Annotated in this window: 114 protein-coding genes and 2 tRNA genes (2 of these 116 only partly in view); 69 read left to right on the top strand and 47 right to left on the bottom strand. The window is 64.8% G+C overall.

All coding sequences use genetic code 11. From position 1 onward, the window contains the following. The 4 genes from modB to CXR43_RS11050 form a co-directional block, all read left to right on the top strand. A protein-coding gene (gene modB / locus CXR43_RS11065; RefSeq protein ID WP_103333967.1) for a molybdate ABC transporter permease subunit crosses the window boundary here: on the top strand, nt 1-466 show its 3' portion. The gene continues 233 nt to the left of window position 1, outside the view; 466 of the gene's 699 nt are visible here — the last part of the coding sequence; its start codon lies beyond the left edge, outside the window; the stop codon is at nt 464-466. Continuing rightward, entirely contained in the window at nt 466-1,563 is a 1,098-nt protein-coding gene (modC, locus tag CXR43_RS11060) for a molybdenum ABC transporter ATP-binding protein (RefSeq protein ID WP_103333966.1), read from the top strand. Before modB ends, modC begins: the two co-directional genes overlap by 1 nt. Before the next feature lie 171 nt (nt 1,564-1,734). Continuing rightward, nucleotides 1,735-2,286 (top strand): putative pterin-binding protein, encoded by a 552-nt coding sequence (locus tag CXR43_RS11055; protein WP_246831350.1) that lies wholly within the window; start codon nt 1,735-1,737, stop codon nt 2,284-2,286. A 78-nt stretch (nt 2,287-2,364) separates the two neighbouring features. Beyond that, nucleotides 2,365-3,837 (top strand): protein adenylyltransferase SelO, encoded by a 1,473-nt coding sequence (locus tag CXR43_RS11050; protein ID WP_103334215.1) that lies wholly within the window; start codon nt 2,365-2,367, stop codon nt 3,835-3,837. Between the two features lie 2 nt (nt 3,838-3,839). Here CXR43_RS11050 and CXR43_RS11045 read toward each other — a convergent pair whose 3' ends face one another. Then, nucleotides 3,840-4,256, bottom strand: a complete 417-nt coding sequence (locus CXR43_RS11045; RefSeq protein ID WP_103333965.1) for a hypothetical protein — start codon at nt 4,254-4,256, stop codon at nt 3,840-3,842. Nucleotides 4,257-4,265: 9 nt separating this feature from the next. Further along, entirely contained in the window at nt 4,266-5,468 is a 1,203-nt protein-coding gene (locus tag CXR43_RS11040) for a pyridoxal phosphate-dependent aminotransferase (protein WP_103333964.1), read from the bottom strand. A gap of 89 nt (nt 5,469-5,557) precedes the next feature. Here CXR43_RS11040 and CXR43_RS11035 point away from each other — a divergent pair, with 89 nt between their 5' ends. From CXR43_RS11035 to CXR43_RS11025, 3 genes are all read left to right on the top strand, one after another. After that, nucleotides 5,558-5,971 (top strand): helix-turn-helix domain-containing protein, encoded by a 414-nt coding sequence (locus tag CXR43_RS11035; protein WP_103333963.1) that lies wholly within the window; start codon nt 5,558-5,560, stop codon nt 5,969-5,971. Nucleotides 5,972-5,973: 2 nt separating this feature from the next. Continuing rightward, nucleotides 5,974-6,246 (top strand): FAD assembly factor SdhE, encoded by a 273-nt coding sequence (locus tag CXR43_RS11030; protein ID WP_103334214.1) that lies wholly within the window; start codon nt 5,974-5,976, stop codon nt 6,244-6,246. Nucleotides 6,247-6,326: 80 nt separating this feature from the next. Then, complete coding sequence (locus tag CXR43_RS11025; protein ID WP_103334213.1) at nt 6,327-6,824, top strand: MarR family winged helix-turn-helix transcriptional regulator; 498 nt, start codon at nt 6,327-6,329, stop codon at nt 6,822-6,824. Between the two features lie 72 nt (nt 6,825-6,896). Here CXR43_RS11025 and CXR43_RS11020 read toward each other — a convergent pair whose 3' ends face one another. The 3 genes from CXR43_RS11020 to CXR43_RS11010 form a co-directional block, all read right to left on the bottom strand. Then, a complete protein-coding gene (locus tag CXR43_RS11020) occupies nt 6,897-8,951 on the bottom strand; it encodes a capsule polysaccharide biogenesis protein (RefSeq protein WP_103333962.1) in 2,055 nt (684 codons plus the stop codon). 7 nt (nt 8,952-8,958) lie between these two features. After that, nucleotides 8,959-10,098 carry a polysaccharide biosynthesis/export family protein gene (locus CXR43_RS11015; protein WP_246831349.1) on the bottom strand — a complete coding sequence of 380 codons (1,140 nt, stop codon included), beginning with the start codon at nt 10,096-10,098 and terminating at the stop codon, nt 8,959-8,961. Between the two features lie 89 nt (nt 10,099-10,187). Beyond that, complete coding sequence (locus CXR43_RS11010; RefSeq protein WP_103333961.1) at nt 10,188-11,468, bottom strand: capsule polysaccharide biogenesis protein; 1,281 nt, start codon at nt 11,466-11,468, stop codon at nt 10,188-10,190. Between the two features lie 161 nt (nt 11,469-11,629). On the opposite strand from CXR43_RS11010, the gene CXR43_RS11005 reads away from it, so the two are divergent. The 8 genes from CXR43_RS11005 to CXR43_RS10970 all read left to right on the top strand — a co-directional run bounded on the left by CXR43_RS11005 (nt 11,630) and on the right by CXR43_RS10970 (nt 17,294). Beyond that, a complete protein-coding gene (locus CXR43_RS11005) occupies nt 11,630-12,226 on the top strand; it encodes a riboflavin synthase (protein WP_103333960.1) in 597 nt (198 codons plus the stop codon). Nucleotides 12,227-12,258: 32 nt separating this feature from the next. After that, entirely contained in the window at nt 12,259-12,777 is a 519-nt protein-coding gene (locus tag CXR43_RS11000; protein ID WP_246831348.1) for a hypothetical protein, read from the top strand. Between the two features lie 99 nt (nt 12,778-12,876). Next, complete coding sequence (gene ribB, locus CXR43_RS10995; RefSeq protein WP_103333958.1) at nt 12,877-13,968, top strand: 3,4-dihydroxy-2-butanone-4-phosphate synthase; 1,092 nt, start codon at nt 12,877-12,879, stop codon at nt 13,966-13,968. Nucleotides 13,969-13,971: 3 nt separating this feature from the next. After that, nucleotides 13,972-14,472, top strand: a complete 501-nt coding sequence (locus CXR43_RS10990) for a 6,7-dimethyl-8-ribityllumazine synthase (protein WP_103333957.1) — start codon at nt 13,972-13,974, stop codon at nt 14,470-14,472. After that, the gene (gene nusB, locus CXR43_RS10985; protein ID WP_103333956.1) at nt 14,469-14,966 is read left to right on the top strand and encodes a transcription antitermination factor NusB; all 498 of its coding nucleotides are present in this window, start codon (nt 14,469-14,471) and stop codon (nt 14,964-14,966) included. Before CXR43_RS10990 ends, nusB begins: the two co-directional genes overlap by 4 nt. Before the next feature lie 174 nt (nt 14,967-15,140). After that, complete coding sequence (locus tag CXR43_RS10980) at nt 15,141-15,470, top strand: hypothetical protein (RefSeq protein ID WP_103333955.1); 330 nt, start codon at nt 15,141-15,143, stop codon at nt 15,468-15,470. A gap of 181 nt (nt 15,471-15,651) precedes the next feature. Continuing rightward, nucleotides 15,652-16,524, top strand: coding sequence for a DUF481 domain-containing protein (locus CXR43_RS10975; protein WP_103333954.1), 873 nt, complete (start codon nt 15,652-15,654; stop codon nt 16,522-16,524). A 308-nt stretch (nt 16,525-16,832) separates the two neighbouring features. After that, nucleotides 16,833-17,294 (top strand): MmcB family DNA repair protein, encoded by a 462-nt coding sequence (locus CXR43_RS10970; RefSeq protein WP_103333953.1) that lies wholly within the window; start codon nt 16,833-16,835, stop codon nt 17,292-17,294. On the opposite strand, the gene CXR43_RS10965 is transcribed toward CXR43_RS10970, so the two are convergent. Continuing rightward, on the bottom strand, nt 17,275-17,502 hold the full coding sequence (locus tag CXR43_RS10965; RefSeq protein ID WP_103333952.1) for a DUF6324 family protein: 228 nt from the start codon (nt 17,500-17,502) through the stop codon (nt 17,275-17,277). The two genes, CXR43_RS10970 and CXR43_RS10965, sit on opposite strands and share 20 nt — an antisense overlap. Nucleotides 17,503-17,658: 156 nt before the next feature. Here CXR43_RS10965 and CXR43_RS10960 point away from each other — a divergent pair. Further along, nucleotides 17,659-17,735, top strand: a tRNA-His gene (locus CXR43_RS10960). 136 nt (nt 17,736-17,871) lie between these two features. Then, nucleotides 17,872-20,205, top strand: a complete 2,334-nt coding sequence (locus CXR43_RS10955; RefSeq protein ID WP_103333951.1) for a Tex family protein — start codon at nt 17,872-17,874, stop codon at nt 20,203-20,205. 103 nt (nt 20,206-20,308) lie between these two features. Here CXR43_RS10955 and CXR43_RS10950 read toward each other — a convergent pair whose 3' ends face one another. Next, nucleotides 20,309-20,749, bottom strand: a complete 441-nt coding sequence (locus tag CXR43_RS10950) for a DUF1178 family protein (protein ID WP_103333950.1) — start codon at nt 20,747-20,749, stop codon at nt 20,309-20,311. 60 nt (nt 20,750-20,809) lie between these two features. Continuing rightward, nucleotides 20,810-21,307 carry an NUDIX hydrolase gene (locus CXR43_RS10945; protein ID WP_103334211.1) on the bottom strand — a complete coding sequence of 166 codons (498 nt, stop codon included), beginning with the start codon at nt 21,305-21,307 and terminating at the stop codon, nt 20,810-20,812. Between the two features lie 264 nt (nt 21,308-21,571). On the opposite strand from CXR43_RS10945, the gene CXR43_RS10940 reads away from it, so the two are divergent. From CXR43_RS10940 to CXR43_RS10925, 4 genes are read left to right on the top strand one after another with little or no spacing between them, the layout of a single operon-like run. Continuing rightward, nucleotides 21,572-22,123 (top strand): glutathione peroxidase, encoded by a 552-nt coding sequence (locus CXR43_RS10940; RefSeq protein ID WP_103333949.1) that lies wholly within the window; start codon nt 21,572-21,574, stop codon nt 22,121-22,123. Next, nucleotides 22,120-23,235 carry an acetoin utilization protein AcuC gene (locus tag CXR43_RS10935; protein ID WP_103333948.1) on the top strand — a complete coding sequence of 372 codons (1,116 nt, stop codon included), beginning with the start codon at nt 22,120-22,122 and terminating at the stop codon, nt 23,233-23,235. The genes CXR43_RS10940 and CXR43_RS10935 overlap by 4 nt, the downstream gene beginning before the upstream one ends. A 60-nt stretch (nt 23,236-23,295) precedes the next feature. Further along, nucleotides 23,296-24,324 (top strand): N-acetylneuraminate synthase family protein, encoded by a 1,029-nt coding sequence (locus CXR43_RS10930; protein WP_103333947.1) that lies wholly within the window; start codon nt 23,296-23,298, stop codon nt 24,322-24,324. Next, a complete protein-coding gene (locus tag CXR43_RS10925; protein WP_246831347.1) occupies nt 24,321-25,085 on the top strand; it encodes a glycosyltransferase family 25 protein in 765 nt (254 codons plus the stop codon). The genes CXR43_RS10930 and CXR43_RS10925 overlap by 4 nt, the downstream gene beginning before the upstream one ends. Here CXR43_RS10925 and CXR43_RS10920 read toward each other — a convergent pair. The 3 genes from CXR43_RS10920 to CXR43_RS10910 are packed head-to-tail and all read right to left on the bottom strand — an operon-like array spanning nt 25,082 to nt 27,447. Further along, nucleotides 25,082-25,834 (bottom strand): glycosyltransferase family 25 protein, encoded by a 753-nt coding sequence (locus tag CXR43_RS10920; RefSeq protein ID WP_103333946.1) that lies wholly within the window; start codon nt 25,832-25,834, stop codon nt 25,082-25,084. The genes CXR43_RS10925 and CXR43_RS10920 overlap by 4 nt on opposite strands. 40 nt (nt 25,835-25,874) lie before the next feature. Continuing rightward, a complete protein-coding gene (locus CXR43_RS10915; RefSeq protein WP_146036506.1) occupies nt 25,875-26,684 on the bottom strand; it encodes a glycosyltransferase family 2 protein in 810 nt (269 codons plus the stop codon). 4 nt (nt 26,685-26,688) lie between these two features. Next, nucleotides 26,689-27,447 carry a glycosyltransferase gene (locus CXR43_RS10910; protein ID WP_103333944.1) on the bottom strand — a complete coding sequence of 253 codons (759 nt, stop codon included), beginning with the start codon at nt 27,445-27,447 and terminating at the stop codon, nt 26,689-26,691. A gap of 151 nt (nt 27,448-27,598) precedes the next feature. Here CXR43_RS10910 and neuC point away from each other — a divergent pair, with 151 nt between their 5' ends. From neuC to CXR43_RS10895, 3 genes are read left to right on the top strand one after another with little or no spacing between them, the layout of a single operon-like run. Further along, nucleotides 27,599-28,726: a UDP-N-acetylglucosamine 2-epimerase gene (gene neuC / locus CXR43_RS10905; RefSeq protein ID WP_103333943.1), complete on the top strand. Its 1,128-nt coding sequence runs from the start codon at nt 27,599-27,601 to the stop codon at nt 28,724-28,726. Then, nucleotides 28,707-29,987, top strand: coding sequence for a 3-deoxy-D-manno-octulosonic acid transferase (locus CXR43_RS10900; protein WP_168219802.1), 1,281 nt, complete (start codon nt 28,707-28,709; stop codon nt 29,985-29,987). The genes neuC and CXR43_RS10900 overlap by 20 nt, the downstream gene beginning before the upstream one ends. Next, the gene (locus CXR43_RS10895) at nt 29,984-31,300 is read left to right on the top strand and encodes a 3-deoxy-D-manno-octulosonic acid transferase (RefSeq protein WP_246831346.1); all 1,317 of its coding nucleotides are present in this window, start codon (nt 29,984-29,986) and stop codon (nt 31,298-31,300) included. Before CXR43_RS10900 ends, CXR43_RS10895 begins: the two co-directional genes overlap by 4 nt. On the opposite strand, the gene CXR43_RS10890 is transcribed toward CXR43_RS10895, so the two are convergent. From CXR43_RS10890 to CXR43_RS10875, 4 genes are all read right to left on the bottom strand, one after another. Next, nucleotides 31,287-31,997 (bottom strand): acylneuraminate cytidylyltransferase family protein, encoded by a 711-nt coding sequence (locus CXR43_RS10890; RefSeq protein ID WP_103333941.1) that lies wholly within the window; start codon nt 31,995-31,997, stop codon nt 31,287-31,289. The genes CXR43_RS10895 and CXR43_RS10890 overlap by 14 nt on opposite strands. After that, nucleotides 31,994-32,887: a hypothetical protein gene (locus tag CXR43_RS10885; RefSeq protein WP_103333940.1), complete on the bottom strand. Its 894-nt coding sequence runs from the start codon at nt 32,885-32,887 to the stop codon at nt 31,994-31,996. The genes CXR43_RS10890 and CXR43_RS10885 overlap by 4 nt, the downstream gene beginning before the upstream one ends. Beyond that, nucleotides 32,884-34,602 carry a methionine--tRNA ligase gene (gene metG / locus CXR43_RS10880; protein ID WP_103333939.1) on the bottom strand — a complete coding sequence of 573 codons (1,719 nt, stop codon included), beginning with the start codon at nt 34,600-34,602 and terminating at the stop codon, nt 32,884-32,886. Before metG ends, CXR43_RS10885 begins: the two co-directional genes overlap by 4 nt. A 131-nt stretch (nt 34,603-34,733) precedes the next feature. After that, nucleotides 34,734-35,954, bottom strand: coding sequence for an MFS transporter (locus tag CXR43_RS10875; RefSeq protein ID WP_103333938.1), 1,221 nt, complete (start codon nt 35,952-35,954; stop codon nt 34,734-34,736). Between the two features lie 164 nt (nt 35,955-36,118). Here CXR43_RS10875 and CXR43_RS10870 point away from each other — a divergent pair, with 164 nt between their 5' ends. From CXR43_RS10870 to CXR43_RS10860, 3 genes are read left to right on the top strand one after another with little or no spacing between them, the layout of a single operon-like run. Then, complete coding sequence (locus CXR43_RS10870) at nt 36,119-37,162, top strand: aldo/keto reductase (protein ID WP_103333937.1); 1,044 nt, start codon at nt 36,119-36,121, stop codon at nt 37,160-37,162. Next, entirely contained in the window at nt 37,159-37,803 is a 645-nt protein-coding gene (locus tag CXR43_RS10865) for a hypothetical protein (RefSeq protein WP_103333936.1), read from the top strand. The genes CXR43_RS10870 and CXR43_RS10865 overlap by 4 nt, the downstream gene beginning before the upstream one ends. Next, nucleotides 37,791-38,321 (top strand): lipocalin family protein, encoded by a 531-nt coding sequence (locus CXR43_RS10860; protein WP_246831345.1) that lies wholly within the window; start codon nt 37,791-37,793, stop codon nt 38,319-38,321. The genes CXR43_RS10865 and CXR43_RS10860 overlap by 13 nt, the downstream gene beginning before the upstream one ends. Here the strand turns inward: CXR43_RS10860 and CXR43_RS10855 are convergent. After that, nucleotides 38,318-39,166, bottom strand: a complete 849-nt coding sequence (locus CXR43_RS10855) for a helix-turn-helix domain-containing protein (RefSeq protein ID WP_103333935.1) — start codon at nt 39,164-39,166, stop codon at nt 38,318-38,320. The two genes, CXR43_RS10860 and CXR43_RS10855, sit on opposite strands and share 4 nt — an antisense overlap. Nucleotides 39,167-39,283: 117 nt before the next feature. Here CXR43_RS10855 and CXR43_RS10850 point away from each other — a divergent pair, with 117 nt between their 5' ends. Next, on the top strand, nt 39,284-40,264 hold the full coding sequence (locus tag CXR43_RS10850; RefSeq protein WP_246831344.1) for a fatty acid desaturase: 981 nt from the start codon (nt 39,284-39,286) through the stop codon (nt 40,262-40,264). Here the strand turns inward: CXR43_RS10850 and CXR43_RS10845 are convergent. Further along, nucleotides 40,204-40,824: an NUDIX hydrolase gene (locus CXR43_RS10845; protein WP_103333934.1), complete on the bottom strand. Its 621-nt coding sequence runs from the start codon at nt 40,822-40,824 to the stop codon at nt 40,204-40,206. The two genes, CXR43_RS10850 and CXR43_RS10845, sit on opposite strands and share 61 nt — an antisense overlap. Beyond that, nucleotides 40,814-41,239, bottom strand: a complete 426-nt coding sequence (locus tag CXR43_RS10840; RefSeq protein WP_246831343.1) for a DUF983 domain-containing protein — start codon at nt 41,237-41,239, stop codon at nt 40,814-40,816. Before CXR43_RS10840 ends, CXR43_RS10845 begins: the two co-directional genes overlap by 11 nt. Before the next feature lie 226 nt (nt 41,240-41,465). Here CXR43_RS10840 and CXR43_RS10835 point away from each other — a divergent pair, with 226 nt between their 5' ends. From CXR43_RS10835 to CXR43_RS10820, 4 genes are all read left to right on the top strand, one after another. Further along, nucleotides 41,466-42,005 carry an EF-hand domain-containing protein gene (locus tag CXR43_RS10835; protein ID WP_103333932.1) on the top strand — a complete coding sequence of 180 codons (540 nt, stop codon included), beginning with the start codon at nt 41,466-41,468 and terminating at the stop codon, nt 42,003-42,005. 77 nt (nt 42,006-42,082) lie between these two features. After that, complete coding sequence (locus CXR43_RS10830; protein WP_103333931.1) at nt 42,083-42,682, top strand: RNA polymerase sigma factor; 600 nt, start codon at nt 42,083-42,085, stop codon at nt 42,680-42,682. Further along, nucleotides 42,666-43,046, top strand: coding sequence for a dihydroorotate dehydrogenase (locus CXR43_RS10825; RefSeq protein ID WP_103333930.1), 381 nt, complete (start codon nt 42,666-42,668; stop codon nt 43,044-43,046). The genes CXR43_RS10830 and CXR43_RS10825 overlap by 17 nt, the downstream gene beginning before the upstream one ends. Continuing rightward, nucleotides 43,043-43,576, top strand: coding sequence for a periplasmic heavy metal sensor (locus CXR43_RS10820; protein WP_103333929.1), 534 nt, complete (start codon nt 43,043-43,045; stop codon nt 43,574-43,576). Before CXR43_RS10825 ends, CXR43_RS10820 begins: the two co-directional genes overlap by 4 nt. Nucleotides 43,577-43,595: 19 nt before the next feature. Here CXR43_RS10820 and CXR43_RS10815 read toward each other — a convergent pair whose 3' ends face one another. Beyond that, entirely contained in the window at nt 43,596-44,993 is a 1,398-nt protein-coding gene (locus CXR43_RS10815) for a diguanylate cyclase (RefSeq protein ID WP_103333928.1), read from the bottom strand. A gap of 139 nt (nt 44,994-45,132) precedes the next feature. Here CXR43_RS10815 and CXR43_RS10810 point away from each other — a divergent pair, with 139 nt between their 5' ends. The 11 genes from CXR43_RS10810 to CXR43_RS10760 all read left to right on the top strand — a co-directional run bounded on the left by CXR43_RS10810 (nt 45,133) and on the right by CXR43_RS10760 (nt 56,002). Next, nucleotides 45,133-45,414, top strand: coding sequence for a DUF3572 domain-containing protein (locus CXR43_RS10810; RefSeq protein ID WP_246831371.1), 282 nt, complete (start codon nt 45,133-45,135; stop codon nt 45,412-45,414). A 23-nt stretch (nt 45,415-45,437) separates the two neighbouring features. Then, entirely contained in the window at nt 45,438-46,130 is a 693-nt protein-coding gene (locus CXR43_RS10805) for an HAD family hydrolase (RefSeq protein ID WP_103333926.1), read from the top strand. Between the two features lie 94 nt (nt 46,131-46,224). Next, the gene (locus tag CXR43_RS10800; RefSeq protein WP_103333925.1) at nt 46,225-47,781 is read left to right on the top strand and encodes a trimethylamine methyltransferase family protein; all 1,557 of its coding nucleotides are present in this window, start codon (nt 46,225-46,227) and stop codon (nt 47,779-47,781) included. 138 nt (nt 47,782-47,919) lie between these two features. Further along, a complete protein-coding gene (locus CXR43_RS10795) occupies nt 47,920-48,642 on the top strand; it encodes a MotA/TolQ/ExbB proton channel family protein (RefSeq protein ID WP_103333924.1) in 723 nt (240 codons plus the stop codon). Further along, a complete protein-coding gene (locus CXR43_RS10790) occupies nt 48,642-49,016 on the top strand; it encodes an ExbD/TolR family protein (protein WP_103334206.1) in 375 nt (124 codons plus the stop codon). The genes CXR43_RS10795 and CXR43_RS10790 overlap by 1 nt, the downstream gene beginning before the upstream one ends. A 4-nt stretch (nt 49,017-49,020) precedes the next feature. Then, nucleotides 49,021-49,443: an ExbD/TolR family protein gene (locus CXR43_RS10785; protein ID WP_103333923.1), complete on the top strand. Its 423-nt coding sequence runs from the start codon at nt 49,021-49,023 to the stop codon at nt 49,441-49,443. Beyond that, complete coding sequence (locus CXR43_RS10780) at nt 49,440-50,339, top strand: TonB family protein (protein WP_103333922.1); 900 nt, start codon at nt 49,440-49,442, stop codon at nt 50,337-50,339. Before CXR43_RS10785 ends, CXR43_RS10780 begins: the two co-directional genes overlap by 4 nt. A gap of 57 nt (nt 50,340-50,396) precedes the next feature. Continuing rightward, nucleotides 50,397-51,518, top strand: a complete 1,122-nt coding sequence (locus tag CXR43_RS10775; RefSeq protein ID WP_103333921.1) for an ATP-binding protein — start codon at nt 50,397-50,399, stop codon at nt 51,516-51,518. Beyond that, nucleotides 51,515-52,807 (top strand): vWA domain-containing protein, encoded by a 1,293-nt coding sequence (locus CXR43_RS10770; RefSeq protein ID WP_168219801.1) that lies wholly within the window; start codon nt 51,515-51,517, stop codon nt 52,805-52,807. Before CXR43_RS10775 ends, CXR43_RS10770 begins: the two co-directional genes overlap by 4 nt. An 80-nt stretch (nt 52,808-52,887) precedes the next feature. Then, entirely contained in the window at nt 52,888-53,919 is a 1,032-nt protein-coding gene (locus CXR43_RS10765; protein ID WP_103333919.1) for a hydroxyacid dehydrogenase, read from the top strand. A 109-nt stretch (nt 53,920-54,028) separates the two neighbouring features. Then, entirely contained in the window at nt 54,029-56,002 is a 1,974-nt protein-coding gene (locus CXR43_RS10760; RefSeq protein WP_103333918.1) for an AsmA family protein, read from the top strand. Between the two features lie 55 nt (nt 56,003-56,057). Here the strand turns inward: CXR43_RS10760 and CXR43_RS10755 are convergent, their stop codons facing one another. Then, a complete protein-coding gene (locus tag CXR43_RS10755; protein WP_103333917.1) occupies nt 56,058-56,663 on the bottom strand; it encodes a GcrA family cell cycle regulator in 606 nt (201 codons plus the stop codon). A gap of 347 nt (nt 56,664-57,010) precedes the next feature. On the opposite strand from CXR43_RS10755, the gene CXR43_RS10750 reads away from it, so the two are divergent. Together CXR43_RS10750 and argF are read left to right on the top strand one after the other, a co-directional pair. Beyond that, nucleotides 57,011-58,189 (top strand): aspartate aminotransferase family protein, encoded by a 1,179-nt coding sequence (locus tag CXR43_RS10750; RefSeq protein WP_103333916.1) that lies wholly within the window; start codon nt 57,011-57,013, stop codon nt 58,187-58,189. 79 nt (nt 58,190-58,268) lie between these two features. Further along, nucleotides 58,269-59,195, top strand: coding sequence for an ornithine carbamoyltransferase (gene argF / locus CXR43_RS10745; RefSeq protein WP_103333915.1), 927 nt, complete (start codon nt 58,269-58,271; stop codon nt 59,193-59,195). Nucleotides 59,196-59,213: 18 nt separating this feature from the next. Here argF and CXR43_RS10740 read toward each other — a convergent pair whose 3' ends face one another. The 4 genes from CXR43_RS10740 to meaB all read right to left on the bottom strand — a co-directional run bounded on the left by CXR43_RS10740 (nt 59,214) and on the right by meaB (nt 62,656). After that, entirely contained in the window at nt 59,214-59,759 is a 546-nt protein-coding gene (locus CXR43_RS10740; RefSeq protein ID WP_103333914.1) for a hemerythrin domain-containing protein, read from the bottom strand. 58 nt (nt 59,760-59,817) lie between these two features. Beyond that, nucleotides 59,818-61,014, bottom strand: coding sequence for an MFS transporter (locus tag CXR43_RS10735; RefSeq protein ID WP_210402079.1), 1,197 nt, complete (start codon nt 61,012-61,014; stop codon nt 59,818-59,820). Between the two features lie 232 nt (nt 61,015-61,246). Then, a complete protein-coding gene (locus CXR43_RS10730) occupies nt 61,247-61,462 on the bottom strand; it encodes a DUF1127 domain-containing protein (RefSeq protein ID WP_103334204.1) in 216 nt (71 codons plus the stop codon). A gap of 216 nt (nt 61,463-61,678) precedes the next feature. Further along, entirely contained in the window at nt 61,679-62,656 is a 978-nt protein-coding gene (meaB, locus tag CXR43_RS10725) for a methylmalonyl Co-A mutase-associated GTPase MeaB (RefSeq protein WP_103334203.1), read from the bottom strand. Nucleotides 62,657-62,852: 196 nt separating this feature from the next. Here meaB and hrpB point away from each other — a divergent pair, with 196 nt between their 5' ends. Next, nucleotides 62,853-65,264, top strand: coding sequence for an ATP-dependent helicase HrpB (gene hrpB, locus CXR43_RS10720; protein WP_103333913.1), 2,412 nt, complete (start codon nt 62,853-62,855; stop codon nt 65,262-65,264). A gap of 313 nt (nt 65,265-65,577) precedes the next feature. Further along, a complete protein-coding gene (gene rpmB, locus CXR43_RS10715) occupies nt 65,578-65,865 on the top strand; it encodes a 50S ribosomal protein L28 (RefSeq protein WP_103333912.1) in 288 nt (95 codons plus the stop codon). Nucleotides 65,866-66,041: 176 nt separating this feature from the next. Here rpmB and CXR43_RS10710 read toward each other — a convergent pair whose 3' ends face one another. After that, the gene (locus CXR43_RS10710; protein ID WP_435530793.1) at nt 66,042-66,359 is read right to left on the bottom strand and encodes a hypothetical protein; all 318 of its coding nucleotides are present in this window, start codon (nt 66,357-66,359) and stop codon (nt 66,042-66,044) included. 352 nt (nt 66,360-66,711) lie between these two features. On the opposite strand from CXR43_RS10710, the gene lepA reads away from it, so the two are divergent. Both lepA and CXR43_RS17745 read left to right on the top strand, forming a co-directional pair. Then, nucleotides 66,712-68,511: a translation elongation factor 4 gene (lepA, locus tag CXR43_RS10705; protein ID WP_210402078.1), complete on the top strand. Its 1,800-nt coding sequence runs from the start codon at nt 66,712-66,714 to the stop codon at nt 68,509-68,511. A gap of 2 nt (nt 68,512-68,513) precedes the next feature. Next, nucleotides 68,514-69,221, top strand: coding sequence for a phospholipase D-like domain-containing protein (locus CXR43_RS17745; protein WP_146036505.1), 708 nt, complete (start codon nt 68,514-68,516; stop codon nt 69,219-69,221). Between the two features lie 36 nt (nt 69,222-69,257). Here the strand turns inward: CXR43_RS17745 and CXR43_RS10700 are convergent, their stop codons facing one another. The 3 genes from CXR43_RS10700 to CXR43_RS10690 form a co-directional block, all read right to left on the bottom strand. Further along, on the bottom strand, nt 69,258-69,521 hold the full coding sequence (locus CXR43_RS10700) for a type II toxin-antitoxin system RelE family toxin (protein WP_103333910.1): 264 nt from the start codon (nt 69,519-69,521) through the stop codon (nt 69,258-69,260). Beyond that, a complete protein-coding gene (locus CXR43_RS10695) occupies nt 69,518-69,796 on the bottom strand; it encodes a type II toxin-antitoxin system Phd/YefM family antitoxin (protein ID WP_103333909.1) in 279 nt (92 codons plus the stop codon). Before CXR43_RS10695 ends, CXR43_RS10700 begins: the two co-directional genes overlap by 4 nt. A 154-nt stretch (nt 69,797-69,950) precedes the next feature. After that, nucleotides 69,951-70,088 carry an entericidin A/B family lipoprotein gene (locus CXR43_RS10690; RefSeq protein WP_103333908.1) on the bottom strand — a complete coding sequence of 46 codons (138 nt, stop codon included), beginning with the start codon at nt 70,086-70,088 and terminating at the stop codon, nt 69,951-69,953. Between the two features lie 143 nt (nt 70,089-70,231). Between CXR43_RS10690 and CXR43_RS10685 the strand changes: the two genes are divergently transcribed. The 12 genes from CXR43_RS10685 (at nt 70,232) to CXR43_RS10630 (ending at nt 81,124) form a co-directional block, all read left to right on the top strand. After that, a complete protein-coding gene (locus CXR43_RS10685; RefSeq protein ID WP_146036504.1) occupies nt 70,232-70,519 on the top strand; it encodes a hypothetical protein in 288 nt (95 codons plus the stop codon). A gap of 79 nt (nt 70,520-70,598) precedes the next feature. Further along, nucleotides 70,599-71,858: a glycerate kinase type-2 family protein gene (locus CXR43_RS10680; RefSeq protein WP_103333906.1), complete on the top strand. Its 1,260-nt coding sequence runs from the start codon at nt 70,599-70,601 to the stop codon at nt 71,856-71,858. A gap of 65 nt (nt 71,859-71,923) precedes the next feature. Continuing rightward, nucleotides 71,924-72,961 (top strand): LacI family DNA-binding transcriptional regulator, encoded by a 1,038-nt coding sequence (locus CXR43_RS10675; protein WP_103333905.1) that lies wholly within the window; start codon nt 71,924-71,926, stop codon nt 72,959-72,961. Between the two features lie 166 nt (nt 72,962-73,127). Further along, entirely contained in the window at nt 73,128-74,459 is a 1,332-nt protein-coding gene (locus tag CXR43_RS10670) for an ABC transporter substrate-binding protein (protein WP_103333904.1), read from the top strand. Between the two features lie 80 nt (nt 74,460-74,539). After that, the gene (locus CXR43_RS10665) at nt 74,540-75,487 is read left to right on the top strand and encodes a carbohydrate ABC transporter permease (RefSeq protein ID WP_103333903.1); all 948 of its coding nucleotides are present in this window, start codon (nt 74,540-74,542) and stop codon (nt 75,485-75,487) included. Beyond that, nucleotides 75,484-76,425 carry a carbohydrate ABC transporter permease gene (locus CXR43_RS10660; RefSeq protein WP_103333902.1) on the top strand — a complete coding sequence of 314 codons (942 nt, stop codon included), beginning with the start codon at nt 75,484-75,486 and terminating at the stop codon, nt 76,423-76,425. The genes CXR43_RS10665 and CXR43_RS10660 overlap by 4 nt, the downstream gene beginning before the upstream one ends. Before the next feature lie 106 nt (nt 76,426-76,531). Continuing rightward, a complete protein-coding gene (locus CXR43_RS10655; protein WP_103333901.1) occupies nt 76,532-76,720 on the top strand; it encodes a hypothetical protein in 189 nt (62 codons plus the stop codon). A gap of 5 nt (nt 76,721-76,725) precedes the next feature. Beyond that, nucleotides 76,726-77,823 carry an ABC transporter ATP-binding protein gene (locus CXR43_RS10650; RefSeq protein ID WP_103333900.1) on the top strand — a complete coding sequence of 366 codons (1,098 nt, stop codon included), beginning with the start codon at nt 76,726-76,728 and terminating at the stop codon, nt 77,821-77,823. Beyond that, nucleotides 77,816-78,826: an ABC transporter ATP-binding protein gene (locus tag CXR43_RS10645; protein WP_103333899.1), complete on the top strand. Its 1,011-nt coding sequence runs from the start codon at nt 77,816-77,818 to the stop codon at nt 78,824-78,826. The genes CXR43_RS10650 and CXR43_RS10645 overlap by 8 nt, the downstream gene beginning before the upstream one ends. Next, nucleotides 78,823-80,448, top strand: coding sequence for a dihydroxyacetone kinase subunit DhaK (locus CXR43_RS10640; protein ID WP_103333898.1), 1,626 nt, complete (start codon nt 78,823-78,825; stop codon nt 80,446-80,448). Before CXR43_RS10645 ends, CXR43_RS10640 begins: the two co-directional genes overlap by 4 nt. Nucleotides 80,449-80,552: 104 nt before the next feature. Next, entirely contained in the window at nt 80,553-81,017 is a 465-nt protein-coding gene (locus tag CXR43_RS10635; protein WP_103333897.1) for a GNAT family N-acetyltransferase, read from the top strand. 30 nt (nt 81,018-81,047) lie between these two features. Continuing rightward, a tRNA-Arg gene (locus CXR43_RS10630) sits at nt 81,048-81,124 on the top strand. A 127-nt stretch (nt 81,125-81,251) separates the two neighbouring features. Here CXR43_RS10630 and CXR43_RS10625 read toward each other — a convergent pair. The 12 genes from CXR43_RS10625 to CXR43_RS10570 form a co-directional block, all read right to left on the bottom strand. Beyond that, complete coding sequence (locus CXR43_RS10625; protein WP_103333896.1) at nt 81,252-82,442, bottom strand: DegT/DnrJ/EryC1/StrS family aminotransferase; 1,191 nt, start codon at nt 82,440-82,442, stop codon at nt 81,252-81,254. 89 nt (nt 82,443-82,531) lie between these two features. Continuing rightward, entirely contained in the window at nt 82,532-83,833 is a 1,302-nt protein-coding gene (locus CXR43_RS10620; protein ID WP_103333895.1) for an NAD(P)/FAD-dependent oxidoreductase, read from the bottom strand. Then, nucleotides 83,830-85,185, bottom strand: a complete 1,356-nt coding sequence (locus tag CXR43_RS10615) for a glutamine synthetase family protein (protein ID WP_103333894.1) — start codon at nt 85,183-85,185, stop codon at nt 83,830-83,832. The genes CXR43_RS10620 and CXR43_RS10615 overlap by 4 nt, the downstream gene beginning before the upstream one ends. Nucleotides 85,186-85,214: 29 nt before the next feature. Then, on the bottom strand, nt 85,215-85,895 hold the full coding sequence (locus tag CXR43_RS10610; protein ID WP_103334201.1) for a type 1 glutamine amidotransferase: 681 nt from the start codon (nt 85,893-85,895) through the stop codon (nt 85,215-85,217). A 78-nt stretch (nt 85,896-85,973) separates the two neighbouring features. Continuing rightward, complete coding sequence (locus tag CXR43_RS10605; RefSeq protein WP_103334200.1) at nt 85,974-87,308, bottom strand: glutamine synthetase family protein; 1,335 nt, start codon at nt 87,306-87,308, stop codon at nt 85,974-85,976. A 125-nt stretch (nt 87,309-87,433) separates the two neighbouring features. Further along, nucleotides 87,434-88,261, bottom strand: a complete 828-nt coding sequence (locus CXR43_RS10600) for an ABC transporter permease (RefSeq protein WP_103333893.1) — start codon at nt 88,259-88,261, stop codon at nt 87,434-87,436. Beyond that, nucleotides 88,258-89,139, bottom strand: coding sequence for an ABC transporter permease (locus CXR43_RS10595; RefSeq protein ID WP_103333892.1), 882 nt, complete (start codon nt 89,137-89,139; stop codon nt 88,258-88,260). The genes CXR43_RS10600 and CXR43_RS10595 overlap by 4 nt, the downstream gene beginning before the upstream one ends. 59 nt (nt 89,140-89,198) lie before the next feature. Then, a complete protein-coding gene (locus tag CXR43_RS10590; protein ID WP_103333891.1) occupies nt 89,199-89,924 on the bottom strand; it encodes a transporter substrate-binding domain-containing protein in 726 nt (241 codons plus the stop codon). A gap of 46 nt (nt 89,925-89,970) precedes the next feature. Beyond that, nucleotides 89,971-90,762 carry an ABC transporter ATP-binding protein gene (locus tag CXR43_RS10585; RefSeq protein ID WP_103333890.1) on the bottom strand — a complete coding sequence of 264 codons (792 nt, stop codon included), beginning with the start codon at nt 90,760-90,762 and terminating at the stop codon, nt 89,971-89,973. Nucleotides 90,763-90,863: 101 nt separating this feature from the next. Further along, the gene (locus CXR43_RS10580; protein ID WP_103333889.1) at nt 90,864-91,634 is read right to left on the bottom strand and encodes a phosphate/phosphite/phosphonate ABC transporter substrate-binding protein; all 771 of its coding nucleotides are present in this window, start codon (nt 91,632-91,634) and stop codon (nt 90,864-90,866) included. Next, nucleotides 91,631-92,068, bottom strand: a complete 438-nt coding sequence (locus CXR43_RS10575) for a tellurite resistance TerB family protein (protein ID WP_103333888.1) — start codon at nt 92,066-92,068, stop codon at nt 91,631-91,633. The genes CXR43_RS10580 and CXR43_RS10575 overlap by 4 nt, the downstream gene beginning before the upstream one ends. Nucleotides 92,069-92,108: 40 nt before the next feature. Further along, on the bottom strand, nt 92,109-92,696 hold the full coding sequence (locus tag CXR43_RS10570; protein ID WP_103333887.1) for a transglycosylase SLT domain-containing protein: 588 nt from the start codon (nt 92,694-92,696) through the stop codon (nt 92,109-92,111). A 184-nt stretch (nt 92,697-92,880) separates the two neighbouring features. Here CXR43_RS10570 and gatB point away from each other — a divergent pair, with 184 nt between their 5' ends. The 3 genes from gatB to CXR43_RS10555 all read left to right on the top strand — a co-directional run bounded on the left by gatB (nt 92,881) and on the right by CXR43_RS10555 (nt 95,565). Beyond that, nucleotides 92,881-94,392, top strand: a complete 1,512-nt coding sequence (gene gatB, locus CXR43_RS10565; protein WP_103334199.1) for an Asp-tRNA(Asn)/Glu-tRNA(Gln) amidotransferase subunit GatB — start codon at nt 92,881-92,883, stop codon at nt 94,390-94,392. 2 nt (nt 94,393-94,394) lie between these two features. Further along, nucleotides 94,395-95,036 (top strand): hypothetical protein, encoded by a 642-nt coding sequence (locus tag CXR43_RS10560; RefSeq protein ID WP_146036503.1) that lies wholly within the window; start codon nt 94,395-94,397, stop codon nt 95,034-95,036. Between the two features lie 142 nt (nt 95,037-95,178). After that, complete coding sequence (locus CXR43_RS10555; RefSeq protein ID WP_103333885.1) at nt 95,179-95,565, top strand: DUF4177 domain-containing protein; 387 nt, start codon at nt 95,179-95,181, stop codon at nt 95,563-95,565. On the opposite strand, the gene CXR43_RS10550 is transcribed toward CXR43_RS10555, so the two are convergent. The 4 genes from CXR43_RS10550 to CXR43_RS10535 form a co-directional block, all read right to left on the bottom strand. Then, on the bottom strand, nt 95,566-96,666 hold the full coding sequence (locus tag CXR43_RS10550) for a pyridoxal phosphate-dependent aminotransferase (protein ID WP_103334198.1): 1,101 nt from the start codon (nt 96,664-96,666) through the stop codon (nt 95,566-95,568). It lies immediately after the preceding gene. A gap of 300 nt (nt 96,667-96,966) precedes the next feature. Beyond that, on the bottom strand, nt 96,967-100,074 hold the full coding sequence (locus CXR43_RS10545; protein WP_103334197.1) for a valine--tRNA ligase: 3,108 nt from the start codon (nt 100,072-100,074) through the stop codon (nt 96,967-96,969). A gap of 78 nt (nt 100,075-100,152) precedes the next feature. Further along, nucleotides 100,153-100,908: a VOC family protein gene (locus tag CXR43_RS10540; protein WP_103333884.1), complete on the bottom strand. Its 756-nt coding sequence runs from the start codon at nt 100,906-100,908 to the stop codon at nt 100,153-100,155. Beyond that, complete coding sequence (locus CXR43_RS10535) at nt 100,905-101,267, bottom strand: DUF1428 domain-containing protein (RefSeq protein ID WP_103333883.1); 363 nt, start codon at nt 101,265-101,267, stop codon at nt 100,905-100,907. The genes CXR43_RS10540 and CXR43_RS10535 overlap by 4 nt, the downstream gene beginning before the upstream one ends. Before the next feature lie 73 nt (nt 101,268-101,340). Here CXR43_RS10535 and CXR43_RS10530 point away from each other — a divergent pair, with 73 nt between their 5' ends. Then, nucleotides 101,341-101,988 carry a winged helix-turn-helix transcriptional regulator gene (locus CXR43_RS10530; RefSeq protein WP_246831341.1) on the top strand — a complete coding sequence of 216 codons (648 nt, stop codon included), beginning with the start codon at nt 101,341-101,343 and terminating at the stop codon, nt 101,986-101,988. Here CXR43_RS10530 and CXR43_RS10525 read toward each other — a convergent pair. After that, nucleotides 101,985-102,416, bottom strand: a complete 432-nt coding sequence (locus CXR43_RS10525; RefSeq protein ID WP_103333882.1) for an Lrp/AsnC family transcriptional regulator — start codon at nt 102,414-102,416, stop codon at nt 101,985-101,987. The genes CXR43_RS10530 and CXR43_RS10525 overlap by 4 nt on opposite strands. 217 nt (nt 102,417-102,633) lie before the next feature. On the opposite strand from CXR43_RS10525, the gene CXR43_RS10520 reads away from it, so the two are divergent. The 3 genes from CXR43_RS10520 to CXR43_RS10510 all read left to right on the top strand — a co-directional run bounded on the left by CXR43_RS10520 (nt 102,634) and on the right by CXR43_RS10510 (nt 107,230). Continuing rightward, nucleotides 102,634-103,779, top strand: a complete 1,146-nt coding sequence (locus tag CXR43_RS10520) for a type III PLP-dependent enzyme (RefSeq protein ID WP_103333881.1) — start codon at nt 102,634-102,636, stop codon at nt 103,777-103,779. Nucleotides 103,780-103,869: 90 nt separating this feature from the next. Continuing rightward, a complete protein-coding gene (locus CXR43_RS10515) occupies nt 103,870-106,155 on the top strand; it encodes a xanthine dehydrogenase family protein molybdopterin-binding subunit (protein ID WP_103333880.1) in 2,286 nt (761 codons plus the stop codon). Between the two features lie 31 nt (nt 106,156-106,186). Continuing rightward, nucleotides 106,187-107,230: a T6SS phospholipase effector Tle1-like catalytic domain-containing protein gene (locus tag CXR43_RS10510; protein WP_246831340.1), complete on the top strand. Its 1,044-nt coding sequence runs from the start codon at nt 106,187-106,189 to the stop codon at nt 107,228-107,230. Nucleotides 107,231-107,294: 64 nt separating this feature from the next. Here the strand turns inward: CXR43_RS10510 and CXR43_RS10505 are convergent, their stop codons facing one another. Next, nucleotides 107,295-108,590: a citrate synthase gene (locus CXR43_RS10505; RefSeq protein WP_103333879.1), complete on the bottom strand. Its 1,296-nt coding sequence runs from the start codon at nt 108,588-108,590 to the stop codon at nt 107,295-107,297. An 81-nt stretch (nt 108,591-108,671) separates the two neighbouring features. Then, complete coding sequence (gene gltX / locus CXR43_RS10500; RefSeq protein ID WP_103333878.1) at nt 108,672-110,075, bottom strand: glutamate--tRNA ligase; 1,404 nt, start codon at nt 110,073-110,075, stop codon at nt 108,672-108,674. Between the two features lie 77 nt (nt 110,076-110,152). Here gltX and CXR43_RS10495 point away from each other — a divergent pair, with 77 nt between their 5' ends. Further along, nucleotides 110,153-110,162, top strand: the 5' portion of a protein-coding gene (locus tag CXR43_RS10495; protein WP_246831339.1) for a ComEC/Rec2 family competence protein. It continues 2,108 nt past the right edge of the window; the window shows 10 of its 2,118 coding nt (coding positions 1-10); its start codon is at nt 110,153-110,155; the stop codon falls past the right edge of the window.

Raw genomic sequence — 110,162 nt, 5'->3', positions numbered from 1 at the left:
GGGGCAGTTTCTGGAGGAGTGGTTCGGCATCATCTTTGCCTTCCGCTGGACCGGGGCGGCGCTGGCGGCGGCGGTGATGGCCTTTCCGCTGATGGTGCGCGCCATCAGGCTGGCGATCGAGGCGGTGGACCCCAGGCTGGAACAGGCGGCGGCCACGCTGGGGGCGTCGCGCCCATGGGTGTTCCTGACCGTCACGCTGCCCTTGATCCTGCCCGGCATCATCGCAGGGGTGATCCTGGCCTTTGCCAAGGCGATCGGGGAATTCGGCGCGACGATCACCTTTGTCTCGAACATCCCCGGCCAGACCCAGACGCTGCCCACGGCGATCTACACGGCCTTGCAGGTGCCCGGCGGCGATGCACAGGCGGCGCGGCTGGTTTGGGTGGCCATTGGCATCGCGATGGTGGCGCTGCTGGTGTCGGAATGGGTCAGCCGTGCGGTGGCCCGCCGGATTGCGGGGGGATGATGCTGCGGCTGGCGTTGACCCATCGGATCGGGGCGTTCACGCTCGATGTGGCGTTCGACGCCCCCCCCGGCGTGACCGTGCTGTTTGGCCGGTCGGGCTCCGGCAAGACCACGATTGTCAATGCAGTGGCAGGTCTGGTGCGGCCTGAGCAGGGCCTTGTGTCGGTGGATGGCTGGCGCTTGCTGGACACGGCGGCGGCGGTGGACCTGCCGCCGCATCGCCGGCGTCTGGGCTATATCTTTCAGGAAGGGCGGCTGTTCCCGCATCTGACAGTGCGGCAGAACCTGTCCTATGGCGCGTGGTTCGCGCCCAAGGGGGCTGCGCGCGAGGACATGGGCCGCGTAGTCGAAATGCTTGGCATCGGCCCTTTGCTGCACCGGCGGCCGGCCGGCCTTTCGGGGGGCGAGCGGCAGCGGGTTGCGATTGGCCGCGCCCTGCTGGCCGCGCCAAAGCTGATCCTTGCGGACGAGCCGCTGTCGGCACTGGATGAAGCGCGCAAGGCCGAAATCCTGCCGTATTTCGAGCGGTTGCGCGACGAAGTTCAAGTGCCGATCCTCTATGTCAGCCATTCCCCCGCCGAAGTGGCACGGGTGGCCACAACAGTGGTTGCGCTTGATGCGGGGCGGGTGACCGGCATTGGCCCGGCCTTCGACGTGCTGGGGAACCCGGCGCTTTGGCCCGTCGGTGTGCGCGGGGCTGGTGCGGTGATCGCGGCGCGGCTGGTCTGTCAGCACCCGGACGGGTTGAGCGAGTTGGAGGCAGGGGGCATCCCGCTGTTCCTGCCGCGCATCCGTGCCGAACCGGGCCATCTGGTGCGGTTGCGGATCGCGGCGCATGACGTGATCTTGTCCTGTGCCCGCCCCGTCGGGCTGTCGGCGCTGAACATCCTGCCCGGCACCATCGAGGCGATGCATCAGGGCGATGGCCCGGGCGTCATGGTCCGGCTGGTCACACCCGCCGGCGCTGTACTGGCCCGGATCACCCGTCGCTCGGCGCAGGTGATGGGGCTTGCGCCGGGCAAGACCGCCTATGCCATCCTCAAATCCGTGGCCCCGGCACCGGAAGATGTGATGCCCGGAACGGAGACCACCGGCTAGCCCGCATCCTTTTCCCAAGCCTGTCGGCGCGGCCTTTCCTGCGGGCCGGGCGGTGCCAAGCCGCTTGACCTTGCCCTTTTTCGTGCAAATCCGGTACTTTCCTATGCGTTTGGATAGGAGAACAGCGGCACATGATCCGGTATCCCGGTTCTGTGCAAGGGGAGACGCGCGATGAAGGTTCTGACGCTGGTCAGCGGGATGGGATGGGTCCGGGCAAGTGTTCTGTCATGTGCAATAGGCGCTGCGGCATCGCTTGGGGCCATGGCGCAGACCCCGCCCCAAGCCTTGCCACCACCAAGCGGCGATATCATCCTGACAGTGCGCGGCGATATTGCGGCGACCAATGGCAATGCCGAAGCCGCGCTCGACCGGGCGATGATCGAGGCAATGGGCGTGGTGACGGTCCACACCGGCACGATCTGGACCGATGGCACCAGCGAGTTTCAGGGCGTGGAACTGTTCCGCCTTCTGTCGCAGCTTGGCGCGGATGGCAGCACCTTGCGTCTGGTCGCGCTGAACGATTATGCCGTCGACATCCCGGCAACCGAGGCTGTCGAAGGCGGGCCGGTGCTGGCCTTTCGCATGGATGGCAAAGACCTGTCGCCCCGCGACAAGGGGCCATTGTGGATGATCTATCCCTATGATGTGAACACGGCCTACAAGAACGAGGTCAGCTATTCCCGCTCGGTCTGGCAACTGAGCAGCATCGAGGTTCTGGACTGACGGGTTGCGTTTGTCGGCCCGTTCCCCATATCGACAGGGATTGCAGCGATGCTGCGCGCGATGGGGATGACAGGACAGATGACCGACCAGACGCCACACTCTGCCCTGCACAGCGGCTTCCGCTTTGACAATTCCTGGACCCGCGATCTGCCCGGCACCTTTGTGGCGCAAGACCCGGACGCCGCGCTTGCGCCGCAGATCCTTGTGCTGAACAGGGGACTTGCGGCGGATCTGGGCTTGGTGGCGGAGGTGTTGGTGCAAAACCCCGGCTGGTTTGCCGGGGGCAGCCTGCCGGCTGGGGCAGAGCCAGTGGCGCTGGCCTATGCCGGCCACCAGTTCGGCGGATTTTCTCCGCAACTGGGCGATGGCCGGGCGCATCTGCTGGGGGAACATATCGGGGCTGACGGGCGGCGCTGGGATATCCAGCTGAAAGGCTCTGGCCGCACCCCGTTTTCGCGCGGCGGCGATGGCAAGGCGGCATTGGGTCCGATGTTGCGCGAATATGTGATCTCTGAGGCGATGGCGGCGCTGGGCGTTCCCACCACGCGCAGCCTTGCCGTGGCGCTGACGGGCGAGGATGTGCGGCGCGAGGCGGGCCGCCTGCCAGGGGCTGTGGTCACCCGCGTGGCCGCCAGCCATCTGCGTGTGGGCACTTTGCAGTTCTGGGCGGCGCGCGGCGATCATGACACGCTGGCCCGGGTGGTCGATTACGCCATTGCCCGCCATGATCCTGATCTTGTGGGGCAGGAGGGGCGGATATTGGCCTTCTTTGACCGCATCATTGCGCGTCAGGCCCGGCTGGTGGCGGCGTGGATGGGGCTTGGCTTTGTGCATGGCGTGCTCAACACCGACAATGTGGCGCTGTCGGGGGAAACCATAGACTACGGCCCCTGCGCCTTTATGGAGGCCTATGCGCCGGGCACGGTGTTTTCCTCGATCGATCATCAGGGGCGCTATGCTTACGCCAATCAGCCGCATATTCTGGCCTGGAATATGGCCAAGCTGGCCGAAAGCCTGCTGCCGCTGATGGGCGGGACAGAGGCGGTGGTGCAGGTGCTGAACGACCGGTTGTCTGGCATCGCCGCGATTTATCAGGCGGAATGGCTGGCGGTGATGCGCAGCAAGCTGGCGCTGGACGGCGCGCAGGACGGCGACCATGATCTTGCCACCGGATTTCTGGCCGCGATGGAGGGGCAGGGGGCAGACTGGACGCTTGCCTTTCGCCGTCTGGCCGATGCGGCGACGGGGGATGTGACCCCGCTGCGCGCGCTGTTCGCCGATCCGGCAAAGCTGGATCTGTGGCTGCCGTTGTGGCGCGCGCGCCTGCGCGCCGATGCGGCAGGTCACCTGCGCGCCTGCAACCCACTGGTCATCCCGCGCAATCACCGCGTGGAAGAGGCGTTGCAGGCTGCTGAAGCAGGCGACCTTGCCCCGTTCACCGCCTTGCTGGCAGAGGTGACAGACCCCTACACCGACCGTCCGGGGCGGGAGGGTTATACTCTGCCAGCCCCCAGCGGGTTTGGCGATTACGTGACCTTCTGCGGCACCTGAGGCTATTCCGCCTCTGGCGCGGCCTTCATCAGCCGTTCGGCCTTTTTGCGCACCAGAACCGTGCGCAGGTCGTGCATGGCCAGCAGCAGCGTGTCGGTGACCTCTTCCAACTGGGCGTCATCCGCCTTTGACTGCGCCCAGCCTGTCACCAGATTGAGGTGATCCACGGCGCGGTGAATGTCATCGACATCGCGTGCGGCCAGAACCGCGGTGCGCTGCGCCATCCAGGTGGTGATGACGGCGGTTTCCTCGGCCGTCAGCTTGCGGTCGCCATGCGGCTTGATATTGCCATTGCGCACATTGGCGATGGCGATTTCTTCCATCTCGATCCGGCGCTGGCGGTTTTCGGTATCCACCTTGAACACAGCGGCACCGTTTTCACGGATGCGGAAGTAATACTCCGGCAAATCGCCCGCCATGACCCCCCCTCAGGCCAGCGTGGCGCAGAACGCCTGAATGCGGCTGCAGGCTTCACGCAAAACCTCGTCTGCCGTAGCATAGCTGACGCGGAAGTTGGGCGACAGGCCGAATGCCGCGCCGAACACCACCGCCACCCCGGTTTCCTCCAGCAGGGCGGTGGCGAACACCTCGTCATTGGTGATGAGCGTGCCGCCTGCGGTGACCTTGCCGATACAGGCCGAGATGTCGGGATAGACATAGAACGCGCCTTCGGGCTTCGGGCAGGTGATCCCCTTGGCGGCGTTCAGCATCGACACCACCAGATCGCGGCGGCGTTCAAACACCTTGCGGTTTTCGGCCAGAAACTCCTGCGGCCCGGTCAGCGCCTCGAGCGCGGCATATTGCGACACCGAACAGGGGTTCGAGGTGGATTGCGACTGGATCGTCCCCATCGCCTTGATCAGCGCCACCGGCCCCGCCGCATAGCCGATGCGCCAGCCGGTCATGGCATAAGATTTCGACACCCCGTTGCAGGTCAACGTGCGGTCATAAAGCGCAGGTTCAATCTCAGCCGGGGTGCAGAATTCGAAATCGTCAAACACCAGATGCTCATACATGTCATCCGACAGGATCCAGACATGCGGATGGCGCAGCAGCACATCGCAAAGCCCGCGCAATTCATCGCGGGTATAGCCCGCACCCGTGGGGTTCGACGGGCTGTTGAAGATGAACCACTTGGTTTTCGGCGTGATCGCCGCCTCCAACTGGGCGGGCGTGATCTTGAACGCGGTCTCGATCCCGGCGACTACTGGCACCGGGGTGCCGCCCGCCAGCAGCACCATATCGGGATAGCTGACCCAATAGGGGGCCGGAATGATCACCTCATCGCCCGGATTGCAGGTTGCCATCAGCGCGTTGTACAGCGTCTGCTTGCCGCCGGCGCCCACGGTCACTTGCGCGGGCGTATAGGTCAGCCCGTTTTCGCGCAGGAACTTGGCGCAGATCGCGGCCTTCAGCTCGGGAATGCCATCCACAGCCGTATATTTGGTCCGCCCGGCATCAATCGCGCGTTTGGCGGCGTCCTTGATGTTCTGCGGCGTATCGAAATCCGGCTCGCCCGCGCCAAGGCCGATCACATCCTGGCCCGCCGCCTTCAACGCTTGCGCCTTGGTGGTGACAGCGATGGTGGGCGAGGGTTTCACGCGCGCCAGCGTGTCGGACAAGAACGGCATTATGGGCTCCTGATTTGTCATTTCCGGTCTTTGGTCTTATGGATGGGTCCTGACCCGATCAAGCGATATCGACGTAGAGGAGAGGCAAGATGGCGGAAAGTGACACAGGGGCTGCGTGGTTTTCGGCAGAGGTCGCCACCTTTGGCGACCGGCTGGCCGGCGCACGCGAGGCAGCAGGGCTGTCGCAGCCCGATCTGGCCAAACGGCTTGGCGTGCGCCTGACCACGGTGCAGGGCTGGGAGGATGACGCGTCAGAGCCGCGATCAAACCGGCTGCAGATGCTGGCGGGCATGCTGAACGTGTCGATCCGCTGGCTCTTGACCGGGGAAGGCGATGGGCTTGACGCGCCCTCGGCTCCGGGCACCCATGATGCGGCAACACTTGAGGCGCTGGCCGATCTGTCGCGGATGCGCGCGCAGATGCTGGCGCTGGCGCAGGATATGGGGCAGATGGAAACCCGGCTGCATCATCTGTTGCGGCGCGAAGAGGTGGATGCCGAATGACCCTGACAGAAACCCCCGAGGCACGGATCAAGCGCATGAAGATGCGGTCCTGGCGGCGCGGCACCAAGGAAATGGATCTGGTGCTTGGTCCCTGGGCCGATGCGCATCTGGATGCGCTGTCGCCCGCGCAGCTCGACGAATACGAGGTGTTGCTGGCCGAAAACGATCAGGATCTGATGGCGTTCATTTTCGGGCAGGCCCGGCCCGCGCCCGCCATTGCGCCGCTGCTGGACCAGATCACCCTGTTTGCCCGCGACCGGCTGCGGAAGGTTTGAGCAAAATCTGAATTCGGTTTACCGAATGTTTTCTGTTTGTGACGATTCTGCCAGTCGATTGATGGATGGCGGAGATCAGCATGACGCATCAGGCCCCGGTTCTGGATGGTTCGCACAAGGTTCTTACACTGGGCTATCTGGATAGTCTTGCTTTGGTTGAACGCCTGCACCGCCTGCTTCTTGATGTCATAAAGGATGAGTTCGAGCGACTTTCCATTCTGGAGATCAACTCGGTTCAGGCGCTGCTCTTGTTCAACATCGGCGAGAATGAGGTGACGGCGGGAGAGCTGAAAAGCCGCGGCTATTATCAGGGCAGCAATGTCAGCTATAACCTGAAAAAGCTGGTGGAACTCGGTTATATGCATCATCAGCGCTCCGAACTCGACCGCCGGTCGGTGCGGGTCCGGCTGACGGAAAAGGGTCGGCGGGTGCGCATTGTGCTCAATGATCTGTTCGCCCGCCATACTGAGGTGCTGCTGAAAAAGGCAGTGATTGACGCCGCCGGCATGGAAGAGGTGAACCATTCGCTCAAACGGCTTGAGCGGTTCTGGACAGATCAGATCCGCTACATCTACTGAGGTCTTGAGCGTGTTCCAAGGCGACGGCCTACCATCGCACCGCATTGTGCCGGCGCGTGTCTTCCCCGGGCCCTAACGCCGCCACAGCCGCGAAAATGTGGCAAACCGTCCTTGCAGCTTGGCAAAAACCCGGTTGCCGAACCCCGGATGTGGCACAGGTCCAGACGCCAGGCGCGCCACTGCCACCTCGGGGGGGCAGGCGCGGCAGCTGACCGGATCGTAATAGCGTGGATAGGCGATCAGCGCCGCATGCACCAGATGATCCAGCACTGGCCGTGGCAACCACGCGCCATCAGCGCCCCGCGACCGGCGCAAGGGCACCGGGCATAGGTCGCGCGTCAGCCCCCAGCCTGCATAGAATGGCACGCCCAGGCAGGTGACAGGCTTGCCGCGCAACAGGGCCTCGAAGCCCAGCAGGCTGGTCATCGTCCAGACCTCGTCACACGCAACGATCAGCGCCACCGGGTCGGCGTGACTGGCCACCACATCGGCCAGACCGATCAGATCGCCGGCCGCAACCGTGCCGCGCCGCAACCCGGCCTCGACATCCGGATGCGGTTTGTAGACCAGCACCGCGTCCGGATGCGCCGCCCGCGCCGCCTGCAGCAGCGCCAGATTGGTCCGCACCGGGCCGCCGCCTGTCAGGATCGAGGCATCATCCTCGACCTGCCCGGGCACCAGAATGCGGTGGCCGGGGGGCAGGTCGGGCAGGGTTCCGGGCAGGTTGTATTTGCTGACCCCCAGCGCCACCAACCGTTCGCGCAGCCGGGCGGCGCGGGCAAGGCCGCCCGGCGGCAGGGGGGAAAGGATCAGCCGCTCCAGCCGGCTTTCGCGGCTGGGGTCGTAATAAATGCCCAGATCATCGGTGACCAGGGACAACGGCGGCACCAGTTCGGCCCCGAGCCCGCGCGAACGCAGAAAGCCATCCTCCACGCGGCGCAGCGGCACGTCGGCCTGCGCCAGTTCCGGCGTCTCCTTCCCGGCCCAGACCAGAATGCCGCGCCCCCGGGTGTCGCCCGGCGCATCCCGGAACACCAGAGGCGTTTCGCGCCCGAACACCGCTTGCAACCACCCGCGTTTCCACAACCGCATGCCGACCGCCACATGACCGCGGCGATCTTCGCGAAAGGCGCGCACCTCTGCTTCCAGCTGATCGAGCGCCTCTTCAAAGCTGCACAAGCGGTCACGGCAGGGGTCATACCAGACCGGGGCAAGGATCATCGCGGCGGCAAACAACTGCACCTTGGTCAGGACGCGGCCGCGCCGGGGCAGGGGGTGGGCGTCATGGGTCAGGCCCCAGCCCGCATAAAACGGCTGGCCATAGACATGCGGGCGATGCCCGGCAAGGATCGCCTCGAACCCGAGTTGCGACGAGACGGTATAGACCGCAATCGCCCCGTCCAGCAGCGCGTGGGGCGACACCGGGTCTGCCAGAAGCGTGACGCGATCAGAGATGTCCACCCCGGTGTAATGTCCGGCGCGCAGGCCAATTGCGGTTTCGGGATGCAGCTTGATGACGATCCGGGCCCGTGGATGCGCCTCCATCGCCTCGCCCAGCATCTGCGCGAAACTTTGTGCCGAGGCCCCGCCATGCCGGATCGAGGCATCGCCGCGGGCCTGGTCAACCACCAGAACATAGCCGGGTGCCGGGATGGGCAGTGCTGGATCGTGCATGTTGTATTTTGACAAGTCGGCCGCCCGAAGGCGGGCAATGCCCTCGCGTGCGCGCGACAGAGTGTTGGAATTGTCCAAGGGATCGGTGGCCAGAATTTGCTCCAGCCGTGAGGGTCCGCTGCTGTCGAAATGCACGCCCACCGGGTCGATCAGCAGCCCCAGCGGCCCGCCACCCAGGCGGCCCGGACGCAGCCCGCGCAAAAATGCATCCTCCACCCGGATCAGTGGCACCCCACGCCGCGCCGCCACGGCCTCGCCCCTATGGGCATAGGGGCTGCGGCCCCAGACCAGCACGCCATCTTCGGGGCCGGGCAGGCCCAACTTCAGCTGATGGCCGGAGAGCGCCAAAATGCGGCGCAACGTCCGGTCGCGCAGAAAGCCCGCGGTGTAATGATAAAGCCGCCGGGGGATCTGCCCGGCGGCCTCTGGTCTGTCATCGGGGCGCGGTGCCACCCCGGCCTCAGCCGCCGGTGCTGACGTCAGACAGCGAGCTGGCCGCCCCGGCGGTGCCGGTGATCGCCGACAAGGTTTTTTGCCACTGTACGAAAGGTGCTTCGGTCACATAGACCGTGTCGCCATCGCGCACCACGAAATCGCGGGCCTCGAACATGCCGGTGGGTTGGGTCAGATCCAGCACATAGACCATCCGCTGCGCGCCGCGCAGATCCTTGCGGCCCAGCACGGCATTGGCAATCTCTTCAGGTTCGTTGCGGAACACGAAGACGCCGGTCGGGTCGGCCAGGTTGGTATTGAGACCGCCGACAATCGCAATCGCCTCGATTGCCGACAGGGTCTGGGTTTCAAACGGCACGCGGTTCTGTGCGCCGGTCGCGCCAAGCGCCACAAAGGCCCGCGTGTCGCGTTCGACCACGATCTTGTCGCCGGGGCGCAGGGCGATATCCAGCGCCGGATTGGCATAGAGGTCTTGCAGCCAGACGCGTCCGGTATGCGCCCCGCGCGTGACGCGGATGACGGCCACATCGGGCTCGATGGCCACGCCACCAGCGCGCGCGATCATGGCCGACAGCTTGCGGGTCGGGCGTTCGATGGGAAACACCCCGGTGGTCCCGACAGAGCCCTGCACCGACACGCTTGATCCGTCGCCGGCAAGCCGGGTGACGGTGACCTGTGGGTCTGGGGTCTGGGTGTCGAGCTTGCGGGTGATCGCCTGGCGCAGGCCTTCGGGGGTCTGTCCGGCGGCCCTGATCCGGCCCGCATAGGGGACAAAGATGTAACCCTGACCATCGACCTGCACTTCGTCCAGCGCGCTGACGCGCTGGCCAGTGTTGCCCAGAAGCGGATCGTCGCGCACATTTTCGAAAATGGTCAGGCCCAGCGTATCGCCAGAGTTGATCGTATCCGACCCGACGACACCCGCGTTCAGGAAAGCCGCAGAGAACCCGAAGGCGGGGATGACGGCTGTGGCCCGAGTCACACGCGGATTGACCGAGACAATAAAGGCATCACCCTCTTTCAGCACCGACCCTTTGAAAATCTCGGCTTTGGTCGGGCCGGACCGAGGCAGGCCGCAGGCTGCGGTGGAGGCCACCAACGCAACAAGGCAAAGGGCTTTTGCCCCTTTGGAAATAAGCACGTTCACTGCTCGGGCTCCTTTGACTGGATTTGCCTCAAGTTTTGCCTGCAAGGCTACAGAACGATGTGAGAAAACGCCAGCACCGGCTTTTGCGGTCAGTTCACCAGCCGCAACTGTTGCCGTGGTGCCGCGCTTCCCGAGACCAGTGCCTCATAGGGATCTTCGGCGCAGAGCATCATGTCCACCACCTGCCGCAGCACCTCTTGCCGGCCGCGCGCAGAGTAAAAGCCGCCGCTGATCTGGCTGGTTTCCAGCAGATAATGCCGGAAGGTACGATAAGCCCGGCCATCGGGGCGGCTGGGCTTGGCAAAAAAGGCGGCGAGCGGCTGGTCAGACACGAATTCCGGCTTGGCATAAACCGCCGCGCCAAAGGTCTTCAGCGGCATCCCGCGCCACAGCACCTGCTGACCGGCCGTTGAATTCACCGTCACGGCGCTGCGCGCGTGGTTCAGAAGCTGCGCCAGCTTGCCACCGCGCACGAAATGCACCCGGTCCGCCACCCCGTGCAGCTGTGCCAGACGGCGAATTTCTGCCTTCAGCGGCGCGCGGCCGTCTTCCAGCGGATGGGCCTTGAACACAAGATGATGGTGCGGCGGCGCGCCTTTGGCAAAGCCATCAACCACCACGGCCAGAAATTCGGCCATGGTGCGGAAGGGCGAATGCATCTGAAAGCTGGCGTCATGTTCCAGCTGCAACAGCACAAGATGATAGGGAAAGCCACCGTTGCGAATGCGGGCCTGCGCGATCATCCGTTCCCAGCGGTGCAAGGGCAACAGCACAAGGCGTTTGCAATACAGCAGAAACTCCTGCCCTACCGTGTGTTTGCGATGGGGGCGGAACTGCGGGAAGGCACGAGAGCCGGTCATGACGAACCAGTGATACAGCGCGCCCCAGAAGATGTGCTGGCGCATGTCGCCCCAACTGGCCGGGGCCTCGGGCTGGTCAATCTCGGCCTGTGCCAGCGCGGCCTGCATGTCGGCCACCGACATCTGCATCAGCCGGGAATGCCCGTTCGCGCCACCGCGTTCATAAGTGACCCAATGCGGGCGCAGATAGCCTTCCTCGAAGACATGCACCGTCACCCCGGCGGCGCGGGCGGCGCGGATCGCCTGCGCATGCACCGGGCGGGTGTCGCCATAGAGCACCAGATCGGTGATGGCCTGATCACGCAGCAATGCGGCAATCCGGCCGGGCCACAGATCTGCCGTATCACGAAAGGGAATGAAGCTGTCCGCAGGCCAGAACACCTGGTCGCCGCGGTTGAAGCCCACACGCCAGACCTGCGCCCCCGCCGCCTGCAGCATCTTGCCCAGACGGCGGAAAAAGGGCCCATGTGGCCCTTGCAGAAACAGAAAGCGGCGTGTGTCACCTGTCATGCGGGTGGTGTCCGTCAGTGCCTGTCGGCGGCAAGATGCCGCGCAGTCCTGAACCTTTACCCATTTGGCTTGGTCAAAGCACGGCGAAATTTTGGCAAATGGTGCGCAACCTTGCGTCGTCCCCAACCGCAGGCTACGCATTGCAGCAAAGGAGACCCAGCATGTTCACAGGGATCGTCAGCGATATTGGGGAAGTTCTGCAGACCGAGCAGCAGGGCGATTTGCGCGCCCGCATCGGGACGCGCTACGATGTGGGTGGCATCGACATCGGGGCTTCGATTGCATCAGACGGCGTGTGCCTGACCGTGATCGCCACCGGCACCACACCGCGCAACTGGTATGATGTGCAGATCTCGGCGGAAACCGTGCGCAAGACCAACCTGTCGCGCTGGGCTCCCGGCGCGCGGGTCAATCTGGAACGCGCGCTCAAGGTGGGCGATGAATTGGGCGGGCATATCGTCTCGGGCCATGTCGATGGCGTGGCCGAAGTGGTGGATGTGGTGCCCGAGGGCGACAGCCTGCGCGTGACCTTTCGCGCGCCGCGTGACCTGGCGCGCTTCATCGCGCCCAAGGGGTCGGTGGCGCTGAACGGCACCTCGCTGACGGTGAACGAGGTTGAGGGCACTGATTTCGGCATCAACTTCATCCCGCATACCCAGAAGGCCACCACATGGGGCGATGTGGCGGTGGGCGATCTGGTCAATCTGGAGGTGGATACGATGGCGCGCTATGTGGCGCGGCTGCGCGAATGGGACTGAGCGCTGGCATCGGCCATAACCGGGGTCCGGACATGACCGGCCTGTCCTGGCGCACCCAATGCTGGCGCGCCGCCCGCGCCCGCCTGCTGCCGACCCTGCCGATAGAGGTGGTGCGCCTGCGGGTGCGCCGGGCTGCGGAACTGGGGCTGGATTACAAGACCTATGCCGGGGTGCGCGCCAGCACCGGGCATGATCTGGTGGCGTTTCTGTTTTCGTCCAACGCCTTGCGGGTGCTGCGCGCGGGGCAGGTGCTTTCCGCTGACCGGATGGTCAGGCTGGGCGCGGTGCAGGCGGCGGGGCTGATCGGCCTTGCCGTGCCGCCGTTGCAGGCGGCGGATCTGGCGCAGGCCGCTCCGGTGCTGCGTGCAAGCCACGCCGCCCCGCACCATCTTGCCAGTTTTGCCGAGGCGCGCATACGGCTGCGCGCGGCGCTTGGCAGCCTCCCGCCCGACACGGTGTTGCTGATCGGTGATCACGGGCTGGAGGCGGAATGGGCCGCTGCGGGCCGGCTGGCGGGCTATCTTCCGGCCGAACGGTATTTTGGCAGCTGAGGGACGTGGTGTGGCGCACAGTCGCTCTGCGCCGCCCGCCTCTGGCTTTTGTGGCCCTGTCGCGGTAAAGCCGGGCAAACCCGATCAGGAATCCGCAGCATGACCGATTATTCCGACGCCATTTCCTCTGTCGAAGACATCATCGACGATGCGCGCAACGGGCGCATGTTCATTCTGGTCGATCATGAGGACCGCGAGAACGAAGGTGATCTGGTGATCCCGGCGCAAATGTGCACGCCGCAGGCGGTGAACTTCATGGCCACCTATGGCCGGGGCCTGATCTGCCTTGCGCTCACCGCCGACCGGGTGGATCAGCTGGGTCTGCAACCGATGAGCCCGAAGAATTCCTCGCGCCTTGCCAGTGCCTTCACCCTGTCGATCGAGGCCCGTGAGGGCATCTCCACCGGGATTTCGGCGGCTGACCGGGCGCGCACTGTCTCGGTCGCCATCGACCAGACCAAGGGGCCGCAGGACATTGCCACACCGGGCCACGTCTTTCCGCTGCGCGCACGCGACGGCGGCGTGCTGGTGCGCGCCGGCCATACCGAGGCGGCGGTGGATGTGGCGCGGCTGGCGGGCCTGAACCCGTCGGGTGTGATCTGCGAGGTGATGAATGACGATGGCTCGATGGCGCGGCTGCCCGATCTGATCGTTTTCGCGCAAAAGCACGGGCTGAAAATCGGCACGATTTCCGACCTGATCGCCTATCGCCGCCGCAACGACAACCTGGTGAAGCTGACCGAAGAACGTGCCGTCACCTCGGAATTCGGCGGTGACTGGACGATGCGGATCTATACCGATGTGACCGAAGGCGCGGAACATGTGGTGCTGATCAAGGGAGACATCACCACCCCCGGGCCGGTGCTGACGCGGATGCACACGCTGGACCCGCTGCTCGACGTGGTCGGCCTTGGCGGGGCAGGGCGCACGGCGGAATTTGCTGAGGCGATGAAGCTGATCGCCGCCGAGGGGCGCGGTGTGCTGGTATTGCTGCGTGAGCTGGACCGGCGGCTGATTTCCGATACCGAAGCCTCGCCGCAGACCCTCAAGCAATACGGCATCGGCGCGCAGATCCTTGTGTCGCTGGGGGTCAATGACCTGACCCTGCTGACCAATTCGCCGCAGCCCAAGATTGTCGGGCTTGACGCCTATGGGTTGTCGATCACCGGCACCCGCAAGATTACGGAGTAAGCCATGGCCAGTGCGGAAACCCATTACACCCTGCCGCTGCCCACGTTTGACCAGCCGGTGAAACTGCTGATCGTGGTGGCCCCCTATTACAAGGATATCACCGACAATATGGTGGCCGGTGCCCGCGCCATCGCCGCCAGTTGCGGGGCCGATGTCGATCTGATCGAGGTGCCCGGCGCGCTGGAAGTGCCGACCGCGATTGCCATGGCCGAGCGTCAGGCGAAATATGATGGCTATGTGGCGCTTGGCTGCGTCATGCGGGGCGAGACCACGCATTACGATACCGTGTGCAATGACAGCAGCCGCGCCATCAGCCTGCTGGGCCTGCAAGGGGCCTGCATCGGCAACGGCATTCTGACCGTGGAAAACCGTGCCCAGGCCGAGGTACGGGCCGATCCGGCGGGACAGAATAAAGGGGGCGGGGCAGCAGCGGCGGCCTTGCACCTGATCGCGATCTCGCGCAAATGGGCGGGCCAGACGACAGGGATCGGGTTCCGCGCATGACTGACGACACACCGGCGGCCAAAGGCCTCAAGCCAAGCAATGCCGAGAAGAAGCAGATGCGCTCTGCCGCGCGGCTCTATGCGGTGCAGGCGCTGTTCCAGATGGAAGTCTCGGGCCAGACGATCAAGGCGATCTGCCGCGAATTCGAGGTGCACCGCTTTGGCGCCACCTATGAAGAAGGCGAATTTGCCGAAGGCGATGTCACGCATTTCCGCAACCTTGTGGATCATGCAGTGAACTTTCAGGCGCTGATCGACCAGATGACCGACCGGGCGCTGGTGGCCAAATGGCCGATTGACCGGATCGACCCGGTGCTGCGTGCGCTGTTCCGCGCGGCCGGTGCCGAGTTGACGCAGATGCCGACGCCGCCTCGGGTTGCCATCACCGAATATGTCGATGTCGCTAAAGCCTTTTTCCCCGATGGCAAGGAATCGCGCTTCGTCAACGCCGTGCTGGATCACATGGCGCATGAGGCCAAGCCCGAAGGCTTCTGAACTGCCCTGAGTTTAGGCCCGAGGGGACTATCCCTTTCGGGCCAGGACGGGCTGATCGTTCCAATTCCTAACCTCAAAGTAACCAACCTGGCACATTTGGCCCGCCTGCGGCAAAATGGGCCTTTCGCTTTTGCAGCGCTGCGCTAGGCTTGACCTGTTGTCAGGAGCGCAAATATGCCCAAACTCATCCGGCTTTATATCGTGAATGTTGCCATCGGCTTTGGCATTGCTGTCGCTTTCGTGGCAGGGCTGCTCTGGCTGGATGTGGCGGGCTTGCGCCATCTTGTCTTGCAGTCGCCGATGGGATGGGTGGCGGCGATCATGATGGTGATGGTCAATGGGGTGGTGTTCGGTGGGGTTCAGTTCGCCATCGCGGTGATGCGAATGGCCGAATCGACGCAGCAGCCACCGGGGGGCACAGGTGCGCGACTGGTCCCGGTACCGGTGCTGGCCAAAGCAAGTGCCCGACCGGCTTTGCCCGGCCGCCCAAGGTCTTCGCGCTGATCCGTTAAGGCAACCCGCCGCAGTGTCACGCGACATAGAGTTTTTTGAATCAATGGCTTGGTTGCCCTAAGGTCAGTTCACACCGCGTCACAGAACGGTGATGCGCAGGAACTATGCCCGCTTCCTGACGTTTCATACGCGACCGGCACGAGAGAGGCCGGTGAGTGTGAAAGGATAGTATATGACAGTCAAACTCCGCACCTTTGGTGCTGGCGTGCTGGCTATTGCCGTCGCTCAAGTTGCTTTTGCACCTTCGGCGATTGCTCAGGTTGCCATCACGGGCGTCGAAGCACTTGATGACCGCATCGATGATATCGATGACGATGTCAGAGACGATATGGAGCGCGCCGAAGATGCTGCGCGCTTTGGCAATCCGGAGTTTCGTCCTGGTCTGAGCGGCAGTGCGTCGCTCGGATACGCGGGCAACACAGGCAACAACGAGTCGCAGGATCTTGTTGGCGGCGTCCGGCTTCGCTACGCGCAAGGCCAGTTCGTACAGACTTTGGGAGCCGCGCTTGAGTTTTCCGAGGACAATAACGTGTCCACGACGGAAGATGTATTTGTCGTCTATGACGCCAACTACTATCTGAGCGACCGGTTCTACGCCTTTGCGTTGGGCCGCTTGGCGACCGATGGGCTGGCCACGGAAATCAGCGCCGATGGCGTTGATCGTCGTGACGAAAACACGCGCCGCGATGGGTTCATTGGCTTTGGTCCAGGCTACCGTGTCGTGAACACACCGGACATGACCTGGCGTGTGCAGGCAGGTATCGGCGTCAGCTACCTCGAAGACGGTCTGGGCAATTCAGAGACCGAAACCGGCTATCTGGCCGCGTCGCGGTTCTTCTACCGGATCAACGACAACTTCTTCGTGACGAATGACACCGATGTTCTGAAATCGGATTCGGCACTTCGGGCCAACAACGACCTTGGCCTGAACGTCAAGATGACCGAGGCCTTCTCGACTCGTGTCAGCTATCTGACCGAGTATGACGAAAGCCGCGCGATCCGGACCGACAACAAGCTGGGCGTTTCGCTGGTGTTCGGCTTCTGAGCCGGAAAACCCCACACAGCAGGAAAGGGGCGGAGAGATCCGCCCCTTTTTCGTGTCTGCCGATGTCAGAAGGTGGCGGGCCCGCAGCAGCCGTGGGTGGCATGGTTTCCCGAGAGCCAGAGGTCTCAGGTGGGCACCAGGTAGCAAGACCAGGATCTTGCCAGAGCCAGCATCCATTCGTTTGCTTATCGGCCACTGGAAAAAAGCCCCAGCACGCGAAGAGCAGCACCCGCCACCTCACAAGATAGGCGCGCAGCAGCCCCTCTGCAAGGCTTGTCAGGTGTTCATCTTTCGTTCATATTTCGGGGATGGATTGCACCGACTCCCTGCCGCCATTGCCCGGACAGCGCCTTGCGCGGGGGGTGGCACGTGCTTTGCGTGACCTTGGGTTCGCGACGGTGGAAGAATTGGTGCCCGCGCCCGGGCTGCGGGTAGATCTGATGGCGCTTGGCCCCAAGGGGCAGATCTGGGTTGTGGAATGCAAATCCTGCCGCGCCGACTATCAGGCTGATCGCAAGTGGCACAATTACCTGCCGTGGTGCGACCGGTTTTTCTGGGCGGTGGATGCCGATTTCCCGGCAAGCCTGTTGCCCGAAGATTCAGGCCTGATCCGAGCGGATTCCTATGGGGCTGAAATCATGCGGATGGGTCCGGAAACCCTGCTCGCGCCCGCGCGCCGCAAGGCGGTGGTTCAGGGCTTTGCCCGCCATGCCGCGCTGCGCCTGCAGGCCCTGCGTGATCCGGCTGGGGTTATTTCCGCCTGGGCTTAGGCTTGCCGCCGCCCTTGCCATTGCCCAGGGCGCGCACCGCTTCGGCAGCCGCGCGCAGCTCTTCGGCGATTTCTTCGGCCTCTTCCGGCTCAAAATCCAGCGGCAATTCGATGCCGCCATCGGCTTCGATGTAGATGCGAACCATTCCGGCCGAGGTCGGCCCGATCTGAAGGTTTGCGGCGATTTCGCTTTCCTTGTCGATGCCCATTTTGGCCCCCTTGCTGTGCTGGCTTCCGCCTAGCGTTCTTTGCAGGCTTTCGCAAGCACACCGGCCAAAGCACCGCCATGATCGGGTCAGCCTCCACATTTTTGCGCCAAAGCCTGCTTGCAATCCAAAGCAAGGGGCGTTAAATCGCCCCCAAGTGCCGGCTTAGCTCAGTTGGTTAGAGCACTAGATTGTGGATCTAGGGGTCCCCCGTTCGAGCCGGGGAGCTGGTACCATCTCCTTCAGTCCAGACTGCCAAAAGTCCCTTGCGGGGCTTTTGGCGTCGGCTGTGTGGCAGGCGGCGCGTCGCTGCCCTTTCCCTCTTCACAGCGCTTGGGTATGGTCGCCCTCCGACCATACGGGAATGCCATCATGACGCCAGACACCACCCGCCGCATCGCGCAAACCATCGCGACCGAAATCAACGCGCAAACCCCGCAGGTCACCGCCGCCGTGGCCCTGCTGGATGAAGGCGCGACCGTGCCCTTCATTGCGCGCTACCGCAAAGAGGTGACAGGGGGATTGGACGATTCGCAGCTGCGCCTGCTGGCTGAACGGCTGGTCTATCTGCGGGAGATGGAAGCGCGTCGCGCGGCGATCTTTGGGTCGATCACCGAACAGGGCAAGATGACCGATCCGCTGGCCCTGTCGATCGGCAAGGCCACCACCAAGGCCGAGCTGGAAGACATCTATCTGCCCTTCAAACCCAAGCGCCGGACCAAGGCGATGATCGCGCGTGAAAACGGGCTGCAACCGCTGGTCGATGCGATTCTGGCAGACCGCGCCGCCGATCCGGCAACGCTGGCGACGGGCTTTGTCACCCAAGCCGTGCCGGATACGAAAGCAGCACTGGAGGGCGCGCGCGACATCATCGCCGAAGGTCTTTCAGAAAACGCCACGCTTCTGGGCCGGTTGCGTGAGCATATGAAGAAGGTTGCCCGCCTGTCGGCGAAGGCGGTTGCGGGCAAAGAGGCCGAGGGCGCGAAATTCTCGGATTATTTCGCGCATGAAGAACCCTGGGCCACCGCCCCCAGCCACCGGGTGCTGGCCATGCTGCGGGGCCGGAACGAAGGGTTTCTGACCATAGATCTGGAGATCGACCCAGACGCCCCCCGTGGCCAAAGCCCGGCGGAACAGGCCTGCGGTGCGGCGCTTTCGGCAGGCTCCAAAGGCCCGGGCGATGCCTGGCTGCGTGAAGCGGCCAGCTGGGCCTGGCGGATCAAGCTGAAAACCTCGCTCACGCTGGACCTGATGGGAGAGTTGCGTGACCGGGCCGAGGCCGAGGCGATCAATGTTTTTGCCCGCAATCTGAAAGATCTGCTGCTGGCAGCCCCGGCGGGCGGCAAGGCCACCCTTGGGCTGGACCCTGGCATCCGGACCGGGGTCAAGGTGGCGGTGGTCGATGCCACCGGCAAGGTGCTGGCGACAGATACGGTCTATCCGTTTCAGCCGAAAAATGACTTGCGTGGCGCGCAGGTGGCGATTGCCCAGCTGATCGGCAAGCACAAGGTGCAGCTGATCGCCATCGGCAACGGCACCGCCAGCCGCGAGACGGAAAAGATGGTGGCGGACCTGCTGGCCGTGCTGCCCGGCACGGAAAAGCCGGTCAAGGTGATCGTGTCCGAGGCCGGGGCTTCAGTCTATTCCGCATCAGAACTGGCGTCGAAAGAGTTTCCCGATCTGGACGTGTCCTTGCGCGGTGCCGTCAGCATCGCACGACGCCTGCAAGACCCGTTGGCGGAACTGGTCAAGATCGAGCCCAAATCGATCGGCGTCGGTCAGTACCAACATGATGTCGACCAGCACCGGCTGGGCCGCAGTCTGGAGGCGGTGGTGGAAGATGCGGTGAACGCGGTCGGCGTTGACCTCAACACCGCCTCTGCGCCGCTCTTGGCCCGGGTGTCGGGTGTGGGGGCCGGGCTGGCCGAGGCGATTGTGGCGCACCGCGATGCCAACGGCCCGTTCAGCACCCGGCGAGACCTGCTGAAGGTCGCGCGTCTTGGCCCCAAGGCGTTTGAACAGGCCGCAGGCTTCCTGCGCATCGCGGGCGGCAAGGAGCCGCTGGATGCCTCCTCCGTGCACCCGGAAGCCTATGACGTCGCCCGCCGCATCACTGCCGCCTGTGGCCGCGATATCCGCAGCCTGATGGGCGATACGGCAGCCCTGCAAAAGCTTGACCCGCGCCAGTTCATCGACGACCGCTTTGGCTTGCCGACGGTCAAGGACATTCTGGCCGAGCTGGAAAAGCCCGGCCGCGACCCGCGCCCCAGTTTCCGCACCGCCACCTTTACCGAAGGCGTCAACGAAATCCGCGACCTGAAACCCGGCATGATGCTGGAAGGCACCGTGACCAACGTCGCCGCCTTCGGTGCCTTTGTCGATGTCGGCGTGCATCAGGACGGGCTGGTGCATGTCAGCCAGCTGGCAGACCGATTCATCAAAGACCCGCATGAGGTGGTGAAGGCGGGCGATGTGGTGCAGGTCCGCGTGGTCGAGGTGGATGCAGCGCGCAAACGCATTGCCCTGACCATGCGCAAGGACAGTGCCGACGCGCGGGAGAGCGCCCGCGAACGCGCTGCGGACCGGGCAGAGAAGCCCGGCCAGCGGGGCAGGTCACAGCCCATGCAGGCCACCCCACAAGGTGCAGCATCCGGCCCCGGCACCAACCCCTTTGCCGATGCGCTGCGCGGCAAGTTCGGGAAATAGGATGCGTATTTGGACAAGGTGCAATCTCTAAGCACAGGCTTTGATTGCACCTGTTTGTCAGACGCCCGTGGCAGGCGTCTGACAGCCGGGCAGGGCGCGCCGGTCAGTTGGCCTTGCGTCGGGGCAGGAACGGCAGTGGCGTCACCGGTACGCCGTCTTCGATCAGCTTTTTCGCCTCTTCGGGCTTTGCCTCGCCATAGATGGCGCGTTCGGGGCTCAGCCCGTCGTGCATCTTGCGGGCTTCAGCGGCGAAGTTCAGGCCAACATACTCGGAATTGGCCTCGACCTGCGCCCGCAGGGCGGCAATCGCCTGTTCAACCTCGGTCTTTGGCGGGGCCAGAGATGTGGCGGGTTGAGCGGCGGCAGCGGCCGCGCTGCGCGCAGGGCGCACGGCGGGAGCCATCAACAGCTTTTCCACATCCGCCGCACCGCAGATGGCACAGGTCACATGTCCGGCACCCTGCAAGGACTCGTAAGCCGCGGCTGACTGGAACCAGCTGTCAAACTCATGGGAATTGATACATTTCAGGCTGTAACGGATCATAACCGGACCAGAGCAAGGGTTGCATATCCCGCGCCACAGCTAACAATCCGCTGCGCGAATTCAAGCGTGCTTTTTGGTGCCGGTTGCACAAACCAGTTTTTGCCCCTTGCTGGACAGCCGCGCCAGCAGCCCGCGCAGATCAGGTTCGGCCACCTTGCGCGCGGCTTTCTGGGCATCGAACCATTTGCGCCGCCGCTGTTTGCGTTCAGGGAATTTGTCGGCAAGCTTTGCCACACGCAGGGCAAAGACGCTGACCACGCAGGGAATCGCCACGTCCGGCAGGCGCAGCTTGTCATAGCGATAGACCCCAAGCGGCGCCGCGGCATCAACCTCACCCTGCACTCCCGCTTCCTCCCAAGCCTCGGTAACAGCGGTTTCAGCATCGGTCTTGCCCGCCATCGGCCAGCCCTTGGGCATGATCCAGCGCCCGGTGTCGCGGCTGGTGATCAGCAACACCTGCACCCGGCCCCGATGCATCCGCCAGCACAGGGCAGCGTTTTGCGTCGCGTCGCTGTCAGACAGAGCTGTGGTGAATTGAGCCGAAGTGGATTGTTTCATATCGTCTTTTTCTTTGTTCTGCTCGACGGATGGCTGCGGTCGCCTGACATCGCCCAAACTGGCCGGTGCGGGCACAAGCCTTTGCTCTTCATGACCATCTGATGGTCGAAAGGTGCCATGTGAATGTCATATATGGGACCTTTGTCAGAAATTTGTCACCCCTGTGATTGAAAAAAGTACGTGCTGCACCGCAAATTCGACACCCGCGCTTTGATCTTCTCTCAGTCGGGCCTACCATCAGGTTAAGATAATCGGGGGAATGGCATGCGGCGGCGGGTGTTTCTGGGCCAGGTCTTGGCTGCCACGGGGCTTGGCTTCTGGCCCCTGCGATCGTTGGCGGCAGCGGATGCCACCGCGCAGGGATTTTCTTTTGACTCGATTGACGGCGGTCGGATCGAGTTGGATGCCTGGCGCGGAGGTCCGGTGCTGGTGGTGAACACGGCCTCGCTTTGCGGGTTCGCCGGGCAATTCGATGATCTGCAAGCGCTGCACGACCGCTACAACGCGCGGGGCCTGCGGGTGCTGGCGGTGCCTTCTGATGATTTCAATCAGGAACTTGCCGATGCGCAGGCGGTCAAGGACTTTTGTGCGCTGCGCTTTGATCTGACCTTGCCGATGACCGATATCACCCCTGTCCGGGGGGCAAAGGCACATGCCTTCTACCGTTGGCTGGCGGCTGAACACGGGTTCACCCCGCGCTGGAATTTCAACAAGGTGCTGATCGGCCCGGGCGGAGAGGTTCTGGGCACCTGGGGGGCTTCGGTCAAGCCAACTTCGACGGCCATCCTCGGGCGGATCGAGCCCCTGTTGCGGTGAGCGTGCCGCTGTTCATCGGATCAGAGGTCTATCGTGGGTCGTCCTATGGGCCGTCCCATCCGTTGCGCGTGCCGCGCGTGTCTACGGTGATGGATCTGTGCCGCGCCATGGGCTGGCTGCCAGCGTCCCTCTATCGCACCAGCCCGCGCGCCAAGCCGGCAGCGCTGACCCGCTGGCACAGCCCCGGCTATGTAGAGGCGTTGCAGAGGGCCGAGACGGAGGGCAGGGTGACCGATGCCATACGGTCGCAGTATCATCTGGGCACCCTGTCGAACCCGGTGTTTGGCCAGATGTATTCCCGCCCCGCCACCGGGGCAGGCGGGGTTATGCTGGCGGCAGAGTTGCTGGCCACCGGCACAAGGGCTGTGCATGTACCCGGGGGCGGCACCCATCACGGCCTGCCCGACCGTGCCAACGGCTTTTGTTATCTGAACGATCCGGTGCTGGCGATACTGGTCCTGCGCGGCGCGGGCATGTCGCGCGTGGCTTATATCGACATTGACGCCCATCATTGTGACGGGGTGCAACACGGCTTTGCGGGTGATCCTGAAACCCTGCTGATCTCTACCCATGAAGAGGGGCGCTGGCCCTTTACCGGGGCATTGGAGGATGACGGCGGGGGCAATTGCGTCAACCTGCCCTTGCCGCGCGAGGCCAATGACACCGAAATGCGGGCGGCGCTTGAGGCGGTGATCCTGCCTTTTGTGCAGGCGCATCGCCCCGATGTCATTGTGCTGCAGGCCGGGGCGGATTCGCTGGATGAAGACCCGCTGTCGCGGCTGTCTTGGTCGAACCGCGCCTATGTCGAGGTGCTGCGCGCCTTGTTGCCCATGGCCCCGCGCTTTCTGCTGCTGGGCGGGGGTGGCTATAACCCCTGGAGCGTGGGGCGGTGCTGGTCGGCACTTTGGGCCACGCTGGCGGGTGCCGATATCCCTGACCGGCTGCCTGATCCGGCGCAGCAGGTCTTGCGCGCGCTGACCTGGGGTGGCGGGGGCCGTCCGCCCCCTGCGCCGCATCTGCTCAGCACGCTTCTCGACCCGCCGCGCGAGGGGCCGGTCAGGCCCGAGGTGCAGGCAAGGATCGCCCGTCTGGCCCAGCGGTTGCGGGCATAGGGCTTCCCTTGCGCCCGCGCGGGCGGTAGATCAGGGCAAACCAATGCAAGGACGGTTCCCATGAAGATCGGCACCCGTGAGATCGGCCCCGGCCACCCCCCGCTTGTCATCGCCGAAATCGGCATCAATCACGGCGGCAGTCTGACGGTCGCCAAAGAAATGGTGCGCCTCGCCGCCGGTGCCGGCTGCGAGATGATCAAGCATCAGACCCACATTCTTGCAGATGAAATGACGGATGAGGCAAAGGCGATCTTTCCGCCCAATGCCGATGTGTCGATCTGGCATGTGATGGAGGCCTGCGCGCTGTCGCTGGACGAAGAGGCCGAGCTGAAGCGCTACACCGAAAGCCTGGGGATGATCTGGATTTCCACCCCGTTTTCGCGCGCGGCGGCTGATTTTCTGGAAACGCTCGATGTGCCGGCCTACAAGATCGGCTCGGGCGAGGCGGATAATCTGCCGCTGATCCGCCACATCGCGCGCAAGGGCAAGCCGGTGATCCTGTCCACTGGCATGCAGACCATCGAGACCATTCGGGCATCGGTGGCCATTCTGGATGCGGCGGGGGTGGAGTATGCGCTGCTGGAATGCACCAACCTCTATCCCAGCCCGCCCGAAATCGTCTCTCTGCGCGGGGTGACCGATCTGAAAAATGCCTTCCCCAAGGCGGTGGTGGGCTTTTCCGACCATTCCATCGGCCCGGAAATGGCGCTTGCCTCTGTCGCACTGGGGGCGTGCATTCTGGAACGTCACTACACCGATACCCGCTATCGCAAGGGGCCGGATATCATCAACTCGATGGACCCGTCGGAACTGCGCCACCTGATCGACCGCTCGCGCGAAATCTGGATCGCCGCCAACAACCCCAAGCAGCGGACCGAGGCGGAAGAACCGGTCTACCGCTTTGCCCGCGCTTCGGTGGTGGCCGACCGCGACCTGCCTGCAGGTCATGTGATCGCCGAGTCCGACATCTGGGCGCGTCGCCCCGGATCGGGAGAGATTGCGGGCTATGACTTCGACAAGGTGGTGGGCAAACGCCTGACCCGCGCGGTCACGCGAAACACCCAGCTGAAGTGGGGGGATCTGGGGTGACGGCTGGCCTGAGCCTGCCGATCTGGATGATAAATCTCGACCGGGCCACCGAACGACGCGCCCGGATGGAGGCGCAGTTTGACCGCATGGGCCTGACCGTCACCCGCGTTGCCGCAGTCGATGGCAAGGCAGAGGCCGCACGCATTGCGCCCATGGCGGATGCCACACGCTTTGCCGCCCTGATGGGGCGCCCGCCCCTGGCAGCAGAGCTGGGCTGCTATCTGTCGCACCTAGAGGTCTGGCAACGCCTCGTCGACTCGGGCGCGGAAGTCGGCATGGTTCTGGAAGATGACGTGGTGTTTCACGATGACTTTCTTCCGGCCGTATCTGCGGCACTGACGGTCAGGGATCAGTGGGACATGCTGAAACTGAACTGCATCCGCGCCAAGGTGCCTGTGCGGCGGGGCAGGGTGCAGGACTGGCAGCTGAACGCCTATCTGGGCCCCGCGACAGGCTTCGGGGCCTATCTGATCACCCGCGATCTGGCGGCGCGGCTGTTGCCACGGCTGTTGCCGATTCGCTTGCCGATAGATTACGAGGCGACGCGCTGGTGGCACTATGATTTCCGCCTTGTTGGCCTGGAACCCTTTCCAAGCCATGTGGATGATGGCGGCGTCAGCACCATCAACGGGCTTAACTTTGCCGAGGCGGTCAAACCGCCGCGCCACAGGCGGTTGGGCAACTACAAGATGCGGGCCGGCAATTATCTGCACCGCCTGTCTGCCGAACTGCGCAGAGGTGTGTTCAGGGCAAAACCCTAGGTTTTGCGCAGAAGATTGAGCGTGGCCCAGGCATAGTCCGGACCCTTGCGCCGCATCCGGACCAGCTTGTTTGCCCCTGACGTGCGTTCGTTCTGCGGGTCGATGGTCGAGACAGAGCCTTCCTCACCGAAAAGCGGCTGCTCCAGGACCGCCCCACGGCCAGACCGACAAAAGCAGGCCCGCATCGCATCATCCGCCGGACGATCCATCCCGTATCGCGCCACATGGTGCAGAAAATCCTGCATGCCCTTGCGCGTCCACAGATTTGCACTGCCGATCAGGGGCGGGCGGTAGGCCCGGCGCACCTGGATATCCCCGACCGTGGCAAGGGGGCGCCCCCATTTTCCAAGCGGGCGGGAAAGATGGACCCAATCCACCCGTGCTTGCCCCGTCTGGCAAAGCCAGTCGGATAGGGTGGCCAGCGTCTCGCGCAGCTTTGTGGTCTGCGGCGTGGCATCATCTTCCAGCACGAGCGCCAGGGCAGCGCCCTCTTGCAAGGCAGCTTCCATCACCGCCATATGGCTCAGAAAGCAGCCGATTTCTCCCCGGCTCATGTCGCGGCCGAACAGGGCGCGCATCCTCTGGGGGCGGTAGAGCGGATGGGCATGCGCTGCCTCTGGCGAGGCGGGGGCAATGGCCGGGTGGCGTTGCCAGTCAATCCCTTGCGAGTCGAGCTTGGCCGTGATCGTGGTCAGACGGTCCACACTCCGGTCGAGGTTGATAATTCGGGCAACAGGTACGGTCGTCATGGTCAGCCTTGCAAATCCTATATCCGACGGGATCCGGACGTCAGGGACGCCAGATGCCGAAGGTGTCCTGATAATACCGGACACAGGCCGTGTTCAACGCGATGCGGTCCATGCCGTCGACAATCTGGGTGTGCAAGGCGACACGCCTGACCTCGTTGCGAGAGCCGCGCACGCGCGGCCCCCCGAACTCGAGCCAGATCGGCACACCCCGGGCGGTAAGATGGCCGGACAGCCAGATGTCATCCACCATCCACAACGGGTCGGGAATGTCGAAGACCGCATCGCCGAAAAACCTTGGCCGCACCATGACACCGCCCCAGCCTTCCAGAATATCGGTGTAGCCGCTGGATGTGGCCTTGCGGGATTTCCAGTTTCCCAGACTGGCGGCCCGCTTCAACCGGTAAAGCATGTCTTTCCGGCGCCGGTCATAGCGCGGCAGGAGCGCGCCTTGAAAGGGCACATCCGTGCATTCGTAAATGTCGCTGCCTTCCTCGACGATGCAGCACTCCGGGCGCTTTTCGGCGGCGGCAGCAAAGCGCTCCAGCGTGTGCGGATCATAAATCTTGTCGTCGTCACCAAAGAAGATCAGCACATCCTCGTCGCGGTACTTTTGCACGGTCGGCAGAACTTTGGTTGCGGGTCCGAAATCCCTGTCCACCCGGTTCACGGTGATCCCCGCGGGGACGGATGGCGGCACTGCCGGATTGAAGCTGTCGCGCCTGTATTCATAGGGAATATTCAGAAAAATCTGCTCTGGCTTCAGTGTTTGCCTTAGAAACCCGTTCAGAACCTCGGCAAGATAGGGGAAACGCGGCGGAACTGCCGTCATGGAAACGATAATACGTGGCATATGTTCAGACCCTTCCGCCGTTTGCTGTCCAATACTCAACCATCCAAGGCACCTGTCCGCGCCCAAAGTGGGGCGGCACATCCCAGTTTCCGGCAGGCGGGCGGATAAGGTCGATTGGGCGGGGACGACCGTGAAAACACAAGACCCGCGTTTCGGGGGCGGGGACTTTGGGCTCAAGGAAACGATCCAGGATCAACGGCTGACGCTGGTGGTACTTGAAACTGCGTACCCAGGACTGGGGCCAGAAGCGGATTGCCCGCGCCTCCCCCTTGATGAAGTCTTGTTCAATATCGTAGCGCGCCACAAGAGCATCCCGATCGCCACGCAATTTGTCGACCATGTAGCCCATCGTTCCCAGATCAAATCCGAAAATCGATGACATTGGACGTGGCACGCCGTCACGATACCGCCATGGACCTGAATCAAGCATCACCAGGCCCTCGCCATGGTCAAAAAAGCCGTCAAGATCATGCAAAAGAACCATGTCGAGGTCGATAAACAGCGCGCGGCCCTGCAAGCCATAAAGATCGTCGAGAAACAGTGCAATTTTGGGCCAGCATCCGCGCGTCCAATGCACGGGTTTCAGCCCGATATCGGGAATTGGGAAAATCTCAATACGATCATCAAGCCCGCTGCCGTCATCTCTAAGGCAGACAAAGCGCAGATCGCCCGTAGTCAACCGCCGCGCGGCATTGTGCAGGACATTCACGTATTCCGGGCCATAAAGCGTGCCCCACTTCATACACAGAATGACCTTCTGCATCGCATGCCCCCGCCTTGTCTCCCGCAGCGCTTAGGCAGTCTGGTCTTCAATGTCCATTGGTAACGATTGCCTCCGGCGGCCGCTGTGCCTATGGTTGGCGTCAATTTTCCGGCGGCTGCACACAGCGCAGCAGTCTATTCAGCAGTAGCCCATGACCCGCCACCTTCTCTTCCTCACCGGAACCCGTGCCGATTTCGGCAAGCTTGAACCTCTTGCCGCCGCCGCGCGGGATGCGGGCCATCGGGTCACCTTCTTTGTCACCGGCATGCATATGATGGACCGCTATGGTCTGACCAAGCTGGAAGTACAGCGCATGCCCGGTGTGCGGGTGCATGAGTTTCTGAACCAGCGGCCCGGCGACGGGCAGGATATCGTGCTGGCGAAAACGGTCGTGGGCTTTTCCGACTATATCACCGAACACGCGCCCGATCTGATCGTCATTCACGGTGACCGGATCGAAGCATTGGCGGGGGCGCTGGTGGCGGCCACCAATTACATTCCGTCGGCGCATATCGAGGGCGGCGAAGTCTCGGGCACGATTGACGAAGTGTTCCGCCACTGCAACACCAAACTGGCCACACATCATTTTGTCTCGTCCGATGCCGCAGCCCGCCGCGTGATGACCCTGGGAGAGCCGCCCGAGACGATCCATGTCATCGGGTCACCCGAGCTTGACTTCCACGCCGGGCCATCCGGGGTCAGCCTGGATGAGGTGCGCGCGCGCTACGACATTCCCTTTGCCGATTATGGCATCGCGGTGTTCCACCCGGTCACCTCGGAACAGGCGACGATGGGCACCCAGGCCGAGGCCGTGTTCGGGGCATTGGAGAGATCGGGGCGGAATTTCGTGGTGATCGCGCCAAACAATGATCCGGGGTCCGAGGCGATTTTCGCGGTGCTGGACGGTCTGCCCAAGGACCGGTTCCGCCTGATCCCCTCGATGCGCTTTGCCCATTTTTCCGAACTGATGAAACATGCCGCCTGCATGGTCGGCAATTCCAGCGCAGGGGTGCGCGAGGCCCCGTTTCTGGGCCTGCCATCCTTGGATATCGGCACCCGTCAGACCAACCGGGCCATGGCGGCTTCGGTCGCCTTTGCGGCGGCGGGGGATGGTGCGGCTGTGGCGCAGTTCCTCACCGACTGCTGGGGCAACCGCCATGCGCCTGACACCGGATTTGGCGTAGGCCACGCCGCAGAGCGCTTTGTGCAGACGCTGGCCAGCCCCGAGTTCTGGACGCAAGGCTTGCAGAAGGCCTTTCGTGATCAGCCCGGTGGCTGATCCTGCACCGACCGGTCTGGGGCTGCGGGGCTATCTGGCCGCCAGTCCGCTCATTGCGCTTGCAGGGCCGCTGGTGCTGCGCCGTCGCCTTGCGCGCGGCAAGGAAGATCCGCTGCGCGTGGCGGAAAAGCGTGGCTTTGCCTCGGCTCAGCGCCCGGACGGCCGGCTGATCTGGCTGCATGCCGTCGGTCTTGGCGAGGTGCTGGCGCTGCGCGGTCTGATCGGGGCGATGGCGCGACAAGACCCCGAGCTGCAGTTTCTGGTCACCTCCTCTGCCCGGTCTTCGGCGCAGGTCATCGGGGCCAATCTGCCGCCGCAGACCCGGCATCAATATCTGCCGCTGGATGCGCCGCGCTATGTTGCGCGCTTTCTGGACCATTGGCGTCCCGACCTGTCAGTCTGGGCCGAGCAGGAGCTCTGGCCGGGTGCCGTGGTGGGGGCGCATGCGCGCGGCGTGCCGCTGGCGCTGGTCAACGCCCGGATGACCGATGCAGGCTTTGCCCGGCGGGCGCGGGCGCGTGGGCTCTATGCTGACCTTCTCGCCCGGTTCCGGCTGATCACCGCGCAGGATGACCGTAGCGCGGGCCATCTGCGCGCGCTGGGGGCGGGTGGAGTTCAGGTCACCGGATCGCTGAAATTGGCCGCCCCGCCGCTGGCCGCCGATCCTGTCGCGCTGGTGCAGGTGCAGGCGGCGGTGCAGGGCCGCCGGGTCTGGGTCGCGGCTTCGACCCATCCGGGGGATGAGGCGCAGGCGATGGTGGCGCAGGCGGCGCTGTGGCGCGCCGATCCGCGCTGGTTGTTGGTGCTTGCCCCGCGCGATGCGGGTCGGGCCGGGGCGGTCGCCTCTGCGCTGACCGAGGCACGCCTGCCCTTTGCCCGCCGCAGCCTTGGCCGTGTGCCATCGGGCGGCGATGCGGTCTGGCTGGCCGATACCTATGGTGAGATGGGGCTGTGGTACCGTCTGGCGGAAACCGCGCTGATCGGCGGCGGCTTTGATGCGATCGGCGGACATAACCCCTGGGAGGCGGCGCATTTCGAAACGGCCATCCTGCACGGTCCGGACATCAGCAATTTCGCGCCTGATTACGGGCAGTTGCGGGCCGAAGCTGCGGCGCTGCAACTGGCCCCCGGTGGTCTGGCAACAGCGCTGCAAGACCCCGGCCTGCCCGGAATGGCAAAGCGGGCGGCGTGCATCGTCCACAAGGCGGCCGGAGGGCTCACCCCGCTGGCCACTGATCTGCTGGCGCTGGTGCGGCCATGATGCGGGGCTTTCTGCTGCTGTGGTCGGCGCTGTGGACGCTCGGCCTGCCCTTGATCCTGATCTATCTGTGGCGGCGCGGGCGCAAAGACCGCGCCTATAGCGCGCATCTGGCCGAACGCTTTGGCCGCTATCCTGCGCCTTTGCCCGGTGCGGTCTGGGTGCATGCGGTGTCCTTGGGCGAGCTGCGCTCGGCCGTGCCGCTGATCCGGGCCCTCCTCGACCGGGGGGATAGGGTGGTGACCACGCATTTCACCCCGGCGGGGCGGGGCGAGGCCCTGCGGGTGTTTGCCGCCGATATCGCCGCAGGCCGGATGCAGGCGGTCTGGGTGCCGCTGGAAACCGGCTGGGCCTATGCGGGTTTTTTCCGCGCCTTTCAGCCTGCTTACGGCTTGGTGATGGAGATCGAGATCTGGCCACGCATGGTTGCGGCCTCGCGCAGGGCCGGTGTGCCCTTGTTCATGTGCAATGCGCAATATCCCAGCCGGGCCCTGACGCGCGACAGTTCGGGGCTGCGGCTGCGACAGGCAGTGATGCGCGGCTTTGCCGGGGCGCTGGTCAAGTCCGACTTGCAGGCACAGCGCTTTGCCTCTGTCGGCGTGCGCAACATTGCCGTCACTGGCGAGCTGCGGTTTGATCAGCCGGTGCCGCCCGACCTGGTGGCCGCAGGACAGGCCGCGCGCGCGTGGATCGGCGCAGAGGCGCGGCGTGTGATCACGGTTGCAAGTGCGATTGAGGGCGAGGATGCGACCTATATCCATGCCATCCGCATCTTGCGCGAGGACCACGCCGCGAAATCGCTGCCGAAGCCGTTGTTTGTTTACGTGCCACGCAGGCCGGAACGCTTTAATGATGTGGCAGAAACGCTTGTTAAGGAAGGATTTTCTTTGATCCGTCGGTCACAGCTGCCGGGGCCTTTCGATACGGCGCAGTGGCCCAAAGCCTCTGACTGTCCCGACATCTTCTTCGGGGATTCACTGGGCGAGATGTATGGCTATCTGGCGATGGCCGATCAGGTCATCGTCGGCGGCGGCTTCAACCCCAAGGGCGCGCATAACATTTCCGAGGCTTTGGTGCTGGGCAAGCCAGTGATCACCGGGCCGCACACCCATACCATCGAATATCCCTTTGCCGAAGCGCAGGCGGCGGGCGTTGCGGTGTCAGTGCCGGAGGGACAGGCGCTTGCGGCACATCTTCTGGCCAATCCGCAGACCGATGCAGACAAGATCGCTGCCTTCACCGCCGCGCATTCCGATGCCACCCGCAAGACGCTTGCGGCGATCCCGCGCCTGCTGGCGGCGGTCAGACCTTCCTGACGCCGGCGTTCAGCTGCTCGGTCAGCAGGAATTCGACCAGACGGAAATCATAGGGCGTATCAATGTCATGGCAGCGGTCGGAGGGCAGCACAAAGGCCACGACCCGCCCTTCATAGATTGTCTTGGCGCGGCGCAGATAGTCTGGGGCCACCACATAGACCACGCCCACATGCTCATAGACCACCGGCGCGTCCTGCCGCGCCCAGACCCCGCCGGGCAGCGGTTTCGACACTTGCAGCGCGCCGGTCGCATCGGGTTCGACGAGGTTGAAATAGGGGTTCTTGCGCGCTTCACACACGCTCATCACCATATCCGGGGCAACCGCTTCAAATGTGTCGAGCGCGCCGTCAATATCTTCGGGGATGCGCAGGGGCGAGGTGCAGTCCAGATCCAGAAAGGCCGAGACCGGCCCGCAAATCGCCTCGGACGCGGCCAGCGCATGCTGCCAGACCCCCCATTTGGGCGCGGTGTCGGTGGCCAGTTCTGGCGGGCGCAGCCCGATAGCCAAGGCCCCGCGCGCGCGCGCATGGTCATAGATCGCCGGATCATCGGTCGAGACCACAACTGCACCCACGCGCGGGTTGGCAAAAAGCTGATCCAGCGACCAGTCGATCAGCGGCTTGCCGCAGAGCGTGCGGAAGTTCTTGCCGGGCACGCCCTTGGACCCTTTGCGCGCGCCGATATGCCCTAAGATCATGGTGTTTTTCCACTTTGCTGAAGTGCCGTGTAATAGGCTGTCAGCTGTTCCTTGACCGGCCCCAAGGCGGCTTCGGACCAGATCAGGCGGCGTCCCTTGCGGTCCACCACCTCGGCCTCGTCGGGCAGGGTCAGAAGCGTCTCACCCTTGACCTCCACCCCCGGCAGGGTCAGCGCGATCAGCCGGGCCCAGCGACGGCGCACCCATGGCAGGCGGGCGCGCAGATGGATGAGCCAGGGCCAAGGCAGCATGAATTCGGTCGGCAGCTTGACCGCCATATCATGCGGTATGGCGCGCATATGCGGCTGATGTGACCAGCTGATGAAGCGTTCATCCGCGATCATCGGGCGGATGCCATTAAAGCCAAGCTCGCCCACCAAGGCGCGATAGCGCGCCGCGATATGCGCGGTTTCTGCCGGATGATAGACCACGATCGACGAGTTGCCCCGCGCGTATCGGCGCCCTTTGGTCAACCGGAACAGCGCGCGGGCCAGTGCCCCGAAAGGCAGGATGGCGCTTTGGAAAATGGCCACGGTCTTGCGGCTGTTCTGCAACGCCAGAAACTGCGCCATATCGCCCAGCACAACGGTGTCGATGTCGATGAAAACCGCCGGAAGATCCTCCGGCACCACGCCCGCCTCGAACATGCACAGCTTGGTCTGGCACCCCGGCCCGCGCATCCGCGGGTCCATGAAAAACGTGGGGATCAGCCGCTGCACGACGCCGTCGCGCAGACCGTCGCGCAGGGCATCGGTGATCAGCACCACACGCGGGGCGTGGCTGGCAAGGCGGCAAACGGTGTCGATCAGATGGTTGACCTCTGCCACCGGGTATTTGGTGCCCCACAGGACCAGCACAAGCTGCCAGACCGGGGGCGGGGCCGCTGTCATGTGCGCACACCGGCAAAGCGCGTCTGCCAATCGGCACGCTCTTCATCGGTGATCTTGCGGAACAGGTTTTCCGGCACGGTGAAGGGTTGGCCGGGCTCAAGCACCCGCATCGCAGCGGACAGATCATCGGGCCAGGTCCAGTCTTCAGACCCCATCGCCGCCATCATGGTGGCGGAGGCATCGGGGATGAAGGGTTGCGACAGGATGGCGTAGACCCGGATCAGGTTGAGCGCCAGCCGGATCATGGCCTGTGCCTGCTCAGGGTCGGTCTTGACCACCGTCCAAGGGGCGGCGGCTTGCAGGTATTCGTTGCCGATCACCCAGATTGCCCGCAGTTCGGCAGCGGCCTTGCGCACCTCCATCGCCTGCATCAGCGACTCGTAGGTGCGGATGCGGGCGCCCAGATCGGCGATCAGCGCGGTTTCCATCGGGCCAAAGCTGCCACCGGCGGGCACTTGCGCGCCAAATTTCGCGGTGGCAAATTTCGTGACCCGGCTGACCAGATTGCCCAGCACATCGGCGAGGTCCTTGTTCACCGACCCTTGGAAATTCTCCCATGTGAATTCGGAATCCGACGATTCCGGCGCATGGGACAACAGCCACCAGCGCCAGTAATCGGATGGCAACACCTCCAGCGCCTGATCCATGAACACCCCGCGCCCGCGCGAGGTGCTGAACTGGCCGCCATCATAATTCAGATAATTGAAGGACTTCAGGTAATCGACCAGCTTCCACGGCTCGCCTGAACCCAGAATCGTGGCGGGGAAAGACAGGGTGTGGAAGGGCACGTTGTCCTTGCCCATGAACTGGTAATAGGTGACATCTTCCGCGCCCATGTCGGTGCGCCACCAGCGTTGCCATGCGGCATCGTCCAAGCCATTGGCATCGGCCCATTCGGCGGTGGCGGCGATGTATTCGATGGGGGCGTCGAACCAGACGTAGAACACCTTGCCCTCCATCCCCGGCCAGGGCTGATCACCGCGTTTCACCGGAATGCCCCAGTGCAGATCACGGGTGATGCCGCGGTCCTGCAAGCCATCGCCATCGTTGAGCCATTTCTTGGCGATGGATGTGGTCAGCAGCGGCCAGTCATGCTTGCTGTCGATCCAGGCCTCCAGCTTGTCGCGCAGATTGCGCTGCATCAGATACAGGTGCTTGGTTTCGCGCAGTTCCAGATTTGTGCTGCCGGAGATCGTGGAGCGGGGATTGATCAGATCGGTGGGGTCCAGCTGCTTGGTGCAGTTGTCGCATTGATCGCCGCGCGCCGAGTCGTAGCCGCAGTTCGGGCAGGTGCCCTCGACATAGCGGTCGGGCAGAAAGCGGCCATCGTCGACCGAATAGATCATCTGCTCGGTCACTTCGCGGATCAGGCCGTTATCGGCCAGACGCCCGGCGAAATGCTGGGTCAGCGCATGATTGCGGGGGCTGGACGAGCGGCCGAAGTGGTCAAACGACAAGCGAAAGCCGCGCGCAATCTCGGCCTGCACGGCGTGCATGTCGGCGCAATACTCGGCCACCGGCTGGCCCGCCTTGGCCGCCGCCAGTTCAGCGGGCGTGCCATGTTCATCGGTGGCGCAGATGAACATCACCTCATGTCCGCGCGCCCGCATGTAGCGCGCGAACAGATCGGCGGGCAGCTGGCTGCCGACCAGATTGCCCAGATGCTTGATCCCGTTGATATAGGGAATGGCCGAGGTGATGAGAATCCGTGCCATGATGCGCCTTTGTCTTATGGTGCCGCCCGTTTAGCGCAAGCCGCAGCGCCTTGCCAGAGGATGCGCCGGGGGCGGGCGGCGCAATGTGAGTATTTGGACCAGTTGCAAGCGATGAGCCGCCTGCGATGGGGTCAGCGGTCGCGGCGGCCCCGCAACAGCCTGCCGATCAGGAAAGAGGTGCGCGGCTCATAGGTATAGGGGGTGCGCGCATCGGGGGCGGGGCGGGCGCGCATGCGCGCCAGACCGAACAGAACCAGCGCGATATTGACCACCGCGATCATGGCAAACATGGCCGCCGGGCCGAAACGGTCGATCAGCAGCGCCGCGATCAGCGGGCTGGCGATGGCACCGACGGCATAAAGGAACATCAGGGCAGCAGACAGCTCCACCCGCTCCATCTGGGTGGCATGATCATGCGCATGCGCGGTCGAGACGGAGTAGACCGGCATGGTGACAAAGCCGAACGCACCGACGGCAAGGAAAATCGCCACCGTGCCATGGCCCGCCGCCAGCACGGTGGCAGCGCAGGCCGCAGCGGCGGCGACGGACAGCCCGATCAGCACCGCGCGGCGGTCGAACCGGTCGGCCAGCCAGCCGATGGGATATTGCGCGAAGGCCCCGCCGAGTACGTAAGCCGCCAGAAACAGCGCGATCTGATCGGCCCGCAGACCGACCTCGGTGCCGTAAAGCGGCCCCACCATGCGGAACGCGGCCCCCGTCACCCCTGAGACCACCACGCCCATGCAGGCCAGCGGCGACAGCCGCCAGGCCAGCCCCGGGCGCAGCCGGGGGGCGTCGGGCATTTCGGGGGCCTCTGCCTTGCTCAGCGTCATCGGAAAGATCGCAAGACAGCACAGCAGCGCCAGAATGTTGTAGGACAGATAGCTTGCCGGCTCCAGCACCCCGATCATCAGCTGCGCGCCAAGGCTGCCCACGATGTCGACCACACGGTAGACCCCCATGGCGCGGCCGCGGGTTTCATTGGTCACCTTGGCCTGCAACCAGGCCTCGATGATCGTGTAGCAACCGGCCACCGCCAGCCCCGAGGTCAGCCGCATCAGCGCCCAGGCGTACGGATCGACCACCATCATATGGGCCAGAATTCCCAGCGTGCCGGCGGCGGTCATGGCGGCAAAGGCGCGCGAATGGCCCACACTGCCCATCAGGCGCGGGGCCCACCAGCAGCCGATGAAAAAGCCGAAGAAATGCGCAGAGCCCAGAAGCCCGATCTGCGAGGTGCTGAACCCCAGCTGCACGCCTGAAATCGCATCCAACGGGGCGACCCCGCCAAGGCCCAGCTGCAACAGCACGACCGACAGGAACAAAGCGGCAAAGGAAATCAGCAGGCGCATGGCGGCAGCAAAGACGCTTTGCCGGGCAGAGTAAAGAGGTCGCGCAACGAAGGAGGCGCACCGGAACCCGCGCAAAGGACTGGCGCTGTGTCACTTGGCCTTGCCATGCCGGGCGGGGCGGTTAGGTTGCCTGCCAAGTGACGACCGAATGAAAAGGGCAGGCAATGGAACGGGTTCAACTGGGGCAGAGCGGGATTGAAGTGTCAAAGCTGTGCCTTGGCACGATGACATGGGGCAGCCAGAACACGCAAAGCGAAGGCCACGCGCAGGCCGATCTGGCCATCGACCATGGTGTGACCTTCTGGGACACGGCCGAGATGTATCCGACCAACCCGGTGCGGGCCGAAACGGTGGGCGACACCGAAACCATCATCGGCAACTGGCTGGCACAACGCGGCGGGCGGTCGGGCGTGCAGATTGCCACCAAGATCACCGGGGCGGGGCAGGCGGCGGTCCGCGACGGTGCGCCGATCACCGGGGCAGCCCTGCGCGCGGCCGTCGAGGACAGTTTGCGCCGGTTGCAGACAGATTACATTGACCTTTATCAGCTGCACTGGCCGAACCGGGGCAGCTATCACTTCCGCCAGAACTGGCGCTTTGCCCCGCGCGTGACCGACCGGGCGGAGGTGGAGGCGCATATGCTTGATGTTCTGCGCACCGCCGCCGATCTGATCGCCGAGGGCAAGATCCGCGCCATTGGCCTGTCGAATGAAAGCACCTGGGGGGCGGCGCTGTGGCTGCACTTGGCGCAGGTTCACAGCCTGCCCCGCATGATGTCGGTGCAGAACGAATACTCGCTGCTGTGCCGCCAGTTCGACACCGACTGGTGCGAGCTGAGCCTGGTCGAGGATATGCCGCTCTTGGCATTTTCGCCCCTGGCGGCGGGTCTGCTCACTGGCAAATACGCGGGCGATGTGGTGCCCGGCGGCACGCGGCGCAGCTTCACGCCGGATCTGGGCGGGAGGATCAACCCGCAGGTGTTTCCCGCGGTCGCCAGTTATCTGGGCATTGCCGCCACCCATGGGCTGGACCCGTGCCAGATGGCCATTGCCTTCTGCCTGTCGCGGCCCTTTCCCTGCATTCCGATCATCGGGGCCACGAGCGTGGAGCAGCTTGCCACCAATATCGGCGCGGCGCACCTGACCCTGTCGGATGCGGTGCAAGAGGATATTGTGATCGCCCACCGCCTGCACCCGATGCCCTATTGAGTGGCGCAGCGGTCAGACGCGCCGCAGCCTTCGCGCTGTCTGGCCTGCGGTTGCGGCGGGTCCGCGCGGGCGCGCTTGTTGCGGTGCTTTTGGGGCTGGCCGGGTGTCAGGTCTTGCCGGGTGCGGGGGCAGAGGGCGCAGGTGCCGCGCCGGCCGTGCAAGGCCCGCTCTTGGGCGGGGACATCGAGGTAACATCTCTGGATGCGGCAGATTCCGAAGCCGAAGGCTCTGACGCGGCAGACACCGCCATGACAGGCGCGCGCGTCGCGGCTGGTGCCGCCATGCCCGCATCCTCTGAGCCTTTGTCCCCTGTGTCCGACAGCATGCCGGGGGCTTCGGCGCAGCAAAGCCCGCAACCCTCTGATCCGGCGCAGGACGCCCTCGCGGCACCGGTGGTGATCAAAAGCCCGGCCCATCTGGCCTGCGAGTCGCGCGGTGGGATCTGGAGCAGAACGGGCGGGGGCGCAGCGGCCTTTTGTCAGACGCCCGCGCGCGATGCGGGCAAATCCTGCCGCGCCTCGACCGATTGCACCGGCTATTGTCTGGCCCAATCGGGCACCTGTGCGCCGGTCTCGCCAATGCTGGGCTGTCATGACATTCTGAACGACCAGGGAAGGATGCTGACCCAATGCATCAACTGATCCGCAGGCCTGCCTCGATCGGCACCGGTCTTGGCATGGGGCTGCTCTGCCTGGCTCTGGCGGCCTGCGCTCCGAAACCGGCGGTGCCGACTGTGCCCTATCGCACGGCAGGCGCGCCGATCTGGTCGAATGCGCAGTTTGACCAAGGCAGGATTCGGGGCCAGTGGCGGCAAGCGGCGGCCTTTGCCTCGGCGGGCGGCTGCCCTGCCGGGGGGGCCGATATCAGCGGGGCGGCGGGAGCCCTGACCATAAGCGGCCGGCTGTGCCTGTCAGGCCAGGAGGTGCGGCTGTCCGGGCCGGTTGAAGGCATCGGGCCGGGCCGGTTCCGGGTGGAGGGGCAGGAGTGGTGGGTGATCTGGGTCGATACCGATTATCGCACCCTTGCCATCGGCACGCCATCGGGGGCGTTCGGGTTCATCCTCAACCGGGGTGGGGCCCTGCCGCCCGACCGCTTGCGCGCCGCGCGCGAGATTTTTGATTTCAACGGCTATGACACGCGGTTTCTGCAAAGCTTCTAGGCCACCCGCGACCGCAGGCCACGCAGATGCGCGGGCAGGTCGCGGGCGCTGACGGAGGCTTCACGCACCAGCCAGTCGAAATGCCGTGTGAAACTGTCCACCCGTGCGGAATCGCGGAATGCCAGATGGTGCCGTCCCAGATAGAGCACCGCCAGCAGCGGCCCGAACACCGTGATCGGCGCGGAAAACACCCGGCGGGCATCGAACAATGTGACCCGCAGCGCCGGATACAGTGCCTCGGTCAGGTCGATCATGCGGTCGATCTGCTCCAGCCGCAGGGCGGCGGGCAGGCCGGAATAATAGCCGGTGCCGGTGGAAAACGCCAAAAGCGCGTGTTGGGGCAGGGCAATTTCGTAATCCGACCGGGCACCGCGCATCCATGTCAGCCGGTCTTCAAACGCGCCGATCGCCTGTTCCGCCGACCGGCCCAGTTGCGGCGCATATTCCCATTCGACCATGGCGCGCGTCTTGAGCATGTCGGGCAGCGTGGCCGGCACATGGCGGATCTTGTAGCCCGCCGCCTCTTGATGCCAGCCAAAGATTGCTTCGTCGATCAGCGCGCGCGGGGCCTGGGTTTCGGTCAGTTGCATCGCCAGCAGATCCGCCATCGGCTCGGGCCGGCCCGACAGGCCCAGAAGCCAGTCGGCAGAGACGCCCAAGGCCATGGCGCAATCGGCCGCGAGTTGCGCATTGGGCATCCGCTTGTCCGACACCAGCAACTGGCTGATGGTGGACCGGTCCACCCCGCAAGCCCGCGCCAGTGCGGCCTGCGAAAACCTGCGTTCTGCCATCGCCTCGGCCAGCCGGGTGCGGAACAGGGCGGCACGGATGCGCTTGTCGATCATAGCCAACTTTGGGTGATTTAAGACAACGAGGGTGAGTTTATGTTGCGCATCCTTGGCGTTTTCAGCCTGAGAGGCAAGTGATACTCACAAAAGGGTTATCATTGACGGAAGACCGCATTGGCGCTTGGCGACCCTGTTCAGACCTGCCGCACCCCGATTGCCATTGAATGGCCGACCCTTGCCCTGCTTGCGGCGACCTATGCGCTTTGGGCCCTGGGCACCACCATCCTCTATGCCCAGGCGCCGGTGCTGGGGGTTATCGTGACTGCCCTGGCCATCACGCAATACTCCTCCTTGCAGCACGAGGCCCTGCATGGCCATCCGTTCGAGGACGCGCGGTGGAACGAGGCGCTGGTGTTCCCGGCGCTCTATCCGACCGTGCCATATCGCCGGTTCCGCAGCACGCATCTGGCACATCATCATGATCCGGTGCTCACCGATCCCTATGATGATCCGGAGTCGAATTACCTCGATCCCGTGGTCTGGGACCGGCTGCCGCATTGGTTGCAAACGGTGCTCCGGGTCAACAACACCCTGCTGGGGCGCATGATCATCGGCCCTGTGCTGGGCAATCTGGTCTGGCTGCGGTCTGAGGCACGGCTGTTGCGCCGTGACCGCGCGGTTCAGCGGGACTGGCTGCTGCATCTGGGCGGGCTTGCGCTGCTGGGGCTGTGGCTGACCCCGGCCCCGATGGGCTGGGCGGGGTATCTGCTGGCCTTCTACATCGCGGCGGCGCTGCTGAAGATCCGCACCTTTCTGGAGCACCGCGCCCATGACGCGCATCGGGCCCGCACGGTGATTGTCGAGGACCGCGGCCCGCTCGCGCTCTTGTTCTTGAACAACAACCTGCATGTCGTCCACCATATGCATCCGCAGGTGCCATGGTATCGGTTGACCGATTTGTATGCCGCGAACCGCGACCACTACCTGCGCCGCAACGACGGGTACTGCTACCGGTCCTATGCCCAGATCTTCGCCCGCCATTTCCTGCGCGCGAAAGACCCGGTTCCACATCCGCTGATGCCCGCCGATGCGGCCTATACGATGCGGCGAAACGCGGGAGATGTGCCCGAGTTGTCAAAAAAAGGCACGCCCTGATCTGCTGCGCCGCGCAGGATGGCTGTCACCTCGGCCAGCACCACCTCGGTGATGAAGGGCAGGTCCAGTGCCCGCGCCAGATCCAACCCGATCCAGTGCAGGTGAGACAGTTCATCCTGTGCCGCGCTGAAATCATCCTGGGGTCCGGCCAGATGCGCCGCATCGGCCAGAAAGAACCGCGCGTCAAAGCGGCGGGTCCGTCCGGGCGGCGTGATGGCACGGAACACAAAGCGCAGGGCAGGGGCATCGGTCGGCGGCAAAACCAGCCCGGTTTCCTCCTGAAGTTCGCGCAAGGCAGCCCCCGCCAGTGCCGACGGAGAGGGTGCCTCTGGCCCGCAGAAGGCACGCAGCCGCTCTGCACAGGGCCCTGCCATCGGCAAAGGCTCTGCCGCATCGCCCGGATCGACCGCCCCGCCCGGAAACACGTATTTCGACGGCATGAACACCGCTGCGGCCCCCCGCATCCCCATGAGCACCTGCGCGCCCGAAGGTGCTGCGCGCCACAGGATGACCGTTGATGCGGATCGGATCTCTGGCCGCGGGGGGGTGTCAGCCGTCATCTTGCGTACCGCCAAACCCATGCATCCGCCGCGACCACTGGATCGCCACCATGACCCCTTTCAGCCGGGGCAGCAGATAGAGCGACAGCGCCACGGTGCCGACCGAAAACACCGTCGCCAGCACCAGCGGATCGGGGCGATAGGCGGTGAACACATACAGGATCAGGGGTGCCATCAGGTGGCCCACGATCAGGATGGTCAGATAGGCCGGGCCATCATCGGCGCGGTGGTGGTGAAAGGCCTCACCACAGACCGGGCAGGTCTCGCGCACCTTGAGATAGCCACGCAGCATCTGGCCCGCACCGCAGTTCGGACAGCGTCTGCGCCAGCCACGCAGCATCGCCGGGCGCAGCGCCCGTTCGTCCTGCATTGCCGGCCCGGTGTCGGGGGCGGCGGGAGGTGTCATCTCTGGCATGGCGGTCCGATGTCTCGTTGATCTGGGGTCCCGAGCCGAAACTCCCGCGGCAGTGCTACTCCAGACCTCGCCGCAGCGCAAAGCCCTGTTGCCCGCCCTGCCGCCCCGCTGCGCGCCTTTGTCGCAAGCCCGCAACAATCTGCGACGGAACGGCGTGCAGCTGTCGTTTCACAGTCACAAGGCCCCAAACCAAACAGGGGGCCGGTCTGAAAAAAGGATGTGAGCAATGATCGACAAAACCAAAATCATGGGCGCTTCGCTGGTGGCCCTGGCCATTGCCCTGACCGCAGGGGCCGCCATGGCCGACCGGGGCGACCGCATGGGTGGCATGGGTGGGCCGATGGGCGGACCGGGTGCCGAGATTGATTTTGCGGCCATGGATGCTGACGGAGACGGCAAGGTCACGCAGGCTGAAATTGACGCCTTCCGCGCCGCACAGACCGCCGCGATCGACACCGATGGCGATGGTCTGCTGAGCGCCGAGGAAATCGCCGCCATGCAGATCCGCGCGGCAACGACGCGCGCGAATGACCGTGCCGCCTGGATGATCGAGCGGCTGGACACCGACGGCGACGGCAAGCTGTCGGCGGCGGAAATGATGGCGCGCCCGATGCCCGCGCGCCTGTTCGAGCGGCTTGATGCCGATAACGACGGTGCCATCACCGAAGCTGAAATCGCCGCCGCCAAAGAGCGGATGGGGGAACGGCGCGGCGGCCGGCATGGCGAGCAGCACCGTGGTCCCCATGGGCCGCGCGGCAACAACTGATCCTGAACCGCTTTGGGGGGCCGCGAAGAGGCGCGGCCCTTCCGGCGCGGGGCGAAAGCCGTTAAGCCAGCGACAGGATGGACATGCCACGCGACGACACCGCAGCCCCGCTTTCGGACGAGGCGCTTCTGGTTCTCTATGCGAATGGAGATCCCGGGGCGGCACGTCTGTTGACCCAGCGTCTGGCTCCGCGCGCCTTTGGTCATGCGCTGCGCTTGCTGGGCGACCGGGCCGAGGCCGAGGATGTGGCGCAAGAGGCGCTGTTGCGCCTGTGGCGCATTGCAGCCGACTGGCGGCAGGGCGAAGCGCAGGTCACCACCTGGCTGTTCCGGGTGGTGGCCAATCTGGCGACCGACCGGTTGCGCGCGCGCAGCCGGCGGCGGGCCACGCCATTGGACGATGCACCGGACCTGGTCAGCGCGCAGCCCGCCGTGCTGCAGTCGATGATCGAGGCCGACCGCCTGGCCGCATTGCAGGCAGCTCTTGCAGACCTGCCGGACCGCCAACGGCAGGCGGTGGTGCTGCGCCACATCGAGGGGCTTGCCAACCCGCAGATCGCCGCGATCATGGAGATCGGGGTCGAAGCGGTGGAAAGCCTGACCGCGCGGGGCAAACGCGCATTGGCCGCCCTTTTGGCGGGGCGGCGAGAGGATCTGGGATATGAAGACGCAGACTGACACCACACCCGAAGCGGATCTGGACGCGCTGTTCGCGCAGGCGCGCGCCCGGCCGCCCGCGCTGGAGGAGGCTTTTCTGGCGCGCGTGCTGGCGGATGCGCAGGCGCTGCAGTCGCACCCGGCGGGCCAGTCGGCCCCCCGCACCAGACCACGTTCCGGCCCGTGGGCCAGGCTGGCGGCCGCCCTCGGGGGGGCGCTTGCGGTGGTGGGGGTGGGCAGCGCCGCCATGGCCGGGCTGGTGATCGGCTATGTTCAACCCGAACCGATGGTCAGCCTTGCCGGAAGCATTGGCTTTGGCGTGACCGAAAGCCTTGACCTGCTGCCCGGATTTGATGCGCTATTGACCGAGGATGTGTCGCAATGACCGACCTGCCGCCCCCCGTTTCCTCCGCTTCCGCCAGTGCCCGCCCGCCAGGTCGCGGGCTCAAGCTGCTGCTGGCGGTCTCGCTTGCGCTGAACCTTGCGGTGCTGGGCACATTTGCGGGTGTGGCCCTGCGTGGCCATGATCCCGACCGTCGCCCGCCGGCGGCCGTGCGCGACCTGAGCTTTGGTCCCTTTACCGAAGCGCTGACGCGGGATCAACGCCGCGCCATGCTGCGCAGCCTGTCCGAGCGGGGGCCGGGCCTGCGCGAGATGCGGGCCCAGATGCGCGCCGATTTCGACGATGTTCTGGCCACCCTGCGCGCGACACCTTTTGATGCGGGCGCGTTTCAGGCGGCTGTGGCGCGGCAGAACAGCCGGTTCTCGGCCCGGGCCGAAGCCGGGCGCGACGCGCTTGTCGCGCTGGTGCTGCAGATGTCAGATCCCGAGCGGGCAGCCTTTCTGGACCGGCTGGAGCAGGCGCTGGACAGGAGTGCCAGAAAGGGCCGCGGCGATGCACCACGCCGCGACTGATCTGTCACAGCCCTTCGGATCATGCCGCGGTGCGGGCCAGCGTCACCTGATTGCGGCCCGCCCGTTTTGACGCCAGCAGGGCCTGATCCGCCCGCCCGATCAGGGCTTCGACCGTATCTGCCTCGGCTCCCAGGCTGCCGTTTTCCGGGCATTGCGACATCGCCAGCCCGATCGATACGGTGATTTTCAGAGCACCGCCCCCCGCCACCAGAATGGGCCGCTGCTCCACTTCGTGACACAGACGGCGGGCGACGGATTGCGCTTCCTCTGGCGTTGTCAGGGGCATGGCGATCAGAAATTCCTCTCCACCGATGCGCGCCAACAGATCATCCGCCCGCAGACTGCAGCCCAGCCGGTGACCGACTTCGATCAGGACATCGTCGCCCACGGCATGGCCGTACTGATCATTCACTGCCTTGAAGCGGTCGATATCGGCCACCATCACCGCCAGGGGGCGACCGTCCCTTTCACTGCGTGCCGCCATGACCATCATCCGCGCCGAAGCATAGCGGCGATTGAACAATCCGGTGAGGGGATCGATCATCGCCAGGCGCAGCCCGTCCTGCACCTGTTCGCGCCGCAGATCGGCCCGCCGCTTGCTGCGCAGCACCGCCCGCAGCCGCAGCGCGATTTCCGCAAGCGTCATGCCGCTGTTCAGAACGTCATTGGCACCCAGATCAAGAGCCATGATCATGTGACTTTGCACCACCGCCCCTGCAATCAGGCAGATCCCGGCATGCCGGGTCGCGGCGCGGCTGCGCAGGTCAGACAGCAGACGCAGGCCGCGTTCTGACTGAAGATAGTCGACATCAATCAGATAGATATCGGGTGTACGCGCCGCCGGCTGGGTCTCGGACAGCACCGTGTCATGTGTCAGCACCGAGATCGTGTCACGCATCAGCGGTGCCAGATCCCGGCGCAGCTGCTGCGCCCGTTGCGGCCATTCGGTCACCAGCGCCAGATGGCCGGGCTGCTGAAATTCCGCCTCCGGCTCGGCCATGCCGAACAGCCTGCCGTCATGTGCGTCGGTCAGATCGGCCAGATCCTGACGGCTGCGCAGCAGATTGCGCAGACGCGCCATCATCAGATCGTCATCATAGGGCTTGATAAATACATCATCTGCCCCAGCTTCCAATGCGGCAAGCCGGTCTTCCAAAGTGGTCGAGGATGTCATCACGATGACGGGAACATCACGGGTCACAGGGTCACTGCGCAATTCGCGCAGCACATCAAAGCCCGGCAGATCGGGAAGCATCAGATCAAGCATGATCAGATCCGGCACACATCTGCGCGCCAGGCGCAGGCCTTCCACACCCCCGCAAGCGATGATCGGATGGTAGGAAGCCGCGCCAAGTTTGACCTTCAGGACAATCCTGTTTGTCGCGACGTCATCGATGATAAGGATCCTGCCGTCCATGTCACTCCGCCTGAGACGAGTATATGACGTCAATTTATCCTACCAGTTGGTTAAGAAATCCTTGAAAAAGCAATACTGGTTTTCATTCACTTATCCTAAAATACGCTATAGTTTGACAAAAAACGTCAGGAACTCCGTCTTGTCTCAGCAGGAATCCGCCGAAACACTGGCTTTGCAGGCACTTGCCTGGCTTGCAGGTCACGAAGATCTGCTTCCGGTCTTCCTCGGCTCGACCGGGATTTCCGCCGACACGTTGCGCAGCCGCGCGACCGAGCCAGAGTTTCTGGGCTCGGTGCTGGATTTTCTGTTAACGGATGATGCGTGGATTATGGCCTTTTGCGATGCCACCGGCCTGCGGTATGACGCGCCGATGCGCGCCCGCGCCGCACTTCCCGGGGGCGAGGCGCTGCACTGGACATGACATCCACAAAAAGGGACCGGCACATGATTGACGGCGTGATTTTCGACAAGGACGGCACATTGTTCGATTTCCGTCGCAGCTGGGGCGGCTGGGCGGAAACGCTGCTGAAAACCTTGGCCCGCGATCCAGAGCATGCAACGGCCATGGCAGATGCCATTGGCTACGACCTTCCCACGAAAACCTTTGCGGCGGATAGCCCGGTGATCGCGGCCACCGCCAACGACATTGCCGCGGCGCTTGCCCCGCATCTGCCTGGCCAGACTGTGGCCGGGATCGCGCAGCACATCAATGCCGCCGCGGCCCATGCGGTGATGGTGCCCGCCGTGCCGCTGCGTCCGCTGCTGCAATCGCTGCGCGCCAGCGGTCTGCGCATCGGCTTGGCAACCAATGACACCGAAGTGCCGGCCAGGGCGCATCTGGCCGCGCATGACCTGACCGAATTGTTTGATTTCATTGCCGGCTACGATTCCGGCCATGGGGCCAAGCCTGGTCCCGGCATGTGCCTGGCCTTCGCCCATGCGACTGGGCTGGACCCGGCACGCATCGCCATGGTCGGCGACAGCCTGCATGATCTGCATGCCGGGCGGGCAGCGGGCATGCTGTGTATCGCCGTGCTGACCGGCATCGCCACCGAAGACGATCTCGCACCGCACGCCGATGTGGTTTTGCCTGATATCGGCGCGCTGACCGGATGGCTGGCCGGACACGCGGCTTGAAAACGACGCATAAACGTCGCCGCTGAATGGCGCGCCCCGAGCGGCTTTCGTCCATCCTGCCCCCAGACGGCCCGGTCGGGTCAAAGGAGGCGGGATGACGGATATTCAGGATCGCAAGCGCCGCGCCGGCGGGCGGGCTGGCAACAAGGCGCGGGCAGGATCCGCCGTCATCGACCAGATGCCCTGGCGCATTCCAGTCAACCCTGATCGCCCCACCGAACCCCTGGATGCCGAAGGTGTCCAGCGCATCCATCGGGGTGCCATGAGCATCCTGTCCGACATCGGCATCGAATTTCTCAACCCCGAGGCAGTCGAGATCCTGCGCAGGGCAGGCTGCCGCGTCAACGGCACCAATGTCCGCATGGATGAGTCCTTTGTGATGGAAATGCTGGGCCACGCGCCCGACAGCTTCTCCATAACCCCGCGCAACCCCGCCCGGAAGGTGGTCATGGGCGGTCAGCATATGCTGTTCGGCAATGTCTCCTCCCCTCCCAATGCCTGGGATCTGGAACGTGGGAAACGTTCAGGCGATATGGCGACATTCCGCGAATTTACCAAGCTGACCCAATATTTCAACTGCATCCACCTGAACGGCGGCTATCCGGTGGAACCGGTCGATGTGCATGCGGGGGTGCGCCATCTGGACTGTCTCTACGAACAGCTGACCCTGACCGACAAGGTGGTGCACGCCTATTCGCTGGGGGCCGAACGGGTCGAGGATGTGATGGAGATGGTCCGCATCGCCGCTGGCCTGACGCCCTCTGAATTTGACGCAAGCCCGCGCATGTTCACCAATATCAACTCGGTCAGCCCGCTGAAACACGATTACCCGATGCTGGACGGTGCCATGCGCATGGCCCGGCGCGGCCAACCGGTGATCGTGACCCCTTTCACCCTGGCAGGCGCGATGGCCCCGGTCACCATGGCGGGTGCTGTGGCGCTGTCCTTGGCCGAGGCGCTCGCCGCGATTGCCTTGCTGCAATACATCAACCCCGGTTGCCCGGTCGCGATCGGCACATTCACCAGCAATGTCGACATGAAATCGGGTGCCCCCGCCTTTGGCACGCCCGAATACATGCGTGCGACCCAGATGACCGGCCAACTGGTGCGGTTCTACGGGTTGCCGCTGCGTTCTTCTGGCGTCTGTGCCGCCAATGTGCCCGATGGCCAGTCGATGTGGGAAACCTCGAACAGCCTTTGGGCCGCTGTGCAATCTCGCACCAACCTTGTCTATCACGCAGCGGGCTGGCTAGAGGGTGGGCTGATTGCATCCCCTGAAAAATTCGTGATGGATTGCGAGGTGTTGCAGATGATCCAGCGCTACTTCGAGGAGGCCACCTTTGCCACCAGCGCCGATGACATCGCCCTTGATGCCATCCGTGAGGTGGGGGCAGGTGGGCATTACTTCGGGTGCCAACACACGCAAGACCGCTATCAGACCGCGTTCTACGCCCCTTTCGCCAGCGACTGGCGCAATTATGAGGCTTGGGCTGCCGATGGGGCGCACTGGACGCCCGAACGTGCCCACCGGATCTACAAGCAGATCCTGGCCGAATTCGAACCGCCCGAAATGGCTGATACCGCCCGCGAAGAGCTTGGCCGTTTTGTGGCCCGCCGCAAGCAAGAGGGCGGTGCGCCGACCGACTTCTGACACCCTCCATCTGAGCAGGGGCGAAGCCAACGCGCCAAAAAGCCGTTGTATCCGCCGCCGGAATGTCCGATGTAGGCCATGCAGGCCGGGCAGGCATCCCTCACCCAGATCCGTCTTTCCCAGACCAAGTGAGACGCCATGGAAGACCAGATCGCGACCGAAGTCGCCACCCCTGTTTCCGCTCCGCTATCCGATGCTTTCGGTGACATGGTCGGTTTCATTGCCATGGGTGGCCCGGCCATGTGGGCCATTGCGGTGCTGTCCATCCTGACCATCGCCTTGATCCTGTGGAAGGTGATGCGCCTGTTGTCCTTTGGCACCTGGTCTGGCGGCGGCCACACGGCCCGCGCGCTGGATCTCTGGGCCAAAGGCCAGACCGATGCGGCGATGGCGGTGCTGGACAGGCGCAAATCCTTGCGCGCCCGTCTGGCATTGGCCGCCATGCAGGCGGCAATGAACCCCGCACTGGACCCGAATGCGGCAGAGGCGGAAACCGCCCGCGTCGCGCGCAGCCTGCTGGCCCGGGCCCGTGCCGGTTTGCGCGGGCTGGAACTGGCCGCGACCATCGGGCCGCTTTTGGGCTTGCTGGGCACTGTCACCGGCATGATCGCCGCCTTTCAGGCCCTGCAAGAGGCCGGGTCGCGCGCCGACCCTGCCGCCCTTGCCGGTGGCATCTGGGAGGCGCTTTTGACCACCGCCGCGGGTATGGCGGTCGCGATCCCGGCCTCGGTCGCGCTGACATGGTTCGAAAGCGTCGTCGACGGCTTGCGCCATGACATGGAGGATTCGGCGACCCGTATCCTGCACGGCGCGCGCGTGGTGCCAGCTGATCCAATCGCTGTCCGGCGCGCAGCCGAATGATGTCCTTTGGCACAGAGCGTGCGCGCAGGCGGCCCAACCTGACGCCGATGATCGACGTGGTCTTCCTGCTGCTGGTGTTTTTCATGCTGGCGTCGCGCTTTGGCACCGACCGGGCCTTGCCCTTGTCGGTGGCAGGCGGCGGCGGCGCCTATTCCGGCCCGCCGCGGCTGATAGATCTGGCGGGCGACAGCCTGCGCCTGAACGGGGTCGAGATTGCGCCCGAGGCTCTTGCCGGGGCGTTGCAAAGCCTGACCGACAGTCCGGCCGATGCCATCATCCTGCGGGCAGGCGACGGGGCTGATCTGCAGGCTCTGGTCGCGGTGATGGACCGGCTGACGGGCGCGGGCTTTACCCGTCTGGTTCTCGTCGAGTAGCGCGGTGGACTTTTCGCCCCCCCCTCGTCGGCCCGCGCAGGAAAACCTGCTGCCGATGATCAATGTGGTCTTCCTGCTGCTGATCTTTTTCCTGATCTCTGCCCGGCTCACCCCGCCAGAGCCTTTTGCTGTAACCCCACCACAAGCGCAGGCAGAGGCCGAAGCGCAGGGAGAGTTCACCCTGTTCATCGGGGCCGATGGTCAGCTCGGCTACCGCGACCTGCTGGATGACCCGGCCCTTGCCGCCATCAAGGCGGCCCGCAGTGACCATTGCGCGCGAACGGATTGCGCAGCGTCCCCCCCCCGCCTGACACTGCGCGCCGACGCGGCCCTGCCCGCAGCGCGTCTGGCACAGATCCTGCCCCGCCTGTCGCCGCTTGGCTTTGCGCAGATCGAACTGGTGGCCCAGCCCATGGCAAACCCATGAGCGCGCGTCTGCACGCCGGCCTTGCCCTTGCCTTGGCTCTCGGGCTGCATGTCGCGGCCTTTGCCATCCGCCCGCCACCGGCAGGGGCAATGTCTGCCGGGGCAGGGGGCAGCGATCTGGTGTCGCTGCAGGCCGCCGATGCGGTGCTGGCCGATCTGATCAGCGCCTGGGACCGTCCGCCCACACCGGACCCCGCACCGGTGGCCGCGTTGACCCCGCCCGTCCAACCCGACACACCCCCTTCATTGTCCCCGGCGGCAGAACCAGCTCCGCCCGCGATGCCCGCGCCAGAGGCCATGGCCCTGCCAGACATGGCCGAGGCCCCGCCGAGCGCCGACATCCGCCTGCCGCCCCCACCCCCCCCAGAACCGGACCCGCTGCCCGAAACGGACCCGGAGCCAGTGCCGGACCATCGGCCCAAAGCGCGCCCCGCGGATCTGGCCAAATCCGCAGCACAGCCACCCCGGTCCGAGGCCCCGAAAGCCGCAGCCAAACCGTCCCGCCGGGCCCCGTCTGACGGGCAGGCCGCGCAGCGCGCTGCTGGCAGCGGCGGCGGCGCGCAGGCGGGCAACAGCGGCAGTGCACAGGCGGCCACACGGTCCACGGCGCAGGTGAATGATCTCAAGGCGGGTTGGGGTGCCACCATCCGCAGCCGGATCGAGCGTCGCAAGGCCTTTCCCGCTGCGGCGCGCGGCGCGTCGGGCACGGTGACCGTGCGGCTGACGGTCAGCCGTTCGGGCCAGTTGGCGGGGGTCGGTGTCGTGGCCTCTTCCGGCAATGCCGCGCTGGATCAGGCAGCGCTCCGGGCGGTCCAGTCAGCCCGGTTGCCGCCGGCCCCGGCGGGCCTGACCGATGCCAGCTATTCCTTCACCTTGCCGATGACCTTCCAGCGCTGACCGCGCGCGCTTGCCGGATGCCGCCGCGCGCCTATGTCAGCCCAAAGGGAGAAGATCATGTCCGTCAACACCATGCCGGTCACCACCGGCGAGGCCGCTGCCGTGCTCTGGCACGGCTGGCAGACACAGGCCGCAGGCGGGCTGACGGCGTCCTGGATGCTGCACGGCCGCCCCGGCATCGGCAAGACCGAGATCGTGCAGGCCTTGGCCACCCGCATCGGCGCGCGCCTGTTCGACCTGCGCCTGACCACGATCGAGCCGCAGGATCTGCGCGGCCTGCCCTATTACGACCATGCCACACAGCGCACTGTCTGGTACCGGCCCGAAGACCTGCCCGATGATCCGGCCCAGCCATCTGTGCTGTTTCTGGATGAGTTGACCGCAGCCCCGCCCGCGCTGCAACCCACGGTCTATGGGCTGTTGCAGGAACGTCGGGTCGGGCGTCATCTGCTGCCGGACAATTGCCTTGTGGTCGCCGCGGGCAACGGGCCGGAGGATGGGGCAATCGCCTATGAGATGGGCACCGCTTTGTCCGACCGGCTGATCCACCTGTCCTTGCGCGCCACGGCCCAGGACTGGGTGGAAAACTACGCCCTTCCACAGCGCCTGCACCCGGCCATCCCCGCCTTCCTGCGCGCAAGGCCGGACTTGCTGGAAACCACCGCCGATACGTTGCAGCGCGGCCAGCTGATTGCCTGCACCCCCCGATCCTGGGCGCGGGTCAGCGCGATTGTGCAGTCGGTGCCGGACCGGCGTCTGCGCGATGTGATGATCGCAGGCACGGTGGGCGAGGCCCCGGCGGCCGAATTCGCGCTGGTGCTGGCCGATATCGCCGCCAGCGTCCGGGTGGATGAGATGATCGCGGCAAAGCCGCAGGATCGCTGGCCGCTGTATCCCACATCCCTGCACGGCCTTACCGCGCTGACCTACGCCCTGATCGGTGCGGCAGAGGATGCCACGGTCACCCCGGTGATCGCACTGATGGCGGGCATTGGCCAGCTGCACCGCCACCGCGATGACCCTTCCTTGCGCGCCCTGCCGCTGGCAGAGCTTTGCACCCATGGGTTCGAGCTGCTGTTGCAAAAGGCGCTGACGCGCGGCTGGGAGGCACATTTCGCGGCCTCGCCCGACTGGCAGGCCTATGCCCGCGCCCGTCCTGGTGCTGGTGCGCAGGCGTGACTGCGCCCGGCCCGCATTCCGAACGGGCCAGACCGGCGCTGGTGCGGCTGGCCAGCGATGACCCGGCGATGGGGGCACTTGCGCTGTGGTGCCGGCACCGCGATGCCACGGATGGCCCTGCGGCATACACCACCGGCACCACCATTCTCTATGGTCCGGGGTTTGAGGCCCTGGCCCCGCACGAACAGATGGGCCTTGCTGCGCACCATGTTCTGCACATTGCGCTGCGCCATGGGCCGCGCATGGGCGCGATGGCGGCCCGGCTGGGGCAGGGGTTTGACGAGACGCTCTATGGCATCGCCGCTGACGCGCTGATCAACGATGCCCTGCTTGCCGCGCATTACGCCTTGCCGCGCCCCGCGCTCACCCTGCGCGACCTTCTGGAGCAGGCGCTTGGGCTGCCCTATACGGCTGACGCCCTGTCGGAATGGGATGTCGACCAGCTTTACCTGCGCCTGACCGAGCCCGGAACCGGCAAACGCAAGGGCAAGGGGCCGAAAGGGCAGGGCGGTGACAGCCCGACGCCTGCCGAGCGCGCCCGCCAGCTCGCGCAGCGCGCGGGCTTTGCCGCCGACCTCGCCCGCGCCACGCCCGATGCCGACAGCCCTGACGGGGCCGATCAGGCGGCGCTCTGGCGTCAGCACCTGACCCGCGCGCTGGACATGGGGCGCGCCGCAGGGCGCGGCATCGGGCTGATTGGCCACCGTCTGGCCGATCTTGCTCCGCCGCGCACGCCATGGGAGCATGTCCTGCGCCGCCTTTTGATGCGCGCCCTGCTGCCGGGCTTGACACAGACCCACCATCGCCCTGCACGCGACTGGATTGCCGCCGAGGCCCTGGCCCGCAGTGCCGGTGCCCCCACGCCCGGCTTTCGCCCCGGCATCCGGCGCAGCGTGGATGTCCCCCGTGTGGCGCTTGCCATCGACGCCTCAGGCTCGGTTGAAGGCCCGCTGTTGCAACGCTTTTTGTCCGAGGTTACCGGCATTGCCCGCCGGGTTGCGGCAGAAATCCACCTGATCGCCTTTGATGACGGCGTCCGCTGGCAGACCCGGCTGGACCTGGCCCACTGGCAAGGCCAGATAGCGTCGCTTGACTGGCCCCGTGGCGGCGGCACCGATTTTGCCCCGCCGCTTGCGGCGGCGGTGGCGCTGAACGCCTCGGTTGCGGTGGTGCTGACCGATCTTGAAGGCCCCTTCGGCCCCGCCCCCCGCGCCATGCCGGTGATCTGGGGATTGCGGGGAGAGGCACCCGCGCCGCCTTTCGGTCAGGTGCTGTCACTGGCGCAGTGACGACGTTGCCACTTTCCGTGCCGGGGGTTGCGGTTTCGGCCCGCCCGCGTGAGGGTGGCACCAAGAATGGAGGATTGAGCATGCAAGACCCGGACCGCCCCTTGGTGCTGTGCTGCCCGCTGCCGCGCACTCTGGACCTGATCTTCACGCCCTCGCGGCTGGCAGAGGTGCGGGCGCGCTACCGGCTGGTCGAGACCACGGATGAGGCGCTGCCGGACCTGCCGGATGCGGTGCTGGCGCAGGCGCGCTATATCATCGGGCAACCGCCGTTGACAGAGGCCGCGTTGGCGCGGCTGCAGGGGTTGCGCTGCATTTTCAACGTGGAATCCAATCTGATCAACAACATGCCCTATGATCAGGTCTTTGCGCGCGGCATCCATGTGGTGACCACGGGCGCAGTGTTTGCCGAGCCGGTGGCCGAGATCGGGTTGGGCTTCGCGCTGTCCTTGCTGCGCAACATTCACGGGGCCGATGCCGATTTCCGGTCCGGGCAAGAGCTTTGGGGCGGGGCGGGCAATGCGGACGCCCGGCTGCTGACCGGGGCAGAGGTGGGGATCATCGGTTTTGGTGATCTGGGTCGGGCCATGGCGCGGGTGCTGCAAGGCTTTCGCCCCCGGTTGCGCATTCATGACCCCTGGCTTCCCGAGGCCCGGATATCCGAGGCCGGAGCAGAGCCTGCCACGCTGGATCAGCTGATGGCGGGGTCTGATGTGGTGTTCGTGACCGCTGCGGTGACATCGGAGAACCGGGGGTTTCTGGGCGCGGATGCCTTTGCATCGATGCGCAAGGGGGCGGCCTTCATCTTGCTCAGCCGCGCCGATGTGGTGGATTTTCCGGCCCTGATGGCGGCGGTCGCCACAGGCCACATCCGTGCAGCGTCAGATGTTTTCCCAGACGAGCCGCTGGCCGCCGATCACCCGGTGCGCCGCCTGCCGGGCTTTTTGCTGTCGGCGCATCGCGCGGGGGCGCTCGACGTGGCCTTCCGGCGGATGGGTGAAATGGTCTGGCAGGATCTGGCGCTGCTGGACAAGGGCCTGCCGCCCAATCTGTGCAAGCGGGCCGAGCGGGAAACCGTGGCCCGCATGCGGTCACGCCCGGTGCGCGTGAACTGACACGAAGGGCGGTGGTGGCTGCAAGTTTAGACGGCGCCCCTTGTGACCATTGCAGCGCAGGGTGTTGGGCGCGTAGACTCTGGCGCATCCTGAAAGGAAGGCCGCTGTCATGCGTTGGTTGATCCGTTCTGTGCTGGCCTTGTGCTTGCTAGTGTTTCTGGTGCTTGCCGCCGTGGTGATGATCCCGTCAGACCGGATTGCGGCGCTTGCGGCGGAGCGTTTTGCCGAAATCACCGGGCGGCGGCTGGTGATGGAGGGTGCGGTTCGCCCCACATTCTTTCCGACGCTGGGGGTACAGACTGGGCCTGTCACGGTGTCGAATGCCGATTGGGGCCTTGAGGGCGACATGCTTCGGGCCGAGGGGGTGAGCATCGCGCTGGATCTGGCGGCGCTGATCGGCGGCGAGGTGCGGATCACCGGGCTCTCGGTGCAGGCCCCGCAGCTGACGCTGGAACGTGCGCGCGACGGGCGGGAAAACTGGGCGTTTGATGGTCCGGGCGGCGGCAGCGCGGCACCCGGGATGGCTGGTGAGGGCACACCGTTCACGCTGGATCTGGCCGAGGTGACCGATGGCCAGATCACCTTTGTCGATCACGGGTCAGGGCGCAGGATGGTGCTGAGCGCGCTCAATGGTGCGGCAAGGATACCCGATTTTCTAGGATCGGCCGATGTCACTTTTGATGCAGTTCTGAATGGTCAGCCCTTCGATATGGCCTTGAAAATTGCACAATTCGAACCTTTTCTGAAGGGAAAGCCCGTGGGGCTTGATGTGGAATTGACAGCCGGTGACGCCGCATTCCGGCTTGCCGGGCGCGGGGGGTGGAGGCCCTTCGGGCTTGAGGGGGACCTGAGTGCCACGCTGGCGGACTTGTCTTCTGTCACCCAGCTGGCCGGTGTGGATCGGCCCAGGGTGCCGGATGGGCTTGGTGCCGGAAGGGTGGACGTGTCGGGGCAGCTGACGCTGACCGATGCGGGATCGGTCCATCTGCGCGACGGCACATTGCGGCTGGATGACAACCAGTTGCGGTTGGACGCCGACCTGACCACGGCTGGCGACAGGCCCAACCTGTCGGCCCAGGTTGCAGCGGGGGCCTTGTCGCTGGCAACGGCACTCGGGGGCAGTGCGGCCGGAGGCAGCGGCGACAGTGCGGTGCCGGACAGCTGGCCAACAACCCCGATTGACGTGTCGGCTCTGGCCCTCATTGATGCCTCGATTGCCCTGACGGCAGAGAGCATCGATCTGGGCAGGTTGCGGCTGGGGCCGACGCGGGTGGTCACCACCATCGACCGCGCGCGCGCCGTGTTCGATCTGCGCCAGATTGCGGCCTATCAGGGCAATGTCAGCGGCCAGTTCGTGATCAATGGCCGTTCGGGCCTGTCGGTGGACGGCGATCTGGCACTGGCCGGTCTGGCGATGCAGCCGCTGCTGTCAGACCTTGCCGGTTATGACCGGCTGATCGGCGCCGGCGATCTGCGGCTGAAATTTCTGGGCGTCGGGGACTCGATGGACGCAATCATGCGCAGCCTGTCCGGTTCGGGCAGCCTCAGCCTTGGGCGGGGAGAGCTGCGCGGCCTTGATGTGGTGGGCATGCTGCGCAGGCTGGATGCGGGCTATGTCGGCGACGGGCAGCGCACGATTTTCGACACGGTCAGCGGCAGTTTCCTGATGGATGGCGGTGTCTTGTCAAACACCGACCTGTCGTTCCGCGCGCCTTACGTCACCGCGACCGGCGATGGCACGGTAAACCTTGGCGCGCGCACGCTGGATTACCGCCTGCGGCCCGTGGCCCTTGCGGCAGAGGATGGCACCGGCGGGGTGATGGTGCCCTTGCTGATCACCGGGCCCTGGGCCAGTCCGCGGTTCCGGCTGGATCTGGAGGCATTGGCCCGCGAACGCTTTGAAGAGCAGGCGAAGGAAGCCGAGGCGCGGGCAAAGGCCGAGCTGGAGCGCCGTGCCGAACAAGAGCTGGGCATCCAGCGTCAGGAGGGCGAGAGCCTGGAAGACGCCGCCCGCCGCCGCGCACAGGAAGCGCTTGATGCCGAGGCGGGGCGGCTGTTCCAGCGTCTGTTGGGGGGCAATTGAAACAGGCGGCCCGGTGGGCCGCCTGCACAAAAGCTCTGATCGGGTGGCTGTGCGTTCAGCGGCGGCGGTCCCGCCGCGCGCTCATCGGCTGGAAGGCCACGCCGACATGCGCCTCGCAATAGGGTTTGCCGGGCAGGCTGGGCAGGCCGCAGAACCAGAAATCATCGGTGGCCGGGTCGCCGATTGGCCATTTGCAGGTCCGTTCCGTCAGTTCCATCAGCGTCAGGCGCTTGGCATGCTTTTCCACCTCACGCACCGAGGCCAGGGCTTCGGGGCTGATTTCATTGGCGGATGGCTGCGGCGGCAGCGGCTGACCGGCGGGAATGATCGCCTTGCGCACCGGCAGCGGCGTGACGTTCGATGGGGCCGCAGGCGTGGCTGCGGGGCGTTCAGGGGCCGGGCGCGGGGCCGCGGCCACGGGTTCTGGCCGCGGGTCCGGCACGGGGCGGGACACAGGCTCGGGTTTGGCGGCCACCACTGGAGCTTCTTCTTCCACCTCATCCTTGCCGCCGCCCACACGGTTCGACAGGCCCAGACGGTGCACCTTGCCGATCACCGCATTGCGGGTGACGCCACCAAGCTCCTTGGCGATCTGGCTGGCCGACTGGCCTTCGGCCCACATCTTCTTGAGCGTTTCAACCCGCTCATCCGTCCAGGACATGGTGATCTCCGCTATTGGGCTGCGATAAGTCTCTTGCGGCGCATTCTAACCGCGACGGCACGGGATACAAGCCGCAGGGCCGAAGATCAAGCGCCGCTGGCCCGGTGGTGGTGCCAGATTTCCGTTTACAGACCACAAATCTTCGCCTATCCCCATCGCATGACCAAACGGCACGCCCTTATCCGACGTCCCCGACGCTTCTGAGCGACAGGTTACGCCTTGCCCGGCGCATAAGGGCACTCCCCAGATTGACACCCCCTGCGGCCAACCGCTACGCCTTGGCTTTCCCCTCATGTCCGGGGAAGATCCATCGTTCCGGACCCGCCACACCCCGAAAGGCCTGTGCCATGATTTCCGCCGTTCTGCCCACCTACAACCGCGCCCCGCTTGCCTTTGTGTCCGGCAGCGGCAGTTGGCTTCTGTCCGACGATGGCGACAGGTACCTTGATCTGGGCGCGGGCATTGCCGTCAACGCGCTTGGCCACGCCCATCCGGCGCTGGTAGAGACGCTGACGACACAGGGGCAGAAGCTGTGGCATGTGTCCAACATCTACCGCATCCCCGAGCAGGAGCATCTGGCCCAATTGCTGGTGGACCGGACCTTTGCCGATACGGTGTTCTTTACCAACTCCGGGACCGAAGCGGCAGAGCTGGCAATCAAGATGGCCCGCAAGCATCATCACGATGCGGGCCAGCCCGAGCGCACCCAGATCATCGCCTTTGAGGGCGCCTTCCATGGCCGCTCGACCGGGGCGATTGCTGCCGCCGGGTCGGAAAAGATGGTCAAGGGCTATGGCCCGCTGATGCCGGGGTTCACGCAAGTGAAATGGGCCGATCATGATGCCATTCGTGCCGCCATCACCGATCAGACCTGCGCCGTGATCATCGAACCCGTTCAGGGCGAAGGCGGCATCCGCGTGGTGCCTGACCAGTGCCTGAAAGGCTTGCGCGACCTGTGCGACAGCACCGGCACGCTTTTGATTTTTGACGAGGTGCAATGTGGCATGGGCCGCACGGGGCGGCTTTTCGCGCATGAATGGGCCGGGGTCACGCCTGACATCATGATGGTCGCAAAGGGCATCGGCGGCGGCTTTCCCTTGGGCGCGGTGCTGGCCACGGAACACGCCGCATCCGGCATGGTGGCGGGCAGTCATGGCTCTACCTATGGCGGCAACCCGCTGGGCTGCGCCATCGGGGCCGCGGTCACCGAAATCGTCTCAGACCCCGCGTTCCTCGATGCCGTCAGCCAGAAGGCCGCGCAGTTCCGCCAGGGTCTTGAAGGCCTTGTCGCCAGCCACCCGAAAGTGTTCGAGGCGGTGCGCGGCCAAGGCCTGATCCTGGGCCTGAAATGCGTGGTGCCGAACACCGATGTGGTGAAGGCCGGTTACGCCCGCCACATCCTCACCGTCGCTGCCGCCGACAACGTCCTGCGCCTGCTGCCTGCCCTCAACATCCCCGAAGCAGATATCACCGAAGCGCTCTCCCGCCTCGATGCCACCGCCACCGATCTGGAAGCCACGCTCTGATCTGCATTATCTGTTTACAAATATCCCGGGGGTCCGGGGGCAGCGCCCCCGGGGCTTCCGCCAAAAGCAACGAAATGACATGAAACACTTCCTTGATATCCACACCACCGACGCCACCGAGCTCCGCTCCATGATCGACTCGGCCCATGCGATGAAATCGGCCCGTCTGGGCCGCCCGCGCGGCGCGCCGGATGATGACCAGCCCTTGGCCGGCCATATGGTCGCGCTGATCTTCGAGAAACCTTCGACCCGCACCCGGGTGTCCTTTGATGTCGGCGTGCGGCAGATGGGCGGGCAGACCATGGTTCTGTCGGGCAAGGAAATGCAGCTGGGCCATGGCGAGACCATTGCCGACACTGCGCGCGTGCTGTCGCGGTACGTGGATTTGATCATGATCCGCACATTTGAAGAGGCGACGCTGCTGGAAATGGCCGAACATGCCACCGTTCCGGTGATCAACGGCCTGACCAACCGCACTCATCCCTGCCAGATCATGGCTGATGTGATGACCTATGAAGAGCATCGCGGCCCGATTGCCGGAAAAAAGGTGGTCTGGGCTGGCGACGGCAACAATGTCTGCGCGTCCTTTCTGCATGCCGCCGGGCAGTTCGGGTTCGACTTCACCTTCACCGGGCCGGAAACCCTTGATCCCGAACCGAAGTTTGTCCAGTTCGCCCGCGCCAAAGGCTCTGACATCCAGATCGAACGCGATCCGCATACGGCAGTGATCGGGGCAGATCTGGTGGTGACCGATACCTGGGTGTCCATGCATGACCCGGAATCGGCCAAGGAACGCCGCCACAACCAGTTGCGCGGCTATCAGGTGAACGAGGCGTTGATGGCAAAGGCCAAGCCGGACAGTCTGTTCATGCATTGCCTGCCCGCGCACCGTAATGATGAAGCGTCCAGTGCGGTGATGGACGGCCCGCATTCGGTGATCTTTGACGAGGCGGAAAACCGGCTGCATGCGCAAAAGGCGATCATGCGCTGGTGTCTGGGGAAATAGCGCGCCGGCTGGTCCGCTTCAGCCCATCTGATGCTTCAGGATGACGGGGATGATCAGATCCTCTTCATCCTCCAGATGCCGGATCAGCTGGCGTTCAAACGGGGCGAGGCTGGCGTGAAAGGCCAGCGCTGCCTCTCGCGCATCGGTGGCTTGCAGCGCGTCATTGGCCGCCGTCACGAACCCGTCCAGCAGCCCGTCCAGCGCGTGGTGGTCGCGGTCCAGCAGCTCGAACCCGCGCGCCAGCCGCGGTTCCAGCTGAACCATGGCCGGAAAATAGCTTGCATCTTCAACCTGATGATGCCCGATCAGGCCCTGCACCAGTTGCTCGCCGCCGCGCAGCAACCGGCCCTGCCAGCGCTGCGGGTCGATCCGCCCGCCGCTCATGTGTTCGGCGTCCAGCCGCAGGCCCGACATCAGGTCGCGAAAGCCAAGGTGACGGTCCAGCCAGAAGGACGACAGCCCTTCAAACCCCGGCACATCGGACCACCGATCGCGCGGCCAATCGGCCAGCAGGGTCACAAGATCGGCTGGCAGGTGGTCGCGGTGGGCAAGGTCATCGGTCATGCGCTGGACATAAGCTGATCCACGCAGGGTGCAAGCGCCCATTGCCGCGGCACCTGTGTCAGGCCGCGGTGCGGGCCGCGGGTTCGGGCACCGCCTGCACCTCATCCGCGCCTGCGGTGCGGCCTGCCAGCAGGGCGACCACGATCAGGAGCAGCGACAGGACGGCATAGGTGATGCGGAAACCGATGGCCTCGGCCACAAAACCGATTGTGGCAGGGGCCACCAGAATGCCGGCGTAGCCCACCATCGTGACGGCAGAAATCGCGGTGCCGGAGGGGATGCCGGGGTAGTTTCCGGCGGCGGAGAACAGGATTGGCACCATATTGGCGACGCCAAGGCCGGTGATGAAAAACGCTGCAATTGCAAGGGTATCGCTGGGGGCGAGGGCCGCCAGCATCATGCCTGCCGCCGCCACGAGACCCGAGATCCGCAGGGTCAGCACTGCGCCAAAGCGGTTGCGCACGCCATCACCGGCAAAGCGCATGATCGCCATCGCCCCGGCAAAGACCGCAAAACCAAGGCCCGAGCGGAACACATCCGAGCCGAGGTCCTTTTGCAGATAGATCGCCGCCCAATCCAGCACCGCCCCTTCTGGCACCATAGAAAATAGGGCCAGCGCGCCCAGTAGCCACAGGCCCGCCGCGCGGGGCAAGAGCACGGTCTTTTCCCCCGGCAGGGCCGGGGCCACCGGGGCCGGGGCCTCGCCGCGCAGGAAGGGCATGGTGGCCAGCACCACCGCTGCCGTGACCAGCGCCACAAGCCCGGCCTGCACCTCGGCCCCCCAATGTGAGATCACCCAAGCCCCTGCAAATCCACCGAAAAAACCGCCAAGGCTCCAGAACCCGTGGCTTGATGACATGATCGCCCGGCCCAGCCGCCGTTCGACCTCGACCGCGTTGGCGTTCATCGCCACATCCATGCAGCCGATCAGCGCGCCCAAGAGCGCCATGGCGGGCACAAGGATGGGAAGCGACGGGGAAAACACCACGACCGGCAGGGCCAGGGCAGCGGAGAGGGCAAAGCCGCGCAGCACGGCGACAGAGCCGTAGCGGGCGATCAGCCGGCCGGTGAACAGCATGGCCACAACAGCGCCGACGCCCAGCACAAGTATCAGTAATCCAAGGGTAAATTCGGTGATCTGATGGCGTGGCAGCAACAGCGGGATCTGCGGGGCCCAGGCCCCCATGACAAAGCCCGCAGCGGCGAACATCATCGCCACCGCCCAACGGGCGCGCTTTGCCTCGGTCATGGTCATCGGAACTCTCCCTGTGTTGCGACTGTGGGTAAACCGGGGGCAGGGGCTGGGAAAGCCCCCGCAGGTTCACAGATTGTGTCAGCGCTAACGGTGCGGGGGACGGCACAAAAGAAAACGGCGAACCGGGGGAGGACCGGTTCGCCGCAAAACCTGTTGGCGCAGGGAGGAGGAGGCGCCATCAGGAGGGGGGTTTCAGAGCGTAACCCGTTGAAGAATAACGCTTTCTGACGGATTACTTGCCGTAGGCAGCTTCATGTGCGATGTCTTCGATCGACACGCGGGCGACGTTGATGTCAGCCAGATCGCGGTCGGACATGGCCGACAATTCGTTCAGGGTTTGCAGATAGACCGCGCGACGTTCGCGGGCCACAGTCCACTTGGCCAGAACATCGCCGATCCATCCACCGACCTGAAAGCCAGCAACCGTTTGCGTGTTCGTGTAAGCCATTTTCATATCCTCTTTCTCATCTTCGGATCGGATAAGGCGGCCCATCCGCCCTTTCCGTTGACGCTAACATGGGGCTTTTGCTGCACCTGCACAATCCGGCGATTGGCCAAAGCCGTTATGCACGGGCTGCATGGCTTGCCGGGGCGGCGCCCCTGCGGAGGAGGTGTGGTTTGTGTCTGGCCTGCGTATGGCCGGCGTATGGCTTACGTCATGACGTCAGTGCCGGCCCAAAAGGGCCAGCATTTGCAGGGCGGCAGCCTCGGGCAACAGTTCGCCCGCCGCGACCTTTGCCCCCAAAGCGGCCATCGACCCCTTGGCCGGTTCACGATCGAGCACCGCCAAGAGGCCGCGCCGGACCTCTTCGCCAAACCAGTGCCGGGCCTGATGGGCGCGGCGGCTGTCCCAATGGCCTTGCGCGCGCCGCCACTCGGCGAGGGCCTGCATGTCGGCCCATGCCTCGGCCAGCCCGGTGGTCTCCGTCGCCGAGACGCAGACGGCCTTGGGAAAGCCCTCGGGGTCTTGCGGGCGGCGGCGCAGCAGGTGCAGGGCCCCCGCGTAATCGGCGCGGGTGCGCATCGCCGCTGCTTTCAGATCGCCATCGGCCTTGTTGACCAGAATCATGTCGGCCATTTCCATGATGCCGCGTTTGACGCCCTGCAATTCATCCCCCCCCGCCGGGGAGAGCAGCAGGATGAACAGGTCGCAGATTTCCGCCACCACGGTTTCCGACTGGCCCACGCCCACGGTTTCGACCAGCACCACATCGAACCCCGCCGCCTCGCACAGCGCCACCGCCTCGCGTGAGCGGCGGGCGACGCCGCCAAGCTGGGTCTGGCTGGGCGAGGGGCGGATGAAGGCGGCGGGTTCGCGGCTGAGCCGGTCCATCCGGGTCTTGTCGCCAAGGATCGACCCGCCCGAGCGGGCCGAGCTTGGGTCCACCGCCAGCACCGCCACCCGCAGGCCGCGGGCCACCAGCATCATGCCGAAGGATTCGATGAAGGTGGATTTGCCCACCCCAGGTGTGCCCGACAACCCGATGCGCAGCGCCTGCCGCCCGGCGGCGCGGGCCTGGGCCACCAGATCGACCGCCTCTGCGCGGTGATCGGGGCGCGTGCTTTCCACACGGGTGATGGCGCGGGCGAGCGCCCTGCGGTCGCCTGCAATCACCTCTGCTGCCAGTCTGGTCATGTCCATCGGCGCGCCCATCCGTCACCCCTGCTTGCTGCTGTCCTTCATGCCCTAAGCGTCGGGGCTGTGCCAGCCTGCGTGGCGGATCTGCCTGCACTGTTGCAAAAGACAGGGTCTGTGCGGCCCCTTGATCTGCGCGGCCCCCCCTTGATCTGCGCGGCCCCCCCTTGATCTGTGCGGGCTGGGGCCCTAACCCCGGCCCATGGCAGACGTGCTTCCCATTGATGAGGTGATCCCCGAGGTCCGGGCGGCGCTGACCGCGCGGGGCATGGCGGTGTTGCAGGCCCCGCCCGGGGCGGGCAAGACGACGCGGGTGCCGCTGGCGCTGCTGGCGCAGGTGACGGGGCGCATCCTGATGCTGGAGCCGCGCCGTTTGGCCACGCGCGCGGCTGCGGCGCGGATGGCAGAGACCCTGGGCGAGGCTTTGGGGCAGACGGTGGGCTACCGCATCAGGGGCGAGGCGCAGGTGAGTGCCGCCACGCGGATCGAGGTGGTGACCGAAGGCATCCTGACCCGGATGATCCAGTCCGATGCCGAATTGCCCGGCGTGGGGCTGATCATCTTTGACGAATTTCATGAACGGTCATTGCAGGCCGATCTGGGGCTGGCCTTGGCACTGGAAATCCGGGGCGCGCTGCGGCCTGATCTGCAACTGCTGGTGATGTCGGCCACGCTGGATGCCGCCCCGGTGGCGGCGCTGATGGGGGATGCGGCCCTGATCACCTCGGCGGGCCGCGCGTTCGAGGTGGAAACCCGCTGGCTGCCGCGTCCGTTTGATGCGTCGCTGCGCTATGAGGCGGCGGTGGCGGGGCTGATCCGGCAGGCGCTGGAGGAGGTGCCCGAGGGTGATGTGCTGGCCTTCCTGCCCGGTGAAGGGGAAATCCGGCGGGTCGAGGCGCAGTTGCAGGGCCTGCCGGGCGTGAGCATCCGCCCGCTGTTTGGCGCGATGGAGTTTGCCGCCCAACAGGCGGCGCTTGGGCCTGCGGTGGGGCGCAAGCTGGTGCTGGCGACCTCGATTGCCGAAACCTCGCTGACCATTCCGGGCGTGCGGGTGGTGGTGGATGGCGGGCGCGCGCGGCGGGCGCGGTTTGATGCCAGTTCGGGCATGTCGCGGCTGGTGACGGAACGGGTGACCAAGGCCGAGGCCGACCAGCGCCGGGGCCGGGCCGGGCGGGTGGCACCGGGGGTGTGCTACCGGCTGTGGACGCGCGGCGAAGAGGGGGGGATGGCGGGTTTTCCGCCGGCCGAGATCGCGGCGGCGGATCTGGCACCGCTGGCGCTGGAGCTGGCGCTGTGGGGGGCGGTGGATTTGCCGTTTCTGACGCCGCCGCATCCGGGGGTGCTGGCCGAGGCGCAGGCGCTGTTGCGCGGGCTGGGGGCGCTGGAGGCGGGCGGCGGCATCACGGCGCATGGCCGCGCGCTGGCGGCGCTGCCGCTGCATCCGCGGCTGGCGCATATGCTGGTGGTGGCGGGGCCGGGGGCGGCGCCGCTGGCGGCGCTGCTGGCCGAGCGCGACCCGCTGCGCGGGGCGGGGGCCGATCTGCTGGCGCGGCTGCGCGCGATTGAGAGGCCGCCCGAGGGCGCGCATCGCGCGACGATAGAGCGGATCAGGGCGGAGGCGCGCCGTCTGGCGCGGATGGTGCGTACAGCGCAGGTGGCGGATCTGTCGCCCGCGCAGATGGCGGCGCTTGCCTACCCGGACCGTATTGGCCTGCGCCGTGCCGGCGATGCGCCGCGCTGGGTGCTGTCGGGCGGCAAGGGGGCGGCGATGGCGGCGGGGCAGCCGTTGTCGGGCGCGCGGCTGATCGTGGCCACCGATCTGGACGGCGACCCGCGTGAGGCGCAGGTGCGCCAAGCGGTGGCGCTGCCCGAGGCGGAGCTGCGCGCGCTGTTTGCGGATCAGATCGCCTGGGCCGAGGGGTGTGACTGGTCGCGCCGCGAGGGCAAGGTCGTGGCCCGCAGGCAGGAACGCTTTGGCGCGCTGGTGCTGGCCGAGCGGCCCTGGCCCGAGGCCCCGCCCGAGGCGCTGGCGCGCGCAGCCCTGGAGGGCTTGCGCCAGATTGGCCTGCCCTGGACGGCGGCTGCGCGCCGGTTGCGGGCGCGGTTGCGGCTCGCGCGCGGTGACGATTGGCCCGATCTGGAGGATGACGCCCTGCTGGCAAGCGCCGAGGCTTGGCTGTTGCCCTATCTGGCGGGCAAGCGTACGGAAGCTGATCTGCGGGGGTTGGACCTGACCGAACCGCTGCGCGCGCTGATCGGCTGGGACCGGATGGCGCAGACCGATGCGCAGGTGCCGGGCCATTTCGAGACGCCCCTGGGCCGCAAGGTGCCCATCGACTATGATGGCGACCATCCTGCGATCGAGCTGCGTCTGCAAGAGCTGTTCGGGGTGACCCGCCACCCCACGGTCGGCCCCCGGCACCAGCCGTTGCGCATCACCCTGTTGTCGCCCGGGCGGCATCCGGTGCAGGTGACGCTGGACCTGCCCGGGTTCTGGGCCAACAGCTATGCCGAAGTGCGCAAGGACATGCGCGGCCAGTACCCGCGCCACCCCTGGCCCGAAGACCCCACCGCCGCCGACCCCACAACGCGCGCCAAGCCGCGCGGGACGTGAAACAGATGAGCGGCTGCGCCGCGTTGGTTTTTATCTCGGCTCTGGCCTGCGGCCAACCGCCTCGGCTGTGCGCTGCGCGCAAGGCGTAAGCGGGAAAGCCGCAGACGCACAGAGGGGCGGCCTTCGCGCTTGCGTCACGGGAAGGGACGGGAGGCGGAGCTAGGGCCCAATTCTTGGGGCGGTGTGGGTGAATCGCTTGACGAGGGGGGCAATCGCGCGTAAATGCAGCCATCGAATTCGAGGTCGCGCCTGCGCGGGCCTTGTTGTTTTTGCACCTTACGCCCTGCTGGCGTTGACTTGAAGGATTACGACGATGTCGCGCGTCTGCGAACTCTCGGGCGTTGGCCCGATGACCGGTAACACCATCAGCCACGCGAACAACAAGTCGCGTCGCCGGTTTTTGCCGAACCTGAACGAAGTGACCCTGATGTCCGACACGCTGGGCCAGTCGTTCAAGCTGCGGATCTCTGCTGCTGCGCTGCGCACCGTGGACCATCGCGGTGGTCTGGACGCGTTCCTGGCCAAGGCCAAGGATGCCGAGCTGTCTGGCACGGCGCTGAAGATCAAGAAAGATATTGCGAAGGCGCAGGCTGCCGCCTGATCCCGCCTGACACGACCTGAGACTTCAGGCCCGCCCGCAGGATTGCGCGGCGGGCTTTGTTCTTTGGCGGGTGGCGGATCTGACTGCCAGCGGGGCGTGCGTGCGGGGGGCGCAGCCTCAGCCAAGCCCGCAACAGGCGGGTTGGGCCGGGCCGGTGGTGCTGGTCGCGCGACAGGTCAGCGGGTGCAATAGGCCTCGGCCTGCTGGCCAAAGGCTTTGTAGCGGCGCCAGAAGTCATTGTCGGTGTCGGATTTCGACATCCGCACTTTCTGGGCGCGGTCGGGGTCTTTGAAGAACGCGGCCGCCTTGCGCTGATCGCCACCCCGCAGGGTCATGTCGGCGACCTGCTGGACGCAGGCGCAGACCGCGCGGCTGGCGGCCTTGCGATCCGAGCTGTTGCAGGCCCGCTCGATGGGGCCGGCGAGGGCCAGGCTGCCGGACAGGGAAAGAAGCACAGCAGCGCAGGCTGCCAGAGCCACAGGTTTCATCATCATGTTCTGCCTCATTGCCGGGGACGGGGAACCCCTCCGTCGCAGGTCGTTTTCTGCCAGTGATCATGCAGAAAAGGCAGCGGTTTTTCAATGCCGCAGCGCGGCTGGGCGCTGAATCGCCGAAAGCCAGGCACGGGTGGCGGTTGGCCGTCAGGCCAGACACAAGATCGGGTGTATGGATGGCGCTGCGGGGCGGGGGGAGGGCCGGCTTTGGGCGGTTCGGCCCTCGGCGCGAGGGCAGAATCACCCGGGCCGGGGGGGAGCTGCGGGCCTTGATCCGCTTCATTCGGCCCCGGCGCCCGCCAAACGCTGCATCCCCCTTCCCGGCCCCATATTTCCAAGCTATATGCCGCGCATGACCCAGCTTGATCTCATCCGCAATTTCTCGATCGTGGCCCATATCGACCACGGAAAATCCACCCTCGCCGACCGGCTCATTCAATTGACCGGGACGGTGGCTGCGCGCGATATGAAGGCGCAGATGCTCGACAGCATGGATATTGAGCGCGAGCGTGGGATCACGATCAAGGCCAATACGGTGCGGATCGAATATCCGGCAAAGGATGGCAAGACCTATATCCTGAACCTGATCGACACCCCCGGCCATGTGGACTTTGCCTATGAGGTCAGCCGGTCCATGCGCGCGGTGGAGGGGTCCTTGCTGGTGGTGGACGCGAGCCAGGGGGTTGAGGCGCAGACGCTGGCCAATGTCTATCAGGCGCTGGACGCCGGGCATGAGATTGTGCCGGTGCTCAACAAGATCGACCTGCCTGCGGCAGAGCCTGAACGGGTGAAGGCGCAGATCGAGGATGTGATCGGGCTGGATGCGTCGGATGCCATCAATATCTCGGCCAAATCGGGGCTGGGGATTCCCGATGTGCTGGAGGCGATCGTGACGCGCCTGCCCGCGCCGAAGGGTGACCGTGATGCGCCGTTGAAGGCCATGCTGGTGGACAGCTGGTATGACAGCTATCTTGGCGTTGTCGTCATGATCCGGGTGATCGACGGGGTGATCCGCAAGGGCGACCGCATCCGCATGATGCAGACCAATGCGGTCTACGGCGTGGACAAGCTGGCGGTGCTGAAACCGCAGATGGTGGATATTGACGAGCTGGGGCCGGGCGAGATTGGCATCTGGACCGGGTCGATCAAGCAGGTGCGCGACACGCGGGTGGGCGATACCATCACATCGGAGAAAAAGGGCTGCGAGACGCCGCTGCCGGGCTTCAAACCGGCGCAGCCGGTGGTGTTCTGCGGGCTGTTCCCGGTGGATGCGGCGGATTTCGAGGATCTGCGTGACGCGATCGAAAAGCTGCAGCTGAATGATGCCTCGTTCAGCTCGGAAATGGAAACCTCGGCCGCGCTGGGCTTTGGCTTCCGCTGCGGCTTCCTGGGCCTTTTGCACCTTGAGGTGATCCGCGACCGGCTGGAGCGGGAGTATGATCTGGATCTGATCACCACGGCCCCGTCGGTGGTGTTCAAGCTGCACATGAAGGATGGCGAGGTGCGCGATCTGCACAACCCCGCCGATATGCCCGACCTGACCTATATCGACCACATCACCGAGCCGCGCATCAAGGCCACCATCATGGTGCCCGATGACTATCTTGGCGATATCCTCAAGCTGTGCCAGGACCGGCGCGGCATTCAGCTGGACCTGTCCTATGCAGGCTCCCGCGCCATGGTGGTGTATGATCTGCCGCTGGCCGAGGTGGTGTTCGACTTCTACGACCGGCTGAAATCGGTGACCAAGGGCTATGCCAGCTTTGACTATGTGATCAGCGAATATCGTGAGGATTTTCTGGTCAAGATGTCGATTCTGGTGAACGAAGAGCCGGTGGATGCGCTGTCGATGATGGTGCACCGCGACCGGGCCGAGATGCGGGGCCGGGCGATGGTGGAAAAGCTGAAAGAGCTGATCCCCCGGCACATGTTCAAGATCCCGATCCAGGCGGCGATCGGCGCGCGGGTGATTGCGCGCGAGACGTTGTCTGCGATGCGCAAGGACGTGACGGCGAAGTGCTATGGCGGGGACGCGACGCGCAAGCGCAAGCTGCTGGACAAGCAGAAGGCCGGGAAGAAGCGGATGCGGCAGTTCGGCAAGGTGGAGATCCCGCAGGAGGCGTTTATCTCGGCGCTGAAGATGGATGGGTGAGGATGGCTGACAAAAGTGCATTGTCGCTCAATAGTCTTAAAATACCTGATGCTGATGGCCCTCCCCAGCCGTTAACGGATTATAGTTCTGAATTCCTGTCGGTCGATAAAGTTACTGTAGTTTTTAGGGATCATCGTGCGAAACTTAAAAATTTCATATCTAGGCATGATTTTATTTTTGGTGCGGTAGCTTGGTTTACAGATGAAGAAGTAATTAAAAGTCTGCGTGGAAAAGTTGTTTCAATTATTGTTCAGAAAGAAGATTTTCTGAAGCCTGACAGGTTTGGTACGGTGTCAACGCTGCAAAGTGCATATGGCTCCGTTGAATCTAAGTTGACGCGCTACGGCATTCCCGGGCAGGCAAATATGATGTCTTTTGCATGCTCACCTGAAGTCGAAGCATTTCGATGTGTCGGAAATTACAATCGTGACAAAAAGCCCGCATTTCCCCGGATGCACAATAAGTTTCTTGTGGGAGGAAGGATTTCGGTATCTGCCGATGGTGAACACTCTTTTGTGCCCGAAGCTGTTTGGACGGGCAGCTACAATATCAGTTACAATGCTCAATTGAGTTTTGAGAATGCGCTAATGATCGAAGATAGGTCTGTGGCCACCGCATATGTTAATGAATGGTCCCAAATTCTAGCTTTGTCGGAACGGCTGAACTGGGAAAGTGATTGGGCAGCGCCTGAGTACAGAATTGGTAGCTGACAAGTCATTCTAAGACAATTTCTAACGTTTTTCCTCCTACCCATAAACCCCACCCCTAGGCGCTACCGTCACCACCAATACCACCAGCCGCCCGTCCTCGATCCGGTACACAATCCGCCAGTCCCCGACCCTCACGCGCCACTGGTCCACTGCGCCCACCAGTTTCAGGCACCCCGCCGGGCGTGGATTATCAGCGAGTGTGGCGATTGCCTCTGTCAGCCGGTCATGTAACCGGCGGTCTGTCATCCGGCGCAGGTCTTTCAGGGCGCGGGGGGACAGCTCAACGCGATAGGCCGTCATTCCGGCCGGTCAGCCTTGGCAGATGTCTCGGCCAGATAATCCTCCAGCGTCATCGCGCTGCCCGGATCGGCCAGATATTCGGCATAGGCCTCGGCCCCCATCTTCGCCAGTTCCGCCTCTTCCAGCGATTCGTAATAGGCCATTGCCTCGACCGAGATCATCACCGCCACTGGCTTGCCATGCCGTTCGATGGTCACATCCTCGCGCCCGTGCTGGACCTTTCCCAACAGGTCGGACAGGGTTTCGCGGGCTTGGGAGACGGAGACGGTGATCATGGGTTTGTCCGATTTGTACAAAAATTACAGAATGTACAATAAGCGGAGAGGGGCCGTAAATCAACCGGACTTGAGAAGGGCGCGCATGTGGCCACCCGCCCAAACAAAAAGGCGGAGCAAATGCCCCGCCTTTCCCTACGTTTCAAACCGCTGATCAATACGCCGCGGCCTGGGCTTCCTGCGTGATCGCAGATCCTGCGACCTGGAGGTCGCGGCCGGCGCCGGCGACGGTGCCGCAGGCAGACAGGGTCAGGGCGGCGAGGACGGACAGAAGGGTCAGGCGGCTTTTCATCGGATCTTCCTCTTGGTGAACTCGCGGGTTAACGCGCGGGGTGGGGTTCGGTTCCTTGCGGGGCCGGATTTTTCTTCGGGACTGCCGCAGCTTATCTGGTACGGTTTAACGCTGTCTTAACCATGCTGCATCAGGCTGGAGGCATGCGTGTGATTGTCCTCCTTCTGCTTCTTTGCGCCTGCGGGGCGCAGCCTGCGCCGCAGTTCTTTGGCGCGGACCGCACTGATGTGGTGCGCGACGGGCGCAGCTACACGGTCTACCAGAAGGGCAACGCGGTGGAGGTGATCCGGCTGGGCTATGCGCGGCGGGGGGAGCATCAGGGCATCCGCGCCACGATGATCGACATGATCCCCGAGGTGACGGGCTGCACCCTGATCGCCAGCAGCCTGCAGGGCGACAGTGGCGAGATGCGGGGGCGGCTGCGATGTTGACGGCATCGGCGCACGCAAATGATTGATCCCCGGCTCTGGCCCGCCCTATACAAGGCCAGACCAGAGCCGAGGATGCCAGATGATCACCGACCCAAGCGCCTTTCTGCGCCGCCTGTTCGACCGCGCGGTGGAGGTGGCCGATCCGATGCGCAGCCTTGCCCTGCACCTGCCGCCGCGCCCGGCGGGGCGGGTGGTGGTGGTGGGGGCCGGCAAGGCCAGTGCCCGGATGGCCGAAGCGGTGGAGGCGGAATGGGGCCCGTGTGAGGGGCTGGTGATCACCCGCTATGGCTATGCCCGCCCCTGCCGGGGGATCGAGATTGTGGAGGCTGCCCATCCGGTGCCCGATGCAGCCGGGCAGGCGGCCACCACACGGATGCTGGACCTGCTGGCGGGGTTGGGCGCGGGGGATTTTGTGCTGGCGCTGATCTCGGGCGGGGCTTCGGCGCTGTTGGTGGCCCCCAGCCATGAGGTGACGCTGGCGGAAAAACAGGTGGTGAATGCGGGGCTCTTGGCCTCTGGCGCGCCGATTGACCGGATGAACACGGTGCGCAAGCATCTGAGCCGGGTCAAGGGCGGGCAGTTGGCGGCCGCGGCCTATCCGGCGCAGATGCTGGCGCTGATGATTTCCGATGTGCCGGGGGATGATCCGGCGTTTATCGGCTCTGGTCCCACGGTGGGCGATGCCAGCACCCCGGCGGAGGCGCGGGCGATTCTGGACCGCTGGCAAATCGCGGTGCCGGCTGCGGTGCAGGCAGCGCTGGAGGCGGGGTCGGGCGTGGTGCCGCCGGGGGATCCGCGGCTGGGCCGGGTGGTGAACCGGATCTATGCGGCCCCGGCGCAATCGCTGGCGGCGGCGGCGGAACTTGCCCGCGCGGCGGGCTGCGAGGTGCGGCACTTGGGCGACGCGCTGGAAGGTGAGGCGCGGGAGGTGGCTGCCGCGCAGGCGACGGAGGCGGCGGCGGTCAAGGCTGCGCTGCGCCCCGGCGATGCGCCGGTGCTGCTGCTGTCGGGCGGTGAGCTGACGGTGACGCGGCGCGGCGACGGGATTGGCGGGCCGAATGCGGAATTTGCGCTGGCTCTGGCCATCGCGCTGGAGGGGGCGACCGGGATTCATGCCATCGCCTGTGACACCGATGGCGTGGATGGCGCGGCCGAGGTGGCGGGTGCGCTGATCGGCCCGCAGACGCTGGAGCGCGCGCGGGCGCTGGCGCTGGACCCGGCCAGCGCGCTGGCCCGCAACGACGCCCACAGCTTTTTCGCCGGGGTGGCGGGGCAGGTGGTGACCGGGCCCACCTTGACAAATGTCAATGATTTCCGGGCGATCCTGATCACGGGGTGAGCAGGTACGGGCGAGGCCCGGCGACCTGATTGACGTACCTCAGATTTTGGGGCTAAGCCTAGGCGATGGGCAGGCCAACGGTTACAGATATTGCGCGCGAAGCCGGGGTCAGCCTTGCCACGGTGGACCGGGTGCTGAATGCGCGGCCCGGGGTGCGGGCCAAGACCATTGCGGCGGTGCAGGAGGCGGTGGCCCGGCTGGGCTATGTGCGCGACATGGCGGCGGCCAATCTGGCGCGCGGGCGCAGCACACGGGTGGCGATTCTGCTGCCCGATACCGAAAGTCAGTTCATCCAGACCCTGGAAGACGCCTTGGCGCAAGCTGCGGCCCTGGCCAGTTCGGCGCGGATGCAGGTGGATCTGCTGCGCTATCCGGCGGCGGACCTGCACCGGTTGACCGCGATGCTGGCGGATCTGGCGGCGGGGGGCATCTCGGGCGTGGCTTTGATGGCTCCCGAAACGCCGCTGGTGCGCGATGCGCTGCGCGCCTTGCATGCGGCGGGGATTCCGGTGGTGGCCATGGTGTCGGCGCTGCCCAATTGCGGGGCTGCGCATTATGTTGGCATCGACAGCCATGCCGCCGGGCGCACGGCGGGGGTGTTGATGGGGCGGTTTCTGGGCGGCCGGACGCCGCGGGTGATGGTGATTGCCCAATCCATGCTGCTGCGCGACAGTATCGAGCGGCGGCGCGGGTTTGATGCGGTGATGCTGGCCGATTTTCCCGGGGTCACAGTGGGGCAGACCCTGGAAACCCATGGTGTGACCCAGACGCTGCATCAGGTGATGCGGGAATCATTGCGCTCTGACGGGCCGGTGGGCGGCATCTATCTGCTGGGCAGCGGGCACCGGGCGCTGGCGCAGGTGCTCTCGGAGCTGGGGTTGCTGGGGCAGGTCGTCGTCATCGGGCATGAGCTGACGCCGCACACCATATCGGCGCTGCGGGCGGGCTGGCTGGATGCGGTGATCGCGCAGAATGTGGGCCATGTGGCGCGCAGCACGTTGCGGGTGCTGCAGGCCAAGGCCGACCACCAGCCGATCAACGAATCGCAGGAACGGCTGCGATTGGAGATCATTTTGCGCGAAAATCTGCCACAGGCGCTGTGAGGCGTGGTTTCAAACCGGTTTGAATCGCGCGCGCTGCCGTTTTGATGTGCGTACCTCAAAAATGATGGACAGGTCGGTTTTCCCTGCCTATCGTCTGAGGCAGCAATCCCGATGGCGGCCAGAGGAGGGGCGCCCTTGCGCGTTTGCACTCAGGGAGGAAATAACAATGAAGGCAAGATTTTTGACCGCAACCGCGGTCGGTGCCGTGCTGTCTGCCACCGTGCTGTCTGCAAGCGCCGCCTCGGCCCAATCCAATGAACTGACCTTGTGCTGGGCCGCGTGGGACCCGGCCAATGCGCTTGTAGAACTGTCCAAGGATTTTGAGGCACAGTCCGGCATCAAGATGAATTTCGAATTCGTGCCATGGCCCAATTACGCCGACCGGATGCTGAACGAGCTGAACTCTGGCGGGCAGTTGTGCGATCTGCTGATCGGCGACAGCCAGTGGATCGGGGGGGGCGCCGAAAACGGCCATTACATGAAGCTGAACGATTTCTTTGCCGCGGAATCGATCAGCATGGATGATTTCGCCCCCGCCACGGTTCATGCCTATTCGACCTGGCCCAAGGGCGAGCCGAACTATTATGCGCTGCCCGCGATGGGAGATGCGAATGGCTGGTTCTATCGCAAGGACTGGTTTGAGCGCGAAGACATCCGGGCCGCTTTCCTTGAGGCCACGGGCCGGGAGTTGGGAGAGCCGCAGAGCCAGAAGGAACTGCTGGAAATTGCCCAGTTCTTCCAGGGCCGCGAGATTGATGGCCAGACCGTCTATGGCGCGTCGATCTTTACCGAGCGCGGGTCGGAAGGCATCACCATGGGGGCCACCGGGGCGCTGTATGCCTGGGGGTTCAAGTATGAAAACACCCCCGGGGCCTATGACATGGAGGGCGCGGTGAATTCGCCGGAAGCGGTGGAGGCGCTGGAGTTCTACAAGGAGCTCTACAAGACCGCGACCCCGCCCGGCTATGACAATGCCTATATGGAACAGTCGCTGGATGCGTTCAAATCCGGTCAGGTGGCGATGGCGATGAACTGGTTCGCCTTCTTCCCCGGTCTTGCGGCAGACCCGAACGTGGGCGGTGACAAGATCGACTTTTTCGTGAACCCGGGCCAGAACCAGCCGGCCTCGACCCTGGGCGGGCAGGGGATTTCGGTGGTGACCTATTCTGACAATATCGAAGGGGCGCTGGACTATATCAAATGGTTCGCCCAGCCCGATGTGCAGAAGAAGTGGTGGTCGATGGGCGGGTATTCGTGCCATGTCGCGGTGCTGAACGACCCGGAATTCGTCAACTCTGCCCCCTTTGCCGCCGATTTCCTGGCGGCGATGGATAACGTCTACGACTTCTGGCAGGAACCGGCCTATGCCTCGCTGCTGCTGGCGATGCAGGACCGGCTGCACAATTACGTGGTGGCCGATCAGGGCACCGCGCAAGAGGCGCTGGATGGTCTGATCGCGGATTGGACCGAAGTGTTTGAGGACGAAGGCAAGCTGTAACCGGCGCTGTGGCTGCGCCGGAACCCGGCGCAGCCACCCCCGTTTCGGGCAGGTTTGCCCTTGATTTGCAGGACCCCCCCATGACCGATACGCCGATCGACCGGATGGCGCGCGCCACGCCCCCGCATCTGGCACGCCGTGTGCGCGGGCTGTCTGACCGCGCGATTGCCTGGCTGTTCGTGGCCCCGACGATCTTTTTGCTGCTGGCGATCAACATCTTTCCGCTGATCTGGACGGTGCGGCTGTCTTTCACCAATTTCGCCGCCAACCGCCCCGGGCGTGAGGTGGAATGGGTGGGATTGCGCAATTATCAGCGCATCCTGACCGATGATGGCATCTGGGCCAATATGCAGACCACGGCGCATTTCCTGATCTGGACGATCACGCTGCAGGTGCTGATCGGCTTTACGCTGGCCTGGCTGATCAACCGCAAGTTCAAGGGCAATGACCTGCTGACCACGCTGATCGTGCTGCCGATGATGCTGTCGCCGGCGGTGGTGGGCAATTTCTGGACCTTTCTTTACCAGCCGCAGATCGGGCTGTTCAATTATGTGGTGGAGCTGGTCACCGGCACGCCGGCCAGTTCGTTTTCCATGCTGGGCGCGGGCGGGCTGGCGAAATGGTCGATCATCATTGTCGATACCTGGATGTGGACGCCTTTTGTGATGCTGATCTGCCTGGCCGGTCTGCGCTCGATCCCCGACTATATCTATGAGGCGGCGGAGGTGGACCGCGCCAGCAAGTGGCGGCAATTCTGGACCATCACCGTGCCGATGGTGCTGCCCTTCCTGATGCTGGCGGTGCTGTTCCGGGGCATCGAGAATTTCAAGATGTTCGACATGGTGGTGCTGCTGACCGGCGGCGGGCCGGGGAATGAGACGCTGCTGGCCAGCATCGATCTGAAGCGCGAGGCCTTCGAGAAATGGCGCACCGGGTATTCGAGCGCCTATGCCATCATCCTGTTCGTGACCGTCTTTGGCCTTGCCTCGATCTATGTCAAAGCCCTGAACAAGGTGAAGGAAAGATGAGCGCTTATTCCGTCACCGAACCCTCGCGCGCGTCCAAATCCATCGCGGCCGTGCTGGTGGTGGTCTATGCCATCATCACCTTGCTGCCTTTGCTGTGGATCATCTCGACCGGGTTCAAATCCGGCCCCGACAGCATCAGCTATCCGCCGAAGGTGGTGTTCGAGCCGAGCCTGGAGGGTTACGTCAACCTGTTCACCACCCGCACCCGGATCGGGGCCGAGGACTTTGCCGCTCTGCCGCCGCCCGAGACCTGGTATGACGAGATCGTGCGCCAAAGCGGCACGGTGATTGCCGGGCCGTCGCGCTTTGGCGAGCGCTTCATGAATTCTGTGATCATCGGCTTTGGCTCGACCGCGCTTTCGATCTTTCTGGGCACGCTGGCGGCTTATGCGTTTTCACGTTTCAAGGTGCCGCTGAAGGATGATCTTTTGTTCTTCATCCTGTCGACCCGGATGATGCCGCCCATTGCCGTCGCGATCCCGATCTACCTGATGTACCGCGAGCTGGGCCTGTCTGACACCCATCTGGGGATGATCCTGCTTTATACGGCGGTGAACATCAGCCTTGCGGTCTGGCTGCTGAAAGGCTTCATCGACGAGATCCCGCGTGAATATGAAGAGGCGGCGCTGATCGACGGCTACACGCGGTTTCAGGCCTTCCGCAAGGTGGTGCTGCCGCAGGCGGCGACCGGGATTGCCTCGACCGCGATCTTTTGCCTGATCTTTGCCTGGAATGAATATGCCTTTGCCGTGCTGCTGACATCTGGCAACGCGCAGACCGCGCCGCCCTTCATTCCCACCATCATCGGGGTTGGCGGGCAGGACTGGCCTGCGGTGGCGGCGGGCGCCACGCTGTTCCTGCTGCCGGTGATGATCTTCACCATCCTGCTGCGCAAGCACCTGCTGCGCGGGATCACCTTTGGCGCGGTGCGCAAATGACCGGGACTGGCGGGGTCTGTCGCACCATATCTCTGCCGGACGCACCTGCGGCCGGCTGCGGGAGCCTCCGGCGGGGATATTTAAGAACAGATAATGGGGCAGGGGCATGAGCACATTTGTAAGCGGGCTTTTGCGGTTCCGGCGGGGACCCTGGGAGAACCTGTCGACGGTTCTGATCGCGTTGGGGGTGGTGATGCTGATGCAGCCGTTCTTTCTGTGGGCCTTTACCTACAGTTTTGTCGTCACCCTTCTGGGCACGGTGATGTTCATCATCACCAGCCATTTCCCGGAGTAGCCGCCTTGGCCGATATCGTGATCCGCAATCTGCGCAAGGAATTCGGGGCCTTCACGGCGGTGCAGGGGTCGTCCTTCACCATTCGGGACGGCGAGTTCTTCATGCTGCTGGGACCGTCGGGCTGTGGCAAGACCACGACCTTGCGGATGATCGCCGGGCTGGAACTGCCGACCAGTGGCGAGATTTTGATGGATGGCGAGGATGTGTCGCAGCGCCCGGCATCCCAGCGTGACATCGCCATGGTGTTCCAGATGTTCGCGCTGTACCCGCATATGAATGTGCGCCGCAACATCAGCTATCCGCTGGTGAGCCAGGGCCTGCCGCGCGCGCAGGTGCAGGCCAAGGTGGCCGAGGTGGCGCGGATCCTGGGCATCACCGACATTATGGACAAGCCGGTGGGCGGGTTGTCGGGCGGGGACCGCCAGCGGGTGGCGCTGGGCCGCGCCATCGTGCGCAACCCCAAGGCCTTCATGATGGATGAGCCGCTGGGGGCGCTGGACGCCGAGTTCCGGGAGCATATGGCCGAAGAGCTGCGCGCGCTGCATGACCGGATGGGGGCGACCACGGTTTATGTGACGCATGACCAGCTGGAGGCGATGCAGATGGGCGACAAGATCGTGGTGATGAACCATGGCGTTGTCGAGCAGTTCGGCGCGCCGCAGGATATTTACGACCACCCCGCCACCCTGTTCGTGGCCGATTTCATCGGCAGCCCGCCGATGAATGTGCTGCGCTTTCAGGGCGTGGCGCAGGCCGGTGACAGGTCGATCGCCATCGGCGACGTGACGCTGGCCCTGCCCGAGGTGCAGCAGGACGCCTCGGGCCGTGATCTGGTGCTGGGGGTGCGGCCCGAGCATGTGACCCTGGCCGATGACGCGCCCTATCGCGGGCGCATTCTGGCCAGTGAATATCTGGGCACGTCGCAGATCATCACGCTGGACACCGCGCATGGCGTGGTCAAGGCGCGCGCGCCCTCTGCGCAAGGGGTGCGCAGCGGCGATACGGTGGGGCTGGCGTTCCGGGCCGAGACGCTGTCGCTGTTTGACGCGGGAACCGGCCGGGCCTTGCGCACCGCGGCCAATGCGGGGGTGTTTCATGGCTGAGGTGGTGCTGTCGCAGGTGTCCAAATCCTTTGGGGCCGCCCGCGCCTTGCGCGATGTCTCGCTGACCATTCCTGACGGGGCCTTTGTGGTGCTGTTGGGGCCGACCGGGGCGGGCAAGACCACCACCCTGCGGCTGATCGCCGGGCTGGAGCGGCCCGACAGCGGCGATATTGCCATTGGTGGCGCATCGGTGGTGCAGGACATGCCGGCGCAGCGCGATGTGGCCATGGTGTTCCAGCAATACTCGCTGTATCCGCATCTGTCGATGCGCGACAATCTGGCCTTTCCGCTGCGCAGCCCGGTGATCAACATGGCAGAGCCCGATATTGCCGCGCGGGTGCAGGCGGTGGCCGAGGCGCTGCGCATTGGCCACAAGCTGGACAACAAGGCCACCGCCCTGTCGGGCGGCGAGATGCAGCGGGTGTCGATCGGTCGGGCGCTGGTGCGCCAGCCGCGCATTTACCTGATGGATGAACCGCTGTCCTCGCTGGATGCCAAGCTGCGCGCCGATCTGCGGGTGGAGCTCAAGCGCATCCATGCCGAGCTGGGGGCGACCTTCCTTTATGTCACCCATGACCAGATCGAGGCGATGACCATGGCCACCCATGTCGGCGTGCTGGATCAGGGGCGTCTGGTGCAGTTCGGCACCCCGCGCGAGATTTACGAAGACCCGGTCAGCACCTATGTCGCCAGCCGTCTGGGTCAGCCGCGCATCACCCTGCTGCCCGCCGACTGCTTTGGCCCCGGTGCCCCGGCAGGGGCCACGCAGATGGGGCTGCGCCCCGAGCACATCCTGATCGGCGAAGGGCATGCGGCCACCGTGCGACGGGTCGAGCGGCTGGGCGACCAGACCCGGCTGCACCTTGGCCTTGGCCCGCATGAGATTGTTACCCTGGCTGACCCTCATACCCCGCTGGGGCCGGGGGACAGCATTGCCATCCGCCCGCAGACCCCGCTGTGGTTTGATGCCAGCGGCAACCGCCTTCAAGGATCACGCCCATGAAACAGTTCATGAATGCCCGGGAAAGCCTGGTCACCGATGCCATCGACGGGGTGATTGCCGCCTCGGGCGGGGCCCTGGTGCGGCTGGATGGCTATCCGCATATCCGGGTGGTGCTGCGCAGCGACTGGGACAGATCGAAGGTCGCGCTGGTGTCGGGCGGGGGCTCGGGGCATGAGCCCAGCCATGCGGGCTTTGTGGGGCAGGGCATGCTGACGGCGGCGGTCTGTGGCGATGTCTTTGCCAGCCCGTCGGTCGATGCGGTGCTGGCGGGCATTCTGGCGGTGACCGGCGCGGCGGGATGCCTGCTGATCGTCAAGAATTATACCGGTGACCGGTTGAACTTTGGTCTGGCCGCCGAACGGGCGCGGGCCTTCGGGCTGAAGGTGGAAATGGTGATCGTCGATGACGACATTGCCTTGCCCGATCTGCCGCAGGCGCGCGGGTTGGCGGGCACGCTGTTCGTGCACAAGATTGCCGGGGCCATGGCAGAGGCCGGGGAGACGCTGGAGACCATTGCCGCCGCCGCGCAGAGGGTGATCGCAACCGCGCTGTCGATCGGCATGTCGCTGGACACCTGCACCGTGCCGGGCAGCCCGAAGGAAGAGCGGATCGACCCCGGCAAGGCCGAGCTTGGCCTTGGCATCCATGGCGAGGCCGGCGTGGAACAGGTGGCCTTTGCCGGGGCCGCATCGGCGATGGCGATGGTCGCCGACCGTCTGGCCGCGCATCTGGGCAGCGGTGACCATGTGGCGCTGCTCAACAACCTCGGCTCTACCACCCCGCTGGAAATGAGCGTGCTGGCGCATGAGCTTTGCCAGTCGGCTCTGGGGGCGCGGATCAGGTGGATCATCGGCCCGGCCCCGATGATGACCTCGCTGGACATGCACGGGTTTTCGCTGTCGCTGCTGCCGGTGACAGCCGAGCAGGAACAGGCGCTGGCTGCCCCGGTCGGGCCGGCGGCCTGGCCGGGGCTGCAGCGGTTTGGCACGGTGGGCCTGCGCCCCTTGCCCGATGGGCTGAGCCCGATCCAGCCCCAGCCCTCGGCCAATCCGGCGCGTGCCGCGCTGCTGGCGCGCTGCTGCCAGGCGCTGATCGCGGCCGAGGCCGATCTGAATGCGCTGGATGCTAAATCGGGGGATGGGGACACCGGATCGACGCTGGCCGGTGCGGCGCGCGCCCTGGCGGCTGCGCTGGACCGGATGCCTTTGGCCGATAGCACGCAGCTGTTCCGCGCCATCGGGTCGGAACTCAGCCAGACCATGGGCGGCTCGTCGGGCGTGTTGCTGGCAATCTTCTTCACCGCGGCGGGGGATGCGGCGGCGGGGGGCAGAAACTGGATCGGTGCGCTGTCGGCGGGGTTGGACCGGGTGCGACAGGTGGGCGGCGCGCAGCCCGGCGACCGGACGATGATCGATGCTCTGGCCCCGGCGCTGCTGGCGCTGCCACAGGGGGTGGTGGCCGCCGCCGCCGCCGCACGGGCCGGGGCGGATGGCACCGCGGCCATGACGCGGGCCAAGGCCGGGCGGTCCAGCTATCTGTCGGCCGACAAGCTGGCCGGGCACAACGATCCGGGGGCAGAGGCGGTGGCGCGCCTGCTGGAAGATCTGGCCCGATCTGCCTGAGGTGCACGGATCTGTCAGGAATATGGGTCAAGACAGCGATGGCATATTGATTGTGTTCAGAAATTCGGTCTCTGTTGGCGCGACGCCCGAACCGAAGTGAGATCATGAGCCCTACCATCGCGCTGGAATCGCCGCTTGGCACCGACCTTGCCCTGCTGATGCGACGCCACACCCTTGAAATGCACGCCGATACGCCCCCCGAAAGCGTCCATATGATGGATGCCGGTCAGCTTGCCAGCCCGGGGATCTGGTTTTTCGTGATGCGCGAAGAGGGCGAGCCCATCGGCATGGGTGCCTTCAAGCGGATCGACGCAGGCCATGCCGAGATCAAGTCGATGCATATTCTGTCGGAAGTGCGGGGCAGGGGGCTGTCGCGCCGGATGCTGGAACATCTGGTCGATGCCGCACGGGCCGAAGGTTTCGCCCGGCTGTCGCTGGAAACCGGGGTGCAGCCCACCTTTGTCGCCGCCCGGGCGCTGTACGCCAATGCCGGGTTTACCGAATGTCCGCCCTTTGAAGGCTATGCCGACGATCCGAATTCGGTTTTCATGACGCGCAGCCTTGTCTAACGCGCGCACTTGCCGCAAAAAGGGCGCGTCGGTCCCGTAGCTCAGCTGGATAGAGCAGCTGCCTTCTAAGCAGCGGGTCGGGGGTTCGAGTCCTCCCGGGATCGCCAACCTAATCTGAATGCTGACGATCTCCGGGGCGCGGCACCCGACTGCCACCTTGAGTGAAACCGGAAACCTGTGTTTTCTGGCGTTCCAAGGGTGAGGGTCGGATCTGTGAAGGCGCCCATGGGTGCTTCAGGCGGCCTGTGCGGCCCGGGCCGCATCGGTCAGCGCGTCGGCGATGTAGTCCAGCTCTGGCACCGTCAGCCGCGCCGGGAGACGCACATCGCAGGCGCGCATCAACATGGCGCGGGTCAGCGGCAGGTCTGGCGCGTCGCCCAGAAACTGCCAGTTCCAGAACGCCCGCGCATTGCCATCGGACAGGCCGAAGATCTGCACCGACACGCCGCGGGCCTTTGCCTCGGCTTGAAAACGGTGCGCCTGCGCGTCGGTCCAGCTGCCGGCGAGGGTGAACTGGATCGAATCCGGCGCACGCAGCTCGGGCGGCAGGGCAGGGGGCACCTGCAGCACCCCGCTTGCATTCAGCGCCGCCGCCACATGGTCATGATTGCGCCGCCCGTCGGCCACCCGCCGCGCGATCAGCGGCAGTTGCGGCCGGATCACCGCCGCCGAAAGGTTCTGCATGCGCAGATTGTAGAGCGGCAGCTTGTTCTGCCATGCGCAGTAGCTGTTCTGAAAGCCGGGGTGCTTTTTCCAGTTCTCCTCATAGGCGCCCGACATGATCACCGCGCGGGCAGCGATTTCGGGATCATCCGTGACCAGAATGCCGCCTTCGCCCGCGTTTACCATCTTGTAGGACTGGAAGCTGAAGCAGCCAACCTTGCCAAGGGTGCCGATATAGCGCCCGGCCCAGAGCGTGCCCAAGGAATGCGCCGCGTCTTCGATCACCGGAATACCGGCGGCATCGCACAGCGCCATGATGGCATCCATGTCGGACGTGTGGCCGCGCATATGGCTGATCAGTACGGCAGAAGCCTCTGGCAGTTTGGCGGCAAAGTCATTCATATCAATGCGGTAGCTGTCGCCAACTTCCACCAGCACCGGCACGCAATCGGCGTGGACCACGGCAGAGGGTACGGCGGCGAAGGTGAAGGCGGGGATCAGCACCCGGCTGCCGCGCGGCAGGTCCAGCGCCTTGAGCGACAGGAACAGCGCGGCAGAGCAGGAGGATACGGCCAGCGCATAGCGGCTGCCCAGCAGATCGGCAAATTCCTGTTCCAGCAGGCTAACGGGGGAGTCCTTGGCGGCGGTGTAGCGGAACAGATCGCCCGAGCTCAGAAGCCGCTCGATTTCGGCCCGTGCGGCCTCGGGGATCGGTTCGGCGTCGTAGACATTGGGGGGCAGGGTCTGGCCGTCATGTGCCATGGGGTTTTCCTTAAACTCAGTTTAAGGCCTGCTTAAACTTTGTGGGTTGCCAAAGCCAGTGACAAATCCATGACGTGGCAAGCGGTTGCCTATACGCCCAGCCGGTCGCGCAGCGAATACCAGGTCATCGCGGCGACCAGCAACGGCCAGCGCAGAGCCGCCCCGCCCGGAAAGCGCGGCTGCGGCAGGCGGGCCATCAGGTCGAACCCGCTGGCCTGACCCTGCACCGCCTGCGCCATCATCTTGCCCGCAAGTGTCGCCATCGCCACGCCGTGACCCGAGTAGCCGGAGGCTGACAGAACCTTCGGCGCGGGCCTTGCAAAGCAGGGCATCCGGTTCATGGTGATGGCGAGCGTGCCGCCCCAGGCGTAATCCACCCGCACATCGCGCAGCTGGGGATAGACCTCCAGCATCGGTTTCATGACGGTCTTGATGACATCGGGAAAGCGGTAGCCATAGCTTTCGCCCCCCCCGAACAGCAGGCGGTTGTCTTCGGACAGCCGCCAATAGTTGACCACGAATTTGGTATCGGCCACGGCAATCGGGCGTGACAGCACCCCGGCGGCACGGTCCCCCAAAGGCTCGGTCGCCAGGATGAAATTGTTGATCGGCATGACGCGGGCCGCAATCTTGCGGTCCAGCCCGCCCAGATAGCCGTTGCCGGCAAGGATGACGTGATCACAGGTCACCTGCCCGCTGGCGGTGCGCACCACGGGTTTGTCGCCATGGGTGATGTGATGCACCTCCGAACGCTCATACAGCCGCGCGCCGGCACCCGTTGCGGCCTGTGCCAGACCAAGCGCAAAGTTCAGCGGGTGCAGATGGCCCGCGCCCCAATCGAGATCGCCGCCGTGATAGGCATCTGATCCGATGATGGCGCGCATCTGGTCGCGGTCCAGCGGTTCGATCTGGGTGTAGCCGTAATCGCGCGCCAGTTTTTCGGCATAATGGTGCGCGTGGCGCACCTCTGCGGCAGAGCGGCAGGCGTGGGCGATGCCGGGATGAAAGGTGACTGGCATGGCATGGCGGTCGATCAGGCCGCGCACCAGGGCCTTGGCATCTTCGCCCATATCCCACAGCCGCCGCGCGTCCTCGCGCCCCACGGCCGCCTCCAGCCAGTCCTGATCCTGACGCTGACCGCTGCCCACCTGACCGCCGTTGCGACCCGAGGCGCCAAAGCCCATGCGATGCGCCTCCAGCAGCACCACATCAAGGCCAGCCTCGGCCAGATGCAGCGCGGCGGACAATCCGGTGTAACCGCCACCGATGATGCAGACATCGGCGCGGGTCTGGCCCCGCAGCGTGGCAAACGGGTCCAGCGGCGTGGCGGTGGCCGCGTAATAGGACGGCGGGTATTCCCCCGTCCGGTCATTGGCGTGCAGCAGGTTCATACGTTCAAGAGCAGATGCTCACGCTCCCACGGGCTGATCACCTGCAGGAACTCCTTGTATTCGTTGCGTTTGACGGAATCGTAGACCTTGCAGAAGCTGTCGCCCAGCACCGCCTTGAGCGCCGCATCCTCATCCAGCAGGTCCAGCGCGTCGCCCATGTTGACGGGGATCTCGTCACTGTCGATATAGGCGGAGCCGATGAATTCTGGGCGTGGATTGCGCTTTTCCATCAGGCCCAGGTAACCGCAGGCCAGCGTTGCCGCGATGCCCAGATAGGGGTTGCAATCCATGCCCGGCAAGCGGTTTTCCACCCGGCGCCCGGCGGGGGTGGAGATTGGCACGCGCAGACCGGTGGTGCGGTTGTCGCGGCCCCATTCCAGATTGATCGGGGCGGCAAAATCGGGGACATAGCGGCGGTAGCTGTTCACATAAGGGGCCAGCAGCGCGATGCCTGCGCCAAGGTGGTTCTGCAAGCCACCGATGAAGTGCAAGAACGCTTCGGTTTCCACGCCCTTTGGCCCGGAAAAGATGTTCTTGCCGGTCTTTGAATCCACCACCGAGGTGTGGATGTGCATGGCCGAGCCGGGCTCACCAGCAATCGGCTTGGCCATGAAGGTGGCAAAGCAATCATGGCGCAGGGCGGCTTCGCGGATCAGGCGCTTGAAGAAGAACACGTCATCGGCCAGCCGCACCGGGTCACCATGGGCGAGGTTCAGCTCGATCTGGCCGGCACCGCCCTCTTGCAGGATGCCGTCAATCTCGAGCCCCTGCGCCTCGGCGAAGTCATAGATGTCGTCGATCACCTTGCCATATTCATCGACCGCTGACATCGAATAGGCCTGCTTGCCCGCCGCCCTGCGGCCTGATCGGCCCATGGGCGGCATCACCGGCATGTTGGGGTCGATGTTGCGGGCGGTCAGGAAGAATTCCATCTCGGGGGCCACCACGGCCTGCCAGCCCTGTTCGGCGTAAAGATCCACAATCCGGCGCAGCACATTGCGTGGCGCAAAGGGCACCAGCACCCCGTTCTGATCCTTGGCGTCATGGATCACCTGCAAGGTCACATCCGCCGTCCAGGGGGCTGCGGTGGCGGTGGTGAAATCCGGCTCCAGGATCATGTCGGGTTCGGTGAAGGCGTCAAACGGGTTATCGGCCCATTCGCCGGTGATGGTTTGCAGAAAGATGGAATTCGGCAGGAAATAGCTTTTCTGCGTCGCGAATTTGGCGGCGGGCATGGCCTTGCCACGCGCCACCCCGGCGATATCGCCGATGATGCATTCCACCTCGTCCACGCGGCGGTCGCCGATGAAATCACGGGCGGCTTCGGGCAGTTTTTCGGTCCATTTGGACATGGGTTGGTCCGTGTGTTTGCCCCCGGACGTCAGGTCCGGGGCGCTTTGAAGAAGGCCGCGATCTTGGCGGCGACAGAGGTATCATCCAAAGGTGTACCCAGTTTTGTCGCGGCTGTCTGCAACAGCGGGTCGGGCACCACGCCGATGGCACGGGTTTTCATCAGCCCGTCGACAAACGCATCCCTGAACTCGGGATGCGCCTGAATGGTCAGCGCCCGGTCGTCGTAGAGGAGCGCTGCATTCTCACAAAAGGCATTGGTGGCAATGACCTTTGCGCCTTCGGGCCGCTTGACAACCTGATCCTGATGCCAGGCGTTCAGCGTGATGGTTTCGCCGTCGAAATCGTAGCTTGTGGGGCCGACGGACCAGCCGCCAGCGTATTTTTCAACCTTGCCCCCCATGGCCTGCGCGATGATCTGATGGCCAAAGCAGATGCCGACGACCGGGACGCGGGCGGCGAAGGCCTGCCTGATGAACTCCTCCAAGGGCGGAATCCAGGGGTGGTCTTCGTAGGCCCCATGTTTGGAGCCGGTGATCAGCCAGCCATCACAATCCTGCACGGTGCCCGGGAAGATCCCGTTGACCACCTGATAGGTGCGGAAGGTAAAGCCGTGCCCGTCCAGCAGGCGGGCGAACATGTCGGGGTAATCGCCCATGGCCGGGGCCAGAGCGTCGGGGGCGAGCCCGGTTTGCAGAATGCCGATCAGCATGACCTGTCCGAAATTGAGGGTGACCAAGTTCTGTGCCACGCCCCCCTGTTTGGTCAAGGGGGCGCGGCAGGTCTGGCGTCAGACCGTGTCGAGGTAAAGCTCGATCCGTTCTTCCGGGGTCAGTTCGGCGATGTAATGCATCTCCTGCCGCTTGGTCAGCACGAAGTTTCGGATCAGCTCTTTGGGCAGGAAGCGTGACAGCATGTCGCTGTTCTCGAACGCATCAATCGCCTCTTCCCATGTCGCGGGGATTTGCGGCAGGTCCATCGCATAAGCGTTGCCGGTGACGGGGGAGGGCGGTTCCATCTCATCCTCCATCCCCATCAGCGCGGCGCCAAGGATGGTGGCCAGCATCAGATAGGGGTTCACATCGCCGCCCGCGACGCGGTGTTCGATCCGCCGTGCCGCCGGGCTGCCTGCGGGGATGCGGATGGCGGCGGTGCGGTTTTCATAGCCCCAGCAGATCGCGGTGGGGGCGTGTTTGTCGGGCACCAGCCGTTCATAGCTGTTTTCATGCGGGGCAAAGACCAGCGTGGAATCGCTCATCGCGGCCAGACAGCCGGCAACGGCGTGCTTGAGCGCGGCCGTACCCTTGGGGCCGCCGGAGTCAAAGATGTTGTCACCCGCGGCGTCCAGCACCGAGAAATGCGTGTGCAGGCCAGAGCCGGAGTATTCGGCGTAAGGTTTCGCCATGAAGCTGGCGGCAAAGCCGTGACGCCGTGCCAGACCCTTGACGAGGAGCTTGAACAGCCAGGCATCATCGGCGGCGCGCAGGGCGTCGTCGCAATGCATCAGGTTCACCTCGAACTGGCCAAGCCCGGTTTCCGAGGTGGAGGTGTCGGCGGGAATGTCCATCGCCTCGCAGGCGTCGTAGAGATCGGTGAAGAAGGTGTCAAACGCGTCCAGCGCGCGGATCGACATGGTTTCCGCCGCCTTGCGCCGCTTGCCGGACCGGGGCGAGGAGGGCACTTGCAGCGTCTTGCCGGAATCGTCGATCAGGAAGAATTCCAGCTCCATCGCCACCACGGGGGTCAGCCCGCGTTTCTTGTATTTGTTCACCACCGCGTTCAGCGCATGGCGGGGGTCGCCATCATAAGGGGTGCCGTTTTCGCGGAACATCCAGATCGGCAGCAGGGCCGTTGGTGCCTCCAGCCAGGGCATTGGCATGAAGCCGCGTTCGGTGGGCTTGAGCACGCCATCCTGATCGCCCTGTTCAAAGACCATCGGGCTGTCGTCGATATCCTCGCCCCAGATGTCGAGCGACAGGATCGAGAATGGAAAGCGGGTTCCGTCCTTGACCGCCTTGTCGGCATAGCGGGAGGGGATGCGCTTGCCGCGGGCCTGACCGTTCAGGTCGGCGGCGGCAACGCGGATCGTGCGCACTTGCGGGTGTTTACGCAGATAGTCCTTCATCATGATCGTTGGTCGGGGCGTTGCAGCGGGCGCAGCCCTTGTTCCATCCTTGGTTTGTGATCTTTCCTCCCGTGCGGGGCACGGGTCCGGACGGGTGCCCGAATAATTTGATCAAATAGACGCTACTATCGGATCACCTGAGGACGCAAGCGAATTTTACCTCCCATATTGGACGGCAAGTGCCGGTTCAGCCGGGCGTTGATGGCGCTGAACAGCCAGATCAGCAGCAGGGTCAGCGCGATGAAGTACCCGGCGACAATGGGATATGACACAAAGGGGTTAAAGGTTTTGTCCGCGAAATAGCTGGCATAATACAGCGCATCGCCGCGCTGCTGAAATGCTGGAAACCCGGAAAAGAACACCAGCGTGGTGGAATGGAACAGAAAGATCGCCTCGTTCGTGTAGGCAGGCCAGGCCAACCGCAGCATGGTGGGCCACTGGATGCGGCGGAATTTGGCAAATCCTGTCAGACCATAGGCCTCTGCGGCCTCCAGATCGCCCTTGGGGATGGACCTGAGCGCGCCATGGAAGATCTCGGCGGAATAGGCGGCGGTGTTGAGAAACAGCACGAACAACGCCCCGGCCCAGGCCTTGGTGGTCCAGGCGGTTTGCACTGTGATACCGAAGACATCAATCCCGGCGCGGGGCAGCATCTGCAACGCCTCATAGGCGAGGAAGAACTGGATGAACAAGGGCGAGCCGCGGAACAGGAAGATGAACCATTCTGCGGGCTTGCGCACCAAGGGGCTGTGTGACGCCTTGGCAAAGGCAATCGCATTGGCCAGCACAAAGCCGAAGGCAAGCGCGATGACGCCAAAGTAGATGTTCCAGATCAGACCAGACCCGATCAGCGTGAATTGTTGGCAGAGGGTAAAATCACTGCGCGGCAGCAGCCGTTCGCCATAGCCGATGGAGCGGAAGGCATAAGCGCCGATGGTTTCCCAACAGGTCATATCACCGCCTTGCGCAGGGCTTCGCCGGCGGCTGTCGCCTGTCCTTTGGACAGGCGGGCCGTGATGCGGGCCAGAACGATTTCGGATACGCGGGTGAAGGCGAGATAGAACACCAGCAGGGCCAGGAAATAATAAAGCCGCCAGTCAGGATGCGGATAGTCGAAGGCCTGCGTCTTGGCACTGCCCAATTCGCGCGCCCAATAGACGATATCCTGCACGCCCAGCAAGAACAGCAGCGGTGTTGCCTTGATCAGGATCAGCCACAGGTTTGACAGGCCGGGCAGGGCATAGACCCACATCTGCGGCACCAGAATCCGGCGGAACACCTGCGCGGGCGACAGGCCATAGGCCTCGGCGGTTTCGAGCTGCGCGCGCGGCACCGCCTGCATCGCGCCATAGAGCACATTGGCGGCGAAAGCTCCGAACACCAGCGCAAAGGTCAGCACCGCCAGCATGAAACCGTAGAACTGATGCACCACCTGCGGCGCGGAATTGAGCGGCACCTTGGCCTCGGGGCAGACCCGGAACTCCAGCCCGTTGCGCACCGGATCGGTCCAGTCCGGGCAACGGACAGTATGCATCAGATATTCGATGCCCTGATCCAGTGCGATGACGAAGAACAGGAAAAACACGATATCGGGCACGCCGCGCACCATGCCGGTGTAGCCCTTGCCGATCAGCCGCAGAACGAAAAACTGGCTGCGCGCCGCCATCGCGCCGAAGAACCCGAACAGCATGGCAATGGGGGCCGTCACCGCAAGCAAGAGCAGCACGGTGCCAAAGGCCCAATACATGTTCATGTGCTTGCCCGAGGTCAGGTAGCACGACAGCCATGTCAGGCCTTCCAGCGATTTGGGATCAGCGCAGATTTCAAACATGGGCCAGTTTCACAGGGGGGACGTTGCCCCCGCACGGGTTTCGCGCGGGGGCCTTGTCATCAGAACACGTCCGCGTCGTCGCCGAACCACTTCTTGATCAGCGTGTTCAGCGAGCCATCTTCCTTCATCGAGGTAATGGCCGCATCGAACTTGCCGCGCAGCTCGGTATCCGACTGACGCAGGCCCATGCCGACACCGGCACCCAGCACCACATCTTCGCCGACAAACACCAGCGCATCCCCCGATTCGGCCACGATCGGAGCCAGATAATCCTTGTCGGCAAAGACCGCATCCGCCTCGCCGTTGCGCACGGCGGCCACGGTTTCATCAGGGGTCGCAAACTCCAGCAGGGTCGCACCCGAAGACGCGATATAGCCCGACTGGATGGTATTGACCTGCGCCGCGATCACCGCGCCTGCCACATCGACATCGGGGGTCAGCCCGACATAGGCCGACGGGGCTGGCGGGGTGTAGTTCTGGGTGAAGGAGATGATCTTCGACCGTTCCTCGTTGATGTTCATGCCGGCGATGATGGTGTCATAGTTGCCGGACTGCAGGTTGGGGATGATCGAATCCCAGTCGGTGGTGACCCATTCGCAGGTCAGCTCGGCGCGCGTGCACAGCTCGTCGCCCAGCTCACGCTCGAAACCGTCTACCTCGCCAGAATCGTTGATGAAGTTGAAGGGCGGGTAGGCGCCCTCGGTGCCCATGCGGACGGTCTGTTGGGCAAAGGCCCCCCCAGCGGTCAGCGCGACAAGCGTGGTGGCAAGCAGCAGCTTTTTCATAGATGTCTCCCGATTGGTAAGCTGTTGTTATGGTTCAAGTGTAAACTCAGGCCGTGGCAGAAAGAAAGCCACGCAAACGTGCGGTCTGCGGGTTTGTGAACAGGGTGGCGGGTGGACCCTGTTCCTCGATCACGCCTTGATGCAGAAAGATGACATGGTCCGAACAGTCGGCGGCCAGCTTCATGTCATGGGTGACCAGAATCATCGTGCGGCCTTCCTCGGCAAGCGCCTTGATGACGCGGATGACCTCTTGTTCCAGTTCCGGGTCCAGCGCAGAGGTCGGCTCGTCAAACAGCAGGGCGCGCGGTTCCATGCACAGGGCGCGGGCAATCGCCGCACGCTGTTGCTGGCCGCCCGACAGCATTGCGGGCCAGGCATCGGCCTTGTCGGCGATGCCGACCTTGGCCAGATATTCCCGCGCCTTGGCCTCGACCTCGGCCGGATCGCGTTTCAGAACGGTGACGGGGGCCTCCATCACATTCTGCAGAATGGTCATATGCGACCACAGGTTGAACTGCTGGAACACCATCGACAGATTGGTGCGGATGCGCGTGACCTGCGCCCGGTCAGCCGGGTGGCGGCCCGCCCCTTCGCCCTTCCAGCGCACGGCCTCGCCCTCGAACCGGATCTCGCCCTGCTGGCTGTCCTCCAAAAGGTTGCAGCAGCGCAGCAGCGTGGACTTCCCCGAGCCGGATGATCCGATCAGGCTGATCACATGGCCGCGCGGGGCCTTCAGATCGACGCCTTTCAGCACCTCCAGCGACCCATAGGCCTTGTGCAGGCCATGGATATCAATCACCGGGGTGGTCTGTTTGGGGGGCGGGGGGGCGGCGGTCACTGGGCCTCGCTTGAAAAGGAAACTGGGTCAAATAGGGCGCAAGTTCCGCGCCATTGCAACGCCCTTTGTGACAAACGCTGCGGCATTTGCCACTGCTTTGGTCATGGTGTGCCACCAAATTGGGCAGGCGCAGGCGGGATTGGCAAGGCCAGATAGGCCCGAGCCGGAATGCGGACCAAGCCCTGCAAGCAGAGCGTGTGGCGCTGATCGGTGCTCAGCGCGTTGATTGCCGCTGTCACGCAGTCGAACAGGGCATCGGCCTGTGCGCTCTGCGCGGTGATCAGGGGCAGGCCCGGGGTTGGCGCGGTGTGACCGAACACGCGCAGGCCGGCGGTGATGTCGGTGTGGCGGTCCAGCAAAGCCCATGTCACGGCATCTATTGCGGCAAAATCGGCCTCTCCCCTGGCCACCGCCAGCGCACTGGCGCGGTGCGCGCCGGTCTGGATGGCAGGGGCGATGGTCAGGCCGAGGGCGTGAAAGTGCTGATAAACGGCGGCCCAGCCCGATTGCGACAACGGCTCGTTGATCGCCAGCCGGGCGGAGGCGAAGTCCGCTTCGGTGCTGCGTGGATCAGTCGCGCGGGCAATCAGGACGGACCGGTAGTAACCGGGCGGGCACCCCGCCACGCCGTAGTCGGGCGTGCCGATCAGGGTGATATGGGCATGCAGTCTGGCCCGGAAGGGCAGGCCACAGGTCTGTGACAGCAACAGGTCAGGCGATTGCCAAGCTGGCCAATAGGCGGCGTCACCGCGCGTCAGCCCCTCCGGCGCAGGCAGGCCGCGTGCCCGTGCCCCATCGCGGATCAGGGACCACAGGGCATCCTGTGCCGCCCGCATTGGCGGCAGGTCATACATGCCAAGCGCGGCGATCACGCCTTGGACGCCCGCTGCCGCGCGAGCGCCGAATCCACATCGGTCAGCCCCAGCAGATTGGCGACCAGACGCAACAGCCGGTCCTCTTCGGCATCGCGGGCACCATCCGACAGGGCAACCGACCACAGGGCCTGCAACAGGCGGGCTCGCTCATCATGTTCGGTGGCGGCCTTGATCGCGCGGGTGAAGCGCACGGTATCGGGGGCCTCGGCCTCCAGCACCTCGGCGCGTGCCCGCAGATCCGCGGCCTCGAAAGGCGACAGGCCGTGCAACGCGGCCAGCACCCGGTCAATCTGGGCAATCTCGTTCTGGGCATAAGTGCCGTCAGACCGGGCCAGCCGCACCATCAACGCCGCAAGGGCAAGGCGCGCATCCGGTTCGGGCAAGCGCGCGGGCGAAGGGGCCAGAAGGCCAGAGAGGAGACGTTCAAACATGTGACAGACATAGAACCTGAGGCTGGCCCCGGCAAGACGGTCAGCTTGCGCAATAGGCTTGCGATTTGGTCCAGCCCGCGATGTCGGACCGTTTTGCGGCCGAGCGGAACGGCCCCCAATCGCGCCCGATGCCCTTGTTGCCACCGCCCGCAACCACGCCGTCGCGGCCGACCTGTTTTGACATGATCCGGATCGCGCAGGCCAGATTGGCTTCGCCATTCTTGAGCTCTGCCGGATCGGTTGCGGCACAGCCATAGGCGCGCGCGGTCTGCGGTGAAATCTGCATCAAGCCGATATAGCGCCCGCCCGCCCCGGACGCCTTGGGGTTCCAGGTGCTTTCATGCTTGGCCGTTGCCGACAACAGGCCCGCCCAGAACGCCCGCCGTTCGGTCATCGATGCGTCATCATATCCCGGGCACCAGCCTTCGATATCGGCGGGAACCTTGGCCGCCAGCACCGCATCATTTGCCGCAATCACATTCATCGAGGTCTGTGTCCAGGTCGCCGCCTCGGGGCGGTGATCCCAGCGCATCACCGGCTGTTCGCTTGAGTCTGTTCCAGAGGCTCCGGCCACGCAGCCGGCAAGGAGAAAGGCCGAAACGGCAACAAGCGAAACGGGAAAACGCATTGGCAAGACCATGGGCAGCACCGCACCTTTGTGCGCGGCCCTGTGGCGTTACGCCGTCAGACCCGGGTCAGGCAAGCCCGGGCGGGGCCGATCGGCGTCAATCCGCCCGTTCCGCCCTGCCGTCACCCCCTTGCCCCAGGCCCCGCCGCCGCCTAAAGACAGGGGAAACGTGAAGGAGTGCGCCATGCTGGACCTGACCTATACCGCGCCGACCCCCAAGGTGATTGCCGGGGCAAAGCACGATTGGGAACTTGTCATCGGAATGGAAATCCATGCCCAAGTGTCCTCTAACGCCAAGCTGTTTTCCGGGGCCTCCACCACTTTCGGGGCCGAACCGAACGCCAATGTGGCCTTTGTCGATGCCGCCATGCCCGGCATGCTGCCGGTGATCAATGACTTCTGCGTGGAACAGGCGGTGCGCACCGGGCTGGGGCTGAAGGCGCAGATCAACCTGTTCTCGGCCTTTGACCGCAAGAATTACTTCTACCCCGATCTGCCGCAGGGCTATCAGATCAGCCAGCTCTATCATCCCATCGTGGGGGAGGGCGAAGTGCTGGTGGAACTGTCCCCCGGTGTCGCCCGTCTGGTGCGGATCGAGCGCATTCATCTGGAGCAGGACGCCGGCAAATCCATCCACGACATGGACCCGGCGATGTCTTTCGTGGACCTGAACCGCACGGGAGTCGCGCTGATGGAAATCGTCAGCCGCCCCGACATTCGCGGCCCCGAGGAAGCCGCCGCCTATGTCGCCAAGCTGCGCCAGATCCTGCGCTATCTGGGCACCTGCGATGGTAATATGCAGAACGGCAATCTGCGCGCAGATGTGAACGTCAGCGTCTGCCGCCCCGGCCAGTATGAGAAGTATCAGGAAACGCAGGATTTCTCGCATCTGGGCACCCGGTGTGAGATCAAGAACATGAACTCGATGCGGTTCATCCAGCTGGCCATCGACTATGAGGCCCGCCGCCAGATCGCCATTCTGGAAGACGGCGGCAAGGTGGATCAGGAAACCCGGCTTTACGACCCCGACAAGAACGAGACCCGGTCGATGCGGTCCAAGGAAGAGGCGTTCGATTACCGCTATTTCCCCGACCCCGACCTTTTGCCACTGGAGATCGAACAGGCCTGGGTTGACGATATTGCCGCCCGGATGCCCGAATTGCCCGACGCCAAGAAGGCGCGCTTCATGGGCGCGTTCGGCCTGACCGATTATGACGCCTCGGTGCTGACCGCAGACCTGGAGTCTGCAGGCTTCTTCGAGTCGGTGGCCCAAGGCCGCGACGGCAAGACCGCCGCCAATTGGGTGATCAATGAGCTGTTCGGACGGCTGAACAAGGTGGGCCTGTCGATTGCCGACAGCCCGGTGTCTGCGGCGCAACTGGGTGGCATGCTCGACCTGCTGGCTTCGGGCGAGATCACTGGCAAGATGGCCAAGGATCTGTTTGAAATCTTGTGGACCGAAGGGGGCGACCCGGCAGAGCACGCCGCCAAACACGGCATGAAGGCCGTGACAGACACCGCAGAGATTGAACGCGCGCTGGATGCGCTGATCGCCGCCAATCCGGAACAGGTGGAAAAGGCCCGGGTCAATGCCAAGCTGGCGGGCTGGTTTACCGGGCAGGTGCTCAAGGCCACCGGCGGCAAGGCCAATCCTGCTGTGGTGAATGCGATGGTGGCGCAGAAACTGGGGCTGTGACCTTGGCGGGCCGCTTGCGCGCGGCCCTTGGCCGCGACGATGCCTCGCTGCTGGCGCGGGCGCGCGCGGATGTGCGGATGGGACTGGCGCTGAACCCGCCCGCCTGTCTTGCCCCGCTGAACCGTGCGATTTCAGCGCTGGAACGCCTGCCCAATGGGCCAGAGGTCGCGCTTCTGCTCGGCCGGGCGCTGCGGGCCAAGGCGCAGGTTCTGACCGGCAAGGCTGCGCATGATCTGCGGGCGCGGTCTGTGGCCAAACTGCGGGCGATGGTTGACGCGCCACAAACCACCGCAGCCGAGCGGGCCATGCTGTGGGCCGCCCTCGCGCAGGCCTGGATGCCGCTGCCCGCCGATGCGGGTGACGCAGACCTCAGCTATCGCCAGTTGATCCGGGCGCAAGAGGCCCAGACCGAGGCGTTGGTGCTGCCCTCGGCCTCTGCGCATCTGGCCATGGCGGAAATCCTGCTGGCCCTGTGCCGTTCCCCGTTGTGCCCCGATGCGCGCAGCCTGGCGATGACCCTGCGGCACCACCTGCAAGCCGTGCGCAGCCATGCCCCCGAGTTTGAAGACGAAGCAACCGCCGATGCGCTGGACTCCGCCGTGCTTGGCCTGTTCCCCGACCTGTCAGATCCGGCTGACCGCTAGGGCTTGCGTCGCCTCCTCCAACAGCGCCCAGATCGGGCGTTTCTGGCCCAGCGGCCCATGATGCCGAAAAAGTGCGCACAAGGCTTGGTCCTCGCCGGAAAAACCGGCTATCGTGCAGGCTGGAAAATCTGCGGGAGCCATCATGCAGCGGTTTGAATACAAGGTGATACCAGCACCGAAACGGGGCGAGAAACGTCATGGCGTCAAAACCACCGAAGACCGGTTTGCCCAGACCCTGACCGAGCTGATGAACAGCCTTGGGGCCGAAGGGTGGGACTATGTGCGCGCCGATACCTTGCCCTGCGATGAACGTGCGGGCCTGACCGGCACCAGAACCACCTATCAGAACATGCTGGTGTTCCGCCGTGTGCGCGCCGGGGATAGCGTGACGGAGGCACCGATCGCCCTTGCCCCCCTGCGCGCCACGCCCGAGGCAGAGGCACCGGCCCTGAAACTCGGCACGGCCCATGTGGCGTCGGGGCCTGCCCCGGCGATCGGCCCGGCCAAGGGCGATATTGCCGCGGAATGATCAGCCTGCCGCAGCAACCGCCTGCGGCAGCACCTCATCCAGCACATCAAGGGCGGCGGCGTCGCCAAGGCTGATCCGGATGCAGCGATCCAGCGGGGCCACGCCCGGCATGCGGATGAAAACGCCCCGCGCCACTGTTTCGCGCAGGATGGCGCGGGCATGGTCGCCGTCGCGGCCACAGTCCACGGTCACGAAATTGGTGGCCGAAGCCAGGGCGCGCAGGCCGTTCGCCGCCGCAAGGGCCGTGACGCGGGCGCGGGCGGTGACCACACGCTGTCGCACCTGTTGCAGCCAGTCCTGATCCTGCACAGCCGCGAGCGCGCCGATCTGGGACACGCGGCCCATGCCGAAATGGTCGCGCACCCTGTCAAAGGCCTGCGCCAGTTCCGGCTGGGTGATCGCATAGCCGACCCGGGCCCCTGCCATGCCATAGCCCTTGGAGAAGGTGCGCAGCCGGATCACCTGCGGGTGGTCTGCCGGAACCGTGGGGATCGCCCCTTCGGGGGCCAGATCGGCATAGGCCTCGTCCAGCACCAGCAGGCTGTGGTCGGGCAGGTTGGCGATCATGTCCTCGATCACCGCGCCGGGGTGATGGCTGCCCATCGGATTGTCGGGATTGGCCAGATAAATCAGCCGCGCCCCGGTCTGGCGGGCGGTGTCCAACAGCGCCTGCGGGTCTTCGTGATCGCCCCGATACGGCACGCGGTGCAGAGTGCCGCCAAAGCCTGTCACGTGGAAATTGAACGTCGGATAGGCCCCAAGCGAGGTGACGACCGGCGTGCCCGGCGCCACCGTCAGGCGGCACAAAAGGCCAAGCAACCCATCAATGCCTCCGCCCAGCACGATGTGGTCCGGGGGCACGCCATGGTGGCGGGCGAGCGCCTGTTTCAGGTCATGGCTTTCGGGGTCGGCATACATCCACACGGCCTCGACCGCCGCCTTCATCGCGGCAATGGCCTTGGGGGAGGGGCCGAACAGGCTTTCATTGGCCCCCAGCCGGGCGCGGAAAGGCCTGCCCTGATCCCGCTCCATCGTCTCCGGCCCGGTAAAGGGAACGGTGGCGGGCAGGGTGGCGGCGAGGGGGGTGAGAAAGCGGGTCATGATCACGGCAGAGTGGCGGGAATTGCGGCGCGGGGCAAGAGGGGCTTCCCCCTGTGTTACAGATAGGTGGACCCAATGATATCAATGGCTTGATGCTGGGTTTTAACGTGAGCTTAATATTTTGGCCGCCGCAGCGCCCTGTGGCCGGCGTCGCAAAGGGGGGCTGTCTGCCCCCCTTCGTCGCTTCGCGCCTCATCCCCCCGAGGATATTTGTGAACAGGTAATGAGCAGGTCTTTTGTCATTATCTGTTCTTAAATATCCCCGCCGGAGGCACCCCCCGATGGGCCGGGGCGTGCCGGTCAGCCGATCTCGACCAGACGCGCCATGGCGGCGCGGAGTTTGCTGGCTTCGTCCTCGCGCGCGGCCAGGTTGGTGCGGCATTCTTCCACCACCTCTTCCGGGGCGGAGGCGGCGAAGGCGGGGGTGTTCAGACGTCCCTTCAGGCCGCCGATTTCCTTGCCCAGTTTGTCGAGGGTCTTTTGCAGGCGGGCCTTTTCCTCGGCGATGTCGATCACGCCGTCCAGCGGGATTGCGAAGGTGGCCCCTTCGGCCGCGACGGTGATCGCGCCTTTGGGGGCGGTGTCGGTGCGGGTCAGGGTCTCGATGCGGGCCAGACGCTTGATCAGCGGTTCGTTCTGCGTCCAGGCGGTTTGCGCCGCGTCGGTCATGGCGGTGGCGACCAGATCGAGTTTCAGGCCTGCGGGCACATGCACCTGGGTGCGGGCGGAGCGGATGTCGTCGATCAGGGTGGTGACCCAAGTCATCTCGGCCATCGAGGGCGCGTCGATCAGGTGGCTCGGCAGATCGGGCCAGTCGGTGTGGACCAGTAGCTTGGCGCGGGTGCCGGTGGTGGACCACAGCTCTTCGGTGATGAAGGGCATCATCGGGTGCAGGAGAATCATGCAATGATCCAGCACCCAGGCCATGGTTTCCCGCGTCTCGCCCGCCTGTTCGCCATCAAACAGCGGTTTGGCGAATTCGACATACCAGTCGCAGACCTTGCCCCAGACGAATTTGTAGAGCGTGTCGGCGGCTTGGTCGAAGCGGTAGTTTTCCAAGGCTTCCGAGACCTCGGCGGCGGCCTTGGCGGTTTCGCCGATGATCCATTTGTTGACCGTGGCGCTGGCCTGGGGGGGCGCGCTTTGGGTGCTGTGCCCCTCCCACACGCCGTTCATTTCGGCAAAGCGGCAGGCGTTCCAGAGTTTGGTGCCGAAGTTGCGGTAGCCTGCGATGCGGGCGGTATCGAGTTTCAGCACCCCGCCAAGGCTGGCCATGGCGGCATTGGCAAAGCGCAGCGCGTCGGCGCCGTAGTCGTCGATGATCTCCAGGGGATCAATGACGTTGCCGAGCGATTTCGACATCTTCTTGCCCTTGGCGTCGCGGACGAGGCCGTGCAGGTAGACGGTCTTGAAGGGCACATCCTCCACCACGGCCAGCTGCATCATCATCATCCGGGCGACCCAGAAGAAGATGATATCCTGGCCGGTGATCAGGGTGGAGGTGGGGAAGTACTTTTGCAGCTCCGGGGTCTGCTCCGGCCAGCCGAGGGTGCCGATGGGCCAGAGGCCGGAGGAGAACCAGGTGTCGAGCACGTCGGGGTCGCGCCAGACCGGATAGACCAGTTGGGTCGGGTCTTGCGACAGGGTGTAATCGGCCAGGGCAGCGGCAAAGGTTTCCACCGCCGTCTGCCGGTCAGCCACTTCCACCACGCGGGCGGTGTTGAGCGGGTGGGGCAAAGCGGCCAGATCATCGCGGAAGCGTTCGGCGACGCCGTCCTGAGTGGCGGCGCAGTGGAAGCGCGACTCGCGGTCGATATAGCCGCCATCGCCAAGGATGGTCAGAAGTTCAACCTGATCGAGCGCATTGTCGCCTTCGGCATCGACGAAATCGGCGGCGTCAATGGACAGGCCATACCACACCGGAATCTGATGCCCCCACCAGAGCTGGCGGCTGATGCACCAGGGCTCGATGTTTTCCAGCCAGTGGAAATAGGTTTTCTCGCCCGACTCCGGGATGATTGTGGTCTTGCCCGTGCGCACCGCGTCCAGCGCCGGTTCGACGATTTTCGCCGTATCGACAAACCATTGATCGGTCAGCATCGGCTCGATCACCACTTTGGAGCGGTCGCCGAAGGGCTGCATGATCTTTTTCGCCTCGACCACCGGCTCCAGGCGCAGGTGTTCGCTGCCGGTTTCGGGGTCGGTTTCCTTGATCAGCGTGGTGACGGCGAGGCCGATGGCGTTGATGTCGGCGATCACCGCCTTGCGGGCCTCGAACCGGTCCATCCCGCGGTATTTTTCGGGGACGAGGTTGAGGCTGTCGACTTCGGCTTCGGTCGTGGGGGAACCAGCCGCGATCTCACGGGCGCGGGCCACCGCCTGTTCATAGGGCGCACCATCGGCGCGCATGGCACCTCGGGTGTCCATCAGGCGGTAGCAGGGCAGGTTCGCGCGTTTGGCGACGCCGTAGTCGTTGAAGTCATGCGCGCCGGTAATTTTCACCGCGCCGGAGCCGAAGGTGGGGTCGGGATATTCGTCGGCGATGATCGGGATCAGGCGGTCGCAGAGTGGCAGGTGGACCATCTTGCCGACGATCGGGGCATAGCGTTCGTCCGACGGGTGCACCGCCACCGCGCCATCGCCCAGCATGGTTTCGGGGCGCGTGGTGGCGATGGAGATGTAGTCGCGCGTTTCGCGCAGCGTCACCTGGCCTTCGGCGTCTTTCTCGACATAGTCATAGGTTTCGCCGCCTGCGAGGCGGTATTTGAAATGCCACATATGGCCCGCGACTTCGATATTCTCGACTTCGAGATCGGAGATTGCGGTTTCGAAATGCGGGTCCCAGTTCACGAGGCGTTTGCCGCGGTAGATCAGGCCCTTGTGATACATATCGACAAAGACCTTGATCACGGCGTCGTGGAAGTTGCCCTCCTCACCCTGTGGCGCGCCGGGGGCACCGGACATGGTGAAGGCCTCGCGGTCCCAGTCGCAGCTTGCGCCAAGGCGTTGCAGCTGGCCGATGATGGTGCCGCGCGACTTTTGCTTTTGCTCCCAGACCTTGAGGGTGAAGGCGTCGCGGCCGATGTCGCGGCGGGAGGGTTCGCCGGCCTTCGCCATTTCGCGTTCGGTCACCATTTGCGTGGCGATGCCCGCATGGTCGGTGCCGGGTTGCCACAGCGTGTCATCGCCCTGCATCCGGTGCCAGCGGGTCAGGATATCCTGCAGCGTGTTGTTGAAGGCATGGCCCATGTGCAGGCTGCCGGTGACATTCGGCGGCGGGATCATCACGGAAAAGGCCGGGCGGCCGGGCTTGGCATTGGCCCCGGCGGCGAAGGCTTTGGCCTCAAGCCAGAGCGCGGAGATCCGGGCCTCGGCCTCGGCGGCGTTGAAGGTCTTTTCCATCGGCATGGGCATCATCCTCTGCGGTTGCAGGGGACTTAGCGAATAAGGGCGCAAAGGCCAAGGGGGGAGGCGTTTTTGCCGTGCTCAGGCCGGGCCGACCAGTGCGAAGATGGCGCCCCTGGGGTCGGCGGCGTAGCAGACAAAGGCACCGCCCGGCACCTCCATCGGGCCGTGCAGGGTCTTGCCGCCCTGCGCGCCGATGCGGGTCATGGCGGCAGCGATGCTGTCGGTGCCGAAGACGGGCAGCCAGTGCGGGGGGATGCCGGGTTGGGGCAGGGCCATGAGACCGCCGATGTCGCCGTGTGGCATGGACAGCAGGTGGTAGGTGCCCTCGGCCCCCATCTCCATCGCCTGCCCCTCGGTCCAGCCCAGAAGGGTGGTGTAGAAGCGCAGCGCGGCGGCGGGGTCGGAGGTTTGCAGCTCGTGCCAATTGGCATGTCCGACCTGCATCGAGAGCGAATAGGCCGTGCCGGGCTGACCGTCGGCCGGTTGCATCAGGCCAAAGACCGCGCCTTGCGGGTCGGCGGCGATGGCGAAACGGCCAGTGCCGGGGATGTCCTGGGGCGCGCGGTGGACGGTGCCGCCGAGGGTGGTGACGCGCTTGGCGGTGGCGTCGCAGTCATCCACAGCGAAGGTGAGCAACCAGAATTCCGGCATCGGGGTGTCCGGCCCCATCAGGCCCGCGACCATGTCTGTGCCATGGCTGGCAATGGTGTAGTCGAACCCCGGCATGCCGGAGTCCTTGAACTGCCAGCCCATCACCGGGCCGTAGAAGGCCGATGAGGCGGGGATACTGGCGGTGGTGAGTTCGTACCAGAACGGCAGCCCGTGAACGGTCATTCCCCGGCCCCCTTGACCAGAACCGGGACAAAGCCGCCGTAGATCATGCGCTTGCCGTCAAATGGCATCTGTTTCATGTCTTCGGGGGACATTGCGGCCTCCATCGCCTTGTAGGCCGCGTTGCGGGTGTCTTTGTCGGGCCATGTCATCCAGGCGACGACCACGCTTTCCCCGTCCTTCAGATCGACCGAGCGCAGAAGATCGGTCTGTTTGCCGGGCGGCACGTCGTCGCCCCAGCCCACCACAAAGGACAAGGCCCCCAGCTTCTGAAATGCGGTCCACCACTTTGCTTCATGCGCAATGTAGTCGTCGCGGCGGGCGTCGGAGACGGGAATCACAAAGATATCGAGATAATTCATGTCAGATTCCTTTTACGCTTGCAGGGTCAGGTTGGCAAAGTTAGTTATAAAAAGCAACTGAAAGTTAAAAAGAGTGACTGAAAATCGCCGAAGCTATGACGAGGGCTGCATTGCGGCCCATGCGCTGGACCTGATCGGCGACCGCTGGGCGCTGCTGGTGGTGCGCGAGCTGATGCTGGGGCCGCGCCGGTTTGGCGCGATCCGGGAAGGCTTGCCGGGGATCAGTGCCAATATCCTGACCCGGAGGCTGGAGGATCTGGAGGCCCTGGGCATCGTGGCCCGCGAGCAGTTGCCCGATCCGGTACGGGTGCAGCTGTACCGGCTGACTGATGCGGGGCTTGGCCTGTGGCCGGTGATCCGCGCGCTGTGCCGGTGGGGGGCGGGGATGCCGGGGCATGACCCGCGCCTGTTCATCAGCCCGGTCGCGCTGATGCTGTCGATGCGGGCGCTGTGCGCGCGGGGGCGGGCGGGGGTGCATCGGGTGGCCATGGTGCTGGGGGGCGACCGGTTTGTGATCCGCACCGCGCCGGGGGCGTTTCTGGTGGACCGCAGCATGGCAGAGGCGGCGCTGTGCTTTACCGGGGGGACCAATGCGATGGCGGCGGCGATCTACGGCCCGATGCCGCTGGCGCAGACGGCGCAGGGATTGATCCGGTTTGACGGCGATCTGGCCGAAGGGCAGGCCTTTGTGGATCTGTTTTCCCTGCGGGCTGATGCCTAGACCGCCCGGTCGATCTTGGTGCTGAGGTGGATCAGGCTTTCCGACGAATGCACCCCCGTCATCGCGCCGATCTGGTCCAGCACCTGATCGAGCACCTGCGTGTTGGGGCAGGCGATCTGCAACAGCAGGTCCACCCGGCCCGAGGTGGTGAACACCCTCTCTACCTCGGAAATCGACTTGAGCCGGGTCAGCAGGGCGGCCTGGCTGCGCGGCTCGATCGTCAGCAGCACGGTGGCGCGCAGACGGTTGGGGTCGGCGCCTTCGCCCAGTTTCAGGGTGTAGCCGGCGATGGTGCCATTGTCTTCCAGCCGGTCCAGCCGGGCCTGAATGGTGGAGCGGGCGACCTTGAGCCGGCGCGCCAGCATGGCCAGAGACAGCCGCGCATCGGCCCGCAACAGGGCAACGATGTTGCGATCCAGATCATCCATACGATTTGACCGATGATTTCGTCATTATGACGGCCCCAGACTCCGATTATGTAGTTTTGTTCGGTGCGTTTGTGCCTCATATGCCCCATCCTACGTTGCAGGAAAAGGGCGGTTCATACGCACCTGGCCTGGTTTTAGATAAACCACGCTGGTGCCCGGCCCCGTTCAGTGCAACGGTCAAGGGCTATGCGTCTTGTTGGCAGGAAAGGAAACTGCGATGGGACTCTCGAAGACGATCTGGACAAATCCAACCGAATTTCTGCGCGTCGAACAGCCCGAAAACCCGGTGCTGTTCTTTGCGCCGACCGTGGTGCAGGCAGCGGCGCGCCGGTTTATTGATGGCTTTCCGGGCATGGTGACCTATGCCGTCAAGTCCAATCCCAGCGATGAGATGATCGAAAACCTTTCAGCCGCCGGCGTGCGCGGCTATGACTGTGCGAGCGGGTTCGAGATTGACCTGATCCGCCGTCTGGCCCCTGATGCGGCCATCCATTACAACAACCCGGTGCGCGCGCGGCACGAGATTGCCTATGCGGTGACCCGGGGTGTCAAATCCTACAGCGTTGATTCGCGGTCGGAACTGGACAAGCTGATCGAGATGGTCCCGGCCGAGGGCACCGAGATTTCGGTGCGCTTCAAGCTGCCGGTGGCGGGGGCGGCCTATAACTTCGGGGCCAAGTTCGGGGCGACGGCCGAAGTGGCGGTGGACCTGCTCAAACTGGTGGCCGAGGCCGGGTTCATCCCGTCGATCACCTTTCACCCCGGCACGCAATGCACCGATCCGGCGGCCTGGGAGTCCTATATCCTTGAGGCGGCAGAGATTGCGCGCAAAGCCGGTGTCACCATCGCGCGGCTGAACGTGGGGGGTGGTTTCCCCAACCACCGGCTGCACGGCGTGATGCCGCAGCTGGAAGAGACCTTTGCCCTGATCGACCGTGTGGCCACGCAGGCCTTTGGCGATGACCGTCCGCTCTTGGTGTGCGAGCCGGGCCGGGCGCTGTGTGGGGACGCGTTCACGCTGGCCGCCCGGGTCAAGGCAGTGCGCGACGACAGCCATGTGTTCCTGAACGATGGCGTTTACGGCACGCTGACCGAGCTGCCGCTGATCGGGGTGATCGACCGGATGGAAGTGCTGTCGGCCAGCGGTGAAAAGCGGCTGGGCGAAGAGGTGCCGCGCATCATCTTTGGACCGACCTGCGATTCGGTGGACCGTCTGCCGGGGGATATCCCGCTGCCGGGCGACATTGCCGAGGGTGATTTCGTGATCGTGCATGGCATGGGTGCCTATTCCACGGTGACCAATTCGCGCTTCAACGGCTTTGGCGATCTGAGCGTGGCCACGGTGCTGTCGCTCAAGTCCTGACCCTGCCACGATCCGGACTGCAAAACGCCCCCGGCTGGACAAATCCGGCCGGGGGCGTAACTCTTTGTGCGGCAGGCAAAGGGGTTGGGCATGAGCATATTCGGCAAGGCGCAGGGCACGGGTCGGCATGAGGATCTGCGGTTTCTGACCGGGCGGGGCCGCTATGTGGAGGACATCTCCCCTGCCGGGGCGCTGCAGGCGCTGTTTGTGCGGTCGGATCATGCGCATGGGGTGATCACGGCGCTGGATCTGGCGGCGGCGCGGGCGGTGCCGGGCGTGCATCTGGTGCTGGACGCGGCGGGGCTGGAGGCCTTGGGGGTCACGCTGGGCATGAAGGGCGCGCGGCTGCGCAATGCCGATGGCAGCATGGGGGCGGGGCCGGAGCGCCCGGTGCTGGCGCGGGGCCGGGTGCGCTTTGTCGGCGAGGCGGTGGTGATGATCGTGGCCGAGACCTTGGCTGCGGCGCAGGATGCGGCAGAGCTGGTGGAGCTGGAGGTGGAAGGGCTGCCGGTGGCGCTGACGCTCGCCCCGGGCGGGCCGGCGGTGCACCCCGAGGCCCCGGAAAACCGCGCCTATGACTGGGAGATCGGCGACGGCCCGGCGGTGGAGGCGGCATTTGAAGCCGCTGCGCAGCGGGTGTCGCTGGAGGTGATCCACAACCGCATCATCGTGAACGCGATGGAGCCGCGCGGCTGTTTTGCCGAATGGGACATGGGCCGCCTGCATCTGTGCGTCAACGGGCAAGGCGTCTGGAACCAGCGCAATGAATTGGCGCGGATGCTGACCCTGGCCCGCGATGCGGTGCGGGTGACCAACCCCGATGTGGGGGGTGGCTTTGGCATGAAGGCGATGACCTATCCGGAATATGTCTGTGTGGCGGCGGCGGCGCGCGCGCTGGGCCAGCCGGTGCGGTGGAGTGCCACGCGCGGCGAATCGATGCTGACCGACAATGCCGGGCGCGATCTGGTGGCCAGGGCCGAACTGGCCTTTGATGCGGATCTGCGGATCACGGCGTACCGCGTTAATCTGGTGTCCAACCTTGGGGCCTATAACTCGCAATTCGGGCAACCCATTCAGTCGGAGCTGTTTTCCAAGGTGTTGACAGGGGTCTATGACATCAAGGCGGCGCATTTGCGGGCGGTGGGGGTTTATACCAACACCACGCCGGTCGACGCTTATCGCGGCGCGGGGCGGCCAGAGGCGATCCTGACCATCGAACGCGCGATGGATGAGGCGGCCCGGGTGCTGGGCGTGGACCCGTTTGATCTGCGGATGCGCAATTTCATCCGCGATTTCCCCTATCGCAGTGCCACTGGCGAGCTGATTGACGTGGGTGACTTTCCCCGCGTGCTGACCCGCGCGCAAGATATGGCGGATGTGGCGGGTTTTGCCGCAAGGCGGGCGGAAAGTGCGGGGCGCGGCATGCTGCGCGGCATCGGACTTGCCACCTATATCGAAAGCATTCTGGGCGACCCCGAGGAAACCGCGCGGCTGGTGCTGGAGGATGATGGCGGGGCCACGCTGTACGTGGGCACCCAGTCGAACGGGCAGGGGCATGAAACCACCTATGCCCGGATGGTGGCCGGTTGGACCGGGCTGCCAGAGCATGCGGTGCGGATCGTGCAGGGCGATTCCGATGCCATTGCCAAGGGTGGCGGCACCGGCGGGTCGCGGTCGGTGACGGTGCAGGGCACGGCGATGCGCGCGGCGGTCAAGGTTATGGTCGCGGGCTTCAGCGCCTTTCTGGCAGAGGAGTGGGGGGTGGAGGAGGTTGGCTTTGACGGCACCACCTTTGGCGCGCCGGACAGCAACAGCAGGCTGACGCTTGTTGAAGCCGCCGATCTGGCGCGGATGCGCGGCCGCACCGATCTGCTGGATATCAGCCAGACCACCACGCTGGACGGGCGCAGCTACCCCAATGGCGCCCATATCGCCGAGGTGGAGGTGGACCCCGACACCGGCGCGCTGGTGATGGACCGCTATACGGTGGTGGATGATTTCGGCACGCTGATTGCCCCGGACCTTGCCATCGGGCAGGTGCATGGCGGGGTGGCGCAGGGCTATGGTCAGGCGGTGTGCGAGGCCGGGATCTATGACGATCAGGGCCAATTGCTGGCGGCCAGCTTCATGGATTACGCGATGCCGCGCGCGGCTGATCTGCCGATGTTCGGCTTTGCCAGCGAGCCGGTGCCGTCGGTGATGAACCCGCTTGGCATGAAGGGCTGTGGCGAGGCGGGCACCGTGGGGGCGCTGGGCGCGATTTCCAACGCGGTGCGCGATGCGCTGGCCCCGCGCGGCGTGACACGGGTGGATATGCCGTTTACGCCGCAGCGGATCTGGCACTGGCTGAAGGAGGCGGAAGACGTCGCTTCTTGACCGCATTAGGCAATGGTTCCACCCCCATCCGGTGGTGGAAACCGAAGGCACTGCGCCCCCCGCAGGGCCGGGGCGCGGTGTGGTGGATCACATCATCATTCTGGATGGCACGATGTCCTCGCTGGCACCGGGGTATGAAACCAACGCCGGGCTGGCCTTTCAGCTGCTGAGCCTGCCGACCCCCGGCCAGCGGCGGCGGCTGTATTATGAACCGGGCCTGCAATGGGAAGGCTGGGCCAGTCTGAACGGCGTGGCGCAGGGGCGGGGTTTGAACCGGCAGATCCGGAGGGCCTATGGCTGGCTGGCCAGCCAGTACCGGCCCGGAGACCGGATTTTCCTGCTGGGCTATTCGCGCGGGGCCTTTGCCGTGCGGTCGCTTGCCGGGGTGATCGACCAGATCGGCCTGCTGCGCCACACCCATGCCACCGAGCGGAATGTGACACTGGCCTATCGCCACTACCGGTCTGACCCGCAAAGCCAAACAGCGAAGATGTTTGCGCAAGACAGCTGCCACCCTTCTGCCCCGATCGAGATGGTCGGGGTCTGGGACACCGTCAAGGCGCTGGGCCTGCGCCTGCCGCTGTTGTGGATGCTGACCGACCGGCATCATGCCTTTCACAGCCATCGTCTGGGCGCGTCGATCCGGCACGGATTCCATGCGCTGGCGCTGCACGAGACGCGGGCGGTGTTCGAACCGGTGCTGTGGGAGTGTCCCGAGGGCTGGCAGGGCAATGTCGAACAGGTCTGGTTTGCCGGGGCGCATGCCGATGTCGGGGGGCAGGTCGGTGCCTTTGCAGCGGCGCGGCCTTTGGCCAATATTCCGCTGGTCTGGATGCTGGACCGGGCCGAAACCTGCGGTCTGGCGCTGCCCCAGGGCTGGCGCGCGCGATTCCCCTGCGACCCGCAGGCCCCGATGGTGGGCACCTGGCGGAATTGGGGCAAGCTGTTCTTGCTGCGCGCAACCCGGGTGGTGGGGCGGGACCGCAGCGAAAAGCTGCACCCCAGCGTGGCGGAGCGCGAGCCGGCCGGATCGCTGATGCTGTCCGTGATGCAGCGCGCGCGGGTCTGGCGCTAGATCCGCCGGCACCTGCCCCCCCTTGGGGGAGGGGCCTGGTTCTTGCAGTGTCGCCGTCCAGGGGTCAGCGGTTGCGCACGTCGACATAGGCGCGATGCGCCTCGCCGATGTAGAGCTGACGCGGGCGGCCGATTTTCTGGCCCTTGTCGCCGATCATCTCTTTCCACTGCGAGATCCAGCCGACAGTGCGCGAGATGGCAAAGATCGGGGTGAACATCGCGGTGGGGAAGCCCATCGCCTCGAGGATGATGCCAGAGTAGAAATCGACGTTGGGATAGAGCTTTTTCGAGATGAAATACTCATCCGACAGCGCGATGCGTTCCAGTTCTTTGGCGACCTGCAGCAGCGGGTTGTTTTCCACCCCCAAGAGGCCCAGCACCTCATCGGCGGATTCCTTCATGACCGTCGCGCGCGGATCGAAGTTCTTGTAGACCCGGTGGCCAAAGCCCATCAGGCGGAAGCCGGACTCCTTGTCCTTGGCCTTGGCCACGAATTCGGGGATGCGGTCAACGGTGCCGATTTCCTTGAGCATTTCAAGGCAGGCCTGATTGGCCCCGCCATGTGCAGGCCCCCAGAGGCAGGCGATACCGGCGGCAATGCAGGCGAAGGGGTTGGCCCCGGAGGAGCCTGCCAGACGCACGGTGGAGGTCGATGCGTTCTGTTCATGATCGGCGTGCAGCATCATGATCCGGTCCATCGCCTTGGACAGGATCGGGTTGACGACATAATCCTCGGCCGGGATGGCAAAGCACATGTGCAGGAAGTTGCCCGCGTAATCGAGGCTGTTTTTCGGGTAAACGAAGGGCTGGCCGATGGAATATTTGAAGGCCATCGCCGCGATGGTCGGCAGTTTGGCGATCATGCGGATCGCCGCGACCTCCCGCTGCCACGGGTCATTGATATCGGTGGAGTCGTGATAGAAGGCGGCCATGGCACCGACCACACCCACCATGGTGGCCATTGGATGCGCATCGCGGCGGAAGCCGCGGAAGAAATAGTGCATCTGTTCATGCACCATGGTGTGGCGGGTCACACGCTGTTCGAAATCGGCCAGCTGGGCGGCGGTGGGCAACTCACCATAGAGCAGCAGGTAGCAGACTTCGAGGTAATGCGACTGCGCGGCCAGTTCCTCGATCGAATAGCCACGGTGCAAAAGCTCACCCTTGTCGCCGTCGATATAGGTGATGGCGCTTTCACAGGCGGCGGTCGAGGTGAAGCCGGGGTCGAAGGTGAACACATCCGCCTCGGCGTAAAGCTTGCGGATGTCGAGCACATCGGGGCCAAGGGTTGGGGAATGAACCGGCAGGTCAAAGGACTTGCCGTCCAGCGTCAAGGTCGCGGTCTTTTTCGTCTCAACCATCTTTCACATCCCTCTTTTCCGCCCCGCCGGACCGTCCCGGCTGGTGGCGCATTCCGTTTGTGGTGGCAAGGTGCAGCCAGATCAGGCCGCGGCGTCCTGCAACCGCGCAATCGTCTCATGCTGACCGATGACCAGCATCATGTCATAAACACTTGGGGTGGCACTGCGCCCGGCGAGGGCGGCCCGCAACGGAGCGGCCAGTTTTCCGAAACCGATGCCATGGGCCGTGGCAACCTCCGTCAGAATGGACTCAAGCCCTTCCTTCGTCCAGCTAGCATTTTGCAACCGCAGCGTCAATTCTTTCAGTATACCACGGGATACTGCATCCAGCGCCTTGCTGGCCGCCTCGTCAATGTCCACCGGGCGCGAGGTCAGGGCAAAGTGAGCCTTATCAAGCAGTTCCGGGAAGGTCTTTGCGCGGTCCTTCACACAATACATGGCCGCTGCCAGCAGGTCACGTTGCCCTTGCGTCAGGGCAGGCCGGTCTGCGGCGGCAAGGTAGCCTTCCGCCTCATGCAGCAGCGCAGCATCGTCACTTTGGGCCATGTGCCAGCCACAGGTTGATTCCAGCTTCTTGAAATCGAGGCGGGCGGGGCTGCGGCCGATTCCCTCCAGCCCGAACATGTCCAGCGCCTGTTGGGTGGTGAACAACTCGGCATCGCCCTGCGCCCAGCCCAGCCGGGTCAGGTAATTGCGCATGCCTGCGGCAGGGTAGCCCTGCGCCTGATAATCGCCGACCGCCGTGGCGCCGTGGCGCTTGGACAGTTTCTTGCCATCCGGCCCGTGGATCAGCGGGATATGCGCCCAGACCGGCACCGGCCAGCCCATGGCATCATAGACCATCTGCTGCCGGGCGGCGTTGTTGAGGTGGTCATCGCCGCGGATCACATGCGTCACCCCCATGTCGTGATCATCGACCACGACAGCCAGCATATAGGTGGGGGTGCCATCGGAGCGCAACACAATCATGTCGTCCAGTTGATCGTTGCGAACGGTAACGATTCCCTGAACGCTGTCTGATATTTTGGTCTCGCCTGTGCGCGGGGCCTTCATGCGGATGGCATAGGGTGCGTCGGGATGGCTGGCCGGATCGGCATCGCGCCAGGGGCTTTGGAAAACGGCATAGCTGGCGCCTTCGGCCTCGCGGGCGGCGCGGAAGGCGGCGATCTCCTCTTGGGTGGAGAAACACTTGTAGGCGGTGCCGCGGTCCAGCATTTGATGTGCCACCTGCGCATGGCGGTCGCGCTGGTCAAACTGGCTGACCGCCTCACCGTCCCAATCCAGCCCCAGCCAGGTCAGGCCCTGCAGGATGGCTGCCGTGGCCTCAGGCGTGGACCGCTCGCGGTCGGTATCCTCGATCCGCAGCAGGAACTTGCCGCCCCGACCGCGCGCGAAGAGCCAGTTGAACAGCGCGGTGCGGGCGCCGCCGATGTGCAGATACCCTGTGGGGGAAGGAGCGAAGCGGGTGACGACGGGGACGGACATGGTGGCGTTTACCTTTCGGAAACCATCTGAGCGGTAGGCTTGGCCCGGTTCTAGGCGGTGAAAGGGCGGGAAACAAGGTGGCGGTCC

It is taken from the genome of Pseudotabrizicola formosa, from assembly GCF_002900965.1.
GTDB lineage: Bacteria > Pseudomonadota > Alphaproteobacteria > Rhodobacterales > Rhodobacteraceae > Pseudotabrizicola > Pseudotabrizicola formosa.
Note: the sequence above shows the minus strand (reverse complement) of the source record. Positions and strands in the feature narration are given on the sequence as shown.

Excerpts from the sequence above, each read along its gene's own strand:
- modC (WP_103333966.1), top strand. The coding sequence starts at position 466 with ATGCTGCGGCTGGCGTTGACCCATCGGATCGGGGCGTTCACGCTCGAT.
- CXR43_RS11055 (WP_246831350.1), top strand. The coding sequence starts at position 1,735 with ATGAAGGTTCTGACGCTGGTCAGCGGGATGGGATGGGTCCGGGCAAGT.
- CXR43_RS11050 (WP_103334215.1), top strand. The coding sequence starts at position 2,365 with ATGACCGACCAGACGCCACACTCTGCCCTGCACAGCGGCTTCCGCTTT.
- CXR43_RS11045 (WP_103333965.1), bottom strand. The coding sequence starts at position 4,256 with ATGGCGGGCGATTTGCCGGAGTATTACTTCCGCATCCGTGAAAACGGT.
- CXR43_RS11040 (WP_103333964.1), bottom strand. The coding sequence starts at position 5,468 with ATGCCGTTCTTGTCCGACACGCTGGCGCGCGTGAAACCCTCGCCCACC.
- CXR43_RS11035 (WP_103333963.1), top strand. The coding sequence starts at position 5,558 with ATGGCGGAAAGTGACACAGGGGCTGCGTGGTTTTCGGCAGAGGTCGCC.
- CXR43_RS11025 (WP_103334213.1), top strand. The coding sequence starts at position 6,327 with ATGACGCATCAGGCCCCGGTTCTGGATGGTTCGCACAAGGTTCTTACA.
- CXR43_RS11010 (WP_103333961.1), bottom strand. The coding sequence starts at position 11,468 with ATGACAGGTGACACACGCCGCTTTCTGTTTCTGCAAGGGCCACATGGG.
- CXR43_RS11005 (WP_103333960.1), top strand. The coding sequence starts at position 11,630 with ATGTTCACAGGGATCGTCAGCGATATTGGGGAAGTTCTGCAGACCGAG.
- CXR43_RS11000 (WP_246831348.1), top strand. The coding sequence starts at position 12,259 with ATGACCGGCCTGTCCTGGCGCACCCAATGCTGGCGCGCCGCCCGCGCC.
- ribB (WP_103333958.1), top strand. The coding sequence starts at position 12,877 with ATGACCGATTATTCCGACGCCATTTCCTCTGTCGAAGACATCATCGAC.
- CXR43_RS10990 (WP_103333957.1), top strand. The coding sequence starts at position 13,972 with ATGGCCAGTGCGGAAACCCATTACACCCTGCCGCTGCCCACGTTTGAC.
- nusB (WP_103333956.1), top strand. The coding sequence starts at position 14,469 with ATGACTGACGACACACCGGCGGCCAAAGGCCTCAAGCCAAGCAATGCC.
- CXR43_RS10980 (WP_103333955.1), top strand. The coding sequence starts at position 15,141 with ATGCCCAAACTCATCCGGCTTTATATCGTGAATGTTGCCATCGGCTTT.
- CXR43_RS10975 (WP_103333954.1), top strand. The coding sequence starts at position 15,652 with ATGACAGTCAAACTCCGCACCTTTGGTGCTGGCGTGCTGGCTATTGCC.
- CXR43_RS10970 (WP_103333953.1), top strand. The coding sequence starts at position 16,833 with ATGGATTGCACCGACTCCCTGCCGCCATTGCCCGGACAGCGCCTTGCG.
- CXR43_RS10965 (WP_103333952.1), bottom strand. The coding sequence starts at position 17,502 with ATGGGCATCGACAAGGAAAGCGAAATCGCCGCAAACCTTCAGATCGGG.
- CXR43_RS10955 (WP_103333951.1), top strand. The coding sequence starts at position 17,872 with ATGACGCCAGACACCACCCGCCGCATCGCGCAAACCATCGCGACCGAA.
- CXR43_RS10950 (WP_103333950.1), bottom strand. The coding sequence starts at position 20,749 with ATGATCCGTTACAGCCTGAAATGTATCAATTCCCATGAGTTTGACAGC.
- CXR43_RS10945 (WP_103334211.1), bottom strand. The coding sequence starts at position 21,307 with ATGAAACAATCCACTTCGGCTCAATTCACCACAGCTCTGTCTGACAGC.
- CXR43_RS10940 (WP_103333949.1), top strand. The coding sequence starts at position 21,572 with ATGCGGCGGCGGGTGTTTCTGGGCCAGGTCTTGGCTGCCACGGGGCTT.
- CXR43_RS10930 (WP_103333947.1), top strand. The coding sequence starts at position 23,296 with ATGAAGATCGGCACCCGTGAGATCGGCCCCGGCCACCCCCCGCTTGTC.
- CXR43_RS10920 (WP_103333946.1), bottom strand. The coding sequence starts at position 25,834 with ATGACGACCGTACCTGTTGCCCGAATTATCAACCTCGACCGGAGTGTG.
- CXR43_RS10915 (WP_146036506.1), bottom strand. The coding sequence starts at position 26,684 with ATGCCACGTATTATCGTTTCCATGACGGCAGTTCCGCCGCGTTTCCCC.
- CXR43_RS10910 (WP_103333944.1), bottom strand. The coding sequence starts at position 27,447 with ATGCAGAAGGTCATTCTGTGTATGAAGTGGGGCACGCTTTATGGCCCG.
- neuC (WP_103333943.1), top strand. The coding sequence starts at position 27,599 with ATGACCCGCCACCTTCTCTTCCTCACCGGAACCCGTGCCGATTTCGGC.
- CXR43_RS10895 (WP_246831346.1), top strand. The coding sequence starts at position 29,984 with ATGATGCGGGGCTTTCTGCTGCTGTGGTCGGCGCTGTGGACGCTCGGC.
- CXR43_RS10890 (WP_103333941.1), bottom strand. The coding sequence starts at position 31,997 with ATGATCTTAGGGCATATCGGCGCGCGCAAAGGGTCCAAGGGCGTGCCC.
- CXR43_RS10885 (WP_103333940.1), bottom strand. The coding sequence starts at position 32,887 with ATGACAGCGGCCCCGCCCCCGGTCTGGCAGCTTGTGCTGGTCCTGTGG.
- metG (WP_103333939.1), bottom strand. The coding sequence starts at position 34,602 with ATGGCACGGATTCTCATCACCTCGGCCATTCCCTATATCAACGGGATC.
- CXR43_RS10875 (WP_103333938.1), bottom strand. The coding sequence starts at position 35,954 with ATGCGCCTGCTGATTTCCTTTGCCGCTTTGTTCCTGTCGGTCGTGCTG.
- CXR43_RS10870 (WP_103333937.1), top strand. The coding sequence starts at position 36,119 with ATGGAACGGGTTCAACTGGGGCAGAGCGGGATTGAAGTGTCAAAGCTG.
- CXR43_RS10860 (WP_246831345.1), top strand. The coding sequence starts at position 37,791 with ATGCATCAACTGATCCGCAGGCCTGCCTCGATCGGCACCGGTCTTGGC.
- CXR43_RS10855 (WP_103333935.1), bottom strand. The coding sequence starts at position 39,166 with ATGATCGACAAGCGCATCCGTGCCGCCCTGTTCCGCACCCGGCTGGCC.
- CXR43_RS10845 (WP_103333934.1), bottom strand. The coding sequence starts at position 40,824 with ATGACGGCTGACACCCCCCCGCGGCCAGAGATCCGATCCGCATCAACG.
- CXR43_RS10840 (WP_246831343.1), bottom strand. The coding sequence starts at position 41,239 with ATGCCAGAGATGACACCTCCCGCCGCCCCCGACACCGGGCCGGCAATG.
- CXR43_RS10835 (WP_103333932.1), top strand. The coding sequence starts at position 41,466 with ATGATCGACAAAACCAAAATCATGGGCGCTTCGCTGGTGGCCCTGGCC.
- CXR43_RS10830 (WP_103333931.1), top strand. The coding sequence starts at position 42,083 with ATGGACATGCCACGCGACGACACCGCAGCCCCGCTTTCGGACGAGGCG.
- CXR43_RS10825 (WP_103333930.1), top strand. The coding sequence starts at position 42,666 with ATGAAGACGCAGACTGACACCACACCCGAAGCGGATCTGGACGCGCTG.
- CXR43_RS10820 (WP_103333929.1), top strand. The coding sequence starts at position 43,043 with ATGACCGACCTGCCGCCCCCCGTTTCCTCCGCTTCCGCCAGTGCCCGC.
- CXR43_RS10815 (WP_103333928.1), bottom strand. The coding sequence starts at position 44,993 with ATGGACGGCAGGATCCTTATCATCGATGACGTCGCGACAAACAGGATT.
- CXR43_RS10805 (WP_103333926.1), top strand. The coding sequence starts at position 45,438 with ATGATTGACGGCGTGATTTTCGACAAGGACGGCACATTGTTCGATTTC.
- CXR43_RS10800 (WP_103333925.1), top strand. The coding sequence starts at position 46,225 with ATGACGGATATTCAGGATCGCAAGCGCCGCGCCGGCGGGCGGGCTGGC.
- CXR43_RS10795 (WP_103333924.1), top strand. The coding sequence starts at position 47,920 with ATGGAAGACCAGATCGCGACCGAAGTCGCCACCCCTGTTTCCGCTCCG.
- CXR43_RS10790 (WP_103334206.1), top strand. The coding sequence starts at position 48,642 with ATGTCCTTTGGCACAGAGCGTGCGCGCAGGCGGCCCAACCTGACGCCG.
- CXR43_RS10780 (WP_103333922.1), top strand. The coding sequence starts at position 49,440 with ATGAGCGCGCGTCTGCACGCCGGCCTTGCCCTTGCCTTGGCTCTCGGG.
- CXR43_RS10775 (WP_103333921.1), top strand. The coding sequence starts at position 50,397 with ATGTCCGTCAACACCATGCCGGTCACCACCGGCGAGGCCGCTGCCGTG.
- CXR43_RS10765 (WP_103333919.1), top strand. The coding sequence starts at position 52,888 with ATGCAAGACCCGGACCGCCCCTTGGTGCTGTGCTGCCCGCTGCCGCGC.
- CXR43_RS10760 (WP_103333918.1), top strand. The coding sequence starts at position 54,029 with ATGCGTTGGTTGATCCGTTCTGTGCTGGCCTTGTGCTTGCTAGTGTTT.
- CXR43_RS10755 (WP_103333917.1), bottom strand. The coding sequence starts at position 56,663 with ATGTCCTGGACGGATGAGCGGGTTGAAACGCTCAAGAAGATGTGGGCC.
- CXR43_RS10750 (WP_103333916.1), top strand. The coding sequence starts at position 57,011 with ATGATTTCCGCCGTTCTGCCCACCTACAACCGCGCCCCGCTTGCCTTT.
- argF (WP_103333915.1), top strand. The coding sequence starts at position 58,269 with ATGAAACACTTCCTTGATATCCACACCACCGACGCCACCGAGCTCCGC.
- CXR43_RS10740 (WP_103333914.1), bottom strand. The coding sequence starts at position 59,759 with ATGACCGATGACCTTGCCCACCGCGACCACCTGCCAGCCGATCTTGTG.
- CXR43_RS10735 (WP_210402079.1), bottom strand. The coding sequence starts at position 61,014 with ATGACCATGACCGAGGCAAAGCGCGCCCGTTGGGCGGTGGCGATGATG.
- CXR43_RS10730 (WP_103334204.1), bottom strand. The coding sequence starts at position 61,462 with ATGGCTTACACGAACACGCAAACGGTTGCTGGCTTTCAGGTCGGTGGA.
- meaB (WP_103334203.1), bottom strand. The coding sequence starts at position 62,656 with ATGGACATGACCAGACTGGCAGCAGAGGTGATTGCAGGCGACCGCAGG.
- hrpB (WP_103333913.1), top strand. The coding sequence starts at position 62,853 with ATGGCAGACGTGCTTCCCATTGATGAGGTGATCCCCGAGGTCCGGGCG.
- rpmB (WP_103333912.1), top strand. The coding sequence starts at position 65,578 with ATGTCGCGCGTCTGCGAACTCTCGGGCGTTGGCCCGATGACCGGTAAC.
- CXR43_RS10710 (WP_435530793.1), bottom strand. The coding sequence starts at position 66,359 with ATGATGATGAAACCTGTGGCTCTGGCAGCCTGCGCTGCTGTGCTTCTT.
- lepA (WP_210402078.1), top strand. The coding sequence starts at position 66,712 with ATGACCCAGCTTGATCTCATCCGCAATTTCTCGATCGTGGCCCATATC.
- CXR43_RS17745 (WP_146036505.1), top strand. The coding sequence starts at position 68,514 with ATGGCTGACAAAAGTGCATTGTCGCTCAATAGTCTTAAAATACCTGAT.
- CXR43_RS10700 (WP_103333910.1), bottom strand. The coding sequence starts at position 69,521 with ATGACGGCCTATCGCGTTGAGCTGTCCCCCCGCGCCCTGAAAGACCTG.
- CXR43_RS10695 (WP_103333909.1), bottom strand. The coding sequence starts at position 69,796 with ATGATCACCGTCTCCGTCTCCCAAGCCCGCGAAACCCTGTCCGACCTG.
- CXR43_RS10690 (WP_103333908.1), bottom strand. The coding sequence starts at position 70,088 with ATGAAAAGCCGCCTGACCCTTCTGTCCGTCCTCGCCGCCCTGACCCTG.
- CXR43_RS10685 (WP_146036504.1), top strand. The coding sequence starts at position 70,232 with ATGCGTGTGATTGTCCTCCTTCTGCTTCTTTGCGCCTGCGGGGCGCAG.
- CXR43_RS10680 (WP_103333906.1), top strand. The coding sequence starts at position 70,599 with ATGATCACCGACCCAAGCGCCTTTCTGCGCCGCCTGTTCGACCGCGCG.
- CXR43_RS10675 (WP_103333905.1), top strand. The coding sequence starts at position 71,924 with ATGGGCAGGCCAACGGTTACAGATATTGCGCGCGAAGCCGGGGTCAGC.
- CXR43_RS10670 (WP_103333904.1), top strand. The coding sequence starts at position 73,128 with ATGAAGGCAAGATTTTTGACCGCAACCGCGGTCGGTGCCGTGCTGTCT.
- CXR43_RS10665 (WP_103333903.1), top strand. The coding sequence starts at position 74,540 with ATGACCGATACGCCGATCGACCGGATGGCGCGCGCCACGCCCCCGCAT.
- CXR43_RS10660 (WP_103333902.1), top strand. The coding sequence starts at position 75,484 with ATGAGCGCTTATTCCGTCACCGAACCCTCGCGCGCGTCCAAATCCATC.
- CXR43_RS10655 (WP_103333901.1), top strand. The coding sequence starts at position 76,532 with ATGAGCACATTTGTAAGCGGGCTTTTGCGGTTCCGGCGGGGACCCTGG.
- CXR43_RS10645 (WP_103333899.1), top strand. The coding sequence starts at position 77,816 with ATGGCTGAGGTGGTGCTGTCGCAGGTGTCCAAATCCTTTGGGGCCGCC.
- CXR43_RS10640 (WP_103333898.1), top strand. The coding sequence starts at position 78,823 with ATGAAACAGTTCATGAATGCCCGGGAAAGCCTGGTCACCGATGCCATC.
- CXR43_RS10635 (WP_103333897.1), top strand. The coding sequence starts at position 80,553 with ATGAGCCCTACCATCGCGCTGGAATCGCCGCTTGGCACCGACCTTGCC.
- CXR43_RS10625 (WP_103333896.1), bottom strand. The coding sequence starts at position 82,442 with ATGGCACATGACGGCCAGACCCTGCCCCCCAATGTCTACGACGCCGAA.
- CXR43_RS10620 (WP_103333895.1), bottom strand. The coding sequence starts at position 83,833 with ATGAACCTGCTGCACGCCAATGACCGGACGGGGGAATACCCGCCGTCC.
- CXR43_RS10615 (WP_103333894.1), bottom strand. The coding sequence starts at position 85,185 with ATGTCCAAATGGACCGAAAAACTGCCCGAAGCCGCCCGTGATTTCATC.
- CXR43_RS10610 (WP_103334201.1), bottom strand. The coding sequence starts at position 85,895 with ATGCTGATCGGCATTCTGCAAACCGGGCTCGCCCCCGACGCTCTGGCC.
- CXR43_RS10605 (WP_103334200.1), bottom strand. The coding sequence starts at position 87,308 with ATGAAGGACTATCTGCGTAAACACCCGCAAGTGCGCACGATCCGCGTT.
- CXR43_RS10600 (WP_103333893.1), bottom strand. The coding sequence starts at position 88,261 with ATGACCTGTTGGGAAACCATCGGCGCTTATGCCTTCCGCTCCATCGGC.
- CXR43_RS10595 (WP_103333892.1), bottom strand. The coding sequence starts at position 89,139 with ATGTTTGAAATCTGCGCTGATCCCAAATCGCTGGAAGGCCTGACATGG.
- CXR43_RS10590 (WP_103333891.1), bottom strand. The coding sequence starts at position 89,924 with ATGAAAAAGCTGCTGCTTGCCACCACGCTTGTCGCGCTGACCGCTGGG.
- CXR43_RS10575 (WP_103333888.1), bottom strand. The coding sequence starts at position 92,068 with ATGTTTGAACGTCTCCTCTCTGGCCTTCTGGCCCCTTCGCCCGCGCGC.
- CXR43_RS10570 (WP_103333887.1), bottom strand. The coding sequence starts at position 92,696 with ATGCGTTTTCCCGTTTCGCTTGTTGCCGTTTCGGCCTTTCTCCTTGCC.
- gatB (WP_103334199.1), top strand. The coding sequence starts at position 92,881 with ATGCTGGACCTGACCTATACCGCGCCGACCCCCAAGGTGATTGCCGGG.
- CXR43_RS10555 (WP_103333885.1), top strand. The coding sequence starts at position 95,179 with ATGCAGCGGTTTGAATACAAGGTGATACCAGCACCGAAACGGGGCGAG.
- CXR43_RS10550 (WP_103334198.1), bottom strand. The coding sequence starts at position 96,666 with ATGACCCGCTTTCTCACCCCCCTCGCCGCCACCCTGCCCGCCACCGTT.
- CXR43_RS10545 (WP_103334197.1), bottom strand. The coding sequence starts at position 100,074 with ATGCCGATGGAAAAGACCTTCAACGCCGCCGAGGCCGAGGCCCGGATC.
- CXR43_RS10540 (WP_103333884.1), bottom strand. The coding sequence starts at position 100,908 with ATGACCGTTCACGGGCTGCCGTTCTGGTACGAACTCACCACCGCCAGT.
- CXR43_RS10535 (WP_103333883.1), bottom strand. The coding sequence starts at position 101,267 with ATGAATTATCTCGATATCTTTGTGATTCCCGTCTCCGACGCCCGCCGC.
- CXR43_RS10525 (WP_103333882.1), bottom strand. The coding sequence starts at position 102,416 with ATGGATGATCTGGATCGCAACATCGTTGCCCTGTTGCGGGCCGATGCG.
- CXR43_RS10520 (WP_103333881.1), top strand. The coding sequence starts at position 102,634 with ATGGGACTCTCGAAGACGATCTGGACAAATCCAACCGAATTTCTGCGC.
- CXR43_RS10515 (WP_103333880.1), top strand. The coding sequence starts at position 103,870 with ATGAGCATATTCGGCAAGGCGCAGGGCACGGGTCGGCATGAGGATCTG.
- CXR43_RS10505 (WP_103333879.1), bottom strand. The coding sequence starts at position 108,590 with ATGGTTGAGACGAAAAAGACCGCGACCTTGACGCTGGACGGCAAGTCC.
- gltX (WP_103333878.1), bottom strand. The coding sequence starts at position 110,075 with ATGTCCGTCCCCGTCGTCACCCGCTTCGCTCCTTCCCCCACAGGGTAT.